The sequence below is a fragment of the Micromonospora sp. NPDC049645 genome (assembly GCF_040675155.1).
Lineage (GTDB): Bacteria > Actinomycetota > Actinomycetes > Mycobacteriales > Micromonosporaceae > Micromonospora.
In genome coordinates this window covers 288,358-403,700 of sequence record NZ_JBFAOI010000002.1, presented here as the reverse complement: position 1 = coordinate 403,700, position 115,343 = coordinate 288,358, and the positions used below count along the sequence as shown (strand labels likewise).

General features: G+C 69.4%; 86 protein-coding genes (2 of these 86 only partly in view). 37 read left to right on the top strand and 49 right to left on the bottom strand.

Going from position 1 to position 115,343, the window contains the following annotated elements:
• The 3 genes from AB0J33_RS07255 to AB0J33_RS07245 all read left to right on the top strand — a co-directional run.
• Positions 1-652, top strand: the 3' end of a protein-coding gene (locus tag AB0J33_RS07255) for a glycosyl hydrolase family 18 protein (protein ID WP_363610854.1). 704 nt of this gene lie to the left of the window's left edge; 652 of the gene's 1,356 nt are visible here — the last part of the coding sequence; its start codon lies off the left edge, out of view; it ends in the stop codon at positions 650-652.
• A gap of 141 nt (positions 653-793) precedes the next feature.
• Positions 794-1,210: a hypothetical protein gene (locus tag AB0J33_RS07250; RefSeq protein WP_363610852.1), complete on the top strand. Its 417-nt coding sequence runs from the start codon at positions 794-796 to the stop codon at positions 1,208-1,210.
• 9 nt (positions 1,211-1,219) lie between these two features.
• Positions 1,220-2,080, top strand: a complete 861-nt coding sequence (locus tag AB0J33_RS07245) for an MBL fold metallo-hydrolase (protein WP_363610849.1) — start codon at positions 1,220-1,222, stop codon at positions 2,078-2,080.
• Positions 2,081-2,309: 229 nt separating this feature from the next.
• On the opposite strand, the gene AB0J33_RS07240 is transcribed toward AB0J33_RS07245, so the two are convergent.
• Positions 2,310-2,444, bottom strand: coding sequence for a hypothetical protein (locus tag AB0J33_RS07240; RefSeq protein WP_363610847.1), 135 nt, complete (start codon positions 2,442-2,444; stop codon positions 2,310-2,312).
• 109 nt (positions 2,445-2,553) lie between these two features.
• On the opposite strand from AB0J33_RS07240, the gene AB0J33_RS07235 reads away from it, so the two are divergent.
• Positions 2,554-3,783: an esterase-like activity of phytase family protein gene (locus AB0J33_RS07235; RefSeq protein WP_363610845.1), complete on the top strand. Its 1,230-nt coding sequence runs from the start codon at positions 2,554-2,556 to the stop codon at positions 3,781-3,783.
• A gap of 64 nt (positions 3,784-3,847) precedes the next feature.
• On the opposite strand, the gene AB0J33_RS07230 is transcribed toward AB0J33_RS07235, so the two are convergent.
• Together AB0J33_RS07230 and AB0J33_RS07225 are read right to left on the bottom strand one after the other, a co-directional pair.
• Positions 3,848-5,644, bottom strand: coding sequence for an NAD-binding protein (locus tag AB0J33_RS07230; protein ID WP_363610843.1), 1,797 nt, complete (start codon positions 5,642-5,644; stop codon positions 3,848-3,850).
• A gap of 45 nt (positions 5,645-5,689) precedes the next feature.
• Complete coding sequence (locus AB0J33_RS07225; RefSeq protein WP_363610841.1) at positions 5,690-6,031, bottom strand: DUF6223 family protein; 342 nt, start codon at positions 6,029-6,031, stop codon at positions 5,690-5,692.
• A 216-nt stretch (positions 6,032-6,247) separates the two neighbouring features.
• Between AB0J33_RS07225 and AB0J33_RS07220 the strand changes: the two genes are divergently transcribed.
• Together AB0J33_RS07220 and AB0J33_RS07215 are read left to right on the top strand one after the other, a co-directional pair.
• On the top strand, positions 6,248-7,360 hold the full coding sequence (locus AB0J33_RS07220; RefSeq protein WP_363610839.1) for a histidine kinase: 1,113 nt from the start codon (positions 6,248-6,250) through the stop codon (positions 7,358-7,360).
• Complete coding sequence (locus AB0J33_RS07215) at positions 7,357-8,019, top strand: response regulator transcription factor (protein WP_363610837.1); 663 nt, start codon at positions 7,357-7,359, stop codon at positions 8,017-8,019. Before AB0J33_RS07220 ends, AB0J33_RS07215 begins: the two co-directional genes overlap by 4 nt.
• 31 nt (positions 8,020-8,050) lie before the next feature.
• Here AB0J33_RS07215 and AB0J33_RS07210 read toward each other — a convergent pair whose 3' ends face one another.
• Positions 8,051-9,001: a BadF/BadG/BcrA/BcrD ATPase family protein gene (locus AB0J33_RS07210; protein ID WP_363610835.1), complete on the bottom strand. Its 951-nt coding sequence runs from the start codon at positions 8,999-9,001 to the stop codon at positions 8,051-8,053.
• A gap of 96 nt (positions 9,002-9,097) precedes the next feature.
• Here AB0J33_RS07210 and AB0J33_RS07205 point away from each other — a divergent pair, with 96 nt between their 5' ends.
• From AB0J33_RS07205 to AB0J33_RS07175, 7 genes are all read left to right on the top strand, one after another.
• Positions 9,098-10,015 carry a MurR/RpiR family transcriptional regulator gene (locus tag AB0J33_RS07205; protein ID WP_363610833.1) on the top strand — a complete coding sequence of 306 codons (918 nt, stop codon included), beginning with the start codon at positions 9,098-9,100 and terminating at the stop codon, positions 10,013-10,015.
• Positions 10,012-10,761, top strand: coding sequence for an SIS domain-containing protein (locus AB0J33_RS07200; protein WP_363610831.1), 750 nt, complete (start codon positions 10,012-10,014; stop codon positions 10,759-10,761). Before AB0J33_RS07205 ends, AB0J33_RS07200 begins: the two co-directional genes overlap by 4 nt.
• Before the next feature lie 16 nt (positions 10,762-10,777).
• Positions 10,778-12,202 carry an N-acetylglucosamine/diacetylchitobiose ABC transporter substrate-binding protein gene (gene ngcE, locus AB0J33_RS07195; RefSeq protein WP_363610829.1) on the top strand — a complete coding sequence of 475 codons (1,425 nt, stop codon included), beginning with the start codon at positions 10,778-10,780 and terminating at the stop codon, positions 12,200-12,202.
• A complete protein-coding gene (locus AB0J33_RS07190; protein ID WP_363610827.1) occupies positions 12,202-13,110 on the top strand; it encodes a sugar ABC transporter permease in 909 nt (302 codons plus the stop codon). The genes ngcE and AB0J33_RS07190 overlap by 1 nt, the downstream gene beginning before the upstream one ends.
• A gap of 115 nt (positions 13,111-13,225) precedes the next feature.
• Positions 13,226-14,068 (top strand): carbohydrate ABC transporter permease, encoded by an 843-nt coding sequence (locus tag AB0J33_RS07185; protein ID WP_363610825.1) that lies wholly within the window; start codon positions 13,226-13,228, stop codon positions 14,066-14,068.
• Positions 14,069-14,105: 37 nt separating this feature from the next.
• A complete protein-coding gene (locus AB0J33_RS07180; RefSeq protein ID WP_363610823.1) occupies positions 14,106-15,296 on the top strand; it encodes a glycosyl hydrolase in 1,191 nt (396 codons plus the stop codon).
• 234 nt (positions 15,297-15,530) lie between these two features.
• Positions 15,531-16,751 (top strand): GAF domain-containing SpoIIE family protein phosphatase, encoded by a 1,221-nt coding sequence (locus AB0J33_RS07175; protein ID WP_363610821.1) that lies wholly within the window; start codon positions 15,531-15,533, stop codon positions 16,749-16,751.
• Between the two features lie 102 nt (positions 16,752-16,853).
• Here AB0J33_RS07175 and AB0J33_RS07170 read toward each other — a convergent pair whose 3' ends face one another.
• From AB0J33_RS07170 to AB0J33_RS07155, 4 genes are all read right to left on the bottom strand, one after another.
• Positions 16,854-23,039 (bottom strand): S8 family serine peptidase, encoded by a 6,186-nt coding sequence (locus tag AB0J33_RS07170; RefSeq protein WP_363610819.1) that lies wholly within the window; start codon positions 23,037-23,039, stop codon positions 16,854-16,856.
• Positions 23,040-23,054: 15 nt separating this feature from the next.
• Positions 23,055-23,252 carry a hypothetical protein gene (locus AB0J33_RS07165; protein ID WP_363610817.1) on the bottom strand — a complete coding sequence of 66 codons (198 nt, stop codon included), beginning with the start codon at positions 23,250-23,252 and terminating at the stop codon, positions 23,055-23,057.
• Positions 23,253-23,332: 80 nt separating this feature from the next.
• Positions 23,333-26,287 carry an AAA family ATPase gene (locus AB0J33_RS07160; protein ID WP_363610815.1) on the bottom strand — a complete coding sequence of 985 codons (2,955 nt, stop codon included), beginning with the start codon at positions 26,285-26,287 and terminating at the stop codon, positions 23,333-23,335.
• A 106-nt stretch (positions 26,288-26,393) separates the two neighbouring features.
• Positions 26,394-27,230, bottom strand: a complete 837-nt coding sequence (locus tag AB0J33_RS07155; protein ID WP_363610813.1) for a TIGR02452 family protein — start codon at positions 27,228-27,230, stop codon at positions 26,394-26,396.
• 279 nt (positions 27,231-27,509) lie between these two features.
• On the opposite strand from AB0J33_RS07155, the gene AB0J33_RS07150 reads away from it, so the two are divergent.
• The 4 genes from AB0J33_RS07150 (at position 27,510) to AB0J33_RS07135 (ending at position 31,314) form a co-directional block, all read left to right on the top strand.
• Positions 27,510-28,073 carry a carboxymuconolactone decarboxylase family protein gene (locus AB0J33_RS07150; RefSeq protein WP_363610811.1) on the top strand — a complete coding sequence of 188 codons (564 nt, stop codon included), beginning with the start codon at positions 27,510-27,512 and terminating at the stop codon, positions 28,071-28,073.
• 115 nt (positions 28,074-28,188) lie between these two features.
• The gene (locus AB0J33_RS07145) at positions 28,189-29,352 is read left to right on the top strand and encodes a M20/M25/M40 family metallo-hydrolase (RefSeq protein ID WP_363610809.1); all 1,164 of its coding nucleotides are present in this window, start codon (positions 28,189-28,191) and stop codon (positions 29,350-29,352) included.
• Between the two features lie 47 nt (positions 29,353-29,399).
• On the top strand, positions 29,400-30,551 hold the full coding sequence (locus tag AB0J33_RS07140; protein ID WP_363610807.1) for a glutamate--cysteine ligase: 1,152 nt from the start codon (positions 29,400-29,402) through the stop codon (positions 30,549-30,551).
• 163 nt (positions 30,552-30,714) lie between these two features.
• A complete protein-coding gene (locus tag AB0J33_RS07135) occupies positions 30,715-31,314 on the top strand; it encodes a nitroreductase family protein (protein ID WP_363611374.1) in 600 nt (199 codons plus the stop codon).
• On the opposite strand, the gene AB0J33_RS07130 is transcribed toward AB0J33_RS07135, so the two are convergent.
• The 3 genes from AB0J33_RS07130 to AB0J33_RS07120 all read right to left on the bottom strand — a co-directional run bounded on the left by AB0J33_RS07130 (position 31,298) and on the right by AB0J33_RS07120 (position 33,976).
• Complete coding sequence (locus AB0J33_RS07130) at positions 31,298-32,842, bottom strand: NAD(P)-binding domain-containing protein (RefSeq protein WP_363610805.1); 1,545 nt, start codon at positions 32,840-32,842, stop codon at positions 31,298-31,300. The genes AB0J33_RS07135 and AB0J33_RS07130 overlap by 17 nt on opposite strands.
• 121 nt (positions 32,843-32,963) lie before the next feature.
• Positions 32,964-33,506: a copper resistance CopC family protein gene (locus AB0J33_RS07125; protein ID WP_363610802.1), complete on the bottom strand. Its 543-nt coding sequence runs from the start codon at positions 33,504-33,506 to the stop codon at positions 32,964-32,966.
• Positions 33,503-33,976 carry a hypothetical protein gene (locus AB0J33_RS07120; protein WP_363611372.1) on the bottom strand — a complete coding sequence of 158 codons (474 nt, stop codon included), beginning with the start codon at positions 33,974-33,976 and terminating at the stop codon, positions 33,503-33,505. Before AB0J33_RS07120 ends, AB0J33_RS07125 begins: the two co-directional genes overlap by 4 nt.
• Positions 33,977-34,276: 300 nt before the next feature.
• On the opposite strand from AB0J33_RS07120, the gene AB0J33_RS07115 reads away from it, so the two are divergent.
• Positions 34,277-35,593, top strand: a complete 1,317-nt coding sequence (locus tag AB0J33_RS07115; RefSeq protein ID WP_363610800.1) for a squalene monooxygenase — start codon at positions 34,277-34,279, stop codon at positions 35,591-35,593.
• A 39-nt stretch (positions 35,594-35,632) separates the two neighbouring features.
• On the opposite strand, the gene AB0J33_RS07110 is transcribed toward AB0J33_RS07115, so the two are convergent.
• From AB0J33_RS07110 to AB0J33_RS07070, 9 genes are all read right to left on the bottom strand, one after another.
• Positions 35,633-36,481 (bottom strand): maleylpyruvate isomerase N-terminal domain-containing protein, encoded by an 849-nt coding sequence (locus AB0J33_RS07110; protein ID WP_363610798.1) that lies wholly within the window; start codon positions 36,479-36,481, stop codon positions 35,633-35,635.
• 14 nt (positions 36,482-36,495) lie between these two features.
• Positions 36,496-37,431, bottom strand: coding sequence for a hypothetical protein (locus AB0J33_RS07105; RefSeq protein ID WP_363610796.1), 936 nt, complete (start codon positions 37,429-37,431; stop codon positions 36,496-36,498).
• A 134-nt stretch (positions 37,432-37,565) separates the two neighbouring features.
• Positions 37,566-38,621 carry an enediyne biosynthesis protein gene (locus AB0J33_RS07100; protein ID WP_363610794.1) on the bottom strand — a complete coding sequence of 352 codons (1,056 nt, stop codon included), beginning with the start codon at positions 38,619-38,621 and terminating at the stop codon, positions 37,566-37,568.
• The gene (locus AB0J33_RS07095) at positions 38,618-40,588 is read right to left on the bottom strand and encodes a CRTAC1 family protein (protein WP_363610792.1); all 1,971 of its coding nucleotides are present in this window, start codon (positions 40,586-40,588) and stop codon (positions 38,618-38,620) included. The genes AB0J33_RS07100 and AB0J33_RS07095 overlap by 4 nt, the downstream gene beginning before the upstream one ends.
• A gap of 75 nt (positions 40,589-40,663) precedes the next feature.
• A complete protein-coding gene (locus tag AB0J33_RS07090) occupies positions 40,664-41,977 on the bottom strand; it encodes a cytochrome P450 (protein ID WP_363611370.1) in 1,314 nt (437 codons plus the stop codon).
• Between the two features lie 56 nt (positions 41,978-42,033).
• Positions 42,034-42,567, bottom strand: a complete 534-nt coding sequence (locus AB0J33_RS07085; RefSeq protein WP_363610790.1) for a flavin reductase family protein — start codon at positions 42,565-42,567, stop codon at positions 42,034-42,036.
• Positions 42,564-43,004, bottom strand: a complete 441-nt coding sequence (locus AB0J33_RS07080) for an acyl-CoA thioesterase (RefSeq protein WP_363610788.1) — start codon at positions 43,002-43,004, stop codon at positions 42,564-42,566. The genes AB0J33_RS07085 and AB0J33_RS07080 overlap by 4 nt, the downstream gene beginning before the upstream one ends.
• Before the next feature lie 2 nt (positions 43,005-43,006).
• A complete protein-coding gene (locus tag AB0J33_RS07075; RefSeq protein ID WP_363610786.1) occupies positions 43,007-48,793 on the bottom strand; it encodes a type I polyketide synthase in 5,787 nt (1,928 codons plus the stop codon).
• Complete coding sequence (locus AB0J33_RS07070) at positions 48,790-49,785, bottom strand: DUF1702 family protein (RefSeq protein ID WP_363610784.1); 996 nt, start codon at positions 49,783-49,785, stop codon at positions 48,790-48,792. Before AB0J33_RS07070 ends, AB0J33_RS07075 begins: the two co-directional genes overlap by 4 nt.
• A gap of 938 nt (positions 49,786-50,723) precedes the next feature.
• Here AB0J33_RS07070 and AB0J33_RS07065 point away from each other — a divergent pair.
• The 4 genes from AB0J33_RS07065 (at position 50,724) to AB0J33_RS07050 (ending at position 55,468) form a co-directional block, all read left to right on the top strand.
• Entirely contained in the window at positions 50,724-51,551 is an 828-nt protein-coding gene (locus AB0J33_RS07065; protein WP_363611367.1) for an AraC family transcriptional regulator, read from the top strand.
• A 734-nt stretch (positions 51,552-52,285) separates the two neighbouring features.
• Positions 52,286-53,743 carry a DHA2 family efflux MFS transporter permease subunit gene (locus AB0J33_RS07060; RefSeq protein WP_363610782.1) on the top strand — a complete coding sequence of 486 codons (1,458 nt, stop codon included), beginning with the start codon at positions 52,286-52,288 and terminating at the stop codon, positions 53,741-53,743.
• A 60-nt stretch (positions 53,744-53,803) separates the two neighbouring features.
• Entirely contained in the window at positions 53,804-54,454 is a 651-nt protein-coding gene (locus AB0J33_RS07055; RefSeq protein ID WP_363610780.1) for a MerR family transcriptional regulator, read from the top strand.
• 135 nt (positions 54,455-54,589) lie between these two features.
• Positions 54,590-55,468, top strand: coding sequence for a S41 family peptidase (locus AB0J33_RS07050; RefSeq protein ID WP_363610778.1), 879 nt, complete (start codon positions 54,590-54,592; stop codon positions 55,466-55,468).
• 193 nt (positions 55,469-55,661) lie between these two features.
• Here AB0J33_RS07050 and AB0J33_RS07045 read toward each other — a convergent pair whose 3' ends face one another.
• From AB0J33_RS07045 to AB0J33_RS07020, 6 genes are all read right to left on the bottom strand, one after another.
• A complete protein-coding gene (locus tag AB0J33_RS07045) occupies positions 55,662-57,254 on the bottom strand; it encodes an alpha/beta hydrolase (RefSeq protein WP_363610776.1) in 1,593 nt (530 codons plus the stop codon).
• A 280-nt stretch (positions 57,255-57,534) separates the two neighbouring features.
• The gene (gene dpgB / locus AB0J33_RS07040) at positions 57,535-58,251 is read right to left on the bottom strand and encodes an enoyl-CoA-hydratase DpgB (RefSeq protein WP_363610774.1); all 717 of its coding nucleotides are present in this window, start codon (positions 58,249-58,251) and stop codon (positions 57,535-57,537) included.
• Positions 58,248-59,438, bottom strand: coding sequence for a 3,5-dihydroxyphenylacetyl-CoA synthase DpgA (gene dpgA, locus AB0J33_RS07035; RefSeq protein ID WP_363610772.1), 1,191 nt, complete (start codon positions 59,436-59,438; stop codon positions 58,248-58,250). Before dpgA ends, dpgB begins: the two co-directional genes overlap by 4 nt.
• A gap of 342 nt (positions 59,439-59,780) precedes the next feature.
• Positions 59,781-60,941: an epoxide hydrolase family protein gene (locus AB0J33_RS07030; protein WP_363610770.1), complete on the bottom strand. Its 1,161-nt coding sequence runs from the start codon at positions 60,939-60,941 to the stop codon at positions 59,781-59,783.
• Between the two features lie 117 nt (positions 60,942-61,058).
• Positions 61,059-62,240, bottom strand: a complete 1,182-nt coding sequence (locus AB0J33_RS07025; protein ID WP_363611365.1) for an acyl-CoA dehydrogenase family protein — start codon at positions 62,238-62,240, stop codon at positions 61,059-61,061.
• A 169-nt stretch (positions 62,241-62,409) separates the two neighbouring features.
• Positions 62,410-63,792 carry an FAD-binding monooxygenase gene (locus tag AB0J33_RS07020; RefSeq protein WP_363611363.1) on the bottom strand — a complete coding sequence of 461 codons (1,383 nt, stop codon included), beginning with the start codon at positions 63,790-63,792 and terminating at the stop codon, positions 62,410-62,412.
• Between the two features lie 622 nt (positions 63,793-64,414).
• Between AB0J33_RS07020 and AB0J33_RS07015 the strand changes: the two genes are divergently transcribed.
• Positions 64,415-66,085: a hypothetical protein gene (locus AB0J33_RS07015; protein WP_363610768.1), complete on the top strand. Its 1,671-nt coding sequence runs from the start codon at positions 64,415-64,417 to the stop codon at positions 66,083-66,085.
• Between the two features lie 423 nt (positions 66,086-66,508).
• Positions 66,509-67,708: a pyridoxal phosphate-dependent aminotransferase gene (locus AB0J33_RS07010; RefSeq protein WP_363610766.1), complete on the top strand. Its 1,200-nt coding sequence runs from the start codon at positions 66,509-66,511 to the stop codon at positions 67,706-67,708.
• Between the two features lie 92 nt (positions 67,709-67,800).
• Here AB0J33_RS07010 and AB0J33_RS07005 read toward each other — a convergent pair whose 3' ends face one another.
• Positions 67,801-72,843 (bottom strand): amino acid adenylation domain-containing protein, encoded by a 5,043-nt coding sequence (locus AB0J33_RS07005; RefSeq protein ID WP_363610764.1) that lies wholly within the window; start codon positions 72,841-72,843, stop codon positions 67,801-67,803.
• A gap of 575 nt (positions 72,844-73,418) precedes the next feature.
• On the opposite strand from AB0J33_RS07005, the gene AB0J33_RS07000 reads away from it, so the two are divergent.
• Positions 73,419-74,621 carry an NAD(P)/FAD-dependent oxidoreductase gene (locus tag AB0J33_RS07000; RefSeq protein ID WP_363610762.1) on the top strand — a complete coding sequence of 401 codons (1,203 nt, stop codon included), beginning with the start codon at positions 73,419-73,421 and terminating at the stop codon, positions 74,619-74,621.
• A 128-nt stretch (positions 74,622-74,749) separates the two neighbouring features.
• Positions 74,750-75,547, top strand: a complete 798-nt coding sequence (locus tag AB0J33_RS06995; protein WP_363610760.1) for a hypothetical protein — start codon at positions 74,750-74,752, stop codon at positions 75,545-75,547.
• Positions 75,548-76,031: 484 nt separating this feature from the next.
• Here the strand turns inward: AB0J33_RS06995 and AB0J33_RS06990 are convergent, their stop codons facing one another.
• Together AB0J33_RS06990 and AB0J33_RS06985 are read right to left on the bottom strand one after the other, a co-directional pair.
• The gene (locus AB0J33_RS06990) at positions 76,032-77,027 is read right to left on the bottom strand and encodes a DUF1702 family protein (RefSeq protein ID WP_363610758.1); all 996 of its coding nucleotides are present in this window, start codon (positions 77,025-77,027) and stop codon (positions 76,032-76,034) included.
• A 57-nt stretch (positions 77,028-77,084) separates the two neighbouring features.
• A complete protein-coding gene (locus AB0J33_RS06985; protein ID WP_363610756.1) occupies positions 77,085-78,164 on the bottom strand; it encodes a carboxymuconolactone decarboxylase family protein in 1,080 nt (359 codons plus the stop codon).
• 312 nt (positions 78,165-78,476) lie between these two features.
• Between AB0J33_RS06985 and AB0J33_RS06980 the strand changes: the two genes are divergently transcribed.
• The gene (locus tag AB0J33_RS06980; protein WP_363610754.1) at positions 78,477-79,289 is read left to right on the top strand and encodes a TIGR03084 family metal-binding protein; all 813 of its coding nucleotides are present in this window, start codon (positions 78,477-78,479) and stop codon (positions 79,287-79,289) included.
• Positions 79,290-79,687: 398 nt separating this feature from the next.
• Positions 79,688-80,620: a helix-turn-helix transcriptional regulator gene (locus AB0J33_RS06975; protein WP_363610752.1), complete on the top strand. Its 933-nt coding sequence runs from the start codon at positions 79,688-79,690 to the stop codon at positions 80,618-80,620.
• Between the two features lie 71 nt (positions 80,621-80,691).
• On the opposite strand, the gene AB0J33_RS06970 is transcribed toward AB0J33_RS06975, so the two are convergent.
• Positions 80,692-81,141 carry an SCP2 sterol-binding domain-containing protein gene (locus AB0J33_RS06970; RefSeq protein ID WP_363611361.1) on the bottom strand — a complete coding sequence of 150 codons (450 nt, stop codon included), beginning with the start codon at positions 81,139-81,141 and terminating at the stop codon, positions 80,692-80,694.
• 297 nt (positions 81,142-81,438) lie between these two features.
• Here AB0J33_RS06970 and AB0J33_RS06965 point away from each other — a divergent pair, with 297 nt between their 5' ends.
• The 4 genes from AB0J33_RS06965 to AB0J33_RS06950 all read left to right on the top strand — a co-directional run bounded on the left by AB0J33_RS06965 (position 81,439) and on the right by AB0J33_RS06950 (position 85,621).
• A complete protein-coding gene (locus tag AB0J33_RS06965; RefSeq protein WP_363611359.1) occupies positions 81,439-81,969 on the top strand; it encodes a DUF5987 family protein in 531 nt (176 codons plus the stop codon).
• The gene (locus tag AB0J33_RS06960) at positions 81,966-83,603 is read left to right on the top strand and encodes a GMC family oxidoreductase (RefSeq protein ID WP_363610750.1); all 1,638 of its coding nucleotides are present in this window, start codon (positions 81,966-81,968) and stop codon (positions 83,601-83,603) included. Before AB0J33_RS06965 ends, AB0J33_RS06960 begins: the two co-directional genes overlap by 4 nt.
• A gap of 71 nt (positions 83,604-83,674) precedes the next feature.
• Positions 83,675-84,763 carry a carboxymuconolactone decarboxylase family protein gene (locus AB0J33_RS06955; protein ID WP_363610748.1) on the top strand — a complete coding sequence of 363 codons (1,089 nt, stop codon included), beginning with the start codon at positions 83,675-83,677 and terminating at the stop codon, positions 84,761-84,763.
• Positions 84,764-85,171: 408 nt separating this feature from the next.
• Positions 85,172-85,621, top strand: a complete 450-nt coding sequence (locus AB0J33_RS06950; protein ID WP_363610746.1) for an SgcJ/EcaC family oxidoreductase — start codon at positions 85,172-85,174, stop codon at positions 85,619-85,621.
• 412 nt (positions 85,622-86,033) lie between these two features.
• Here AB0J33_RS06950 and AB0J33_RS06945 read toward each other — a convergent pair whose 3' ends face one another.
• The 6 genes from AB0J33_RS06945 to AB0J33_RS06920 all read right to left on the bottom strand — a co-directional run bounded on the left by AB0J33_RS06945 (position 86,034) and on the right by AB0J33_RS06920 (position 93,664).
• Complete coding sequence (locus AB0J33_RS06945; protein WP_363610744.1) at positions 86,034-86,327, bottom strand: hypothetical protein; 294 nt, start codon at positions 86,325-86,327, stop codon at positions 86,034-86,036.
• 252 nt (positions 86,328-86,579) lie between these two features.
• On the bottom strand, positions 86,580-88,559 hold the full coding sequence (acs, locus tag AB0J33_RS06940; RefSeq protein WP_363610742.1) for an acetate--CoA ligase: 1,980 nt from the start codon (positions 88,557-88,559) through the stop codon (positions 86,580-86,582).
• A gap of 139 nt (positions 88,560-88,698) precedes the next feature.
• On the bottom strand, positions 88,699-89,517 hold the full coding sequence (locus tag AB0J33_RS06935; protein WP_363610740.1) for a methyltransferase domain-containing protein: 819 nt from the start codon (positions 89,515-89,517) through the stop codon (positions 88,699-88,701).
• Positions 89,518-89,638: 121 nt separating this feature from the next.
• Positions 89,639-90,979 (bottom strand): extracellular solute-binding protein, encoded by a 1,341-nt coding sequence (locus AB0J33_RS06930; protein WP_363610738.1) that lies wholly within the window; start codon positions 90,977-90,979, stop codon positions 89,639-89,641.
• 274 nt (positions 90,980-91,253) lie between these two features.
• Entirely contained in the window at positions 91,254-92,045 is a 792-nt protein-coding gene (gene dpgD / locus AB0J33_RS06925) for an enoyl-CoA-hydratase DpgD (protein ID WP_363610736.1), read from the bottom strand.
• On the bottom strand, positions 92,042-93,664 hold the full coding sequence (locus AB0J33_RS06920) for an FAD-binding protein (RefSeq protein ID WP_363610734.1): 1,623 nt from the start codon (positions 93,662-93,664) through the stop codon (positions 92,042-92,044). Before AB0J33_RS06920 ends, dpgD begins: the two co-directional genes overlap by 4 nt.
• 568 nt (positions 93,665-94,232) lie before the next feature.
• Between AB0J33_RS06920 and AB0J33_RS06915 the strand changes: the two genes are divergently transcribed.
• Entirely contained in the window at positions 94,233-95,843 is a 1,611-nt protein-coding gene (locus AB0J33_RS06915) for a condensation domain-containing protein (protein WP_363610732.1), read from the top strand.
• A 202-nt stretch (positions 95,844-96,045) separates the two neighbouring features.
• Here the strand turns inward: AB0J33_RS06915 and AB0J33_RS06910 are convergent, their stop codons facing one another.
• The 4 genes from AB0J33_RS06910 to AB0J33_RS06895 form a co-directional block, all read right to left on the bottom strand.
• Positions 96,046-96,429 carry a hypothetical protein gene (locus AB0J33_RS06910; protein WP_363610730.1) on the bottom strand — a complete coding sequence of 128 codons (384 nt, stop codon included), beginning with the start codon at positions 96,427-96,429 and terminating at the stop codon, positions 96,046-96,048.
• 273 nt (positions 96,430-96,702) lie between these two features.
• Complete coding sequence (locus tag AB0J33_RS06905; RefSeq protein WP_363610728.1) at positions 96,703-97,692, bottom strand: LLM class F420-dependent oxidoreductase; 990 nt, start codon at positions 97,690-97,692, stop codon at positions 96,703-96,705.
• Positions 97,693-97,767: 75 nt separating this feature from the next.
• Entirely contained in the window at positions 97,768-99,336 is a 1,569-nt protein-coding gene (locus AB0J33_RS06900) for a 4-hydroxyphenylacetate 3-hydroxylase N-terminal domain-containing protein (protein WP_363610726.1), read from the bottom strand.
• A gap of 479 nt (positions 99,337-99,815) precedes the next feature.
• Positions 99,816-101,084 (bottom strand): MFS transporter, encoded by a 1,269-nt coding sequence (locus AB0J33_RS06895; RefSeq protein ID WP_363610724.1) that lies wholly within the window; start codon positions 101,082-101,084, stop codon positions 99,816-99,818.
• A gap of 954 nt (positions 101,085-102,038) precedes the next feature.
• Between AB0J33_RS06895 and AB0J33_RS06890 the strand changes: the two genes are divergently transcribed.
• A complete protein-coding gene (locus AB0J33_RS06890; protein ID WP_363610722.1) occupies positions 102,039-102,602 on the top strand; it encodes a dihydrofolate reductase family protein in 564 nt (187 codons plus the stop codon).
• 557 nt (positions 102,603-103,159) lie between these two features.
• On the opposite strand, the gene AB0J33_RS06885 is transcribed toward AB0J33_RS06890, so the two are convergent.
• Both AB0J33_RS06885 and AB0J33_RS06880 read right to left on the bottom strand, forming a co-directional pair.
• Positions 103,160-104,359: an acyltransferase gene (locus AB0J33_RS06885; RefSeq protein WP_363610720.1), complete on the bottom strand. Its 1,200-nt coding sequence runs from the start codon at positions 104,357-104,359 to the stop codon at positions 103,160-103,162.
• A gap of 149 nt (positions 104,360-104,508) precedes the next feature.
• Positions 104,509-105,744, bottom strand: a complete 1,236-nt coding sequence (locus AB0J33_RS06880) for an acyl-CoA dehydrogenase family protein (RefSeq protein WP_363610718.1) — start codon at positions 105,742-105,744, stop codon at positions 104,509-104,511.
• Between the two features lie 285 nt (positions 105,745-106,029).
• Here AB0J33_RS06880 and AB0J33_RS06875 point away from each other — a divergent pair, with 285 nt between their 5' ends.
• From AB0J33_RS06875 to AB0J33_RS06865, 3 genes are all read left to right on the top strand, one after another.
• Complete coding sequence (locus AB0J33_RS06875; protein ID WP_363610716.1) at positions 106,030-107,814, top strand: non-ribosomal peptide synthetase; 1,785 nt, start codon at positions 106,030-106,032, stop codon at positions 107,812-107,814.
• On the top strand, positions 107,801-109,171 hold the full coding sequence (locus AB0J33_RS06870) for a condensation domain-containing protein (protein ID WP_363610714.1): 1,371 nt from the start codon (positions 107,801-107,803) through the stop codon (positions 109,169-109,171). The genes AB0J33_RS06875 and AB0J33_RS06870 overlap by 14 nt, the downstream gene beginning before the upstream one ends.
• A 183-nt stretch (positions 109,172-109,354) precedes the next feature.
• On the top strand, positions 109,355-109,558 hold the full coding sequence (locus tag AB0J33_RS06865) for an MbtH family protein (protein ID WP_363610712.1): 204 nt from the start codon (positions 109,355-109,357) through the stop codon (positions 109,556-109,558).
• Positions 109,559-109,787: 229 nt separating this feature from the next.
• Here the strand turns inward: AB0J33_RS06865 and AB0J33_RS06860 are convergent, their stop codons facing one another.
• From AB0J33_RS06860 to AB0J33_RS06830, 7 genes are all read right to left on the bottom strand, one after another.
• A complete protein-coding gene (locus tag AB0J33_RS06860; RefSeq protein WP_363610710.1) occupies positions 109,788-110,330 on the bottom strand; it encodes a dihydrofolate reductase family protein in 543 nt (180 codons plus the stop codon).
• A gap of 317 nt (positions 110,331-110,647) precedes the next feature.
• Positions 110,648-111,382 carry an SDR family NAD(P)-dependent oxidoreductase gene (locus AB0J33_RS06855; RefSeq protein WP_363610708.1) on the bottom strand — a complete coding sequence of 245 codons (735 nt, stop codon included), beginning with the start codon at positions 111,380-111,382 and terminating at the stop codon, positions 110,648-110,650.
• Between the two features lie 82 nt (positions 111,383-111,464).
• Positions 111,465-111,905, bottom strand: coding sequence for a nuclear transport factor 2 family protein (locus AB0J33_RS06850; protein WP_363610706.1), 441 nt, complete (start codon positions 111,903-111,905; stop codon positions 111,465-111,467).
• Positions 111,906-111,914: 9 nt separating this feature from the next.
• Positions 111,915-112,793 (bottom strand): SDR family oxidoreductase, encoded by an 879-nt coding sequence (locus tag AB0J33_RS06845; RefSeq protein WP_363610704.1) that lies wholly within the window; start codon positions 112,791-112,793, stop codon positions 111,915-111,917.
• A gap of 2 nt (positions 112,794-112,795) precedes the next feature.
• On the bottom strand, positions 112,796-114,118 hold the full coding sequence (locus AB0J33_RS06840; protein WP_363610702.1) for a hypothetical protein: 1,323 nt from the start codon (positions 114,116-114,118) through the stop codon (positions 112,796-112,798).
• On the bottom strand, positions 114,108-115,274 hold the full coding sequence (locus tag AB0J33_RS06835; RefSeq protein ID WP_363610700.1) for an FAD-dependent monooxygenase: 1,167 nt from the start codon (positions 115,272-115,274) through the stop codon (positions 114,108-114,110). Before AB0J33_RS06835 ends, AB0J33_RS06840 begins: the two co-directional genes overlap by 11 nt.
• Positions 115,271-115,343: the end of an amino acid adenylation domain-containing protein gene (locus AB0J33_RS06830; protein ID WP_363610698.1), read on the bottom strand. Its footprint extends 7,028 nt past the window's final position; the window shows 73 of its 7,101 coding nt (coding positions 7,029-7,101); its start codon lies off the right edge, out of view — the gene reads right to left on this strand; its stop codon occupies positions 115,271-115,273. Before AB0J33_RS06830 ends, AB0J33_RS06835 begins: the two co-directional genes overlap by 4 nt.

Sequence of the window (115,343 nt, the reverse complement as noted above, 5' to 3'; positions counted from 1 at the left end):
CATCGACCTCAGCTCCTCCGCGGTCGCCGACCGGTTCATCGCCACCATCGTGCCGATCCTGACGGCCTACCATTTTGACGGCATCGACATCGACATCGAGACCGGCCTCACCGGCAGCGGCAACATCAACACCCTGTCGACGTCGCAGGCCAACCTGATCCGGATCATTGACGGCGTGCTGGCCCGGATGCCGTCGAACTTCGGCCTGACGATGGCGCCGGAGACGGCCTACGTCACCGGCGGCAGTGTGGTCTACGGCTCGATCTGGGGTTCGTACCTGCCGATCATCAAGAAGTACGTGGACAACGGCCGGCTGTGGTGGCTGAACATGCAGTACTACAACGGCAGCATGTACGGCTGCGCCGGCGACTCGTACCCGGCGGGCACGGTGCAGGGCTTCACGGTGCAGACGCAGTGCCTGAACAACGGCCTGACCATCCAGGGCACCACCATCCGCGTGCCGTACGACAAGCAGGTCCCCGGCCTGCCCGCGCAGACCGGGGCGGGCGGTGGCTACATGTCGACCTCGTTGGTCACGCAGGCATGGAACTCGGTGCCCGGCCTCAAGGGCCTGATGACCTGGTCGGCGAACTGGGACGGGTCGAAGGGATGGACGTTCGGCGACAACGTGAAGCGCCTACAGGGCCGCTGACGGGGCGGCGCCGGGCCACCGTCAGCCGGCCTCCCGGCGACGTGGGCCCGGCGGCGTCACGCCGCGAAGCGTACGACAGCCGGACCGCCCAGTTGACCGAATGCCCCACGAGGAAGCGAAAGGGGGTTTTAGGGTTCAACTATGACCTACCTCGGAAGTGGCGATCCGTCGCGGCGGCGGACCGACTACAACCCTTCCTGGATCAACGAACTGGCCGAGGACGTGACGATGGAGGGCGCGGTGCTCAACGGCACCGTGCGAGGCGCCGACGCCGTGCTGACACTGCTGTCCCACGCCCGGACGCTCTACGAATACCAGGAGTTCGTCTTCACCGGCGAGTACGACACCAACGGCTACATCGAGGACTACTCCTCGCGGATACAGGGTCAGCCCATCGCCAACATCGCCGTGCTCTACCGCAATGACCAGGGCAAGGTCCAGCACCTGGTCATGAACCACCGGCCGCTACCGGCGGTGCTGCTCTTCTCCCGGCTCATGGGTGAGCATTTCAAGGGAACTCCCTACGCCGACTACTTCGCCACCGCTGACGGGAATTGAGGATTCGTCATGCCCGGCGACACCACACTGCGCTTCGACGTACTCGTCTCCGACCTCGCGCCGGTGCAGGGTCCCGCCATGCCGAACGGTGGACGACCGTACTGGTCCCCGCTGGCCCACACGCTGATCCACGGCGCCCGTGAAGCCGCCATCGTGGATCCACCGATCACCGTGGCGCAAACGGATGCCCTGGCCGACTGGATCGAGTCCTTCGACAAGCGGCTCAGCTACATCTACATCACTCACTGGCACGCCGACCACTGGCTCGGCACTGGGCGACTGGTGCGGCGATTCCCCGGTGTCATGGCGTACGCCAGCCCCCGGACGGTCGAGCGGATCATGCGCAGCACGCCTGACGGCGTGCCGGGGGCACCCTGGCCCAGCCTGTTCCCGGGCCAGCTCGGCGACTTCCCGATCGAGACCCCCATCGTTGCGGTGCCGTCCGACGGCTTCACCGTCGATGGCCAGCAACTCGTCAGCGTCGAGGCCGGACACAGCGACACCGACGACTCGACGGTCCTGCACGTGCCGTCGATCGGGCTGGTGGCCGCCGGCGACGTCGTCTACAACAACGTGCACCAGTATCTCGCCGAATCACCCGACGGCACGTTGGATGGCTGGCGGGCAGCCCTCGACACCGTCGCGGCACTCGATCCCGCGCACGTCGTCGCCGGGCACCGGGACCCGACCCGGGACGACGACGTCGCGAACATCGGTCGGACGCGGGAGTATCTCGACGTCGCAGCCGAACTGCTCGCCGGCGGCCCGTCCCGCGAGGAGTGGTTCTTCACATTGATCGAACGCTACCCGGACCGCATCAACCCCTACACCGTCTGGCTGTCGGCCCAGCGGCTGCTGCCGGCCGGCTGACGCGCCGACGCCGGCCCCTCGGCGGCGTCGACGGTCCAGGGACAGGCGTTCGCGTTCGTGGAAGGCCACGTCCAGGTCGCCGGCCCTCGGCCGCGGTGCGCCAGTCGATGACGACCGGGCCGCGTGAGGTCAGCATGTTCTGCGAGTGCAGGCTGCGGTCCCGTCGGCATAGACCGCCGGGACCGGGTAGCCGGCGGCGGCGTCCCTGCGGTGATCCCGGCGGAACGCCTCAGCCGAGCAGCGCGGCCACCGCCTCGGCGTCCAACACCACCGCCGGCACCGCCCCGGCCGCCACCGAAGGACGGAGATCACGTCGGGGTGAAGCCGCAGCCGGGGCGTCGAGGTCGCCGAGACGTGAGCCCACGGTTAGAGCGCCCATTCCCCTGCGGCCAGTTCGAATTCACCACGTCGGCCTAGCGTGCCATCGGATCACGACCGAGCAGGTCCTGCTCGTCCCGACGAAATGAGGATCGATGGCAGTAAGCAAGCGGGTGGGCCTGGGCGCCGCGGTGGTCGCCCTGACCCTGACCCTGCCCGGTGCCGCTTCCGCGGCCGGGCGGAGCACGTCAGACCAGGCCGGGCGGAGCACGTCACACCGGGCCGAGTTGCTGTCGTTCGCCGCGTTGCCGGCGATGAGCTTCGTTCCCGGCAGCGAACCGTCGGGCTCGTCGCTCGGCACCGCGCCCATCAACGGGATCATCCCGCCGTTCGCCGACCAACCGATTCAGGGTTTCAGCGGCGTCCTGCGCAACTCCGACGGCACCTTCGACGTGTTGTCCGACAACGGCTTCGGCAACAAGGCCAACAGCGCCGACTTCGTGCTGCGGGTGCAGCGGATCGCGCCCGACTTCGCCAGTGGCGCCGTGGACGTGGTCGGTGGCATCAACCTGACCGACCCGAACGGCAAGGTGCCATTCCCGCTCACTCGTGCCGACCGCGTGCTCACCGGGGCCGATTTCGACGTCGAGTCGATCACCCGGACGGCGGACGGCACGTACTGGATCGGTGACGAGTTCGGCCCGTACCTGCTGCACTTCGACCGCGCGGGTCGCCTCCTACAGGCGCCGGTGCCGCTGCCGGGCGTGTTCGCCCCGGAGAACCCCGGCCGCGGTGCGACCCCGGCCAACCTCGCCAGCAGCAAGGGCTTCGAGGGCATGGCCCAGTCGCCGGACGGTCGTACGCTCTACCCGCTGCTCGAAGGCACGGTCGCCGGTGATCCGGCGGGCACTCTTCGGCTCAACGAGTTCGACACCAGGACCAACGCCTACACCGGCCGGCGCTGGGCCTACGCGCTCGACTCGCCCGCGCACGCGATCGGTGACGCCATCATGGTCGACCGCGACCGCTTCCTGATCATCGAGCGGGACAACGGCCAGGGTGAGACGGCGAAGGTCAAGAAGATCTATCTCGCCGACAAGCGTGATCGGAACCGCGACGGCCTGCTCGACAAGACGCTGGTCGCGGACCTGATGGACATCGCGAACCCACGGCACGTCGGCGGCTTCGGCGAGACGTTCACGTTCCCGTTCCAGACGATCGAGGACGTGGTGATCCTCGACGACCGCACGCTCGCCGTCCTCAACGACAACAACTTCCCGTCGTCGACCGGCCGCACGCCCGGACAGGCGGACAACAACGAGTTCATCGTGATCAAACTCGACCGCCGCCTGGACGCGGACAAGCGCATCCTCGGTCGCTACTGACCCGGTGTCAGGGGTGGGCGGCCCGACGGGCTGTCCACCCCGTGCCGGGGCTGGAAGGACCCGTTCACGCACCGTGGCGAGGCGTCGGTGCGAGCAGCCGCAGGGGCGCGACGTCGGCCAGCGGTTTGGCATCGGGGCTGGGTACGGTGCGCGGCAGCAGCGCGGCGAGACCGGCGCGGGTGGCCAGCACGATCAGCCGGTCGGTGCGGACCAGTGGCCGACGTTCCGGCAACGACCAGATGGTCTGTCCCGCCCGTCCGGTCCGCACCGCGATCACCCACACCGCGCCCGGCTGGTTGACGTCTCGGCAGTACCGGCCCTCGATCTCGGACCCGGCGCCGACCGGGAACTCGGCCACCAGCAGGACCCGGCGGCCGACCGAGATGGTGTCGATGACCTGCTGACCCATCATGGCGGCCGCGAACGCCGGCGCAGCCAGGGATGAGACGCTGCGTGACTCGTCGATGCCCAGGATGCGCTGCGTGCGTTGCGCGAAGCCGTCGTCGAAGAGCCGTAACACCATCCGCAACGGCGGCCTGGTCGCTGCCGAGCGGGCGCGTTCCGCCTCGTGCGCGGAACGCCCGGACAGGGCTGTCTCCAGGTTGGTGACGTCGTCGTCGGTCAACGCCACCACTGCTCGGCAGGTGTGCACGGACGCGGCTCGCAGTGTCTCGGGGCGGGTCGCGTCGCCGACAATCACCGGCAGACCCAGCTCACGGGCGACACCGATGCCGCGCGCCGACTCGGCGCGGTCGACGGCGACCACGGAGATGCCGAGGGAGTGCAGTTCCTCAAGCACCCGGGTGCCGATGTTGCCCAGCCCCACCAGTACGACGTGGTTGTCGATCGGCTCGGTCATGCCGCCGGCGGCGACCGCCAGCCGGGCGCGCACCAGCGAGTCCACCACCAGGGCGGTGACCGTGGGCAGCAGCGCCACCCCGGTGGTCACCAGCACCACCGCGGTCACCTTTTCGGTGAGCGGTGCGGCGGAGTCGGCCTCGGCGCCTCCCATCGCCGTCAGCAGCGTCAGGTAGAACGCCTCCGCGAGGTTCACACCGCGGGTGTACGCCAGCAGGACGCTGGCCGCGGCGAGTAACGCGGCCGTGCCGGCCAACGCCAGTCGCAGATTGCGGCTGAACACCAACCCGAGGGCCCGAAGCAGCCGTGGCCGTCGGCGCGGCGGGTCCATCCGGCGCCGTCCGTAGGCGCGCACGAGCACCAGGTCCGCCGAATCCTGGTCCGCTGGAAGGACGACCGGCTCCGAGCCGGTCGTGTCGGCCAGACCGCAGACGACATCCACCCCGGCCGGGTCAACGGCGCTGCGCATCGCGGTACGCAGCAGCTCATCGTCGGGCAGTCGCAGGTACGTCGGCGTGGCGTCCCCGAGCGTGGCCGCGACGAACGCCGGTGCGGCGATCTCGGATCCGGAGAGTACGGCGCAGTCACCGAGCATCGACGCCACGCCCTCGCCGAGCACCGGGTTGAACAGTCTGACCACCAGCCGGACGTCCGGCGCAAGTTCCCTGGTGATCATGGCGGCGTCCACGTTGGTCACGTCGTCGACACCGACGAACGCCACGGCCGCGGCGTCGCGGACCCCGGCCTGATCGAGCACCTCCCCGGTCAGGCGCCGCGCGGTGATGATCTCCGGCGGTCTCTCCGCGACCGTGAAGTCCGACGCGAGGTCGGCGGAGTCGGGTACGTGGTGCCCGCTCGTCGACGGTAGGACCACGGTGACCGGAACGCCGTAGCGGTCCGTCAGCTCGGTGACCAGACGACGAGCCACCGCGCCGTCCCCGCAGACCACGAACCGCTGCCGTGCCGGCTCCGCGGTGCGGCTTCCTGTGGTGTCTCCGGACACAGCCGAATGGTAGACCGTCGTGGCACGCGGACCGGTCGCCCAATCTCAGGCGGTACGGCGGCGGCGGGCGAGCGCGACCCCGCCGAGCAGCGCGGCGGTCAGCCCGAGCACGAGGGCCGCGTAGCCACCGACGATGCCGTTGCCGGTTCCCGGCCCTCCGTCGGCGGTGACCACCACCAGCGTGCCGGCGACGATCCCGATGCCTCCCGCCGCGAGGGCCACCGCTGCCTGCCACCTCGGATGGCGGTCGGTGGGGCGGGCCAGTGCCAGAGCGCCGATGAGCGCGCCAACCAGCGCCACGAAGGCGGCGACGCTGGCCACGACACGATCACCGGTCAGGGTGTACGCGTCGACGGTGGACGCGGCGAGCAGCTCACTGATGGGCATGAAGGTCTCCTTCGTCTTCTCTGTCGGATGCCGCTGATCCTGTCCGTTCGCCGACCGCGTGACGTCGTGCGGACGTGGACATTCACGCTGCCGCCGGTGCGGCAGCCGACTGCTGCGGGTGTGGGTGGCGAGGCCCGGCGGTACCGCGTACGCGGTAGGGGCTGGACCGTCGCCAGCACGACTCGCCGGGAGCCGACCGCGGGCTATGGTGCGCGCATGAGCAGCGCACGGATCGGCGTCCGGGACTGGTCGATCGCGCTCGGTGTGGCGGCGGTTCTGCTGCTCACCGGACTGTCGGGTGACCACGCGACCACCGGAGCCGATCCGCTCGGCTTCGCGTTGCTCGGGGTGGGCGGCCTGGCACTGGCCGCGCGGCGACGCGTTCCGGTCGTCGTGCTGCTGGTCACCGGTGTGTGCGCCCTGGGCTACCAGGCCGTGGGTTTCGACGTGTTCGCGGTCGCCTATCTGGTCGCCGTGTACGCGGCGATGCGGGCCGGACACCGTACCGCCACCGCCGTGACGAGCGTGGTGATGTTGGCGGCCCTACCCGTGGCGGCGATAGCCTCGGGCCTGCCCGTGGGCGAGGCGTTCGCCCAGGCCAGGGGTGTTCTCGAACTGGCCTGGCTGATCGCCGCCGGCGCGGCCGGTGAGGCGCTGCGCCAAGCCGAGCGTCGGGCCGACGAGGCCGAGCGCACCCGCGAGGAGAGCGCGCTGCGCCGCGCCGACGAGGAACGGCTGCACATCGCGCGGGAGCTGCACGACTCGCTCACCCACCAGATCTCGGTGATCAAGGTGCAGGCCGAGGCCGCCGTGCACCTGGCCCGCAAGCGTGGCGAGCCGGTGCCGCAGGCGCTTCTGGCGATCCTCGACGCCGGTCGCGAGGCGTCCCGCGAGCTGCGCGTCACCCTGGAGGCGCTCCGGGACGACGGCAGCGCGACGGCGAGCGGTCTCGACCAGGTCGCGGAGCTGGTGCGGCGGGCACGGGTGAACGGCCTCGACGCGACGTTGACGATCGAGGGGCACCGGATGGGGCTGCCGGCCGCGGTGGAGCGGACCGCGTACCGGATCGTGCAGGAGTCGCTGACCAACGTCACCCGACATGCCGGGGCCGCCTCGGCCTCGGTCCGGGTCGAGTACCGTCCCGACGCGATCATCGTCCAGATCGAAGACGATGGCACGGCCCGGCCGGCGTCCGCGGCGGAGCCCGGTGTCGGGCTGCTCGGCATGCGTGAACGGGTGGGCGCCCTCGGCGGACGACTGAGCGCCGAGGCTCGCAGTGAGGGCGGTTTCACCGTGCATGCCGAGCTTCCGGTGCCTGGTGCGTCGTGATCCGTGTCCTGCTGGTCGACGACCAGCCGCTGATCCGCAGCGGGTTCCGCGCGCTGCTCGACGCCGAGGACGACATCGTGGTGGTGGCCGAGGCCGCCGACGGCCGCGACGCGGTGGCGCTCGCCCAGCGGCACCTGCCCGATGTCGCGCTCGTCGACGTCCAGATGCCCGTCGTCAACGGTATCGAGACGACCCGACGCATCGCCGCCGACCCGGCCCTGGCGGGGGTACACGTGGTCATCCTGACCAACTACGGACTGGACGAGTACGTCTTCGACGCCCTGCGGGCCGGCGCGGCCGGGTTCCTGGTCAAGGACATTCTGCCGGAGGACTTCCTGCACTCCGTCCGGGTGGCCGCACGCGGTGACGCGCTGCTCGCACCAGCGATCACGCGCAGGCTCATCGCCCGGTACGTGGCCCAGCCACCGCCGCGCTTCGACACCGGTGCGCTGGCGCAGCTGACCGTCCGTGAACGCGAGGCCGTCGCTCTGGTCGCGCAGGGCCTGTCCAACGGCGAGATCGCCGAACGGATGGTGATCAGCGCGGTGACCGCCAAGACCCACGTCAACCGCGCGATGGCGAAGCTGCACGTCCGTGACCGCGCGCAACTCGTCGTGCTGGCCTATGAGGCCGGTGTGGTGATCGCCGGTGACCGGTGACGGTTGTTGGTCTCCCCCGGCTCACGAAGGCTCAGTGTCCGGCCTCGGTGGCCCCGCCATCGGGTCGCAGCATGCGTTGGTGCAGGCGCGCCGCCTCCTCCTGGTCGGTGAGCTGACGTAGTGCGAGCCAGGCGGCCCCGATCGCCGGGTCCCGGGCGGTCGCCGCCGGGCCGGCAAGGGTGGCCAGGACTGCCGTTCGCACGGGCGTGGTGTTGGTCAGGAGGCTGCCGGCGAGCACGACGGGGCCGTCCGGTGGGCCCAACTCGCCGAGCGTGGCGACCAGTCGGGCGGCGGCCTCGGTGGTCAGCCGTTCGGCGAGGGCATCGCCGGCCGTGGCGTACGCGCACACCAGGGGTGCCAGCGCGGCGAAGGCCGCCGGTTGCTGGCGGCCGGCCCAGTGCACGAGTTCGTCGCAGCTGGTCACGCCCGCCTGCGCCGCGATGGCGGCGGCCAGTTCGCCGTGCGCGGTGGGTCCCGACCAGGCCCGCGCGACCGACCGGACCGCCTGTAGACCGAGCCACAGGCCGGAGCCCTCGTCGCCGAGCAGCCAGCCCAGGCCGTCGGCGGTGCGACGGACGCGCCAGTCGTCGATCCGGGCGGCGACCGCGCCGGTGCCGGCGATGAGCACTGCTCCCGAGGGCGCCGGTGTGCCCGCCGCGAAGGCCGTCACGGCGTCGCCGACCATGGTCACCGGGCAGGTCAGACCCCGTTGGGCCCACTCGTGCCCGAAGGCCGCCGTGATCTCCGGGTCCGCCATGACGCCCGCGCCGGCGATGCCCGCGACGCCGCTGCGCACCGACGCGGGGTCGTGCGCGGCCAGGGCGTCGCGCACCGCCGTCCCGATGGACCGGGCGGCGGCCCGCCCCGCCACCGTCGGGTTTCCCGGGCCGGCTGATCCGCGGCCCACCACGGTGCCGTCCCGGGTCGCCACGACCGCCCGGGACGCCGTGCCACCGGCGTCAACACCCAGTACGAGCACCATGCCGCAGATCGAAGCATAGAAAGTTGTTGTTGACTAGGCGGCGATGTGGTCGTAATTTTCATCTTCATAGCTACTCGATGAAAAGGACGATCACTGGTGACGGGTGAGAGTGGCGGGCTGCTGGTGCGGCTCCGCATGGAAGGGCCGACCATGCCGGAGGCCCTGGCGAAGATCGCCGAGGCGATCCTCGACGATCCGGAGACTGCGGCGCACGCCAGCATCGTCGACCTGGCCGAACGATCGGGGACCTCCACCGCGACGGTCACCCGCTTCAGCCGGGCCCTCGGCTTCAAGGGGTACGCCAACCTGCGCGTGGCGGTGGCGACCGAGACCGGTCGCGCCGAGCAGGCACGCTGGGAGACCGACATCTCCGGGGACATCGCGCCGGAGGACCCGATCGTCAGCGTCCTCGACGTGATCACGGCGGCGGACACCCGGGCCATCCAGGCGACCGCGTCCGGCCTGGACACGGCCGCGATCGAACGGGTGGCGGCCGCGATCGCCGCCGCCGGTCGAGTGGAGATCTTCGGGCTGGGCAGCAGCGGCACCGCGGGCAGTGAGATGGCCTTTCGACTTGAGCGCATCCGCATCCCGGTGCGGTACCGCGCCGACACGCACACCGCCCTCACCAACGCCGCGCTCCTCGGGCCCGGCGACGTCGCGATCAGCCTGTCGCACTCCGGTCGCACCCGGGAGGCGATCGAAATGCTCGCCGAGGCCGCCGATCACGGCGCCCTGACCGTGGCGGTCACTTCGTACGCCCGCTCACCACTGGCCGAGGTCGCCGACGTCGTCTTCACCACCTCGGTGCACGAGACCACGTTCCGGCTCGCGGCCCTCTCCGCGCTGCACTCGCAGCTGCTGATCCTCGACCTGATCTACGTCGCCGTCGCCCAGCGCACCTACGAGCGGACCGCCGAAGCTCTCGAACTCACCGTGCGGGCCGTCGACGCACACCGGATGCCGGACACCAACGCGAACCGTAAGCGAGCACGGAAGGAAAAGCCGCTGTGACGATCACAAGCGCGGACTATGTCGAGGTCATCACCAGGGCCATCGAACGCGTCGGCACCACCCAGGGCGACCGGGTGGCACAGGCCGCCGATCTGCTGACCGCGACGCTGCAGGCCGGCGGGGTGATCCAGGCGTTCGGCTGCGGACACTCCGAGGCACTCGCCATGGAGATCGCCGGGCGGGCGGGCGGTCTCGTGCCCACCAACAGGATCGCCCTACGCGACATCGTCCTGTACGGCGGCGAGCCCACCAGCGTCCTCAGCGACCCGCAACTCGAACGCACGCCCGACGTCGCGCACCGCCTCTACGCACTCGCCCCGATCAAGCCCGACGACGCGTTCGTCATCGCCTCGAACTCCGGCGTCAACGGCGCCGTGGTGGAGATGGCGCACCTGGTGAAGCAGCGCGGACACGCGCTTATCGCGATCACCTCGGTCGAGCACTCCGCCCGGGTCGAGTCGCGGCACGACAGCGGGCTCAAGCTCGCCGACCTCGCCGACATCGTGCTCGACAACGGCGCTCCGTACGGCGACGCGTCCCTCGACTACGGCGGCGGCGCGGTCGGGGCGGTCTCGTCGATCACCGCGGCCCTGCTGGCCCAGCAGATCGTCACCGAGGTGGTGGCACGGCTGCTGGCGCTCAATGTCACCCCGCCGGTCTATCTGTCCGACAACGTGCCGGGCGGGCGGGAGCACAACAAACTCATCGAAGCGCGGTACGCCGGGCGCATCCGGCGTACCGCATAGGGAAAAGGCCCAGCTGATGAACCGTTCACCCCTGTCCGGACCGTACCCCACCAGACGAACCGTGCTGCGCGCGGCGGCGACCACCGCTGTCACCCTGCCCCTGCTGAGCGCCTGCGTGACCGGCGGCAGCGACGACGAGGACCCGGCCGCCGGCAACACCGGCACCAAGAGCGCCGACAACCCACTGGGCGTCAGGGCGGACGCGCCGCTCGAGGTCGTGATCTTCAAGGGCGGGTACGGCGACGAGTACGCCAAGCGCGCCGAGGCGCTCTACACCCAGAGGTACGCGGGCGCGAAGATCGACCATCAGGGCATCCAGAAGATCGGCGAGGCGTTGCAGCCTCGATTCGTCGCGAACACCCCGCCCGACGTCGTGGACAACACCGGCGCCAGCCGCCTCGACATCGCCACGCTGGTCAGCGCCAAGCAGGTCAGCGATCTCAGCCAGTTGCTCGACGCGCCCGCCTACGACGACCCGGGCAGGACGGTGCGCGAGACGCTGCTGCCCGGCGTGGTCGACGACGGGACGTTCGACACGCTGCCGCTGACGCTCAACTTCACCTACACCGTCTGGGGTCTCTGGTATTCCAGGCCGCTCTTCGCCGCGAAGGGCTGGACCTTCCCGACGACCTGGGACGACATGCTCGCGCTCTGCGCGACCATCAAGGCGGCCGGCATCGCGCCCTGGACGTACCAGGGCAAGTACCCGGAGTACATCAACGACCCGCTGCTCAGCATGGCCGCCAAGACCGGCGGAACGGCGATGATCAAGGCGGTGGACAACCTCGAACCGAACGCGTGGAAGGCGCCGGGGCTGATCGGCGCGGCCGAGGCCTTCGCCGAACTGGCCGGCAAGGGCTACCTCATGCCCGGCTCGGAGGCGCTGTCCCACACCGAGGCGCAGGCCGCCTGGTCGCAGGGGAAGGCCGCGTTCATCCCCTGCGGGTCCTGGCTGGAGAGCGAACAGAAGGGCATCACGCCGGCGAACTTCGACATGGTGATGGGTCCGGTGCCGTCACGCACGACGGCGGACGCCCTGAGGCAGACGGCGGTGCAGGCGGCGAGCAGCGAGTCGTTCCTGGTGCCGGCGAAGGCCAAGAACCCCGCCGGCGGTATGGAGTACCTACGGATCCTGTTCTCCAAGCAGTCGGCGAAGGCATTCGCCGAGACCGCGGGAACCCTGCCCGCCGTGGCCGGGGCCACCGACGGCCTCACGCTGAGCAGCGGCCTCGGCTCGGTGCGCGACGCGGTCCGGGCGGCCGGCACCGAGACGTTCACCTACCGCTTCCGCACCTGGTACGCGCCGCTGGCCAAGGCTGTCGACGACGCCACCGGCGAGCTGGTGAACAGGCGGCTCACCGCCAGGCAGTGGTCGGACCGGATCCAGAAGGCGGCCGACGGGCTGGCCAAGGACTCCACGGTGAAGAAGTACACCCGCTGATGAGACACGGTCGGTGGCGGTTCCTGGCCGGCGCGCTGGTGCCCGCGCTGGTGCTGCACGCCGTGTTCGTGCTGTCGCCGTACGCGCAGGCCTTCTACCTGTCGCTGACCGACTGGACCGGCGTCGCCGGCCAGGCGCGTTTCGTCGGGGCGGGCAACTACGCCCGCCTCGGCGGCGACTCGCTGTTCCTGCACGCGGTCCGGAACAACGCGGTGATGCTGGTCGTGGTGCCACTGGTGACCATCGGCATCGGGCTGTTCCTGGCGAGCATGATGCATCTCGGTGGCCGCGGTGGACGACGGGGGATCGCGGGCTCCGGCGCGTACCAGATCGTCTATTTCTTTCCGCAGTTGTTGTCCCTGGTGGTCATCGCGGTGCTGTGGGGGTTCGTCTACAACCCCAACAACGGGCTGCTGAACGGGGCGCTGCGGTCGGTCGGCCTGGACGGGTTGACCCGGAGCTGGCTCGCGTCACCGTCGCTGGCGCTGATCGCGGTGATGGCGGTCCTGGTCTGGTCGTCGGTGGGCTTCTACGTGGTGCTGTTCAGCGCGGCGATCGACGGCATTCCGCGGGAGTTGTTCGAAGCGGCGCTGCTCGACGGTGCCGGCGGCTGGGCGACCTTCCGCACGGTGACGTTTCCGCTGGTGCGGGAGAGCGTGCACGTCGCGTTCGTGTACCTGGGCATAGCGGCGCTGGACGCCTTCGCCGTCGTCCAGGTGATGACCGTCGGGCCCGGCGGGCCGGACGGCGCGACCGAGGTGATCGGGCTGTCGCTCTACCGCAACGCCTTCCAGTACGGGAAGTTCGGCTACGCCTCGGCCATGGGAGTCGCCCTGTTCTTCGCCACGCTGACCCTGGCCGTGCTGGCGCTGCGCTCGGGCCGCAGGGAACGGCTGGAGCTGGCATGACCGACTGCACCGCAGCGCAGCAAGGGCCAGGAGGGCATGCCGAGGGAGAAGCTGGCATGACCGACTGCACCGCAGCGCAGCAAGGGCCAGGAGGGCATGCCGAGGGAGGACCCGCATGACCGAACGTCGTGTCCAACGGCCGGGGGCCGCCTTCCCGGTGCACCTCGCCATGCTGGCCTGGGCCGTCGTCACCGCGCTTCCGCTGCTCTGGGCGGTGGTCAGCTCCTTCAAGACCGACGACGAGATCCTCAACGACCCCTGGTCCCTGCCCGCCGCGCCACAGGTCGACAACTGGTCCCGGGCGTGGACCCAGGCCAGCATCGGTCGCTACTTCCTCAACAGCGTCCTCGTCGTGGGTGGCGCGCTCGTGCTGACCATGCTGTTGGGTTCGCTGGTCGCCTACGCCCTGGCGCGCTACGAGTTTCGCGGCAACCGGTTCATCTACTACACCTTCGTCGCGGCGATGTTCTTCCCGGTGTTCCTGGCGCTGGTGCCACTGTTCTTCGTCGTCCAGCAGCTGGGCCTGCTGGGCACGTACCGCGGTCTGATCCTGGTCTACGCGGCGTACGCCGTACCCTTCACGGTCTTCTTCCTGCACGCGTTCTTCCGCACGCTGCCCGGCGAGGTGGCGGAGGCGGCATTCATCGACGGCTGCTCGCACGGCGGGGTGTTCTTCCGCGTGATGCTGCCGATGGCCCGGCCGGGCCTGGTCGCGGTCGGCATCTTCAATTTCCTCGGGCTCTGGAACCAGTACCTGCTGCCACTGGTTCTCAATCCCGACCCGGACCGGTACGTCCTGGCACAGGGTCTGGCCGCCCTGTCGGTCAGCCAGGGGTATCGCAGCGACTGGAGCGGCCTGTTCGCCGGTTTGACCATCGCCATGCTGCCGGTGCTCGTCGCGTACGTCGCGTTCCAACGGCACATCCGCGCCGGTATGACCGCCGGCGCGGTCAAGTAGGTCCCTTTCCACCCCCACCCATCGGAGGACCCGACTCATGTCCATCGACAAACGTAGATTGATGGGGTTCGCGGGAACAGCGACCCTGCTCGGCACGCTCGCGGTCTTCAGCAGCGCACCGAGCGCCTCCGCCGCCGAATGCGGCTACCTCTTCGACGACTTCTCCTACACGTCGTCGAGCGACAGCTCACTCACCGCGCACGGCTGGACCCCGCGCAGCTACGCCGGCGGACCGGGCGTACCCGGGGCGACCTGGTCGCCGAACAGCATCACCTTCCCCACCGTCAGCGGCCAGAAGGTCATGCAGCTCACCGCCTCGACCGACGGCACCGGCGCCGGCACCAACCAGGCCGAGCTCTACAGCACCCAGAAGCGCTACCTCGAGGGCACGTACGCCAGCCGGGTGCGCTTCACCGACACCCCCACCGGCGGGAACGACGGCGACCACGTCAACCAGACGTTCTTCACGATCAGCCCGCTGAACGGGGATCTCGACCCGACCTACAGCGAGCTGGACATCTCCGAGTACCTGCCCAACGGCGGGTGGGGTGAGACCGGGCCGATCAACTACCAGACGACCTGGTACACCTACCGCAACGACCCCTGGTACGCGGACAACGTGCACTCGGAGCAGCGCAGCAGCCTCAACGGCTGGCACGACCTGGTGGCGACGGTCGCGAACGGTCACGTCATCTACTACATCGACGGCGTGCAGGTGGGCGACCACTCGGGCAAGTTCTACCCGCGGCAGACGATGACGATCAACTGGAACCTCTGGTTCATCGACACGGCGGCCCACACCGGCGGGCTGAGCACCTACATACAGCAGGTCGACTGGGTGTTGTTCGCGAAGAACCAGGCGCTGACCCCGGCACAGGTGACCTCGAAGACGGCGGCGTACCGGACGGCGGGCAGCACGTTCGCGGACACGGTGGCCACCACGGGCGGCTGCTCGAACCCGACGAACCCGCCGACGACACCACCGACCACGCCACCGACGACACCACCCACCACGCCGCCGCCGGCGGCCAACTGTTCGACCGCGCCGGAGTGGGCCTTCGGCACGGCCTACACCGGCGGTCAGACGGTGAAGCACGAGAAGAGCAGGTACGGCGACCCGAGCGGTCCGCCGTCAGGCGACGGCAGGCATCTGTGGCGGGCACGGTACTGGACGCAGGGCTCCGAGCCGGGCTGGACCCAGCAGTGGGAAGACCTCGGCCGCTGCTGAGCGGCAGCTGAACGAGAATACCGACGGCCGCTCGCCGTGCCTGGCGAGCGGCCGTCCGGTCGTCTGTCCGGCCACCGCTACCCCGAGCGTCCCCGCGGGTGCCGTCAAGTCCGCGAGCGTCGACGACGACGAAACCCGGACTAAGGGGCACGTTCATCAAGCGCCGACGGCGCGACATTGTTGATCTCGCTGCTCGCGGACCGTCGGCGACGTGCCAGCGTCTAGGCTTCTCGGGTGGCCGATGCCGAGCTGATGACGAACGAGGAGCGGCTGCGTCGCATCGAGGCGATCACCGACACCGCCCTGTCGGTGTTGAACATCGCCGAGTTGCTCGACGAGCTCCTGGAACGGGTCCGGGACCTGCTCAAGGTCGATACCGCCACCATCCTGTTGCTGGAAGAACACACCGATGAGCTGGTCGCGACAGCGGCCAAGGGCCTGGAGGAGGAGGTACGCCGCGGCTTCCGCGTCCGGGTCGGACGCGGATTCGCCGGGCGGGTCGCGGCCACACGCGCACCGGTCACGATCTACGACGTCAAGCCCGACGACGTGGTCAACCCCATCCTGCTCGCCACGGGCATACGTGCCCTGCTGGGCGTGCCCATGCTGGTCAACGGCAACCTCGTCGGCGTACTCCACGTCGGCTCCCTGGCCCTGCGGCGGTTCGGTCCCGACGACGTGCGGCTGTTGCAGCTCGTCGCCGACCGTGCCAGCCTCGCGGGTCAGGCCCGAGCGCAGGCCCTCGACCGGCAGGCCGCGCTGGCCCTGCAACGCAGCCTGCTGCCAGGCCGGCTACCCGACATCCCCGGCCTGGACCTGGCCGCCCGGTACATTCCCGGCCACGACCTCGGCATCGGCGGCGACTGGTACGACGTGTTCACGTTGCCCTCGGGCTGGCTGGGCGCCGTCATCGGCGACGTCTCCGGGCACGGGCTGCCCTCCGCCGTCGTCATGGGTCGCATCCGCAGCGCGCTACGCGCGTACGCCCTCGACTCCGACGATCCCGCCCAGGCGCTGACCTCACTCGACCGCAAGATCCACCACTTCGAAGCCGGCACCCTCACCACCGCCGTGTACGCCCTGATCGCACCCGACCGCGCGACGGTGCACCTCTCCTGCGCCGGCCATCTGCCACCGCTGCTGGCTGTCCCCGGCCAACCCACCCAGCTCGTCAACCTGACGGTGGACCGGCCACTCGGTGTGGGCCGACCGGTGGCCAATCGCCGCACCACCGTCCTGGACCTACCGCCGGGTGCGGCGCTCGTCTTCTACACCGACGGACTGGTCGAACGCCGCAGCGAACTCATCGACACCGGGATCGAGCGGCTCGCCGACGCCGTACAGTCCGGGCCAGCCGAGGCGTTGTGCGACCACATCATGGTCACCACCGCCGAGGAGCACCCCAACGACGACATCGCCCTGCTGGTCATCCGCCGTCGACCGGCAGCGGAATAGGGCGCTTCTGACGGTCGGTGTTCCGCTCGTGGTCGGAGCCTCCCCGGAGATCCCTTCCGAGGAGACTCCGACCACTGTTGGAGCGGACGAGATTCGGCTATCTCACAGGCGCGGGTCCTGCTGGACCCTCAGGGCGTTGAGGATCGGGTCGCCCTCGCCCTTCTCGCGGCGAAGCTCGACCGTCAGATCGCCGCCGGCGTGCTCGACACTGACCATGTTCGTGTCCGCGGCCAGCGCACCCACCTTCGCCTGCACGTCGTGGTCGTAGAGCACGACCTTGCCGTCGACCAGCACATCGAAGGCACGCTTGCCGGCCTTGACCTTCTCGATCTCCGCGAAGTCGAGGCCGATCCGGTACTTCCCGGCGGGGGCGTTCTTGAACACGTAGCTGAACGTCTCGCCGGTCCGCTGGGTGCGGAACAACGCGTCGTCCTCGGTGCCGGCGATGTCGGCCCTCGTGGTACGCGCCCTGCCGCCGACGTAGCCCCACGACCGCGAGCCGAGCTCCTGGTCGGGTGACCAGCCGAAGCCGTCCGTGCCGACGTACCCGGAGCCGCCGACGTCGACGCCCCTCCAGTAGGCCGAGGTCGCCAGACGGACCGGCTTGAGCTGGGCCTCGCCCTTGCCGGAGTTCGACGCCACGAGCACGTCCCCGACGAGCACGCCGGGCTCGACGTCGGCGTTGTCGGCCGTCGCCGTCACCGTGGTGGACTCGCCGGCCGCGAGCGTGACCGTGCCGGTCGCGGCCGCGCCCGTGAGGGTCAGCCACGGAAGGTCGCCGGTCTCGTGCCCGCCGTCGCTGGTGCGCTTCTGCTCACTGATCCGCACCTCGAGCGGGGCGGAGCCGGAGTTTTTCACGGTCACGTTCGACGTCGCCTTCTGACCCCGGTCGAGAAGCCAGTCGAACTCGCCCCCGGTGACGGTGGCGACGCCCGTGGTCAACGCCGTGTCGACCACCTCGGCCTGATCCTTCTTGGCGATGGTCACCGGGTGGTTGGCGGTGACGTAGTTCGGCGCCCCGACCTGCACGGTGTTCTCGCCGACCAACGCCTGGGCCTTCCACCGGCCCTTCTCGTCGGTGGTGACGACCCGCTCACCGCTCGGCCCCCCGAGCGTGACGATCGCGCCCGCGATCGGCTTGCCGTCGTTCTTGTCGGTGACCGTGCCCTCGATCGTGCCCGCGACCGGGAGGGTGAACTCCAGCCCCAGGCCGGCCTTCAGGACGGGCTGGTCGAAGGAGTACTGGCTCGCCGGGTTGCGCGTCAGGCTCTCCAGGCCGACTGTCGCCGACGACCCCCGGGTGAGGGGGTTGTCGCCGCCGACGCCGTCGCCGTACCCGATCTGGACCCGACCGTCCGCGATCAGGGTGACCGAGAAGCTCACCCGGGCCGTCCGGTCGTTGTAGAAGGCGACGTTGCGCCACTCGACGACCTGCGCCGCCAGCCCATCGACCTCGGTCGTGCCGAAGTAGATGCCCGCCTCGTCGTCGACGACGAGGTCGTCCCAGAGCGGATAGATCGCGTCGATCGGGTACGACGACGGCAGTGCCGTGTTGTTCCCGATCGTGCTGGCGCGGTCGAAGGTCAGCGCGCCGTTCGTCGTCACACACACGCCGTCCCAGGACGTGTCGTAGAACGGTTGCAGGTACGTGGAGTCGAACCACAGCACGCCGCAGAGGTCGTCGCCGTGCCATCCGGACTCCTGCGTGCCCTGGCGGTAGAGCCCGTCGGTCACCTTCATCGAGTACGAGCGACCGGCGGGGGCCACCGGCACCGGGCCCGGCTCCGGCTGCTCGGGCTCCGGCTCCGGCTCCACCACGTCGGCACGCGGGTCGAGCGTCACCCGCAGCGCGGCGATGGTCGGGGCCTGTAGGCCCTTCGACCCCCGCAGCTCCACGGTCAGCGGCCCGCCCTCGTGCGTCACGACGGCGGTGCGCCAGTCGGCGGCGTTCAGCCCGACGGCCGCGGCCGGGTCGTACGCGTACTCCGTCAGCGACCCGTCCACGACGACGTCGAACACCCGCTTGCCCTTGGCCACCTTCTCGATCTCGGCGAACCCGAGATCGATCGCGTAGGTGCCCTTGGGCGCGTCCGGGAAGCGGTAGAACAACTGCTTGTCCGGCGTGGTGCGCTGCGACTGGAACAGGACGTCGTCCGTCGTGCCGGCGATCCCGGCCTTCGTGGAGGCGACCCTCGTCTTCCCCTCGTAGCCCCACGCCGTCCTGCCGGCCGCCTGGTCGCCGGACCAGGTGTAGCCGGAGCCGTCGGTGAACGACGAGCCGCCGGCGTTGACGCCGACCTGGTACTTCGTGGTCGTGAGCGTCACCGGGACGTAGGTCTTGGACTGGCGTCCGGAGTCGGACCTGACCACGATGTTCGCGCCGAGGACCCCCGGCTTGGCGCCCTTCGAGGAGATCGACACCTTGACGGTCGTCGACTGGCCCGGGGCGAGGGTGCCGCCGCCCGAGGAGAGCGACAGCCACGGCAGGTCGGTGAGCAGGTCGTCCTCGACATCCACGAGCACGACGTCGTCGGCGAGCTGGTCGGCCGCCCACAGCGCACCGGTCGAGTCGGTCTCGAGGCCGCCGCCCTGGCCCACCTTCTGGCCGGGGAACCACCACGCGTTCACCAACGAGCAGTCGTCGGGGTCGACCTGGAGCAGTCGGGTGGGCCGGTTCGAGGTGAGGTCGGTGTACCAGATGGTGTCGGACGCCTGGTTGTAGGCCAGGCCCATCACCTCGGGCAGTGGCGGAGCGCAGAAGGACAGCAGCGCACCCGGGTTGTCGTGCGACGTCCCGGCGACGGTTCCGATCATGCCGTTCGCCCGGCCGCCGACGTAGAACACGTCCCGGATCGGGTTGTAGGCGAGGCCGGTCAGCTGCAACGTGGACCAGTCACCCTTGACCTGCCGGGTCTCCTTGCCGGTCTTGCGGTCGAAGCAGTGGATGTAGCTGGCCGGGCTGTCCTCCATCTGGCACATGTCACCGGTCTTGGTGTCGAGCGCCATGTCGAACGCCCGGTACGTGGGGTTCCACGACGCGTCGAAGACCTTCCCGGTCGGCTTGCCCGTCACCGTGTAGGCGGTGTTGGTCCGCGCGTTGTAGTCGTGGACCCACACGTCGCCGTCGTACCCGATGCCGGAGGGCTCCTTCTCCGCGATCGTGCCGGGGATGGCGATCCGGGTGAGGACGTCACCGCCGGAGGTCGGGCCGACCCTGCCGGCCGCCAGTGCCTCCGCGGCGCTCGCCGTCGCGGCCCTGCCGTCGACGTTCGACGGCTTCATGCCGCTCGCACCGGCCTTCCAGCCGGCGAGGTCGATCGTGCTGGCCGCGCCCTTTCCGGTGCGCGCGGTGGCGCCGGCGGCGTCGAGGTCGGGGTGGCGGGCGGCCTCGCCCAGGTTGTACGTGAGTGGGGCGGAACCGTTGTTGGTCAGCGTCAGCGAGCCCACGCCGTTCTGGTTGGTGCCCATCACGGCGTCCAGGCCGTCGGCCTTCAGGCCGGCGACACCCGTGGTCAGCCGCGCGTCGATCTTCGCCTTCGCGTAGAGCCTGTCGAGGGAGAAGGGGTACGCCGCGCTCGGGTAGTTCGGCGCGTCGACCGTCATCGTGTAGTCGCCGACCGGAAGCTGGCGGTGCACGATGCCGGTCCCGTTGGTCGTGACGGTCTCGACGAGCCCGGACTTGTCGCTGAAGGAGACCTTGGCCCCGGCGACCGGCAGCCCGTCGTTCTGGTCGACGACGGTCGCGTCGAGGTAGCCGAAGTCAGGCATGTCGTAGCTGACGATCATGCCGTCGCGCAGCACCGGGGCGCTGTCGGAGAACCGGATGCCGTCGACGCCGGCCCAGCCCTGGATGCCGGTGACGGCGTGCGCGCCGGCGGTCACCGCGTCGGCGGTCCCGACACCGTCGCCGTACCCGAAGATCACGGTGCCGGACCGGGTGAGCGTGGCCGAGAAGCTGACCGGGTCCGTGTACTCCGACCGGGTCGGATAGGCCCAGAGCTTGGCATCGCGGAACTCCACGACGAACGCGTCCTCGCCATCGACCTTGGTGGCTGCCGTGAAGACTCCCCCACCGGGCGCGAACTCGACGGGGGTCTGGACGTAGAACGGGAAGATGCCCGCACCACCGCTGCCGGGCCCGGTGGTGGTGTCCGGGGAGATCACCCCACGCAGGCTGACGCCGAGGCTGTCGTGGCTGCCGTTGTAGAGCGCGACCGGGAACGGCAGCTTCACCGTCGCCCACACACCACTGGTGAACGCGACCGGGTCGGTACCGCGCAGGTATTCACCCTCGGAGACGGCGCAGCGGTAGCCACCCTCGTCGACGACGAGCCCGACGGGGATCTCGCGCGGCTCGTTCTGCGCGCCGACGGTCAGCGGGAGCGTGGTGGGCGAGAAGCAGGCGTTGGGCTTGACGTTCAGCGCGTACCCGCCCTCCGGGACAGCGCTGATCGTGAACGCGCCGTTGGCATCGGTGCGTACCGGCTTCAGCGGCGTGTCCTTGACGACGACGTCGGCGTTCGGGACGGGCCGCTTCCTGTCGTCGACGACCCTGCCGCTGATGTCGTGCCGCGCGGCGGCCGTGAGCGGCAGCTTGACGGAGGTGTCCTGGCCGAGGGAGATCGTGACGTTGGCGGTCGCGGTCAGGTAGCCGAAGACCTTGGTACTGAGCTGGTAGTCACCGACCGGGAGGTTCGTGGTGAATCTGCCGTCCTTGTCGGTTCCGATCGACCGGCTGAACGGACCGCTGATCGTCACGTCGGCGGCGGGGACCGGGGCGCCGTCGGCGGTGACGACTCCGGTGAGGGTGCCGCCCTCGCGGGGCGCGAGCTCGAGCAGCCGGACGAGGTCGAGGCGACCCTCGCCGTACTTGTTGTTGACCTCGGCGGTGCCACCGCACTCGGTGTCGTCGACGTCGACGGCCGACTCGCCGAGCAGGCGACGGGTCTCCTCGACCTGCCCGATCAGGGTCGGGTCGTAGCTCCACAGCGCCGCGACGGCGCCGGCGACGTGCGGTGCCGCCATCGACGTCCCGGACATCTCGACATAGCTGTCGTTGGGATAGGACGAACGCACCGCGTCGCCCGGAGCGGAGATCTCCGGCTTGATCCGGCCACCCTCACCCGCACCCTTGCGGGAGAACGACGCGAGCGTGCCGTCCGATGAGTACGCGCCGACGGAGTAGGCACTCTGGGCCGAGCCGGGCGAGGAGACGGTGTCGCAGGCCGCGTACGGCACGGTGTTGCCCGACGACCACACGCTGAAGATGCCCGCGGCGCTCCATGCCTCGTCGATGGCCTGGAAGAAGTCGTCGAAGTTGTGCTCGACGTTCTGGCCCCACGAGTTGTTGATGACGTGCGGCCGCTTGGACGGGTCGGGGTTGCTTCCGTGGACGTCGGTCGGGGCGAGCAGCCACCAGCCGGACCGCAGCAGCGACTCGACGCCGGTGCTGTCGCAGCAGCCGTTCGTGGCGATCCACTGCGCGTCCGGGGCGACGCCGACGTGGTTGGTGCCGTCGTCGCCGACCATGGTGCCCATGGTGTGCGTGCCGTGTCCGTTGTCGTCGCACGGCGCGTCCGCGCACGTGCCCCGGGTGGCCATCCAGTTGTAGTTGTGGTCGACGGTGCCGTCGGGCTTCGTGCCGCGGTACTGGTGCGCCAGGGCGGGGTGGTCGAACTGGACGCCCGAGTCGAGGTTGGACACGGTGATGCCCGCGCCGGTCGCGCCCATGGCCCACGCCTGGGGGGCGTGGATGGCGTCCAGACCCCAGGAGACGGTGCCCTCCGCGGCGGCCTTCGGGGCGGCGGGCCGGGCAGCCTGGTCGGCGGGGCTCTTCTCGTCGACGGGCTTGACCAGCGCGACCTCCGGCGTCGCGTGGATCTCGGCGACCTGCACCTTCGACGCGACGTCGAGGGCGAGCTTTTCGTTGCCCCCCTTGACGAGCACGGCGTTGGCGATCGGGTAGGAGGTGTATTTGACGCCCGCCCGATCGAGTTCGGTGGAGACCGATGCCAGGGAGTTCTTCGCCGCCCCGGTGAGCGCGTCGTAGACGAACCGACCGCGAGCGGTCCAGCCGGTGATCTTCTTCGCCGGCCCGAGGTCGGCTCCGGTGTCGAACGTGATCCAGAAGTCGGACGCCGGCTGCGTACGGAAGCGGTCCTTCAGGTCCGAGGCGATCTTGTTGGCGGCAGCGCCGGGATCCGGCTCAGCGGCGGACGCCGGTGGTGCCTGGATCAGGCTCAGGCCAACCGCTGCGGCCAGCGAAGCCGCGAGGGCTCTCAGTCTCATGGGGATTCCTTCGGCCTACAGGGGCTGGTAAGGGTCGTGGCGCTCGTGGTCGTCGGCACCGTCGGCGTCCCGGGCGTCCCGGGCGACGAGGGCGACGAGGGCGTCGGGGGCGTCGGGGGCGTCGGGGGCGCTGACGCGCGGCTCGTGGGGCAGCGCGGGCGGTGGCGGGCGCTCGATGGCGGAACCGTCACGCGCGACAGGTCGCTCAGGCACGCATTGCCCAATGGCTATGAATCATGGAGACATGCTCGATGGGCCGAGTGGCCGTCGCTATCCAGCGGATACGTCAATTTTCACGACGGGGCGTCGAGGGAGTCCTCGTCCGCGAACACTCCGGCCTCCACCGCCTTGACCGCGAGCGCGGTCCGGGACGTCACCTTCAGCTTGCGCATCGCCGCGCGCAGCTGCTGATCCACCGTTGCCGGCGACTTGGTCAGGATCCGGCTGATCTCCCGGTTCGTCTTACCCGCGACGACCAGTTGGACCACGTCCAGCTCGCGCGGTGAGAGCTGGTCGCCGTACCCTCGTCGGCCACCGCGCCACAGCCGCGGAACCTCGGCGCCGTGTTCGCGAAGCCGCTGTGCGACACGGTCCGCGTCGCCCCGGGCGCCGAGCCTGAACAGTTGCTCGTACTGTGCGGCCAGCAGGTCTCGACCGTGTTCGAGCTGGCCGTCCGCGATGAGCGCCTCGGCCTGACGCTCGCGGGCGAGCATGGCGTCGTACGGGCGGGGCAGAGCGCTCCAGGCACGCGCCGCCCGATCGAATGCCGCCGCCGCGCGGGCGTGGTCTCCGGCCGCGGCGAGCAGCAGGGCACGGCAGACGGCGAGCGCGGCGCGGGGCGCGGGCGCCGTCCGGCCGCGCAGTCCTCTGGCGAGCTGGTCGCCCAGCCGTGTCGCGGCCCCCAGGTCGCCGGCGGCGAGGTGCGCCTCGATCCGGGCCGGGACGAGGTCGGTAGCCCAGATCCAGATGCCCTTCCTCCGGACGGTGTCCATCGGCTCGTGGGTGATCTGTAGCGCCCGGCCGCTGTTTCCGTCGGCCAGCCACAGTCTGGCCAGCGCGGCGGCGGCCTCCACCGTGTCGTCGGCTGCGCCGAGACGGGCGGACTCCTCGAGGACCAGGCGGAACTGCTCCTCCGCGGCGCGCCGCCGTCCGGCTGCGGCTGCCAGTCGGGCCGCGAGCCGAACACTGCCGAGGTAGTGCGCCGGTCGGTCCCGGTCGGCGTCGGCGAGCGCCGCGCTCTGATCCGCGAGGCCCTCCCACCGGCCGGTGAGCCACGCCAGGTTGGCCTGTTCGAGTCGGACGTTGTGCTGCAACCGGGACGCCTGCTCGGCCTCGGCAAGGCGCATGGCCACGGCGAGGTGTCTGTCGGCGTCGGCGTACCGGCCCCAGATCAGTGCTCCGGTCCCGACGTTCGCGTGGATGCGGGCCACGTCGAGACGCTCCGCCGAGGTCGCGCCGTCGACGGGCAGGCCAGCGACGACGTCCCAGGCCTCCTCCTCACCGAGCATGAGCAGTGCCGCGGCTCGGTTGCCGGCCAGGTTCAGCCGCTCCGCGGGAGAGTCGAATTCGGTGGTGAGCGCGGCGGCGCGGTCCAGCCAACGTCGATGGGTCGACGCCGGCCACGGTCCCGCGTAGGCCCAGCCGAGGTAGGTCATCGCCCGGGCCGCCTCGACCGGGTCGTGGCCGAGGTTGGTCACCGCCTGCTCGAGTTCGCCGAGTGCGGCCTGCGCCTCACCCCCGGTGATCAGGAGCCGACCCAGGGGGTTGCGGATCTCGGCCTGCTGGCGGGCGGTGAGACCGGGGGTCTCCAACACCGCGCGCAGGGTACGGATCACCCGGTGGTGGACCTCGTCGACCGGTTCCCGACGGCCCAGCGCGGCAACTCCGGCGACGCGGGCGACCCGTGCCCGGTCCACCGGCGGCAGCACGGCCCACGACAGCAGGTCGACCAGCAGGTCGACCGCCTTGGTGTGGTCACCCGAGGCCATGGCCAGCTCGGCGCCCTGCTCGGCGTATCGCGCCCAGGACCGCGTCTCGCCCGCCTCCCGGAAGTGGTGGGCAAGGCGTGCCACCGGCGGCGGGTGGATGTGCTCCAGGGCCCGGCCGGCAAGCAGGTGCAGGTGTCTGCGGTCGGTCAACGGGATCGCCTCGTAGACGGCCGTGGCGGCCAACACATGCCGGAACCGCCACCGGCCGCGGTCGTCCGCGTCCAGGACGCCGGCGTCGGCCGCCTCCGCGATGGCGCCTCGACAGGCGGCCGGTGGCAGGCCGGCGGTCACCGCGATCGTGGCCACCGACGACCGCTCCGCCAACGTGGCCGCGGCGCGCAACACCTGCTGCGCCGTCGGCGACAGACGACCCACCCGCTCCCGGGTGGAGTCGCGCACCGTGGGCGGCACCCGTAGCTCGCGCAGCTTCAGCCGGACCCACTGACCGTCGCGGAAGACGAGGTCGGCGCGGTCGCACATGAGGCGAACCGACTCCTCCAACGCCAGCGGAACGCCGCCGGTCCGCTCGTGCATGAACGTCGCGAACTCCTGCGATATCGGGTTGCCGTCGAGCATCGAGGACACCAGCGCCGCCGTGTCGTCCGGTCGCATCGGCGCCAGGGCGATCCGCAGCTGGGTGACGCCCGCCGGCAACCGGGACGTCAGCCGCAGCAACAGCGACCCGTCGTCCACCTCCTCGGGCCGGTAGGAGATCACGAGGCTCGGACCGTCCGTCTGCTGCCGGGAGGTGACGAAGAGCAGGAACTCCAAGGTCACCTCGTCGGCCCAGTGGGCGTCCTCGAGCACGAGAACGTCGACACACAGCGCCCGCAGCAACTCGTCCAGGGCGCGGAACAGGCGATGCCGTGCCGCCTTCGCGTCGTCCAGGGGCTGGAGCGCGGGCGGCAGGTCCGCTGACCACTCCGGGAACAGGGGCCGTAACGCACCCGCGAGCGCGGTGAGGGGCAGTCGTGACACCGGGCGGTCGACCCCCCGGAACGCGTCGACGATCGGCCCCAACGTCAGCGACTCACGAAGCGGTGGGCACACCGACACCAGGGCGGTGCGCTGGTCCGGCGCCGCCAACCACTCTCGCAGCAGCCGGCTCTTCCCGATCCCCGCCTCACCCTCCACCAGCACGATCGCCGGTGGTCGGGCCAGGGCGCCGCGAAGGGCCGCCAGCTCCCGGTCACGCCCCACGAACCGGGGCGTAGAAACGGTCGGTGAGGTCCCGTCGTCCTCGGGCGAGGGGTCGAGCATGCGTGATGATCTCGCTTTTCGACGCTCGGGCACAAGTGCCACAGCAGCGTCCGGCATCCCCTCCGCCCGGCTCTACTCGTCCGGCCCCGCGGCGACGTGGTGACGCTCACCCACGCTCGCTCCCCACCGCCGGAGCCTCGGCCGATCCCGGAAAACGCTGCACGAACGTACGGAACACCGGTGTTCCCGGCAGGCTGTCGTGGATGGCGAACACCACGTGGTCGAAGCGGTCGATCTCCCGCAGCGCGTGGGCGAAGGCGTCGGCGACCGTAGCGGGATCGTTGCGGAACACGCCGCATCCCCAGGCGCCCAACACCAACGTCCGGTGTCCGTGCGCGGCCGCGACCTCCAGCACCCGGCGGGCACGCCGGGCCAGCACCGCCGGTACGCCCGCGACGTGTTCGGGCTGGTTGCGGAGGATCTCACCCAGGTTCGGTGCCGCGGCGGCCAGGAACGAGGCCGGGTACGGCTGGTCGAGCAGGTTTCCGCTGTCATCCCGGAACACCGGCACGTCCGGGGAGAAGATGACGTGGTCGCTGTACCGCAGGTCCCGCTGTTCGCGGTGAAACGTATAGAACCCCGGGGCGGCGAGGAGACACGGGTACAGCGCCGACGAGCGGGCGATGCTCTCCTCCTGCGCCCTCGCTCCGCTCAGGAACCCACCGCCCGGGTTCCTCGCCGAGGCGAACACCAGACAGACCGCCCCGGGTGCCAGCCGACGGGCCGCCTGCAACGTCGACTCGGACGTCACCTCGACCCTGCCCGCGCCGGGCTCCGCGTCTCCCACCGCGGGCACCTCGTGCGGCAGGTGGAGCTGCGTGCCGGCGACCGCGGCGCGTACCCCCTCGCCGATGTCGACCTCGGCACCGGCGCCGGTGCGATAGCGACCCGACTCGGCGATCGCAACCGTCTGGCGGGCGATCTCACGAAGACCACCGCTCACCCGCCACTCCTGTCCGCGCCACGACCGTTGTTCCGCATGATGAACAAGCTAGGCAGTTCCGCCCCGACCAGCAACGGAGTTGGCGACGGGAGCCGGTCGGTCGTCCTCGACAGGGATGTCAGCCGTCCTGAACAGAGCACGAATGGAGGAATGCACCGGGCGGCCTGGATGAAATCATGGCTGCGCGGCGTCGGGCACGCCGCCCAGGCGCGGAGGGCGCCCCTTGCCAGAGGCGTCGTCCGGCAGGTCACGACACACCGGCTGGAAGGTCTCACCACTATGGCGCACATCGATCTCGGGGTCGACGAGAAGCGGTTCCCCGGCATCAGCGGTCCGATGCGGTATCGCCCGGAGACGGCGAAGCCACTCAACGAACTGGCCGAGATCCTGCTGCGCGCGCCGCACTCGCTGCCGGCCGGCGAGCGGGAGTTGATCGCCGCGTACGTCTCCGGGCGCAATGACTGCAATTTCTGCTGCGCGTCCCACTCGGCGTTCTCCGCGGCACAGCTCGACGAGGGCATGACCCTCGTCGACCAGGTACGCGCGGACCTCGACACCGCACCGATCTCGGAGAAGCTACGGGCGTTGCTGCGCATCGCCGGCGCGGTCCAGATCAGCGGCCGTAACGTCACCACCGAACTGGTCGCCGACGCCCGCGCGGCGGGCGCCACCGACCTGGAGATCCACGACACCGTCCTGATCGCCGCCGCGTTCTGCATGTTCAACCGGTACGTCGACGGGCTCGGCACCTTCGCGCCCGAAGGTCAGGAGGCGTACGCCGAGACCGCACGCCGGATCGTCGACTTCGGCTACGGCTCGGCGGCCGGCACTCCCGTCTCCTGAGCGGCCGGCACTCCCGTTTCCTGAGCACAGACAAGGGTGAGCGCACCCCCGGTCCCCTGCGATGGTCGATGGGCAAGCCTGGCCAGGCCCGTCACCCGCGAAGTTGGAGGGATCGATGGACCACCCACGCTGTCTGCTCGACGCCGCGAGGAAGCTCCACGCGGACATGGTCGACCGGTTGGGCACGCTCGTCACGCTCGAGTCGGCACCGGGCTCGTTGCCCCATCTCGGGTCCTGTGCCGACCTGCTCGCCCGTTGGGGTGAGGAGTCGCTCGGCCGGCCGGCCCGGCGAGTCGTGATCGACGGTCTACCTCACCTGCTGTGGTCGGCCGCCGACCAACGCGTGCTGCTCCTCGGCCACTTCGACACCGTCTTCCCGGTCGGCACGGTCCGCGCAAGGCCCTTCACCGTCCGCGGCGACACCGCGACCGGACCCGGCGTGTGCGACATGAAGGCCGGCATCGTGCAGATGTTCACGGCGCTGCGCCTGATCGAGGACACCTCCGCGGTCGGCGTGTTGCTCACCTGCGACGAGGAGAGCGGATCGCTGACGTCACGGCCACTGATCGAGCGCGAGGCCCGGCGCTCGGGCGCGGTCCTCGTCTGCGAGGCGGCCACCGCGGAGGGGCACGTGAAGGTGGCCAGGAAGGGCGGCTCGGTATACCGGCTCACCGTCCGCGGTCGCGCCGCCCACGCCGGCGTCGAACCGCAGCGCGGCGTCAACGCCACGGTCGAGGTCGCCCACCAGATCCTCGCGCTGGCGGCGCTCGGCGCGTCGGACAGCGGGGGCACCTCGGTCACACCGACCCTGCTCTCCGCCGGTACCACGACGAACACGGTGCCCGAGCACGCCAACCTGGCGGTCGACGTCCGGGCCTGGACCCGGGCCGAGCTCGAACGCGTCGACACCGCCATCCGTGGGCTGGTGCCGTACCTGCCCGAGGCGGCCCTGTCCGTGCAGGGAGGGATCAATCGTTACCCGATGTCCCCGGCACTCGCCCAGCCGTTACTGAAGCTGGCCCGGTCGATCGGCCGCCAGCTCGGCATCGAGAACCTCGGCGGCGCGCACGCGGCCGGCGCGTCCGACGGGAACTTCACCGCCGCGCTGGGCGTGCCGACCCTCGACGGCCTGGGCGCGGTGGGAGGTGGGGCGCACGGCGCCGACGAGTACGTCTGCCTGGATCGGATGCCGGAGCGTACGGCGTTGCTGGCCGGCCTGGTCGAGGCCGCGTCCACCATGGAGCCCGCGAGGCTGCGAGCCATCGACGAGATCCCGTAACGTGCTCACTGGCCGGCAGATGACCGGCAGTGAGGGGTCGGCGTCGCATGGCTACGGGACAACGAGCGGGATCGTCCACCCCCCTGCTCGGCGTCGAGGAGGAGTTCCTCGTCGTCGACGCCGTTCGGGGCGAGGTCGTACCGGAGGCGGCCACCGTCGTCGACCGCGCACGCCCGTCCCTCGGCGCCCGGGTGGGCGGTGAGATCACCAAGTTGCAGGTCGAGACCCGTACGGACCCGTGCCGCAACGTCGACGACCTCGACGCGCAGCTCGCCGAGGGTCGGGCCGCGATTCAGAACGCGGCCCGGTCGGCGGGGCTGCGGGTGATCGCCAGCGGCTCGCCGGTGCTCGGCCGGGCCGTGCCGCCGCCGATCACCGAGGGACCTCGCCAGGATCGGGGCACCGCCACCTTCCGTGGGCTGCACGACGAGCTCGCGATCTGCGCGGTCCACGTCCACGTGGAGGAGCCCGACCGGGACCGCGCCGTGCTGATCGGCAACCATCTGCGCCAACACCTTCCGGTGCTGCTCACCCTCACCGCCAACTCGCCCTACTGGGCCGAGCGGGACACGGGATACGCGAGTTGGCGAACCGTCACGTGGGGGCGTTGGCCGGTGGCCGGCCCGCCGCCGTACCTGACCTCCGCCCGGCAGTACGACGACCACGTCGACGCGTTGCTCGCCGCGGGCGCGCTGGTCGACCACGGCACGATCTTCTGGGATCTCCGCCTGTCGACGAAGCATCCCACGCTCGAGGTACGGGTCGCCGACGTGCCGGTCACCGCCACCGAGTCCGCGGCGCTCGCCGCCCTGGTACGCGCTCTGGTGGTCGTCGCCGGGGAGGCTGTCGACCGGGGCGATGAGGGGCCGCGACTGGTCCCCGAGCTGATGCGGCTCGCCTACTGGAGGGCGGCCCGCGACGGGATGGGCGGCGACGGCGTCGACGTCGTCACGGGCCGGCTGCTGCCCGCGGCGGCCCTCGCCGAACGGCTGGTCGAGCGTGCCCGACCCGCACTCGACGAGGCGGGCGACCACGAGCGGGTGGAGTCCTGGCTGAAGTGGCTGGCCACGGGCGGCGACGGGGCGACCCGCCAGCGGGCCGCCGCGGCACGGCGCGGACGCCTGACCGACGTGGTCGACGACATCGCCGACCGCACCGCGCCGGACCTGACGGGGCGGCAACAAAGCACATCGGCGTAACGACGAATCGCCCCGGTCCCGAAATGCTGGAGGGACCGGGCGTCGACGGCAGGCAGACCCTCCCGCGGTGACCGGCACACCTGATCAGGGGAGGCCACAGGTGACCGGAGCAGAGCTGCTACCCAAGGTTCCGATCAAGCACGATCGTCGGTCGCCGACGGACATGGTGCGCGACGCGGAGGCGTTCGCGCAGCGGATGGCGCAGCGCCGCTCGGTGCGGGACTTCGCCACCGACCCGCTGCCGGACGGGGTGATCGAGGCGGCGGTCCGGGCCGCCTCGACCGCGCCCAGCGGCGCCAACGTGCAGCCGTGGCGGTTCGTCGTGCTGACCGACCCGGCCCGCAAGCGCCGGCTACGCGAGGCGGCCGAGGCCGAGGAGCGCGCGTTCTACGACCACCGTGCCTCGCCGGAGTGGTTGGGTGCGATCTCCGGGCTCGGCACCGACTGGCGTAAGCCGTTCCTGGAGACCGCACCGGCCGTCATCGTCGTGTTCGAGGTACACCAGGGGCCGGACAGCCCGAAGCCGTACTACGTCAAGGAGTCCGTCGGCATCGCGGTCGGCCTGCTGATCACCGCCCTGCACCACGCCGGCCTGGTCACGCTGACCCACACACCCAACCCGATGCGGTTCCTGAACGAGGTGTGTGAACGGCCGTCGCACGAGCGCCCGTACGTGGTGATGCCCGTCGGGCATCCCGCGCCGGACGCCCTGGTGCCCGACCTGGCCCGTAAGCCCCTCGACGAGGTCATGGTCCGCTGGTGAGATCCGCGGTGAGGAACTCGACCAGCGGCTCGACGTGCCGGTCCGGGCGTCGCCACTCGGCCAGCAGATCCTCCAGCAGGTGCTGCTCGGCGAGCAGCTCCGCGCCACGGTAGCGCCGGATCACCGGGTGGATGAAGGCGCTCTCCCGGGCCCGGTCCGGAGTCGGGTGCCGGTCGATGGCGAACACGTCGCCGTAGTCGTCGCGGCCCCACCGCAGGGCGAGCGTGTACCAGTGGGTGGCGGTCGCGAAGCGTTCGACGGCGTAGTCCTCCGGCAGGTCCTCGTAGTGGTGGAAGTCGCCGGTGGCGTCGTCGCGGACGAAGACGTCGCAGAGGTATTCGAACTGGGTCCACAGCGCCGACGACCAGTTGACCCGGTCGAGCATCAGCTTGGTGAGCGACGCCGCGTCGGCCGGCGTCGTCGCGTACGACAGCGGCACGTCGTCGTAGCGCTCCCGCAGGATGCGGGTGAACGTGCGGAGGTTGTAGCGGAAGCCGTCGATGAACGGGGACGACGCGTGCTTGACGTCCCGGGCCTGGGCGATGGTGCCGGCGAAGTACAGGTCGTCGATGTTGCTCGACTGCCAGTCGGGGCGCAGCCCGGGCATCCGGCCGTCGCGCACCATGTCGGGACGGACCGACTCGTCGAACAGCGTGGTGTCCATCCGGAACCCGGTGCAGCGGAGCACCGTGTGGTAGTCGAGCACAGCGGTCTCACCCTCGGCGTGGGTGTAGGTGATCGACACCTGGAACCGCCCGTCGACGGGCCGGATCTCGTCGATGGTGCAGTCGAGCACCGAGTGCAGGGTCTTGAACTGGTAGCTGTCGAGGATCGCCCCGTACTGGCCACGGACGTCCCCGGGATGCTTGGTGTTCCACGCGAGCCGCAGCGGTTGCCGGCTGGCGAGATGCACCATCGACGCCCGACCGAGGATGGCCGACGCCGTCTCGAAGGCCGAGTTGCCCTTACCGATGATCAGCACCCGCTGACCGTCGTACGCCGTGGGATCGATGACCATGTCCTCGTACCCGATGGCATGTTCGATGCCCTTGATGGCCGGCACGAACGGCCGGCCCCAGCCGGTCGCGACGATCAGGCAGCGTGCGCGGATCTCGCCCTGGCCGGTGCGTACGGTGAAACCGTCGCCGGTCCGGGTGATCCGCTCGACCGTCGTGCCGTAACGGATGTTGAGCTGGTGGACCCGTTGGAACTCGGCGAGGTAGCGCACCAGGTCGTCGGCCGCCGGCAGATATTCCTCGCTGAACCTCGGAAACAGCAGATCCGGGGAGTCGTTGAGCAGCGAGTTCCAGTCCCAACGCAGGCGAATCTCGGGATCGGTGCTGTCGGTGTGCACCTTGTTCAGGGAGATGAGCCGGCGGTGACGCGGAAACCGCCGGAAGAACCCGCCCGGCTCGTCGTCACGTTCGAGCGTCAGGTAGTCGGCACCGTGCTTCTGTAGGTAGTAGCTCAGCTGCACCCCTGCTGGCCCGGCCCCGACGATGACATACCTGTGCTCGTTCTCGACCATCCTGCGCCCCTTCCATGGACGGGTGAATCCACCGACCATGGAATAGGTAGCGGCACGTGTCAATGCCACCTCTCACCGTCACGCCGGTCGTGGCGCACTGCTGTCGCGACCGGCCCGCGGGTCAGCGCACCCGTGGGCGACGCGCCAGGATCCACACCAGGCCGACGACCAGGGCCAGGTCGATCAGGACCAGCACCAGGGTGCTCGCGTCCCGCTCCAGGTGGTGCCCGCCGTGCGCCGGGCCGGCGGCCTCGACCGGAACCGAGGTGGACGCCGCCCCCGATCCGACCGTGAAGGTGGCGAGCCCGGAGACGGGCGTGCCGTCGTCGAGATCCAGGTGGTAGCCCACCCGGTACGGCCCGGCTTGGCCGGCCGCCACCGCGACGCTGATCACCGCTCCGTTTACGACCGGATCGGCGAGGGTGACGTCCTTCCCGGCGGGGCCGACGACCGTGAGGTGCAGGACACGCGGGTGCGGGGCCGCGCTGAACCGCAGCGTCACCTCGGGGGGCGCGACGGTGACCGACGCGCCGTCGGCGGGCTCGACCGCCTCCAGACGGGCCGGCGCCGACACGCCGAAGACGAGGTAGACCACCAGCAGCGCCAAACCGACGCCGGCGCCGCCGAGGAGCAGGCGACGCCGGGTCGGTGACAGGGAGATCATGCTGGCAGCGGACGGCAGCTGCACGACATGGCGAGCGATTCGGCCCGGGAGGGCCGCAGATGCAGGTACATGGCGATGACCATCGGCAGGAACACCACCGTGTTGTAGAACAGATGCAGCTCGACGCGGGGCAGCACCAGTTGCAGGATGCTGGTCGGCACCGCACGGCCGGCGATGAAGTGCCCGCTCTGCGACTGGATCAGCAGCAACAGGTGCTCGATGTGGTGCCAGAACTGGATGGCGAGGGCGACGGTCCACCAGGTGCGGCTACGACCGACGAACCCGGGGCGCAGCAGGAACAGGAAGACCAACATCACGATGGCGTACCCGTAGTGCAGCCATTCCGAGCTGATGAGCCACGGGAACGGCATGCCGAGCACACCGCGTGCCTCCGGCGGTTTCCAGCCCAGCACCCAGATCTGGTAGGCCTGGGTGAGGTGCTCGGCCCAGTGCGCCAGGACGATGACCATGAACACCGCGAGCGCGGCCCGGTGATGGCGACCGTTGAGCCCCCACGGTCGGCCGGTTCTGGTGTCCGGCGATGAATCGACAAGGTTGGACACTGACACTGCGCCTCCCGGTGCGACGAACACGCGACGCTCCATTGTGCTACCCCGTCGACACGCACCGCTATATCCATGCGTGCTGATTGGGCCGACACCTAGACACGCCGAGACACCCGACGAGTCTGTCGACTGTGGAGCCCGCTGGCGCCCGGGTGCGCACGTCGGAAGACACCCGGTCGGGCCGGCCGGCCTAGCATCACGGCTATGGTCTCCGCAGGTAACGCGGTCGTGCTCGGCGCCAGCATGGCCGGCCTGATAACCGCCCGGGTGCTGAGCGACGCGTACGACACCGTCACGATCGTCGACCGCGACACGTTGCCCGAGGTGTCGGCGGCACGGCGTGGTGTTCCGCAGTCCCGCCAACTGCACGTGCTGTTGGCCCAGGGTCGCCGAGCGCTCGACGAGCTCTTCGAGGGCCTCAGCGACGAGCTGAGCGCCGCCGGCGCCCCGCTGGTCGATCTGCACGATCAGGTGCACTGGTGCAACGACGGCTACCCGATGCGTCGAGCCGCGTCGGACCTGGTCGGCGTCGGGGTCAGCCGCCCGCTGCTGGAAGGCACGGTGCGTGCGCGGGTACGGAAACTGGCCAACGTCCGTTTCTGCCCGCCGGCCGAGGCGACCGCGCTGCTGAGCACCGAGGACCGCAGCCGGATCACCGGTGTCCTCGTGACGCCGCGCACGGGCGCCGAGTACCAGATCCACGCCGACCTCGTGGTCGACGCCTGCGGCCGGGCGTCCCGCAGCCCGGTCTGGCTGGCCGAACTCGGCTACCCGGCGCCGTCGGAGGAGCGGGTCCCGGTGGACGTCACCTACGTCACCCGCATCTACGAGCGCGAGTCCCGTCATCTCGACGGTCTGCTCGGGGCGCTCACCAACGCCGTGCCGGGTCGCCCCCGCACCGGCATCGTCGCCGCCCAGGAGGACGGGCGCTTCGCGGTGGCGCTCAGTGGCATGCTCGGCGAGCAGCCGCCGACGGACCACGACGGCTTCACCCGGTACGCCGAGTCGTTGGGCATGCCGGTGATCAGCCGGCTCGTGCGCGACGCCGTCCCGGTGGGCGGTCCGGCCCAGATGCGCTATCCGGCGAGCGTGCGCCGACGCTACGAGCGGTTGCGCCGCTTCCCGCTCGGCTACCTGGTGGTCGGCGACGCGGTGTGCAGCTTCAACCCCGTGTACGGCCAGGGCATGACGGTCGCCGCCGGTGAGGGCCTGCTGCTCCGCTCGGTCCTGCCCGGCGGCCCGGACCGGCTGGCTCGCCGCTTCTTCCGGGGCGCGGGTCGGCTGATCGACGGCCCGTGGTCCATCGCGGTCGGCACCGACCTGCGCTTTCCGCAGGTCCCCGGGCCGCGCTCGGCGCGGGTGCGGCTGGTCAACTGGTACGTGCACCGCCTCCATGCGGCCGCCCGCTACGACGCCACGCTGGGCGCCGCCTTCCTGCGCGTGCTCAACCTCGTGGACCCGCCGACCCGGCTGCTCCGCCCCGCGGTCGTCCGCCGGGTGCTGCGCGGACCCCGGCGCTGAGCCGGCGCCGCCGGACGCTGATCCGCGGCGCGTGCCCCGTCACTTCGGGCAGCGCACCTTGCGCATGAAGGCGGGCAACAGCCACGGCCGGGGGCCGCCGACGCGGATGCCGCCGGTGAGCGCCGCCCGCACCGGCGAGACCCGGCCGAAGAGCATGAGATTGAAGACGACCGGATCGTAGGTGACCCGGGCGTCCGGACGCGTCCCGGGCTCGGCGACGCGGACGACGTTGTCGGCCAGCAGCAGGGCCACCGGACGCGTGTGCCGCGACTCGAAGGCGACCGTCACCCGCACGTCGGGCAGTGGTTTCGGGGTGTCGAGCAGGTGTCCGTACCCGTCGCGCACCAGCCCCACGAAGAAGACCTCGAAGAACGGCGCCGCCTCGGCGGGCGGGATGGCGTGCGGGAGCCCGGCGGCTCGGGCGATGTCCCGACCGTGGATGTGGAACTCGTTGACGATGTGGGCGAACAGGCCCGCCATCGTCAGCGTCGAGCTGCCCAGCCACGGCAGCGGCGACGACGGGTCGACGGACCGCGTGGCGTCGAGCATCGCCGCGCAGTCCGCCCGGATCCGGGCCGCCAGGGTGCCCGGGTTCCGTTCCGGAAACGACCGCATCACCGCGTCGTTGAGCAGGTCGACCCGGTCGACCGTCGTACGCCGCCACTGCTCGTGCACCTCGGGGAGCGAGAACGCCGGCTCGGGATAGGCCCTGGTGATGACGACGTCGACATCGGTCAGCGTGGCCACGTGCGCCGCGGTGTCGGCGACCGACCAGTGCTTGGTCGCCCGCCGGTCCGCCGCGGCGGCCTCGACCAGGGCGGCGAACCGCTCACCGGCGGTGGCCACGTCGCGACGGATCGCCTCCCATTGCCGGCTCGACACGTCCATGTCGGCCCATCCGATCAGTTGTAGGGCATCGTCGGGAACCAGCCGTAGCCGAACATGGCGGGCACCCGGACTGTCCAGTAGACAACCGTGAATACCCCCAGGGCAAGCAGCAGCGAGCCGGTGACGGCGAGGGTGCGTGCCGGTCGCGCGGACAGCCAGCGGATCAGGCCGCCGCGGGTGACGAGGACGACCAGAGCGAACAGGACGGCCACGATGGCGATGTTGCCCAGCGACTGCAACACGAAGGCACCGGCGCCGTAGAACGGGTTACCGTTCTCGGCGGCCCACTGGAAGAGCTTGTGGAACAGCGGGTACGGACGGCCGATCAGGAACCCGCCGACCAGCATGCCGAGCACGAACACCCGGGCGAACGGGTGACGGGCGAAGGGGTCCCGCACCGTGCCGAGCGCGGCGAGCCCGAGATAGACGAACGCGAGACCGATCACGCCGAAGACAACGACGGACTGGGTCAGTCGTACCGGCATGCCCCCGGCCGTCGTCGCCGTCGAGAGCTGCGGCAGCGAGTCGCCGAGCAGGACGCCCACGAACCCGTAGACGGCGGCGACGACGACCATCCCCAGGGTGAGCAGGCCCAGGGGCCGGAGCATGAAGCGCAGACCCGCGGCCGGGGTGCCCGCGGCGCCGGCGTGGGTCATCGGCCCGATCGAGGCGGCCATGGCGATGTTGCAGGCCGTGAACGTGCCCGCGAGGCCGGAGATGAAGGCGAACAGCAGCCCGGCCGCGGTGCCGCCGATCGCGGTTGCCTTGGCGTCGTGGCCCAGCAGGGTGTTGGCGACGTTGTCGCCGATGGTCTTGTCGACGAACTCGTACGACCAGAGCACGGCCAGCGCGATGCCGGCGAGGACGCTGCCGGCGATCAGCCGACCGGCCCGGCCGGAGCGGGCCGGGGCCTGCGGGTCGCGCACGACGGGTCGGTGCGTAGTGGTCATGACAGTCTCACTTTCGGGCGGGTACGGGTACGGGTAGGTGGGCGTCGCGACGGGAACCGGCCGGACCGCCTTCCCGATCGCGGTTCTCCGCTGGGTGGGAAGACGGGCCGGCCGGTTCGCGGCGGGGATGGGGGTCAGCGGGCGATCGGCAGTTCGACCGCCGCGGGTGGCGGCACCGGCCGCACCGCCGTACGCTCGCCGCGCCGCTCGCCCAGCCACTTGACCCACCAGAACAGGCCCCGGGCCAGGCATACGATGGTGACCGCGAAGAACAGCGTGTAGACCACATTGAACAACATCAGTGCGCCGTACACCATGGCCACCATCGAACCGAACATGAACTGGTTGCGTGGCTTGGCGGGTGTGGTGCCCGGATCGGTGATCATGTAGTTGGTGAACAGCACGAACGCCACACCGGTCATGATGCTCAGCGCCGACCAGAGCTGCACGTCCCAGACGAAGTGCCGGATCAGCGCCTGGATGACGAACCCGCCGACCCAGCCCACGATCAGCGCGACCTTCTTGGTGAGCATCGCGTTGAGGATGGTGCCCGCGGTGAGGACCACCATCGGGATGAACATCCGGAACACGTCGGGCACGTTCTCCGTGAAGTGGTACGGCGGCGCCACGTTGACCCACGAGAACGTGACCAGCGCGACCGTGATGCCGAAGTTCGACGGGTTCATGAAGTGCCGCATGCGCCCGTTGATCGGGGCCTGCAGGACGGCCTTCTGCCCGACGGCCACCACCACGGCGAAGGCGATCGGCCAGAACATGTCGTTGGCGTAGAGCAGCATGTTCGCGGCGAGCGCGGTGATGTGGGTCGGCAGCAGGAACGTGTAGACACCCCACGCGCCGTTACCGCTGTACGCCGGCCGGCGGCCGAGGGAACGGGCCGCGACCGCCTCGATCGCCAACTCGGCCGTGTAACCGATGGCCAGGGCGAACAGCGGCCAGGTCCAGGGCTGCTCGAACCCGAGGATCGTGTAGCCGAGGATGTTGAGGATGGACATGGAGATGGCGAAGTTCCGCAGGGCGAGGTAGCGGGGGTCCCGTTTGTCCACCCGGGGTACGGGCGGTCGTGAGTCGACGCCGACGAGTGCCCGGTCCGGGCCGGCGCCGATGCGGGCCGCGTCGGCGGCCCCGACCGTGGTGGTCGCGCCTTCCGGGGCGCGTTTGACGTCCGTCATGGCTTGGTCAGCTCCTGGGCTCGGTCGGTGAGCATGAGGTCGTGCCACCCGGCGGCGAGAGACAGGGTCTGCTCGTGCGGGGTGCCGGTGAGATCGCGCCAGCTCAGCTGGACGCTGACGGGTGCGGCGCCCTGGGCGCCGAGCCCGAAGAACACGTCGAAGCTGCGCTTACCCGAGTGCCCGCCACCCCCGTCGAGCTGGGCGAGCTGGGTCCGGCCGTCCGCCGTGGTCACGCGCGCCTGTGCGCCGTACGCCGGGGTGCCGGTGCCGTTCGTCTGGTCGGCGCCGAGCGCGGGCCGGTGCAGCCGCAACCCCAGGAATTCGCCGACCTCGGTCTTGGTGTTCTTGTAGAAGGCCGGTTGCCCCCACTGCCGCGCCACCGCGAAGTCCTGACGGCCGTCGCCGTCGGTGTCGCCCACGGCGACTCCGCGCGTCGGGGTCCGGTCGTCGAGCCCGAGTTGTGGGCTCAGGTCGACGTAGCGGCCGTTGCCCTCCGGCGCCCAGAACGCCAGCGCGTTGGAGCCGGCGATGTCGTCGCCCGGCTGCGCGTTGGGCCACATGTCCGGCTCGCGCAGCATCAGGTCGTTGCTGGCGGCCAACTCCTGGAGCCAGTTGAACCGGTTGATCGTGCCCTTGACGAAGCCGCAGGACTGCACGACGACGAGCCGGCCGCTGTTGTCGAAGTCGGCCATCTTCGCGTCCCAGCCCCAGCCGACCCAGGCGAGGTTCTTCGCCGAGGCCTTGTTCTCGAACGGGGCGATTCCCTTGACGAGCCGGTTCCGCGCGTCCTGCGGGGTCTTGGCGGTGTTCTGCCAGACGAAGTTGCTCTCCTCCAGGCCCCACGACTCGGTGATGTTGCTGACGAAGGCGTCGAAGCGGCCGGTGCCGCCCAGGTCGGCGAAGTCGACGGACATGCCCTTGAACGAGTCGTGCCCCATGACCAGCGACTTGGGGTCCAGTGGGCCGCGGCGGCCCTCGGCGAGGGTGAACTTGATACGGCCCGGCTGGGACACGTTGTGGAAGAAACGGTCGTTGCCGAAGTCGTTGGCGAGGTACAGCTCGGGCAGCAGGTCACCGTCGAGGTCGGCGGAGGCCGAGGCGAGCGTCCACCCGGTGGCGAACCGGGGGTCGATCGCGTTCTGCACCTCGTAGGTGACGTTCGGCGTCGCGCCGCCGGTGGCGCCGGTCCAGCGCAGGATGTGCGCCCCGCCCGCGTTCTGCGCGCGGGACATGGAGTGGTTCATCTGCACGTTGGGCAGGCCCTGCGGGTCGAGCACCTGGGAGTCCGGGAAGTAGTTGAAGATGCCGATGTCGGGCCGACCGTCACCGTCGAAGTCGGCGACCGCCGTCGCGTTGGTGTTCCAGAGCGGCCCCCGGTATCGGCCGTCGGTGGTCTGCTGCTGCGGGATCAGCTCGACCGGGTGGTACGACGCCAGGCTCAGACCCTGCGCGTCGCCCTTCTGCAGGAACACGACCGGCGTCCGTCCCCAGTAGATGACCAACACGTCCATCCGGCCGTCGACGTTGAAGTCGCCCGGGGTGCACCCCATCGGCGCGATCGCCGGACCCATCGGCAGCGGTGCCGGGTCCAGCACGAACGGCGCGTAGCTGGCCCCGCCGCCCGGCGCGGGGGTGACGATGACTTCGTCACTGCGCGGGTCGACGAGGCACAGGTCGTTGGCGCCGCCCTGCCCGTCGAGGTCGTTGAGCGCCACGCCGGCGCCGACCGACGAGATCCAGGAGCGGATGTGCTGGTACTTCGGGTTCACGGTGCGGATCGTGTGCTGCGGCAGTCCTGGCGGAAGCGCGATGGGCAGTTCGGTGAACGCGAACCGCGAGGCCATCGCCCGCCGGTCCTCGGCGGATGCCGACGGCAGTCGCGACACCGTGAACAGCCCGGCGACGAGTACCAGGACGAAGACGACGGGAATGAGCCGGCGCAGCGGACCCACTTGTTTCGGTGGCAACGGTCCCCCTCGGGTGGTGCCCGTCCCGACCAGGACGGGCGTTCGGGTGGTGCGGTCACGGGTGACGGCGGTCCGTCAACCCGGCGGTGTCCTTCGATCGGCCGAGCTCACGGTCATCGGCATGCCACCGCGCATGCGCAGCGACAACATCGGTTCCGGCACGACCTCGTGGGTGGCGACCTTCGTGAGCGTCAGGTCCCGGGCCAGCATGGCGAGGACGAACGCGGCCTCCATCAGGCCGAGATGGTTGCCGACGCAGAACCGCGGTCCCGCGCCGAACGGGATGTAGGCGTAGCGCGGGCGGGCGGTGGCCCGGACCGGGTCGAAGCGCTCCGGGTCGAAGTGCTCCGGGCGTTCCCAGAAGTCGGGGTGCCGGTGCAGCGTGTAGGGGCAGATCAGCACGTCCGCGCCCGCCGGCACGTGGTACCCGCCGACGTCGTCGTCGGCGAGCGCCTTGCGCGGCAGGATCCACACCGGCGGGTACAGCCGCACCACCTCGTCGATGACCATCGCGGTGTACCGCAGCCGGCCCAGGTCGTCGAAGGTCGGCAGGCGGTCGCCGAGCACCTCGATCGCCTCCTCGCGCAGCCGGTCGCGCACCTCGGGATGCTTGTCGATCAGGTAGAGGGCCCAGCTCAGCGTGCTGGCGGTGGTCTCGTGCCCGGCGAGCAGCAGCGTCACGAGTTCGTCGCGCAGCCGCTGCCGGCCGACCCGGGGGTCGGATTCGGCCCGGGCGGACACGATGAGCCGCGACAGCACGTCGTCGCGGCCATCGGAGTGCGCCCCACGCTCGTCGACGAGTTGGTCGACGATCGTCTGCAGGCGACGGCGGGCCCGCCGGAACCGCAGCTGACGCGGCAGCGGCACCCAGGGCGGCACGGCGCTCAACGACGCGAGCTCGAACATGGCCTGGTCCTGCACCATGGCGAAGTCACGGCCGATCGACGGGAACCGGCTGAGGTCGGTGTCGAGCAGGGTGCGCCCGAGCACGCCGAGCGTGAGGCCCGTCATCTCGTGGAGCACGTCCACCGGGCCGTCCCGGCCGAGCGTGCGCAGCCGCTCGACGAGGGCGGCCGACTCCTCGGCGACGATCCCGGCCTGCTCGGCGATGCGTCGGCTCTGGAACGCCGGCTGCACCACCTTGCGCTGCTTGCGCCACAGCTCGCCCTCGCTGGTGAGCAGCCCGTCGCCGAGTGCCCGGCGGGCGTGCACCAGACCGATGCCCTTGTGGTAGTTGGCCGCGTTGTCGGCGAGCACGTGCTTGGCGTGGTTGGGGTGGTTGAAGAAGTAGAGACTCTTCGGCCCGACCGGCAGCCGGGAAGCGTCGCCGTAGCGGGCCGCCGCGGAGGTCATCATGCCGAGGCGGTCACGGCCCATCATGATCAGCATGTTGACGGCGGCGGCGCGCGACGGCCCCTGCAACTGCGAGGGGTGGACGGCCGCGGTCACGACGTCACCACGGCGGCCGGCGCCAGGTCGAGCCGGCGGAACTGGCCACCGAGGAACACGAGAGCGTCTTCGTCTCCGTACCGGCGCATGCCGCGCGGGCGGCCCAGGAAGATCGTGTGGTCTCCCCCGTCGTACGCCCGCCACACCTCGCACTCGATGTGCGCGACGGCGCCGGCGAGCAGCGGCGCGTCCGTCCTCGCGCCCGGCCGCCAGTCGGCGAACTCGAACTGCTCCTGTCCCAGCGGGCGACGCCGGTCGGCGTAGTAGCGCGCCACGGCCTCCTGGTCGGAGGCCAGCACCGAGATGCCGAAGGTGCCGGCACGGCTGAGCACCTGGTGCATGAGGGCACCCCGGTCGACGCACACCAGGATCAGCGGTGGGTCGAGCGACACGGTGCTGAACGAGTTCGCGGTCATCGCGTGCGGCTCGTCCCCGCCGACGCTGACCACCGTGACGCCGGTGGCGAAGGCCCCGCAGACACGACGCATGTGCGCCGAGTCGGTCACCTCTTCGGTGTCGAAGGTCGTCATCGCCGGACCCCGGCGACGGCGTACGGTTCGAGGGCACTTTCGAGCGCCTCCGGAACCCTGGTGGGCACGGTCCGGTTGTTCGGCCCCCGCATGCAGGCGACGCGCTGGGTGCCCCGGGCGACGAGGTTCTCGCCGCCCGGGCCGACACGCACGTAGTCGAAGCCGAACTCGAGTTGCGTCTGCGCCAGCTCGATGAGCCGCATCCGGACGGCGATCTCGTCGAACGCGGTGAGTTCGGCGAAGAACTCGCACTCGACCTTGAGCGTGAACAGCTTGAGGTCGGCCTGGAGGTCGGCGAGGACGGCCGGCGCCCGGTCCTTCAGGAACATCTCCCGGCAGCGGCCCTGCCACCGCAGGTAGTTGACGTAGTAGACGTTGCCGACCATGTTCGTCTCCTCGAACCCGACGGTGTGCCGCAGCTCGTAGTAGCTCTCCATGCTCATCCCTTCGCACCGGCCAGAACAGTGATCACGACGTGCCCCTCGCCGCCGCGCAGACTGGTGACGAAGGAGGCGGCCCGGGCATCGCCGGCGCCGAAGAGCACCCAGCCGGGACGCTCGGTGCCGGCCAGGACGAGCGGGCCGTGCATCGGCACGCCGGCCTTCTGCATCGCCTCCACGGCGGTCCAGACCCGGGTCGCGGCGGTGTCGAGGGTTTCGCCCGGCTCGCCGGCCAGCAGCTCCGCCAGGCCGGCGTGCGGGCCGAGCAGTCCCTGCCACTCCTCGGGGCTGCGCGGCGCCACGCTCTCGACGTCGCAGCCGAGGACGCCCTCCGCGGCGACGGCCAGCGTGATCCCCCCGCCGTGGGCGATCGAGACGCCGCGCGCACCGGGAACCTCGGGTTTACCGTCGGGCCCGTAGGTGATCTCGACCGGTTGGCCGAGCGCGTGGCCGGCGGCGACCGCGCTGATCCGGCGCCGCGCGGCGGTACGCTCCGCCGGGTCCGGCGGCGCCGGCGCGGCGGGCTCGATCGCGACCGCGACGTCGGTGAGCCCCAGGTCACCGAGCCCTCGCTCCAGGAAGGGGCCGAGCAGCGGAGCCACCCACGGGCCGGTGCCGTCCTGTTTCCGGACCGCGCGCAGTCGTAGCCCCTCCCAGCGCTCCACGGTCACGCCGGCCTCGGTGCGCAGGGCGATGTCGTAGACGTACGTGTCGCCGTCGCGCTCGCGCTCCGTGGCGCAGTAGCGCAGCTCGCGGGCGGAGGAGAGCTTCTCCCCGCCGGGGTGGATCCGCTGCACGCCGGCCGGGAGCAGCGTGGCGTCCGGCACACACACCTGGTTGCCGTGCATCAGCGCGTCGCGCACGCCCGGGTCGCCCAGCAACAGCGTCGGGGAGACGTACGGGGCGAACCAGGTGGTCGATTCGTCGGCCGCCACGATCGCGTCCACGTGCCGGGCGGCGGCTCGGTGGTACCGCCGGAGCCGCTGGAACCTGGCGCCCTGGAACAGGATCTCCCCGTACAGGTCGTCGAGCGGCGCGATGGGGGCCGGGGGCAGCCCCTCCGGCGCCTGGTCCGGGGGGCCCTCCGGCACGGTGTCGCCGCCCAGTCGCAGCCGCGCGGTGAAGTGGTCGGCGGCGAAGCCGGTCTCCTCGCTGCGTATCGCGACCTCGATGGTGTCGTCGTCGGTCACCAGAGCAGCCACCTGGATCCTCGTCTGCCCGTGTGGCGAGACGATGACCGGCCGCAGGAACTCCGCCTGTTCGATGACCGGCACCACGTCCGCGCCCGAGACGGCCGCGGCCACCTGCGCCATGGCCTCCATCCCGAACACCGCGGGGAACAGCAGGTTGCCGTCGAGATCGTGGTCGGCGAGGTAGCGGTCGGTGCCGACCTTCAGCTCCGTCTCCACCACCATCTCGACCTGGTGGTAGCGGATCAGCACCCGGTCGACGAACCGCAGCAACGGCAACGACGGCTGGTGGTACCGAACCGTGTGGACGCTCTCGGTACGACCGCTGATCACCACGACGACCGGCGCCGCGGTGTCCGCGACCAGCCGTCGCAGGATCGCGATGCCCTGACTGGCGGTGAGGGGCGTGACGCCCTCGCGGCTGAGCGACTCGACGACCGACAGACGTTCGCCCATGCCGACGCCCGCCCAGACCGACCACTCCAGACAGAGGGTGCGGCATTCGGGGTACGCCCGGGCGAACGCGGTGGTCTCGTCGGCCAGCCAGTCGTTGGCGATGGCGTAGTGCGCCTCGCCGCGCAGCCCCGCCCGGCCGATGATGCTGCCGAGCGTCACGAGCAACCGCAGCCGGGACGGGTCGATCGCGTCGAGCACCGCCCGTAGACCGTCGACCTTCGGCGCCAGCGCGTCGCGGAACGCGTCCGGGCCCAGGCTCGCCAGACCGGCCGGTTCGTTGCGGCCCGCGCCGTGCAGAACCGCGGTGACCGGTCCCAGCTCGGCGGACAGCTCCCGCACCGCCCGTTGCACCGCGGCGGGATCGGTGACGTCGGCACGGGCGTACCGCACGGTGATACCGGCTGCCGCGATCCGGGCCAGGTTGGCCGCCAGCTCGCCGTCCTCGGCGGGGTCGGAACGGCCCAGCACCGCCAGCCCGGCGCCGCTGTCGGTGGCCAGGGCGAGCGCGCACTCGGCGGTGATGCCCTTGCCCCCGCCGGTGACCAGCAGCACGTCGTCCGCGCCGAGCGGGGCCACCGAGGTGCCGGCACGCACCGGCATCGCCCGCAGTGTCGGGACCCGTCGGACCCCGTCGTCGTAGTGCACCTCGCTGAAGGACGTGGTCGCGGCGACCTCCTTCACCACCAGCTCGACGAGGCCGTCGACGGCGGCGGGCACGTGCACGACGGTGACCAGCACGGACGGCGCCTCGAGGTGCAACGTCCGGGCGATCGCCGCCGCGCCACGGCCGTGCCCGACCAGTACGAAGCGGGTGCTGCCGGCGGCGAGGGCCCGCTGGGCGCCGCGCAGGGCCGGCTCCAACTGCTCCCGCGTGCAGTCCGGGGGCAGGCAGACCAGCACCCCGCCACCGAGCCCGGCCTGTTCGAGCGCGCTCGCCAGCGGGGCGGCGAACGGGTGGTCCGCGTCGGCGTGCAGGTGCCACCGACCGTTGCCGGCAGGGGTGTCGGCGGTGACCGCCGGCAGCGGCACCTCGTCCAGGTCGACCCGCCAGGGTCGGGCCCAGGCGGCCACACCAGCGACCGTCGGCGTGACCGCGGCGTCGCTGTCGCGGGCCGTACGCGCCAGGGTCTCCATCGTCTCGGCGAGTTCGCGGACGGTGGCGGTGGCGAAGTTGATCGGCATCTGGGCCGGCGGTACGTCCAGGTGTCGTGCGAGCTGGTTCACCACCTGGCCGACGGTGATCGAGCTGAGGTGCAGGTCGTCGAGGAGCCGACTGTCCGACCCGACCAGGTCGAGCGGCAGTTCGGCACGCTCGGCGGTGAGCCGCCGCAGCAGGTCCTCGGTGGACTCCTGCGCCGACCCGCCGGACTCGACGGCGACGGGCGGCGGCGCCAGGGCCGGGCCACGCTCGATCGCCGGGCTCAGCTCGGGTGCCTGCTCACAGGGGCTGGTGAGGAAGGAGAAGGTCGCGCCCACCTCGAGCGGACGCACGAACCGCCCGTCGAACAGCGCCGCCGGGGCGGGCGCGGCGCCGGTGACGTACGCGGCGCCGGCGACCCGGAGCAGACTCGCCAGCGATTCGCTGTCGGTGTCCACGGCGACCACCGGTACGTCCGTCACCGTGCCGGCGAGCCCGGTGAGGACGTGGCCGGGCCCGACCTCGACGAACAGGTCGGTGTTCTTGGCGGCCAGCGCGACGGCCTGGTTGAACAGGACGGGGTCGATGATCTGACGGCGGAGCAGGTCCCGCACGTCGGTGCCGGCCGGCAGCACGTCACCGGTGACGGTGGAGATGACCCGCGCGCCGACACGGTGGAAGGTCTCGTCCGCGAGGGCGTCGGCGAAGGCGTCCGCGGCCGGAGCGACCAGCGGGGAGTGGAAGGCGTGCGATACCCGGAGCCGCGTGGCGCTCAGCCCGGCGGCCCGCGCGTTGTGGCAGACCGCCTCGACCGCGTCGACCGATCCGGAGATGACGGTGTGCTGAGGCCCGTTGTAGGCGGACACCACCACCGGGAGACCCGCGATGATCGCGTCGAGCGCCTCGGGGTGCGCCCCGATGTCGGCCATCGTGCCGGCCTGGCTGTGCCCGGCCATGGTCCGGCCTCGCAGACCGGCGACCCGCAGCAGCGTGTCCTCGTCCATGGCGCCGGCCCATTGCAGGGCCACGATCTCACCGAGGCTGTGCCCGATGGCGGTCGACGCCTCGATGCCGAGCAGTGCCAGGGCGCGCTGACCGGCGACGGACCCGGTGACGATGCGCGGCTGTGCGACCTCGGTCGCGACGACGTCGCTTCCGGTCGGCAGCGCGGCACGCAGGTAGACGTCCTCGACCTCGGTGAACCGCCGCCGCAGCGCGCCGCCGCTGACGCCACGTCCGGAACCCTGTCCGGGGAAGAGGAAGCTGATCCGGGCCGGGCCACTGACGTGTCCCAGGAGGAACCGGCCGTCGGGGCGGATCAGGTTCGCCTCGCCGGACTCGACGGCCTCGCGGGCGGCGACCAGCAGCCGCTCGGCCTCCTCGGGTGACGAGGCGATGATCGCGGCCCGGAAGGGCCGGCCCCTGAGGTCGCGGTGCAACGTCGCGGCCAGGTCGCCGAGCTGCGCGTACGACAGCGCGGGCACGAAGGCGCTCAGCTCGGCGAGCCGGGCGGCGAGGTCCTCGGTCGAGGCGGCGTCCACCAGCAGCAGCTCGGCGTCCTGCGCCGAGGCGGCGATGGCACCCATCCGGCGGTTCGGCACCGACCGGCGCGGTCCGTGGCGTTCGAGCACGATGTGCGTGTTGATGCCGCCGAAGCCCATCGCGGTGACACCGGCCCGCACCTCCGTCGCGGCCGGCCACGGTTCGGCCTTGCGCAGCGTGCGCAGCCGTGCCCCGTCGGCGGTGAGGATCTCGTGCGGGTCGACCGAGCCGACGCTCGGGGGCAGCACCTCGTGGTGTACGGCCAGCGCGGCGCGGATGAACCCGGCGACCCCGGCGGCGGCCTTGGTGTGCCCGATCATTCCCTTGACCGAACCGATCACGGCCGGCGGCGCCTCGGGATTCGCCGTCTCCCGGGCGCCGGAGAGCGCCTTCAGCTCGGTGGCGTCGCCGACCTTGGTGCCGGTGCCGTGGCCCTCGAAGAGCCCGACGGTGTCGATGCCGTAGCCGGCCCGGGTGTACGCCCGGCGCAACGCGAGCCGGTAACCGTCGACCTCGGGCCTGGTGATGCCACCGTGGCCGTCGGAGGAGACTCCCCACCCGGCCACCGATGCATAGATCCGGTGACCGGCCTCGACGGCCCGGTCGGTGCGCATCAGGACCACCATGCCGCAGCCCTCGCCGGGCCAGAACCCGTTGGAGGCACGGTCGTAGACCCGCATCTCGCCAGTGGCCAGGGCACCGGTCTTGGCGAAGCCGATGACCTCGAACGGGTCGATGGACAGGTCGACGCCGCCGGCGATCGCGACGTCCAGGTCGCCGTCGAGCAGCGCCCGGCACGCGGTCACCACCGACAGCAGCGACGACGAGCAGGCGCCGTCGACGGTGTAGCCGCCGCCCTTGAGGTCGAAGTAGTTGCAGATCCGTCCGGCGATCGTGTTGGACAGCGCACCGGCCAGGGTGTCCTCGTCCAACGGCGGGAACGGGCTCTTGTAGGCCGCCTCGTAGGTGGCCAGGAAGTCGGACAGCTTCTCGTCGTCCCAGCCCTCCGCCCGCAGCGCGGCGGCCACCGTCCGTCGCACGTAGGGCCAGCGCAGCCGCATCTGGTTGGCGCGGGAGAACTCACCGGTCAGGGTGTTGCCGACGATCACGCCGGTGCGTTCCTGCGGCAGGCCCTCACCCATCGGGAACCCGGCGTCGGCCAGCGCCGTCGCGGCGGTGTCCAGGGCCAGCCAGTGCGCCAGATCGGTGGACCGGTAGGTGCTGCCGGCGACCTTGTAGGCGACCCGGTCGAACTCGTAGCCCTCGAGGACGGCTGCGTTGCGTGCGTAGAAGCGGTCGGGGGCGGAAGGGTCCGCGTCCCAGTAGTCGTCATGGTTCATCCGGACGTCGGGGAGCCGCCGAAACGCCCGGCGACCCGCGATGGCGTTCTCCCACAGCTCCTGCGGTGAACGCGCGTCGGGGTAGTGGCACGCCATCCCGACCACGGCAATACTGGTCATTGCTCACTCGGCTTTCGTGTCGCTACCAAAGGAACGAAGGCGCTCTTGATGCGCTGGCGCCAGATCTCGTAGGCGGGCAGGACGTCGTCGTCGGGCAGCCCGGCCCGCGCGTCGTCGGTCACCCGCGTCGCCTCGTCCACCGGCATCCCGCAGAGGACGCCGGTGGCCAGCTCGTTGTGCGGCATCACCAGACCGGCACGTTGGCGGGCCGCGGCACCGAACGCCGCGCCCTGCGCGAGTTCCAGCCGGTACTCCCCCACGGTCTGGGCGAGCCAGGTCAGTTCTCGCTCACTCGCGCCACCGGCGTAGCAGACGGCGAGCCCGGCGCCGGCGTACAGGTCGGCGCGACGGTGCGCGGGGAACGCGTCGAGGAGGCGGACGAGTTGCCCGACGTCCGTTCCGGCCACGAACCAGCAGGCCCGTCCGATGCCCTGGTCGATCGCCCGCAGGGAGTAGTCCCTGGAGTAGTCGCGCGGACCGTCGGCCGGCCAGGGGAAGGCTGACGGTGCCTCCCGCCGGCGAACGTACCGGTCGGTCTTGAAGTAGGCCTGGTGGAACCCGTACCCGTCGAGGACGAGCCAACGCAGCAGGGCGTCCGGGGCGTGCAGTCGCGACCACAGCGGACGCGGCAGACGGGCCATCGCCCAGCCCACCCCGACGTACGCCATGTAGACGTGCTCGTCATGGTCGGCGAGGAACCGGGCTACGTGCCGCGACCGCCCGGGCAGGGCGTCGCGGATCGCGAAGGCCATCGCCGCGCCCTCGTAGGCGAAGCCCCGGTACGCGGCCGGCGTCGACTCGACCGCGGGCGCCGCCCGCGGCGGATCGTCCGCCTCGGCGGCGGCCGCGAATCCGTGCAGGAACGAACTGCCGACCGTTTCGAGGCGGTCGCGGGCCTGTTCGTCCTTGAGGTGAAATCCACGTGTACTGAGTTTCGTCTGCCCCACATCGGGGGTCATAATGCGGCGTCGAAGCTTGTTCCATGCAGTCATCGTCTTCTCCGGTCTGCCCACTGAGGCATCATTCTTACGCATCCATGGGCAGAAAGTTCTCCTGCATTGCGGTCGTTCGGAATCGCCTCGATGATCGCGTCACCGATTCGCTGGAAAATCGGCCCCCGGGCATCGGAAAAATGGAAAGTGGAGAGTGGGAGTCACCATTTTTCGCCGAACGATGCGACGCGGGAGATGGACGCGGAGGGCCGCCCGATACCACGATGGCTGGCTACGGCCCCGATCCGGAAGCGACGTCCGGGCCTCTGCAAAGAAGCGTGCCGTGGATTCCGACGAAGCGGAGGGACAGTGGATGCGCGCGGTGGCTCTGGAGATACCAGCCATCCATTGCGACCTATCCCGAAATGAACTTTCCGCAAATCTACGCAGCGGTCGGTGGACCGTCATCTTCAAACTTGCCTACCCGATGACCACCGCAATCACGGGATGACCTGCGCGGGAAGCCGCCGACCGGCCTGCGGCAGGCTCGTCTGCCGTGCCGGACAGATCCGACAATTTCCGAACATCCGCACTACCGCAAGGTGGCACCAAGTGCGGCGCTTCGGGGAAAAGGGACCTGCCGAATTCTGGCGACTGGACATTCGTACTATCAGCAGTGGGTTGTGCCACTATCCGCCCCGCCACCACCCGCCAATACCGCGCTGACGTGCGAAGACGGCACTTTTACGTGAGCCACTCCGCGATTGCTCCCCGTGATGGACCCGTGATTGAGAGTGTTGCCATCCTCCGATGGCTCGGCTAGCCTCGACGCCAGTAATACCCGCCCGTCCCAGGAGGTGGGAAGAGGCCATTCTCATGAATTAAAACGGCCATGACAGCCGCCAATCTACCGACACACCTAGCAGACCGGACTCACAAGGGCCGTCCGCTATGCAGTGTTAACATGACGACCTTTGCCGGTCATTGGGGGAATCGCTGTGGACGATCCAATCGAGAGGGCTGTGCAGCGGGCCATCGCCGCCATGCACGAGAAGCTCGGAGAGCAGCTCACGGTCGACGACATGGCCCGCGCTGCCATGTTCAGCAAGTTTCACTTCACGAGGGTCTTCCAGCAAGCCACCGGCGTGACGCCGGGCCGTTTCCTGTCCGCCCTGCGCCTACAGCGCGCCAAGCGCCTGCTCGTCTCCACCTCGCTAAAGGTCGCGGATATCAGCATGCGGGTGGGATACAACAGCGTCGGGACTTTCAGCTCCCGATTCACCCGGAGCGTGGGGATGCCACCCACGACGTACCGCCGGCTCGCCGGCTTCGCCCCGCAGATCGAGACCGACCCCGACTACCGAATGGGGCACCCGCACAACGCTCGCGTACACGGCCGCGCCTGGGCACCCGAATCGCATGCCGACAGCCCCGTCTTCCTGGGCCTGTTCCAGGACCGCATTCCCGAAGGGCTGCCGGTTCGTTGCACGATCCTGCCGCGCCCGGGTCCGTTCCAGCTCGACTACGTGCCGCCAGGTAACTGGTTCGTCCTCGCCCAGTCGGTCAACGGGAAACTGGACGCCGACGTGGACGCCGGCGACAGCGACCAGACCGTCTGCGTCGCCACCTGCGGGCCCCTGCACATGCGGGCGGATGGCGTCGTGCACACGGACGTCGACCTGCAGCCGGTCCGCGCGATGGATCCCCCGGTGCTGCTGGCGCTGCTCGACCAGCGCAAGCTCGCGCTGGCCCGGGCCGCCGAGGAGCGGGTGGGCGCGGTGTCGGCGATCCGTGCCGGGGCCACGTCGGGCCGCCCGGCCGCGTGAGCGGCCCGACCTGGCTTCGACCTGACACCGACCGGACAAGGTCGATGGTCCCGCGCCGACCCCCGTAGGCGGGCTGACCACGAACGACCAGAGGTGCGACCGGATCGTGGCACGCCACGACTCATGCCGCGGCCGGTCGCACGGTGCGCTCGCCGACTTCGGTGAAGCGCCCGTACGCCCAGAGTCTCGCTCCTCACGCGCAGCGCGCGAACGTCTGCGCACCAGGCACCACAGCACGACGAACACGGGTCCGCTCATGTCCACTGTGGTCGGTAGGAAGCAACCACGAAGGTGCACCTGACCCGGGGCCTCCCAGACGATTGAACAGCGATTGCCTGATCCCCGCCGACAGGAGGCGACGCCGTGACACACCCGACGACCCGAGCATGAGCGGACGATGACGCTTGGGGCGTTAGCGGACAGCATCATCCCCGGCGGGGTGCGGTAGTCGTCCGTCCGGTTGGACGCCGTGGCGGTGGGTCCGGATGTCTCCGGAAGGACCGTGATCTCGCGGCGCCCGGTCCGGCGGACCAGGCCGTCGAGCGCCTCGCGCCGCTCACCGCGCTCGCCTCCCACCAGGCCAGAGCCTCGGCCCGTCGAGGAGTACCAGCGCTGGTACCCGGACGACCGGACGCTGGTCGAAACCGTCGCCCGGGCCGCACTCGCGGCCGCACAACGCATCGATGACTGGCAACGCCTCGGCACCGTGGCCGGGAATCGATCCGAGGAGTGACATGCCCCGCCGACCTGCCCATCGCAGTCCGTGGTCCGTGCTTGCCGTGCTGTGTCTGGCGAACTTCCTCATCCTGCTGGACACGACGATCGTCAACACCGCGGCGCCGCACATCATGGCGGCACTGAACACGCCGGTGGCTGGCGCACTGTGGGTGCTCAACGGCTACCTGCTGGCGTTCGCCTCGCTGCTGATCACGTTCGGGCGGCTGGGCGACCGGGTCGGGCCACGCCGAGTCTTCGTCGCCGGGCTCGCCGTGTTCAGCGTCGCGTCGATCTGGTGCGCGCTGTCCCACAGCACGGGCGAGTTGGTCGCCGCCCGCGTACTGCAGGGAATCGGTGCCGCGGCGTTGCTGCCGCAGGCCCTGGTCCTGATCTCGGCCGTCTTCCCCGCCCACCGCCGCGGCGCCGCCTTCGGCATCTTCACCGCGGTGGCCGGCGTCGCCGCGGTCAGCGGTCCCACCCTCGGCGGCCTGCTCGTCACGGCGGCCGGCTGGCGGTCGATCTTCTACCTCAACGTGCCGGTGGGTCTGGCCGGACTGCTGCTTGCGGCACGTTACCTGCCCCGCGTGCGACCGGCCCGCGCGCACCGGTTCGACGCGTTGGGCGTGGCGCTCGCCACCGGAGGTCTGCTGGCCATCGTGTTCGGCCTCGTCGAAGGGCAGCGCTACGCGTGGGGCCCGGTGCTGGGTCCGGTCGGAGTCCCGCACATCCTCGTCGCCGGGGTGGCACTGCTCGCGCTGTTCGTCTGGTGGGAACGGCGGGCCGCCGAGCCGCTGCTGCCGCTCGACCTCTTCGGTGACCGGAACTTCACCGTCGCAACGGCACTGACGGTCATCAGCTCCTTCGCCCTGTACGGTTTCCTGTTCGTCTTCGTGCTGGAAACCCAGAACATGCTCGGCATGAGCCCGCTCGCCTCCGGTCTCGCCGCGCTGCCGTGGACGATCACGCTCAGCGCCGTCGCACCGGTCGCCGGCCGGCTCGCCGACCGGGTGGGCGGTCGGATCCTCCTCATGGCCGGCCTCGCGGTGCAGGCCGTCGGGGTGCTCGGAGTCGCGGTACTGCCCGGACCCTCGTCGTCGTGGCACACCTTCGCCGGGCCGCTCGTCGCGATCGGCGTCGGCATGGGCCTGTCCATCGCGCCCACCACCACCGAGGCGATGCGCGGCATCACCCCGCAACGCGCGGGTGCGGCCTCCGGCCTGCTCAACACCGCACGCCAGGCCGGCGCCGCGTTGGGTGCCGCGCTGATCGGCGCTGTGCTGCAGAACCGCCTGCCCGACCCCACGCACCGCGCCGCGTTCCGCGACGGCTTCGCCACGGCCAGCCGGCCGGCACTCGCGGTGGTCGCCGGCGTGTTGTTTGCCGGCGCGGGGCTGGCCGCCGCGATGCGACGCCGCCCGCGGGAACCGGTGCCTCCCGCGCGCGAGGGGTTGCACGAACTGCAACATCGAAGGTGACGAACGTGTGCCCCGACCCGTACACTGATTTGGTCGGTGCTGTCGACAGCGGGGAGCCTGATGCGTATCTCGGATCTTAGTAGGCAGACCGGCATCCCAATCGCAACGATAAAGTTCTACCTCCGGGAGCGTCTGCTCCCCCCGGGCACCCCGACCGGCCGTAACCAGGCGGTGTATGGCGAAGCCCATCTGCGGCGGCTGCGACTCATCCGGGCACTCACCAATATCGGTCAGCTCGAACTCACCTCGGTGCGGGAGCTGCTGACCGCGATCGAAAACGACAAGGTCCCGCTCCCCGCGCTGTACGCGCTCGTCGACCGCGCGCTGTTTCCGCAGGAGCCGGCTCTGCACAGCGTGGATGGTGCGAAGCAGGTACGCACCGACGTCGACCGTTTCGTCGACGAACTCGGTTGGTCCCTGGACATGGATGCGCCCAGCCGGGACCGGCTCGCGCTCGTGGTCCTCACCCTGCAACGGCTGGGCTGCGAGTGCGGGATGGACTATTTCACCCCCTACGCGGCGGCGGCCGAGAGGCTCGCGATACAGGACCTGGACCTGCTGCCCGCCGACGGCGTGGGCGCCGACCGGGCCGCCGTGGTGGTGCGGGGGGTCCTGCTCGACGTGGCGCTGTCGGCGTTGCGACGGATGGCCCAGGAGCACCACGCGAGACTGCGTTTCGGCGCGACGCAGGCCGACGCCCGGCACGCCTAACGCGGGGCGTCTGTCGGCGATCGCGGGTGTCAGCCGCACACTGTTGCGAACTGCCCGGCCGACGGCTCGGGTCGGCCGGCCGCGGCGTCGGCACACCGTGCCGGCGGCCACTCACCTCGACGAATGTGAGCGCGCATGAGCGTCACCCACACCGGCACGGTGAGCGTGCACCTGGTCGAGCGGGCGATCGAGCTGCTGCGGGACAGGTACGTCCTCCCGGAGCGCGCCGAGGCCGCCGCCACGACACTCCGGCAGCGGCTGGCCGCCGGCGCGTACGACGGTCTGGACGAGTCGACGCTTGCCGAACGCCTCACCGAGGATCTGCTCGACGTGTGCCCCGACGCGCACCTGTGGGTCCGGGTGCGTGACGAGCGCCGTGCTTCCGCCAAAGCCAGCATCCGCCGGGTGGAGATCCTCGACGGCAACATCGGGTACCTGGACGTGCGCCGCATCAGCGGTTCCACGGACGGCGGCCGGGCGATCGTCAGCGCGATGGATCTGGTGTCGCGCACCGACGCGCTCATCCTCGATCTACGTGGAAACGAAGGCGGCTCACCGGACGGCGTCGCGCTGTGGAGCAGCTACTTCCTTCCGGCCGAACCGACGCACCTCAACAGCATCCACGACCGGGTCACCGGCCAGACCCGGCAGTTCTGGAGCCTGGCGTGGCTGCCCGGCGCGCGATACCTCGACCGCCCGTTGTCCGTGTTGACGAGCGACCGGACTTTTTCCGGCGGCGAGGAACTCTGCCTGAACCTGAAGGTGCGCGGCCGGGCCCGGTTGGTCGGTGAGAAGACGCGGGGCGGAGCGAACCTCGCCACCGTCTTCGCGCTGACGCCGACGATGGAGATCGCGGTGCCGCACGCCTACTCGATCAATCCGATCACGGGCGGCAACTGGGAGGGCACCGGCATCGAACCCGATCTCGCCGTGCCGGCCGCCGCAGCGTTCGATGTGGCGTACGCGGAGCTGCTCGATCGCGCGCCAATGCAGCAGGAGCAACGCGGGCACTGAGCGACGGCGTCGGGGCTCGGCGGACGCCCCGCCCCTCCCGCCAACTGTGTGGGATAAGCCAGACAAGCACCGACGGCCCGGCCGCATCGCGACCGGGCCGTCGTGCTGCGCGTCCGCCGCTGACGCGACTGTCGGTGGGTGCCTACCGCCGGCGTCGTGGCGTGCAGAGCCACGCAGCGTTGACGGGCGGACCTCAGCGGCGCACCGCGTGCAGCGGTGCGAGCACCGCCGCATCGCCGACTCCCGGCGACGACGCCTGCGGCGACGATGGGGTCGGGTCGGGCTGCGGCGGGGCGTCACACGTCGCGTCAGGTTGGTTGCCGGGTTTGCGCCGCGGCAGCTCACCCGTCGCGAGATAGTCGGCGATGGCGCTGGTGATGCACGGGCTGCCGTTGAACGAGTTGACGTGGGTGGTCTGGCCGATCTCCGCCAGCAGCGAGCCGTTCGGGAAGCGACGCCGCGCCTCGAGGCTGCCCTCGAACGGCGTGAGCGCGTCCAAGGTGCCACTGACGAACAGCACGCTCTCGACCTTCGACCCGTCGACCTCGACCGGCTTCGAGACCTTGCCGGGCCAGAAGAGACACGGCGCGTTGTACCAGACGTTGTACCAGGTAGCGAACGGCGCGCTGCCGAACGTCCGCCAGTTGTCGCGCCGCCAGGTGTTCCAGCTGCGCGGCCACCGGGTGTCGGTGCACTGCACCGCGTTGAAAGCCGCGAACGTGTTGTCGTTGGCGGGGCGGAAGGAGCTCTCGTACGCCGCGACCAACAGCTCGGCCTCCGGGTCGGTGACGGAGCTGGCGAACAACTCGGCCAGGGTCGGCCAGATGAACTGGAAGTAGCCGGCGATGATGAAGATGTCGGTGAACTCGGCCGGGCCGACGACGCCGCCGGCCGGCGCCGTACGAAGGTTGTTCTGCTTCGCGTACCAGCGCTGTCTGACCTGGTTGGTGGTCTTGCCGAGGTGGTAGACGTCGTCGTGTTTCGCCACCCACTCGAACCACATGCGCAGGTTGCGTTCGAGGTTCACGTCCTGGTCCAGGGCGGCCTGGTACCAGACCCTGCGCGGGTCGATGTTGCTGTCGAGCACCATGCGGCGCACCGTCTTCGGGTACAGCGTGCCGTACACCTGGCCGAGGTAGGTGCCGTAGGAGATGCCGTACAGGTTGACCCGGCCGACGCCGAGAGCCTTGCGGATCGACTCCACGTCCTTGACCGTGTCAAGCGTGGTCATGTGGTCCAGTAGCGCGCCGCCGGCCACCCGGCAGGCGTCGGCGTAGCTCTTCGAGCGGTCGAGCCAGGTCTGCTCGATGCTCCGGCTCCACGGGACGTACTCCGGGCGCGGCCCGTTGAGGTAGTCCTTGTCGCAGGACAGCGCGGGCACACTGGAGCCGACGCCACGCGGGTCGAAGCCGATCCAGTCGTAGGCGTCCCCGACGCTCGCGGGGACGCAATCCGCCGACGTGCAGAGCCCGGAGTTGCCGGGGCCACCCGGAAGGGCCAAGATGACGCCCTGGTAGTCCTTGGCGGGCGCCGTCGACCTGATCCGCGAGACAGCGATCTGGATCTTCCTGCCGTTCGGTCTGCTGTAGTCCAGCGGCACGTCGAGCAGGCCGCACTCGGCGCGGACCCCCTGCGGGTCGGTCGTCCCGCAGGGCGCCCAGGTGATCCTCGCGGCGGTTGCCGTCTCCGCTCCGGGCGACGCCGAGGCGCCGGTGACGGCAGGTGTGACCGCCACCGTCGCCGCGGCGACGACGACAGCGAGGCCCTTCGCGATTCTTCGATGCACAATTCCCCCTTGTTGCGGGAATGGGCGCGCGTTCAGACATTGGCCCGAGCCAACTAATGGAACGTAGCCCCGTTTCGGTGATGCCAGACGCGCACGGATTTCGCAGGAATCGCCTCTCCACCCGGGCATGACCACTGTAGACCGCAGAACGGGTCGGCAATTCTCGTAGAGTGCGGTGCGCGCTCCCCGGAGAGCAGGTAACTCTGCCCACGACCGGACCGGAAGGGTTGGCCGGTGGGCCCGGCGCACCCGAACCCTCCCCTTCCGCGTGGTGGATCCGCTATTGCGTTCCGGTGGCGGCCGACCGCCGCAGGGCTCTGTCGCAGGCCGCGAGGTGGCGGCCGAGGGCGTCCTCGAAGCTGGTGGCCGGGGCCTCGAACATGAGTTGCCGGCGGACGGCCAACTCTCTGCCGGACAGACCGCTCACCATCTCGGCCGCGGCGGTCAGCGCCAGGTCCGGGTGATCGGTCAACTCGTCCACGAGGCCCAGGTCGACACACTCACGTGCGTCCAGGTGGGCACCGAAGAGGATCGCCCGGCGCAGACGGCTCCCGCCGGACTGCTGCGCGAGTCGGAAGATCGCCATTCCGGGCCAGGTGGCTTCCCCGTCGACGAGCAGGGACAGTCGGATGTCGGGCGTGGCGATGCGGTAGTCCGTTGCCAGCAGGACGTCCAGGGCGAGGCCCCCGCACTCGCCGGAAGCGACCGCGACAGTCGTGACGCTGAGACGCTCGATCCGGCGCAACGACCGCTCCCACTTGCTGACCAGCGCCACGTTCAGGCCGTGCGTCCAGTCCTTTCCGGGTGTGCCGGTCACCTGCACCGTCAGCATGGCTGTGCCGTTGTTCGACTCGGCCGCCGCGCAGGCGGCTTCCACCGCGGCGACGGACTCCATCGTCAGAGGTTTCGAGCCGTCGATGCGAAGCTCGACGTCGCCTTGTGCGCCACCGGGGGCGTAGCGCTCACCCCGGCCTGTCCGGACGGTTGCCGCGCTCACCACTGGATCAGCGCTGTCTCGATCGTGGAACCAGGACCCATGGTCATCAGCACTCCATAATCGCCCGGGGTGGTCACGCTCTCCTGCAGGAGGCGTTCGTACGAGAAGATGAACGAACCGCTTGAAACGTTGCCGTAGTCACGAAGGACGCTGGTGGTATGCCGCACGTCGTGGCGGTTCAATCCGAGATTGACCGTCACCGCGTCGATGACCTTCTTGCCCCCGGCGTGCACGAGCCAGTGCGCGATATCGCTCCGACGCAGGCCGGTGTTCGCCAGCAGACGGTCAGCGACAATTTCCGCGTGAGCGCCGACGACGTACGGGATCTGCGGGTCGAGGAAGAAACTGAACCGGTTCTGGACGCTGTCCCAGTCGTAGCGCATGGCGTCGATCGCCTCGGGAATGATGCAACTGGCGAATTTGAGGATGCGAGGGTGTCCAGCGACGCCCAGGGAGTCGCCGGCGGGGCGCCCGACCACGGCAAGCGCCGCGGCACCGTCGCCGAACAGACTGTTCACGACCGCCGTGCGCATGGTCGAGTCCAGTACGTACGCGGCAGAACAAGCCTCCGTGCACAGCACCACGGCAAGCTCCCCCGCGTTGGCCACGGACCAGCTCGACACCACGTTCAGGGCGTTGAGCCCCGCGTTACACCCCATTCCCACGATGTCGGTCCGGCTACAGTGCCGGTCGATGCCCAGCTCCCGAATGAGGAGCGCGCTGAGCCCCGGCGTGAGGAATCCGGTGGAGGTCACGCAGCACAGGTGACGTATGTCGGCGACCGTCGCACCAGCGTCGTCCAGGCACGCTTGCAGGGCGCGCATGCCCATGTCCACGGCCAACCTCTTGTGCCGGTCGAGCAGGTCTGCCTGCGTCTCCGCAGACGGGGTGCCGTCGTCCGCCGGAAGCGGCAGTTCGAGGAAGCGTCGGCGGATCGCGCTGTTGAGGAAGACGGATCGGATCTTCGGATCCGAGATCGCGAAGGTGTCCAGCAGATCCTGCTGGGAAAAGGACGTGGAGGACGAGGCAGTGCCCACCCCGACAATTGTGGAATCGTAGGGGCTGGGCGGAAAAAAGGGAGACTCTGCTGCCAGTGTCCGCTCGTATGGCCCTTGCGTTTTGGCGATGTCAACGGTCACGCGCAGATCTTCCTTCCGCATCTCGGCCAGCTTGGCGTGTTTGGCCAAGCGCATTAGGCTCGTACGCCTACGATGCAGTCTCAGGCATGGACGTCACATCTTGGAGGTTGCGGGCGTCGGCTCCGCCCACGTTCCATAGTGCGCCGTCGAAGACGGCCGAGATAATTGTGTTGGGTTATCAGCGAATCGTTTGTGCGGCGTACCCGCCGCGCTGGAACAGGACGCCGGCCGGGTCGACCGCGCAGACCGACCCCGACCACCGCGCCGCCAGGCCATCGCTCGCCTTGTGCCGAGGGAGGTCTTCGGGCCGTTCCCGCGACGGAACGACCCGCGTGGGCCTGGTGAGGCGCAAACGGCCTCCGGCCCACGCGGGCTACGACACCCGTACGGTCAGCGCGCCAGCGAACGGGCGAACTTGCGGATGTCGCCGACCAGGAGCTGGGGCTGTTCCAGAGCCGCGAAGTGGCCCCCCCGGTCGAACTCGGTCCACTGGCTGAGAGTCGGCAGGAGCTGTTCGGCGAACCGGCGCACCGGCCGCACCGCGTCCTTGGGGAACGACGCGACGCCCACCGGCATCGTCAGCGGCCACGGCCCGGCCCAGGTCCGGATGAAGTCGGCGTCCATGTTGCTGGACTCGTAGTAGAGCTGGGCGCTGGACCCGGCCGTCGCCGTCAACCAGTAGATGGAGACCGCCGTGAGGATGTGGTCACGGCTCACGGCGTCCTCCGGCACCTTCGCCGAGTCGGTCCACTCCTTGTACTTCTCGGCGATCCAGGCCAGCTGACCCACCGGCGAGTCGGTCAGTGCGTAGGACAGCGTCTGCGGCCGGGTGGACTGGATCCGCTGCCAACCGGTCCCGTCCTGCATGAACTTGGCGGTGAACTCCAAGCGGGCCAGATCGGTCTCGCCCAGGCCGGCCATGGCCGCGGGGTCCGGCGGCGGGAACGCCGCGAACATGTTGAGGTGAATGCCGACGACGTGCTCGGGATCGGCCAGGCCCAACCGCAGTGAGATCGGCATCCCCCAGTCGCCGCCCTGCACCGCGTACCTGTCGTAGCCCAGGCGGCTCATCAGTTCCTTCCACGCGCCGGCCACCCGACCGGTGTCCCAGCCCACCTGGCCTGTCGGGCCCGAGAACGCGTATCCGGGAATCGACGGGATCACCAGGTGGAAGGCATCGGCAGGGTCGCCGCCGTGCGCGACCGGATCACTCAGCGGCCCGATGACGTCCAGAAACTCGGCCACCGTGCCCGGCCAGCCGTGGGTCAGGATCAACGGCAGCGCGCCCTCCTCGGGCGAGCGGACGTGCAGGAAATGCACGTTCACGCCGTCGATCTCGGTGACGAACTGCGGGTACGCGTTCAGGCTCGCCTCGGCCGCCCGCCAGTCGTAACCGTCACGCCAGTAGTCGGCCAGCTCCCTGAGATAGTCCAGCGGCACGCCGCGGTCCCAGCCCACGCCCGGAATCTCGTTTGGCCAGCGCGTGTTGTCGATCCGCTGGTGCAGATCGTCGAGATCGGACTGCGGAACTTCGATGCGGAACGGACGCATCTAGCAACCTCCCTGTGTCAGTCGCGAGCCGCCTGAAGCGGCGCAGGGCTCAGATCGTGGGGGCCCGCCCGAGCGCGATCCACTGGATCTCCTCGGCGGCCGGTGAACGCGCGCCGATCAGATGTAGGGCGTGTTCGGGCCCAGACCGCAGAGGATCCGGCCATAGAGTTCCAGGTTGGTGTTCGGGTGCAGGATGGCGTGCAGGTTGAGCGTCTGCACGTCCCGCTGAATGCGCTGGATCGGCACGTCACGGTAGATCGAGGAACCGCCACTGGCGCCGGCGAGGACGTCGACCGCCTCCTTGGACCGCTGGCATGCGGCGCCCAGGTCGAGCCGGACGCGGGCCCGCTCCTCGAGCGTCCACTGCTCCCCCGCCAGTCCCTTGGCGTCGATCATGCGGGCCGCGCGGTGGGCGTGGAACCCAACCTCGTCGATCCTGGTGATCGCCTCGGCGATCTCCAGATGGGTGATCGGCGCCTCGCTCTGGTTCTCGTAGCTGGTGTAGGTGATCTTCCGGCCGGGCAGCCGCTCAAGAAACGCGTCCTTGGCGCCCATCGCGAGGCCGAGCGCGGGCGCGCTGATCGTCGCGCACGCGGTGGGCATGAAGGGCGCATTGAAGATCGGCGCGCTCGCGTTCAGCTTGGACAGGTGCTGGCCCTGCAGCACGGGCCCCATCTGCAACACCCGCTCCGCCGGGACGAAGAGGTCCTTCGCGATGGTGGTGACGCTGCCCGAGCCGCGCATGCCCGAGGTGTGCCAGTCGTCGATGACGTGCAGGTCGGCGATCGGGATGAGGGTCATGACCGGCGCGAAGCCGCCGTCCTCGGTCGGCGTGACCGCCGCGTTCGTGTTCCACGTGCTCTGCTGCGCGCCGGTGTTGAACGACCACTTGCCGTTGACGATGTAGCCGCCGTCCGTCGGCACGGCCACGGCGCCCGGGCTGAGGATTCCGCTGATCCGCACGTCCGGCGTCGCGAACACCTCGTCCTGCACCTCGTCCGGGAACAGCCCCAGCATCCAGGTGCTGATGGCCCAGACCGCGGCCGTCCACGAGGTCGAACCGTCGCCTCGCCCGAGCTCCGCGAGCACATCCACGACGGTTTCCATGTCGGACTCGAAGCCGCCGTAGCGGACCGGAACCCGCATCTTGAGCAGATCAGCACTGGTCAGCGCGTCGATGACATCGGTGTGCATCTGCCGGTTCTCGTCCATCCAGAGAGCCTTCTCCCGCAGGAGCGGGACGAGCTCGGACGCGCGGTGAACGAGTTCGGTCTTGGCCGGCGCTTGGACAGTCACCATCGTATTTCTTCCTCCTAGACGGACGTCCGCTGGTGCGGACGTCACCTTGCAGTGGGCGACGCGGGAGTAGAGCCGAGCAGGTGACCTGCCCGGAAGGTGTGGGCCGACTATCTCCGACGATGCGCGGGATGCTCATCGCGAAAGTAGGCGGGCAATGGCAGGTCCCGTACTAGTCGCGGCCCGCGCGGAGCGGCACCGGTGCCGAGACCTGGCTCGGCCGGCGACCGGCCTGCCGCAACACCCGGAGAATCCTGCCCGGCGAAAGAAGGGCCGTCGGCTCGTCGATGAGACCCGCCACCCGCATGAAGGCATTGGTGAGGCTCGCGTCGTGCACCGCTGCGCGCTGGAGCCTCGCCACGTAGGCGTTGATGATGCGGGTCTTGACGGTCCGCCGGCCTTCCACACCCGCGTATCCGAGGTCCGCGATCGCGGCGAACTCCCACGGCGAGTCGATCTGGCGGGAGATCTCCTGGAAGAACTCGTGCGCGTCGGGCACGGGCGTCTTACGGAGCTTGTCCGCCAGGACGCGGGACTCGACGGCGGCGATGGCCATGCCCTGGGCGTACACGGGATTGAAACTGCACACCGCGTCGCCGATGACCAGAAACCCTTCCGGAAACCGCGTGAGCCGCTCGAAGCGGCGGCGAACGCTCGCCGGGAAGCGGAACATCACCGGGTCGTTGATCGGCTCAGCATCGCGAATGGACTCGTAGATCTCCGGCACCGGCAGCGACCGGACGTACTCGAGGAATCCCTCCGGGTCGGTCGGGGGGTGGTCGCCGAGAACGCCGGTGAGCGACAGCTCGACCCGTCCGCCCTCGCCGGGAAGCCGGTAGTAGAAGGCGCCACGCGGATGCGTGGGTGTCGCCGCCGCGATGATGGCGATGTCGCTGCCGAACGGGTCGGCAGGGACCCGGTAATGGCGGGTGGTGTAGGCGAGGTCCACCTTCACCCGGTCCTCCTCGGGCCGGGAGTAGCCGAACTCCTCCAGCCAGGCCGGCGTCCGTGACCCCCGGCCGGTAGCGTCGATCACCAGGTCGGCACGGAGGGCTTCGGGGCCCGAACCACCGTCGCGACGCTGCACGAGCGCGCCGATGATGCGACTCTTGTCGGGCGTCGCCTCCAGCCCGACGATGTCGTACCCCTCCAGGAAGCGGATGTTGCTGACCTTCTCCACCCGGTTGCGCACCTGGTGCTCGATGACCGGCCGGGTGCACGGCACCGAGAGCAGACCCGTGACCGCCTGACGAAGCGGCATGCCGTTGAAGTACCAGCGAATCGCACCGCTGAAATCACCGGGCCGGACACCGGCGGCTTCCATGTCCGCCGTCAGACCGGGAAACTGCTTTTCCAGGATCTGTTGCCCACGGGCGACCAGACCGTGGGCGTGCCGACCGTGCGGGACGCCCTTCCGGTACGCCGCCACCCCGGCCAGTTCGTCGCGGTCCACGACAAGAACCTCGGGATACACCTCGGCGAGCACATTGGCGGCGAGCAGGCCAGCCAAGCTACCGCCAAGCACCACCGCGCGACCGACAGGCTGTTCAGGCATCGCGATCTTCCTCCTCTGCGGACCAGAAACGTGTGCCTTCCCCCGAGCGGTCAACCGCGGTGGCGGGCGAGCGACGGCGCTGCCCGCTCCGTGAGCCCGGCGGGGCCGACTGGGTGTCAGAGCCATCTTCGGCGCTACCGGCGTGGATGGGCGTCTTTGTCATTGCGGACTCGACCGGGGCAAGAACGACGACCATGCTCCGGGGCGCGTGCACCACAGCAAGCCGCGAGATGCCACCCCTCCCTCGTCGCCAATAAAATTTGGCCTTGAATGCGTTTGGCCTGACAGAACCGCGTCGCGTGATCCGCGACTCGCGGCCAAGGGAGTAGCGATGCCCTGCGACGGGTTCCACGGCCATGACACGACGCCGCTGGACGGCGAGCAGTACGGAGGTCTCACTCTCACGGACCATCCGCGCCGCCGTCAAAACCCGCTTCCGCGTAGCGCCATCGCATGCCGGAAGACCAAAATTTCCGTCACCGTGGATCCGATACACAAGAGCCGCGTGGCGAAATCACAGAGTTATGGCGGACCCGCGGTCGCTCGCCAGGATCTGTGACGCTTTTCAACAAAATATTCGGTACAGGGCCGCAGGACCTGTGGATAGTCGGAGGTGCTGGCCATGAAGATGAGTCTCAAGCCCAATCAGGAAATCATAGGGGCCGATCCTCGCTACCGCTGGGATTATCCTGGCTCAACGGCGTCGAAGCCATCGAAGAACATCCGATCCGTGTGGTATTTCGGTCTGCCGCTCACCTCCGCGCATCGCGATGCCCACGATGCCGGCAACGCCATGCTCGACGGGAGATCCGAGGAAGAGCGCCACCTCAACGAGGGTTCCGTCTACCCGCACGCCAGCCTGGTCGAGATGATCACCTATCAGGCCAGGTGCTTCCCGGACATCGCCTGGCGCTACGTCGACATGAGCCACCTGGACTGGCAGCAGGTCAGGACCGCCATCAACGAGGACCCGCCGGACGTTGCCGCCTTCACGGTCTACACGGCCACCACCCTGTGGGCCATGATCGTGGCGGCGGAGATCAAGCGCGTCAACCCCAAGGCCGTCGTGGTCTTCGGCAACGACCACGCCGGGATCCTCTACCAGGAGACGCTGACCGGCAAATACGGCAGCCGTCTGGTGGACTTCATCAGCACCGGCAACAATGGCCCGTTCACCATGATGGGCCTGCTGACCCACCTGCAGGGCGGGCTGGACCTGAGCCGGATCCCGTCCCTGGCCTACCGGGGAACGGATGGTGAGGTCGTCAATCAGGATGCCGGCACGTTCCCGCTGGACCGCCGGATCCTGCCCGACTACCGACTGATCCTCGACCAGCTCGAGAAGCACTATGACCGCGCGTTCAACGTCTGGTACTCCCAGCACTACGACCTCAAGCGAATGGTCACGGTGCCGCTGGACGGTGGGTGCACCTGGGGAAAGCGGCCGGGCCGCCGGTGCAAGCACTGCTCGATTCAGGGCCTGACCCCCAAGACGACGGACGTCGAGTCGGCGATTCCGGTGCTGGAGAACATCGTCGGAGAACTCGGCGCGAACGTTTACGCCACCGGCGACTCGACTCTCGGCTTCTCGCGCGAGCAGTGGGAGGGGAACATCTCCTACCTCGACGATATGGCCGACGCCTGCGCCAAGTCCCCCATCCTGCAGAAGCACCGGTTCATGCTGGCCTACGGCCTGGTCTACGAGTTCCTCGAGTCGGCGGAGCTGTGCAAGGGTTTCGTGCGCACGTGGAACGTGGGTCTCGAGGCATTCGACCCCAAGCTGCTCAAGGCGGACTCCAAGGGAATCAACAAGGGGCCGGAGCGGATCGAGGAGGCGCTGGAGCTCGCGCGGAACCTCGACTACAAGCTCTACGCGTCGGGGATCATGGGCCTACCGGGTACGACGCTGAAGAACCTCAAGACCGAGGTGAACAGCTGGCTGTCGATGGCCGAAACCTACCGCGACCTGATCACCAGCATCTCCGTCGCGGCGCCCGGGATCATCCCCGGCTCGCGCATGTACTGGGACAGCTACAACTCCTCTGCCCAGGTCCGTGCCTGGCACGGGGAGATCCTTCCCGCGAGGCGCATGACGGCCCTCTACATCCGTGAGAACACCGAGGTCGAGCTCGAGGACGTGGAAGCCGCGATCACCGACCTCAGGAACGGGATCCTCCAGATCAACGGCCCGATGGAGCATATGAAGTTCGGCTACTACATGCTGGGCGGTCGAGACGAGGACGAGGCGGCCGAATACCGCCTCCTCGATGAGATCTGCGCCCAGCTCGACTAGTCCCCGGTGCCGCACCCTCCTGTCGAGATGGCCCGCGAGCTGCGTCGTCGCCCTGGGCTAGCCCCATGGACGGCCCAGCTCGCGGCCAGACCCGCCGCGCGGCCAGGCCCGCGACCCGCATCCACGGCATGACCATCCGCTCGCACGGCACCCCGGCCCCGGCGTCCCGCCCGCGATCGGCCCACCCCGTCACTCCTGCGCCTCCCGCGGGGGCACATTCGCCCTGCGGGAAGGCGGACGCGCGCTCGCCCTGCGGGAGGGCGGGCGCGCGTTCGCCCTGTGGAAAGGCGGACGCGCGCTCGCCTCCTCGTCGGGCCTCGGGCACGCGCCGAACCACACCACGCCCGGGCTCGCCCCGCGAACAGCAGCCGGCGAGATGAGCCCGACCCAAACACCACGGCACACCCTGGAAGGAATCAGCTCATGTCGGTAACACCAGACCTGGAAAACATATTCAGATCGCCGGCGAACATTCCGGTTGGCGAGTCGGTGATCCGCGGTATGACCCGCGCCTGCCAAGCGGCGAACGCCGTCAACTTGGCCCAGGGCATACCGAACTATCCGCTTCCGCTTGCCCTTCAGGAGGCCGCCGTGGCGGCCATCCGGTCGAACGACAACCAGTACACGTCACCCCGCGGCAGCACGCAGTTCCTCGAGGCCATCAGCGAATTCGAGCAGCGGCGCTGGGACATGCCCGCGCCCTACGACCCGGAAACGCAGATCTGCGTCACGTGTGGAGCGACCGAGGGCATGCTGGCCGCGCTGCTCGCCGTGGCGGAGAAGGGCTCCAACGTCATCATCGTCGAGCCGGCCTACGAGTCGTACACGGTCAATCTGCGACTCATCGACGTGGAAGCCAGGTATGTGCAACTGAAGGGTCCCGATTGGGTGCTCGATCCGGCGGAGGTCGCCGCCACTGCCGACCAGAACACACGTGCGGTCATCATCAACTCACCGCACAACCCGACCGGGCGCGTCCTCACTCGCGAGGAGATCCAGGGTCTTGCCGACGTGTGCCTGCGGCTGGGCATCATCGTCATCCACGACGCGATCTACGACGAGCTGTACTTCACGAATGATCGACCGGCCAGGATTTCCGACATCCCCGGTATGGATCAGCAGTCGATCACGATAAACGCGCTGTCGAAGATGTTCTCCGTGACCGGTTGGCGGGTCGGCTGGGTGACCGGGCCGCAGAACCTCATGGAACGCGTGGCCCGCGTGCATGATTTCCTCACGATCGCGGCGCCGACGCCGTTCCAGGCGGCCGGTGCCGCGGCGCTCTCCCTGCCGACGAGTTACTTCGAGGAGCTGAGAGAGGTCTACGGGAAACGCCGGGACATCCTCGTCACCGGGCTGGAGAAATGCAATATCGAGTTCCAGCGGCCGGCCGGCGCCTACTACGTCATGTGTGACGCCACCTCGTTCGCCCGCCCCGGGGAAGGGGAAGCGCAGCTGGTCCAACGCCTGCTGCTGGAAGCCGGCGTCGGCGTGGTGCCCGGCCAGTGCTTCTACGGATCGGCTCGGACGGGCCCGCCGCAGATCCGGATCGCGTTCGCAAAGGGCGAGGACACCGTCGCCGAGGGCGTCGACCGTCTCTACAGCTACCTCAGTGCGGGCTGACGTAAGTCCCCATTGTCCGCACCACGATGGTGGACGGTTGAAGCGCACTGGGTCTGGTGGAAACTCCACCAGACCCAGTGCGCTTCGAGCTTTTACGCGTTGGCGCTCGCGCTGCGCTGCTCTGTGCTGGACAGTGACACGTAGCTGGTGACGCCGTTGACCGAGGGGTTGGCGAGGAAGGTCTTCAGCCCGATCTTGATGCCGAGCTGGTCCTCCAGCCGGGCCAGGAGGAGGGCGGCGAGCAGGGAATGGCCGCCCAGGTCGAAGAAGTTGTCGTCGACACCCACCCGGTCGACGCCCAGTGCCTGGGCGAACAGGTCACACAGCACCGACTCGCGCGCCGTTGCCGGTTCCTGGCCGGTGGCCACGGCGCTGTAGTCCGGCACCGGCAACGCCCGCCGGTCCAACTTCCCGTTCACCGTCAGCGGCAGCGCATCCATCACCACCACCGCCGACGGCACCATGAACTCCGGCAGCGTCCGCGCGATCTCCTGCCGTGCCGCGGCCGGATCCACCCGGCCGCCGGGCACCGGCACCACGTACGCCACGAGCCGCCGGTCGCCGGGACGGTCCTCCCGGGCGATCACCGCGGCCTGGCCCACCTCCGGCTGCGCGACCAGCGCCGCCTCGATCTCGCCAGGCTCGACCCGGAAGCCCCGGATCTTCACCTGCAGGTCGACGCGCCCCACGAACACCAGCAGGCCATCGGCATTCCACCGGACCAGGTCGCCGGTGCGGTACATCCGCTCGCCCGTACCGAAGGGGCACGCCACAAACCGCTCGGCGGTCAGCCCGGGCCGGTTCATGTACCCCCGCGCCATGCCCGCGCCGGCGATGTACAGCTCGCCCGTCACGCCCACCGGCACCAGCCGCAGGGCGCTGTCGAGCACGTACAGCCGCATGTTGGCCATCGGGCCGCCGATCGGCACCGGCTGCGCCGCCTGCTCCTCCGAGAAGTCGGTCATCGCGTGCAACGTCGTGAAGGTCGTCGACTCGCTCGGCCCGTACCCGTTCACCATCAGCACGCCCGGGCACCGCTCGACCACCCGCCGCACCGCGGCGCCGGACACGGCGTCCCCGCCGACCACCACCATCCGCAACCCGGCGAGCGCCGACGGCTGCTCCGCCGCCACCGCGTCGAACAGCGCCGACGTGAGCCACATGGCCGTCGGGGCCGCCCAGGCGATCACCTCCGCCAGGCGGGCGATGCTCATCTCCTCCGGCGGCGCGGCCACGTGCGTGCCCCCGCGCAGCAGCGCTATCCACAGCTCGTACGTCGAGATGTCATACGAGTGCGGCGAGTGCACGAGCATCCGTTCGTGCACGCCCTCCGGCCACGCCGGATCCAGCACCATGTCCACGACGTCCTGATGCGTCACCGCGACACCCTTCGGCACCCCGGTCGATCCGGACGTGAAGATCACGTACGCCAGCCGGTTCGGGTGGATGTCCGCGTCCGTGAAGCCCTCCGGCGCCCCGGTGGCGGCGTCCGCCGCCGTCGCCAACAGGATCGGCGCGCCGTCGGGGCGCACCTGCTCGGCGAGGTCCACCATCTCCTCGTCACACAGCACCGCCACGGCGCCCACATCGCCGGCCACGAACGCGATCCGCGACACCGGCCAGCTGACGTTGACGGGCACGTACACGCCACCGGACTTCAGGACGGCCAGCAGCGCCACCCACAGCTGCGTCGACCGCCGCATCACGACGAGGACCCGCGACTCCGCGGTGACGCCCGCGTCCACCAGCATCGCCGCCAGGCGGCTGGACCGCTCGTCCAGCTCCCGGAAGGTCAGGCTCGTCTGGCTGTCGACGACGGCGACCGCGTCCGGGGTCCGGGCCACCTGCGCCGCGAACACCCCGGGCACCGTCGCCGGGGCCACCTCGAGGGCGGTGTCGTTCCACCGGTGTACCACCAGCTCCCGCTCAGCCGGCGTCAGCATCTCCAGCTCGCTGATGCGGCGACCCGGGTCGGCGGCGGCCTGGCTCAGCAGTCGCTCCAACCGGCCGCCGAGGGCGTTCGCGGTCGACTCGTCGAACAGGTCCCGGGCATATTCGAACGAGCACCGGATCCCGGCCGGCGAGCCGTCGGCGGCGTACTCCGGGCGGAAGAACATGCTGAGGTCGAACTTGGCCGTCTCGCCCACCAGCGACTCGGTCTGCGCCTGCAGGCCCGGCACCTGCCACTGCCTGCTGGTGTCGTCGTCCGAGGTGAGCATCACCTGGAACAGCGGGTGCCGCGAGGCGGACCGGACCGGGTTGAGCTCCTCCACGAGGCGCTCGAACGGCACGTCCTGATTGGCGAAGGCCGTCAGGTCCAGCTCCCGCACCCGGCCGAGCAGCTCGCCGAAGCCCGGGTCGCCGGACAGGTCGACCCGCAGCACCACGGTGTTACCGAAGAACCCGACAAGGTCGTGGAGCGCCTCGTCGGTGCGGCCGGCCACCATCGTGCCGATGGGGATGTCGGTGCCGGCCCCGGAACGCGACAGCAACATGGCAAGCCCTGCCTGCAACACCATGAACACCGTCGCCCGGTGGGTGCGGGCCAGCTCCTCGAGACTGCGGTGCAACCCGGCGTCCAGCTCCAGCTCGACCAGGCCGCCACGATGCGACGGCTGCGGCGGCCGCAGCCGGTCGGCCGGCAGGTCCAACTGATCGGGCAGCCCCGCCAGCGCGGAACGCCAGAACTCCAGCTGCCGAGCCAGCACGCCGTCTCCGTCGCGGTCCTCGCCCAGCAGCCGACGCTGCCACAGCGTGTAGTCGGCGTACTGCACCGGAAGCGGCGCCCACTCCGGCGCCCGCCCGTCCAGCCGCGCCCGGTACGCCTCGCTCAGGTCCCGTACCAGCACCCCGGCCGACCAGCCGTCGCTGGCGGTGTGATGCATCACCAGCACCAGCACGTGCTCGGCGGGCCCCATCCGGAACAGCCACGCGCGCACCGGCAGCTCGCCGGCCAGGTCGAAGACGTACCGCACGGCCTGCTCCAGCAGGCCCGGCAGGCTCGCCTGATCAGCCGCCGCCATCGTCACCTGCGGCACCGCGACCGCGGCGTCCAACACCCGCTGGTACGGCTGGCCGTCCGCGACCGCGAACACGGTACGCAGTGCCTCGTGCCGGCCCACCACATCCCGCAGCGCTGCCGCCAGCACCTCCGCGTCCAGCCCGCCACGCAGCCGCCACGCGAACGGCACGTTGAACAGCGGGCTCGGGCCGTCGTACTCGTTCATGAACCACAACCGCTGCTGAGAGAACGACAACGGCAGCCGCTCCGGCCGATCCGCCACCCGCGTCAACGGCGTACGCGCGCTGCCCGCCTCCATCAGCGACCGTGCCAGCGACTGGACCGTCGGGTTCTCGAACACCACCCGGATGTCCAGCTCCACACCAAGCGCCGACCGCACCCGACTGATCAGTCGCGTCGCCATCAGCGAATGGCCGCCCAGGTCGAAGAAGTTGTCCTCGACCCCGACCCGATCGATGCCCAGGACCTGCGCGAACAGCTCACACAGCACGGCCTCCTGCGGAGTTGCGGGTTCCTGGGAGCCAGCCGCGGCGCCGAAGTCCGGCGCTGGCAGCGCCAGCCGGTCCAGCTTCCCGCTCACCGTCAGCGGCAGCGCGTCCATCACCAGCACCGCGGCCGGCACCATGTATCCCGGCAGCGTCCGGGCGGCCTCCTTGCGGAGCGCCGCCGGATCCACCTGGTCGCCGGGCCTGGGCACCACATAGCCGACCAGGCGCGGGTCGCTGGGACGGTCCTCCCGCACCACCACCACCGCGCGCCCCACACCCGGCTGCGCGGCCAGCACCGCCTCGATCTCACCCGGCTCGATCCGCAGTCCCCGGATCTTCACCTGGTCGTCGGCGCGTCCCAGGAACTCCAGCTGGCCATCGCCGGCCCACCGCACCAGATCCCCGGTGCGGTACATCCGCTCCCCCGCGCCGAACGGGCACGCCACGAACCGGTCCGCGGTCAACGCCGGCCGATTCAGATATCCCCGCGCCAGCCCCGCGCCCGCGAGGTACAGCTCGCCGGTCACCCCCACCGGGACCGGTCGCAACCCGTCGTCGAGTACGTACACCTGGGCGCCCGGCAGCGGCCGACCGATCGGGACCGGGCCGTCGTCCAGATCGGGCCCGGCCCCCACGTCACCGGCGGTGGCGTACACCGTGGCCTCGGTCGGCCCGTACGCGTTGATCACCTGGGCGCCGGGCACCGCCTCCCGCACGGCCCGCAGCACCGGCCCGGTCAGCGCCTCGCCCGCCAGCACGACCGTCTGCGCGGTGGCGGACGTCTCCGCGGCGGCCAGCACCCCCGCCATCGCCGAGGGCGCGGTGCTGATCAGACTTCCCGACCATCCGCCCCCCGCGAGCACCAGCACATCCTGCACAACCTCCACGCACCCACCGCAGGCCAGCGGTCCGAACAGCTCGAACACCGACACGTCGAAACTCAACGACGTCGACGCCAGCACCCGACCGAAGCGGTCCGCGAAGGTCGAGGCCGCCCACGACACGAACCACGCCGCCGAGTGGTGCTCCACCGTGACACCCTTGGGCCGGCCCGTGGACCCCGACGTGTAGATCACGTACGCCGGGTGCCCGGGTAGCAGCGGTGCGAGCCGGTCCGCGTCCGACAGTCGGGTGTCGGGCAGAGCGGCCACGGCGGCTCGGACCGCCGGGTCGTCCAGCATGATCATCGGCTCGCCGCGCACGCCCGGGCGCGCACCGTCCGACGCCGCGCCCACAGCGGTCCCGGCCAGGGCGCGTGAGGTGAGGATGGCGGCGGGATTGGCGTCGGCGAGCATGAACGCGATCCGGTCGGCGGGGTTGGCCGGGTCGATCGGCAGGTACGCCGCGCCGGCCTTGAGCACCCCCAGGACGGCGACGATCATTTCCGCGGACCGTTCCGTCGCCACGGCGACCAGCCGCCCCGGCCCGGCACCGCGCGTGACGAGGTACCGGGCCAACCGGTTCGACCTCGCGTCCAGCTCCGCGTACGACAGCGACGCGTCCCCGGACACCACCGCGATCGCGGTAGGGGTCCGGGCTGCCTGCGCCGCGAACAACTCACCCAAGAGCTCCTCGGCGGGAGCAGAAGAATCCGGCGTTACCTGGTCACTGACGCGCGTTGTCACGGCTGCTCCACTCACCCACGCTCGGTTTTGATTAGGCTGTCGAGTCACATGTCGGTCCAATGCTCTTCTGCGTACTCGAGGCAAGCTGCGTCGGATCTCGTTTTGCCGAGAACCAGGCAGCGGAAATCGCTCGCTCACACTGGTCGATGCCCCAGCGTCGCATTCTGTTTCCGGCGGCGCATCTCCGGGCGTGCTCGGCGCCCGTTTTGGCCGGTGGCAGCGAGCATTCTGGGAGGTGCGACGAGATAGCGGAACGGCAACTTGCGTCCCCGCGACGTTGATTTGCCAAAGGCGCAGCGAGCCACGTTCCACTTCTGCCGTACCTTTCGACAAGTTGCCGGGATCAGCCCCGGAAGCTCCCTCTCCGCCACCCGCAACTGTCCGGCAGGGCGGCTGCCGCCGAATACGAGAACGAACGCAACCGACACGCGGTGCCAGCGGGTCTCCTCCGCCATGTCGACGTGCCGGCGTCGGACGCGGCGCGGCCCCTCCGACCGGGGACCGAGGCGACCAGCCCGCCACGGGTCGGCACGGGCAAAGTTGGTCGGGCTGATGAACGGCCTGACGATGGAGTGGTGACCTACGACGCGATTGTGGTGGGGGCGCGGTGCGCGGGTGCCACAACGGCGCTCCTGCTCGCCCGAGCGGGGCACCGGGTGCTCCTGCTGGACCGCACCAAGTTCCCCTGCGACACCCTGTCCACCCTGTACATCCACCAATCCGGGGTCGAACGACTCGCCCGTTGGGGCCTGCTCGACCACGTCCAGCGGTCCGGCTGTCCCCCGCTACAGACCGTCAGCTACCGCGTCGCCGACATCTACCTGCGCGGGCCGGCGCCGACGCTGCCGGGAGTGGTCGGGTCCTACGCTCCCCGTCGATACATCCTCGACACCATCCTCGCCGAGGCCGCCGGGGCGGCCGGCGTCGAGGTCCGCGACAACGCATTGGTCACCGGTCTCACCACCGAGAACGGCCGAGTGACCGGCGTCCGCCTGCGCACCACGAACGGCACCGAGACGACCGAACGCACCAACCTCGTCATCGGCGCCGACGGCATGCGGTCCACCGTCGCCAAACTCGTCGACGCACCCCTCTACGCGGAACACCCGAACCTCACCTGCGTCTACTACACCTACTGGTCAGGCATACCAGCCGACTTCGAGATCTACGAACGTCCCGGCGGCTGGGTCGCCGCGGTAGGCACGCACGACAACCTCACCCTGATCGCCGCCTACCTACCCCAGGCCCAGTTCGCCCAGGTACGACGCGATCCGAAGGCCGCCTACCTGGCCAACATCGAAGCCACCGCACCTCCGCTGTGGCAGCGACTCACCGAAGCGACCATGGAAGACCGCCTCTACGGGACCGGCGACCAACGTAACTTCTTCCGGCAGGCTCACGGCCCCGGTTGGGCACTCGTCGGCGACGCCGGCCACCACAAAGACTCCATCAACGCGCACGGCATCACCGACGCGTTCCACCAGTCAGAACTTCTCGCCGCCGAACTCAACAACGGTGACGACCCGACAGCCACGATCAACGACCCAGTCCGCCAACGCGCTGCCCTGGGCCGTTACGCCACCACCCGAGACCAACACATGAAACCCACCTACCACACCAACCTGGTCACCGCCCGCCTCGACCCCGACCCCCACCTACTCACCCTCCTCCGCGCCATCCAGGACTCGCCGGAGCTCACCGAACGCTATTTCAGCGTGGTGGCGGGCATCCTCTCGCCGGAGGACCTCTTCACCAGAGACCTACTCGCCCGACTGTGACATGCGGGGCGGCCGACGCCTGTACGAGGCCGCACTGTTCGACAAGAACCTGCGCGCCGGCGCGGGGACGATGGCCATGAGCGGCAACCGGGCGTATCCGCGCGGTGACACGATCGGATAGGGACGACATGACACGTGCAAACCTCGACGAACTGTTTCTCCAGCGGCTCAGCGGCGGCGAAGCCAATCCCATCCTGGTCGCCGACTTCCAGGCGTTGTCCATGGCACCGCGCCTGAGCGAGATGCTCAGCGAGAACGTTCAGGGCAGGCCGGTCTTCCAGATCGACCCCATCGGCGCTCTCAGTGGGACGCGCCTCTACATCCCGTTGCCGGAGCTGGCCGCGGCCTGTGTGGACGAATTCCTGAGGTCCGGCGCGGACAACGGCCATGTGTTCGTGATCGGCCACTGCAGTTCCTCGGCGCTCTCCCTGCGCGTCGCGGACATGTTGGCGTCCAGCCGTCCGGTCACCGCCCTGCTGGTGCAGCCGGGATGGCCCGACGACGAGCTCGTCCAGGAGAAGTTCGACGAGTACCTCTCGAAGTTCGGCCCGGCCACCCGCTCGTGCCCGGACCTGGACGGGGACCCTTCGACGGTCGTCGCCGCGATGGAGCAGGTCTTCCGTGATGAGGTGACCGCGCTGGCGGCCAACCGGGACCTCGGTGGCACGATGGGAGCCTTCTCGGATCTGATCGTGTGGTACCGCGGCTGGCTCGCCTTCCTGCTGGCGTGCCGCAACGACACGTCCATCGAGGGCGCCCTCGGTCGGGCGGCGGTGACGGTGCTGTCCGACTCCCCCTCGACAGTCGAGGTCAAGGGCCTCAACCGAGACGCCTACCAGGTGGTGGAGCTGCCGATGCCTCAGCCGGCCGGCCCTATCGTGCCCGAGCTGGCCGAATTCATCGCGACGCAGGTCAGCCTTCCCTGAGCAGCCGCCTGAGGCGACGACCGCTCCACACGACCGGTGCCGGCGACTGGCCGGCACCGGTCGATCGCTTCGCCTCTTGTTGACCGCCGTCGTGCCTTGAGCATCGCATCCGTCACCCTCGGGCAGACGCACCGCTACGACTGCCGGTGCGTTTATCCAAGGCTCCCGGAAGATGTGCCATCGGGGTTCGAGACGCCATACCGATGATGGCGATTCGGCTCGTGCGGTAACGCCCCGTACCGTTCAGGGGCCTTCGCTCATGTCTCGGGGAGACTTCGGCAGAGCCGGTCTGGAATGGTGGGGCCGAACGCGGTCGTCGTCAATTCGATCGACCGCGCCCAGCCCCTGCTTCTCAATTTTGCGGCGTCGGTGACACGCACACACCTTCGGCGATGCGGTGCCAAATCCCGGTGCCCCGTTCAGCGGATCCGTACCATGACCTTCCGTCGCGGGGCACATCCGCCGCCGGCGGCGACAAGCAGCCTCAGCGCGCGCCGTGCGGGCTCGATGCCGCGACGGCGGTGCGGATCCGCTGACGCCACTGCTCGTACGCGGGTCCGGCGTCCGCGTCGTGTTCGACCACGGCGACGTCGTCGGCGAGCACAGCGGCCTTCTCGACGGTGAGACCGGCCAGCGCCGCGATCGCGGTCTCGCTGTGCGGCGGCACCGTACCCGAGTAGTGGCGCGCCTTGGCGGCGAAGACCGAGCCCTGTGCCACCTCTGTCCACAGCGGGCCCGCGAGACGCCGCAGCGTGGCCAGGTCGCTCGGAGCGCAACCGCCGGCGAACGTCGCCGCCAGCCCGACTCCGCTCCACAGATCGGCCTGCCGCTGGGTGGCGAAGCGCTCCACCGCGGTGGCCACGTCGGTCACGCGTCCGTTGTGGATGAACCACAACGCCCGGCCGATGCCCTGGTCGACGGCGCGGGTGAAGTAGTCCGGACTTCCCTGGAACGGATATGGCGCGGGCACCCGCTGCTCGTCGACCCACCGGCCGGTCTTGAAGAAGGCCAGGTCGAAGCCGTAGCCGTCGACCGCGAGCCAGCTCATCGTCGGGTGGTACGGCGTCCCACTGAGGTCCGGGACGATCCCCTTCCACAGCATCCGCGGGAGCTTCGCCATCGCGAAGCCGATACCGATGTAGGCCAGGAAGATGTGCGGCTGGCCCGGTCCGAGGAGCAGGTCACGGGTGCGGTGCCCACGTCCCCCTCGCATCGCGTCGAGGACCGTGAACGCCATGGTGGCGCCCTCGTAGGCGAACCCACGGTGCTCCGGCTCGACAAGGCTGAGCCGCCGCTCCACCTCCCACTGGTCGTGGGCGTCGATCCCCCACTCGAAGCCGCAGATCACCGCCTGCGGGATCGCTTCGAGAGGGCTCGGCGCCGACGACGACGCGCCCGGGAAACCGCGACGTTCGAAAGTCACCTCGCGGAGCGAGGGTGTCAACACCAACCGTTTTAGTGATCCGAGCGTGGTCGGCACGATTCTCCCCCATACATCGACATGTCGGCATTGCCTGTTGTTCTCGGTCTGGAAGCTCTACCTGAGAAATGCGCTGTCCCCGGTGGTCACCTGCCCCGCGCCCACCTGCCTGGCAGCCGCGTAACTAGCCCACGCGACGACCTCCACCAGCGCGGCGTCGCTCGGCTCCCGAGCCCGGAACTCGGCGACCACGTTCTCGTCGACCTGGTAGGACGCGAAGACGGTCAGCAGCGCGAGCCGGCCGGCGGCACGGTCGGCCTCGGGCAGATCGGCGATCAGCCGCTCGCACCACTCCCGGCTGTGCCCGGGTTCCTCACCCCGCCAGGTCGACAGGCGCTCGCCCACCAGATGCCGCACCGCTGGAGACAGCGCCCGCGCACCAACGCCGTCCAACGCCGCGAAGGAACGCGCCACGGCCGCGGCCACCACCGGGTGTCCCTGGGCCCAGGCCGCGTCCACCGGCAGCGGGGCGTCGTGCAGGAGCGTCAGCGCCCGACCCGACAGGCGGGACTCCCGCAACAGGGGATTCATGACCTGGCTCAACCCACGCTTGAACCGGCGCTGGGCAGCCGGACCGAATCTGCGAGGAACCAGGAACCCTGGCAGGAACACGTTCACCACCCGGGTCAGGTAGTGAAACGTGACCGCCACACCGACGAGCTCCGGTCGCTCCGCGGTGGAGAACGGCGGCTGACGCACGACCGGGTCGTCCGGTTGGTGCGCGACCCGCGCCCAGCTGGCCACGGCGCGCAGCCCCGGGTCCGCGACCTCAGCCGCGCGGTCGGCGACGATCGCCTCCGCGATCTGTTCCGAGGACAGGTCGTACAGGCCGATGCTGTGCATGTCGACGCAGTACGGGCAGAGGTTGGCCACCGACACCGCCGCCGCGACCGCCTCCTTGCGGGCGCGGTCGACCCGACCGGCCGCGCTGAGCGTCTCGCGGGTGAGCATCCAGTAGGCGGCCATCGACGGCGGCGACGGGGACTGCGCGAGGATCGGCGGGATCACCACCCGCATCTCGTCGGCGGCCTGCGCGTAGACCTCGGCGACAAGGCCGGTAGCGGCCGTGGGCGGCACCGGGTCGATGTACCTGACCTGCCGCTGGAGTACGGAGGAGATGACCCGCCTGGCAACCATGACCTGGTCTCACGACCGTGGTGCGGTGAGGCACCAGGGCGGGGTCGGGAGTGGCGGTTCCAATCGAGGAAGCGGAGGGTTGGCCATGTCCTCAGCATGGGCCGGGCCGGCCGACGAGAGCGCCTCCGGGAATGCGCAATGGCGGCGAATTGCGGAAGCGGAAAACTTCACGCCCAACCGTGGCGGATGACGTGCGCACGGACGGAGATGAACGCCGACGATGCCCGGTCATGCTGATAGAGGCCGCGCTCAGTCATGGTTCGCACTTATTTGCGAAGCCGGACGCGCTAACTATCCAGGGAGGACAGTTTCTTGCCCGAGCATGAGCAAATCATCTCCGCATTGGTTGCCGACGGCGACGATGTCGACCGTCTGGTGGCAGATCTGACGCCGGACCAGTGGGCGCTGCCCACCCCCGCCGAGGGCTGGACCATCACGCACCAGATCGCCCACCTCACGGCTACGTTCCATCTGGCTGGTACCGCCGCGGCCGACCCGACGAGCTTCGCCAAGATCGCCGCGAAGCTCACGCCGGACTTCGACGCCAACGTGCGGGGTGCGATGCAGCGTTTCCTCGACGACCCGCCCGAGGTTCTGCTGGGGCAGTGGCGCACCGTGCGGGCCGCCGCCGAGAAGGCGCTCGCCGCCGCACCGCCGGATCAGCCGGTGCCGTGGTTGGTCCGGCCACTGCCGCCGGGCGTACTCGCCGCCGCCGGCATGATGGAACTGTTCGGGCACGGCCAGGACATCGCCGACGCGCTGGGTGTGCGGCGGACGTACACCGACCGGCTGCGTGTCCTGGTGGCGTTCGCGGTGCGGGTCTGGGACTTCGGTTACCTCGCCCGTGACCTCACCCCACCGGCTGTGGAGTTCGGCTTCGACCTGACGGCGCCGTCGGGCGCGCACTGGCGGTTCGGCCCGGCCGACGCGACGCAACTGATCACCGGTCCCGCGGTCGACTTCTGCCTGCTGGTCACCCGCCGCCGGCACCGCGCCGACCTCGCCGTGACCGCGACCGGACCGGACGCCGAGTCCTGGTTGGATATCGCGCAGGCGTACCGCGGACCGGCCGGGTCGGGGCGCCGGCCGGGTCAGTTCGACCACCTCGATGCCGCGACCAGCTGACATCAACGACGTTCAGGCACGGGGGTCAGCCGATCACCGTGACTCGGCCAGCTCCATTGGATGCCGCGCGGTCCCCGCGCGGCATTCTTGCACCCTCTGCCGGGTACGCACGGCTGCCGACACATGCGCCCGTTCCGCCCCTGTGCCGGAGATTCAGCCGTCCACCCGCACGTGCCTATCATCGCCATCCGGAAGGGGGCGGACAGGCGACCGCACCGCGCGTGAGGGCAATCGTAGAGATGCGCCCGGGTCAGTCGGATTACAGACTTCACTGGGTGGGTGGCAGGCGGCCGTGGGAGTTCGCCACCAGGTGGCGACGGCCCCTTCCCAGGCCCTGCGAGCCCGATTCGTGTTTGCGCTCATGTGCGGATGCTGCGGTGTAGCACGCTACCCCGAGAGTGATCCTTGGGAACCGGGGAGGCGATATGGACAAGGCAGTCGAGCAAGCGGTCTACCGAGTGATCAGGTCCATGAGGGAGAGCCTCGGCGAACCGCTCACGATCGATGACCTCGCCCGTACCGCGATGTTCAGCAAGTTTCATTTCTCCCGGATCTTTCAGCGGGTCACCGGGTTGTCGCCGGGAAAATTTCTGTCGGCGATGCGGCTACAGGAGGCGAAGAAACTCCTCGTCTCAACCTCCTTGAATGTCATTGACATCAGTCACCGGGTCGGCTACAACAGCGTCGGCACGTTCAGCACCCGATTCACCAGCAGTGTCGGCGTACCGCCAACGACCTTTCGTCGGCACGGCGGTTTCGTGCCGCAGATCGCCGTCGACAATCAGTGTGACGCGGCGAGCAGCCCATCGGCGACGGTCAGCGGCTTCATCTCGGCTCCGGACACGCCGCTCGGCCACACGTTCATCGGTCTGTTCCCGCAGCAGATCCCCGAGGGGCGGCCGGTGAGCTGCACCGTGCTCGAGCGCCCGGGCCCCTACCTGCTCGACAAGGTGCCGGGAGGGTCATGGTTTCTGCTGGTGCACGCCCTGCCGCCCGGGGTGGTGGACGAGCCCTCCGCCCGCGGTGTCCGGCCGTACGTGTTGCGACACGGCCCTGTCGAGGTCCGGGACGATGGCGAGACCGCCCTGCCCGAGCTGGTGTTGCGGCCGCTCCGCCTGCTCGACCCGCCAGTCCTCCTGGCGTTGCAGGACATCCGGTCGACGGCCCGGCGCATCGTCGAGGCGCGCGCCCGGGCGCAGGGGCACGGGTTCGGTCCAACGGCGCCGGCCGATCCCGGCGTCGGCAAACCCGAGCGCGGCGGCAGGGGCGGGCACCGCGGCGCGGCCAGCCGTGCGCCGGGCAACGCCGCCCGCGCGGCCCGCGCCGCCTAGTGTCGCCACCGCAACGACAGTCGGCGCCCCCGGAGGCCGGGGGCGCCGACGGTGTAGAGGGTGATCGGGTGTCAGGGCTTCGGGACATCGAACAGGGTGGGGAACTTGGCGGTCAGCGCGCGGTCGCCCCTGGTCTTCAGCTTTCCTCGCATGACCAGCGCCACCGGGTGCGCGTTTCCGGTAATCAGATTCAGGAAGTCCACCGCACCGAGCGCGAGGGTCAGTTTGGGCTCCGCCTGTGGTGCCGGGGACAGCACACACGTGCCGTTCGCGATCACCAGTTCGTAGGTGTCCACACCGCCGTCCGGCCGGTCGCCGATGACCCAGTGAATCACCGCGTTGAGGTTGCGCGCCCGGTCGGCCCGGAACACCCCGGGCATGCGGGTGACAAGCTCGTCGAGGACGGGGCCACGACGCTCACTGTGCATCATTCGGCGCAACTCAGCGGTCGGAGTTTTCTTGACCAGCCGGGCGAACTCGAGTGGATCCATCGTGGCCGGGTTGGTGTCATTGATGGTCATCGACACTCCTCAGTGGACTGTGGGTGCGCACTGGCGCTCGCGTCGATTGTCGTGCAACAGTCGCGAGCGATCCGACTTCAGGCTTGCCTGACCGCGGCTATCACCGGTGACGCAATGCGGGAGATGCGTCAGCTTGTTTAACCCGGCCACGATGGTCATATCGCGAACGGACCGCCAACTCTGGTCCGCGGTCACCGGCCGCCAAAGATTTCGTGCAATCCCGTCCAATCGGCAGCACGATCAACTGGGAGAGACGCCGTGCAACCCGACACCCTCGACGCCGATCCGGCGCGGACAATGACAATCGAAGCGTTCGCCGACACGATCATTCCGGGCGAGAAGCGTTCGCCCGACGACCGCGCCATCGCCGGCGCCGCGCCCGGCGGCGGCGCTGTCGTATCGGGCGCGATCGAACTGTTGGAAACACCCGGCGGTGGCATGGCGCCCGCGCTGGACGCGCTCGCCGTTTCCCTCAACGACCACGCCAGCGAGTACGCGCAGGAGCGCGGACTGGTTCTGGACACCGACGTGCCGCCATTCGTGGCGTTGTCGTTCGCGGACCGCACGGCGCTCGTCGAGCTACTCACCGCTCCGGAGAACCCGGAGAAGCAGATGTGGGTGGCCCTCGCGTTGTTCAGCAACATGGCCTTCGACAGCGCCGCGCACCTGAACACGGTGGATGCGCTCGCCGCCAAGCATCCGGGATTGATGACCATCGGCTACTTCCAGCCCGACGCCGACAGTGTCTGGCGCTTTCCCCAGTTCTCGTACGGCCGGCAACTGGCCGATCTTCATCCGAACACCACCACGACGGGTAGCCCAGCGTGACCGGAACCGAGTCAACCGACGTCCTCGTGATCGGCAGCGGCTTCGGCGGCGCGATCGCGGCCTACCATCTCGCGGCCGGCGGCGCGCGCGTCACCGTTCTGGAGCGCGGCCCCTGGCTCGCCGCCGAGGAGTTCGACCACGACTTCCTGCTCGGCTCGTCCTACACGCGCATCTTCGACTTCGTCGTGGGTGACGGCATGAGTGTGCTCGGCGGCAACTGCGTCGGCGGCGGCAGCGTGGTCTTCTTCGCCACGATGCCGCGGGCGCCACGGTTCGTCTTCGAACGTCGTGGCAGCATCGGCCGGCGGATGTGGCCGGCCGGAATCAGCCGGGAGACCCTCGAGCCGTGGTACGACCGGGTCGCCGAGGCTCTGCCGGTACGGCTCACGCCCTGGGAGCAGGTGCCGTTCGCCGGTGGTCTCTTCGCGGCGGCCTGCGCCCACGCCGGCCGCACCGCGAATCCGGCGCCGTCCGCGATCGACCTCGACCTGTGCACCAACTGCAACTGGATGATGGCCGGGTGCAAGTTCGACGCGAAGCGTTCGCTGCTGCTGAACTACCTCCCGGCCGCGATCGCGCACGGCGCCGAGATCCGGCCCAAGCACGAGGTGCAGTACCTCTCCCGCAACGACGACGGCGGCTACCGGGTGCACTACCGGATCGTCGACGACGTCGACTACCGGGTCCTACAGGACGAACAGACCATCGACGCGAAGATCGTCGTGCTCGCCGCCGGCGCGGGAGCCACGCCGGTGATCCTGCAACGCTCCGAGCCGCAGCTGGGCCCGATGCCGCACGCCGTGGGCCGCTACTTCTCCGGCAACGGCGAGCGCCTCAACACCGCTGTCTTCGACGAGGATCGGGTGCGCGAGGTCCTCGGCCTCACCCGCGACGGCGGGCAGGCCTACGGCGCCTACCAGATCGGCCGGGGGCCGACCGTGGCGAGCTGGGACCAGCTCGACGGCAGCCTCCCGGAGTACGAGCGCTTCTCGCTCGAGCAGCTGTATTTCCCGCCGGGCCTGGGCACGATCCTGGCCCAGGCGCCCGATGCCACCGGCCCGACCTGGTTCGGCGTGGAGAAGAAGGAGATGATGCGGCGATGGCAGTCGTGGCTCACCATCTTCACCATGTCCGAGGACGACAACGAGGGCGTCTTCGGGCCACCGCCGGAGACCGGTAACTCGCACCGGCTGTCGCAGCAGATGCTCGGCAACGGCCCGCTCCGCTACCACCCGACCGCCAATACGTGGCGGGGTTGGTCACTGTCCGACGCCGCGGTCAAGGACGTCCTCGAACGCGACGGGCTGGCTCGCGTCATGCCCTGGACCAACGACCTGGTCGGTGCGTACACCGTGCACCCACTGGCCTCCTGCCGGATCGGCGACGACCCGGCGACCTCCGCCCTGGATGACGGCCACCAGTTGCGTAACCATCCGGGCATCTTCGTCACCGACGGCTCCGCCGTACCCGGTGCGTTGACGGTGAACCCAGCGATGACGATCGCCGCCCTGGCCGAGCGGGCCATGCCGGGCATCGTCCGCGCCGCTCAGGAGCGCGGTGTGTCGGTGCGCTACGGCGCGCCGTCGCCCGACGGTGAGACCGCTGGCCGACGCGGGGTAGCCCGCTCGGCGTAGCTGACGGGTGCCGGCGGGCCGTCCGCCGGCACCAGGCCACGTCCCCATGCCGCGTGGAAAGAAGTCCGTCTGTGGTAACCCTGTTCGCCCGGGCCACCCGTCGGGTGTCGGTGACGCACATCCGCCACGTCGCCCCGGTTTCGCTCCGCGCCGCGACCGGCTTGACCGCCCGCGTCTACCGGCAGATGGAAGCCGACTTCGGCATGGTCGCGCCACCGGTGATGCTGCACGCGCCCGCGCCGGACACGCTCGCCGCCTGCTGGTCGATCCTGCGCGAGACGATGCTCGCCCCGGGCCTGGTCGACCGGTCCGCCAAGGAGGCGGTGGCCGCCGCGGTATCACTCGCCAACCAGTGTCCGTACTGCGTCGAGGTGCACGGTGCCGCACTGGCCGGGCTGAGTCGTGGTCCCGACGCGTGGGCCGTCGCCGTGGACCGGGTCGGTGACCTCACCGACCCCGACGTACGGGAGTTGGCGCGCTGGGCCCGGGCCAGCGGGAACCCGTCGGCCCAGGCGCGCCAACCGGCGCCGTTTCCGCCCGCGCAGGCACCGGAACTGATCGGTGTCGCGGTCACGTTCCACTACATCAATCGGATGGTGAACGTCTTCCTGCGGGACTCTCCGCTGCCGCCGGCTCCCGCCCCGGTGCTGCGGGCGGTCCGGCGGGGCGCGGCCCGACTCATGCGTGGCATGGCGAGCAGGCACTCCGCCCCCGGTAGGTCCGCCGACCTGCTGCCCGACGCTCCGCTCGCGGCCGACCTCCCCTGGGCCGCCGGACCACCGCACATCGCCGGCGCGTTGGCGCGGGCCGCCGCCGCCATCGACGCCAGTGGCGCGCGGAGCGTGCCGGACCGGACCCGCCGCCTGGTGCTGGCCCAGCTTGCGAACCGGACACCCGACCCGGCCGTACCCGGCGGTGGCGCGCGGTGGGAGGCGGCGGTCGCCGAGCTCCCGGCAGGCGAACGCCCCGCCGCCCGGCTGGCCTTGCTGACCGCGCTCGCGTCCTATCGGGTCACCGACGCGGTCATCGAGGACTTCCGCGGCCAGGGCCACGACGACCGGGCGATCATCGAACTCACCTCCTGGGCGAGCTTCGCGGCGGCCCGGCAGATCGGCACCGAGCTGTACCGCGACCTCGACTCGGCGCCGAGGCTGCGATGAGCCCGCCGCAGGGCCAGTCCCCCTGCTGGGCACCACATCGCTTCGTGAACGTGCGGGAGCTGCTGAAGCCGACGCTACTGACAATGTCCGACGCGATCGTCCCCGGAGCGAATACACGGGTGAATCGAAAATCAACTGACTCCTTTGACGATGAACGCTCGGCCGGCCGGACGGCTCTTCAGCCGAATTATCATCCCTATTTTTTCGCAACCCGGTGTCGCACCTCCCGGGATGCGTTGTGCGATACCTGGCACCACTGAGAGCGGCAATAGCGAAGATGCTACCCGTGCGGTCACGGTGCGACTGTCGTAACGTCAGCGACCGCTGTCTTCGCCCGAATACACCGAGGTTCGGCGCACTCGGCCACGGCCGGACGAGCCTCACCAACCCGACGGAAGCGAGAACGGCATGACCACGAAGAGTTCCGCACCCACCGGCGCCAAGAGCGCGGACCAGACCGCAGCTCAGGCGGCGGACCAGGCCGCAATCGCCGCCCTACCCGCACGCATGATCGAGACCTGGGCAGCGCACGACACCGACGGTTTCGCCGATCTGTTCGCCGAGGATGGAACGCTCATCCTTCCCGGCGTGTACAAGAAGGGCCGCGCGGAGATCCAGCAGTTCATGACGGCCGCATTCGCTGGCCCCTACAAGGGCACCCGGGTGACCGGGCAACCCATCGACATCAAACCGCTCGGCGCCGGTGTGGTCGCACTGATCACCCAGGGCGGCGTCATTCCGGCTGGGGAGACGGACCTGCCCGAGAAGGCCGCGATCCGTGCCTCCTGGATTCTCGTGAAGCGCGACGGGCAGTGGCGTCTCGCCGTTTACCAGAACTGCCCACGCAACCCTTCCTAATAGCGGGCGACCACACCTGGAGACCGCGAGGCGCCTCCCGCCTCAAGCAGCCGGTTGGCTGCCGCAGCGGAGCGGGAGGAGAGGATCTGGCGCTCCGGGCGTCGACACCGGGTCGAGTGACGGCCGGGGCGGTGCCCGCAACGGCCTCGGGGCCGTGGATTCGGGATCTCCGTTCCACATGCGTCGTGGCGCCAACGGTGGTCGCGATCGCCCCCGCGACGGCGGGCACCTGTGCGGTGTCCGCCGTCGGCGTGCCAGCTCGCACCGTCTCGTCGGTCGGGCCGGGCTCACGACAGCACCGGACGCGGTGGCGTGCGGGAGGTCGAGCCGGGTTGCCTGCCGGTGGGCCGCGAGCCCACGCAAGCCTTGCCGTCGACCGCGCTCGTCTCTCGTCGTGACCGATCGCCCGGGCTCAGCCGGGTGGCGACCGGGCTGAGCCGATGGCCGCGGTGAGCAGGTCCGGGTCCAGGGCTTGCCGCAGCCGGCGGATCATCGCCCCGGACGGCCGGTGCCCGGGTCGACACCCCAGGGCGACCACGGTCGCGGCCGGAACACCGTCGACCCACTCGGCGATCGCCGTGCGGGAGCGGGTGCCGGCCATGACGACGCAGACGGCTGCGCTCGCCGCGTCCGGCTGGCGCGGGCGGGCGACCTGGCACCGCGAGGACGTCCGGCGGCCGAGCGCCTCGACGCTTACACGCTGCAACAGGTCGCCGCCTCCGGCAGGCGACGCCGGACACGACGAGCGCGTGGTCCGGCAGCTCAGCGTACGTCGCAGGTAACCCGCCGGCGTCGGCACGACGACACCGGACGGCGGACCCGACAGGGCCGAGGTCAGCGGCGACGGTGACGTGGGCCTGGCTCACCTCGGCCGGATCGGTAAGGCCGCGAGACCCCTCTGCCCGTGTTCAGGGAGCAGCCGACCCGGTGGGCCGCGATGGTGGGAGAGGCTCTCCGCTCAGTCTTCCGCCGTTCCGGACCCCGCCTTGATCAGATCCATGACCGTCGAGTCCAGAAGCGTGCTGACGTCGCCCAGCGAGCGATTCTCGGCAACGTCCTTCAGCAGGCGTCGCATGATTTTGCCGGAACGCGTCTTGGGCAGCTCGGCCACGAAGATGATCCTGCGGGGCTTCGCGATGGGGCCGAGGGTCTTGGCGACATGGTTGCGCAGGTCGACCTGGAGCTGGTCCCCCGCCTCGCCAGCCGTGTCCACGTTGCCGCGGGCGATGACGAAGGCGGCGATGGCTTGGCCGGTGGTGGCGTCGGATGCGCCCACCACGGCCGCCTCTGCGACCGAAGGGTGCGAGACCAGCGCGGATTCGACCTCGGTGGTGGAGATGTTGTGGCCGGAGATGACCATGATGTCGTCGACCCGGCCGAGCAGCCACAACGCGCCGTCCTCGTCCCGTTTCGCGCCGTCGCCGGTGAAGTAGATCCATTCGTCACCGGATTTGGCACCGGCGCCGAATTGGGACCAGTAAGTGTCGATAAAGCGTTGGTCGTCGCCCCAGATCGTACGCAGCATCGCGGGCCACGGGTCGCGCAGCACGAGGAAGCCGCCGCCGCCGTTCGGCACCGACTCGGCCTTCTCGTTGACCACATCGGCGGTGATGCCCGGCAGCGGGGTCATCGCCGAGCCGGGCTTCGTGGCGGTCACGCCGGGCAGCGGCGAGATCATCATCCCGCCGGTCTCGGTCTGCCACCAGGTGTCCACGACGGGGGCCTTGTCGTGGCCGACGTGCTCGCGGTACCACATCCAGGCCTCGGGGTTGATCGGCTCGCCGACGCTGCCGAGGACGCGCAGCGACGAGAGGTCGTACTTGGCCGGGACATCGCTGCCCCACTTCATCATGGTGCGGATGAGGGTGGGCGCGGTGTACAGGATGCTGACCTTGTACTTGTCGACGATCTCCCAGAACCGGCCGTGGTGAGGGGTGTCCGGGGTGCCCTCGTACATGACCTGGGTTGCGCCGTTCGACAGCGGACCGTAGACGATGTGCGAGTGCCCGGTGATCCAGCCGATGTCGGCCGCGCACCAGTGCACGTCGGTTTCGACCTTGAGGTCGAAGACGGACCAGTGGGTGTACGACACCTGGGTCAGGTAGCCGCCGCTGGTGTGCAGGATGCCCTTCGGCTTACCGGTCGTGCCCGAGGTGTAGAGGATGAAGAGCGGCTGCTCGGAGTCGAACGCCTGCGGCTCGTGCCGGTCGCTCGCCTTCTCGACGGTCTCGTGCCACCACAGGTCCTTCTCGCCCCAGGCGACGTCCTCCCCGGTGCGGCGGACGACCAGCACGTGTTCGATGCTCGAGCATCGTGCGACGGCGTCGTCGACGGTGGGTTTGAGCGCCGATGGGGCGCCGCGCCGGTAACCACCATCCGCGGTGATGACGACCTTCGCGCCCGCGTCCTGGATCCGGGTGGCGAGGGCCTCCACCGAGTATCCACCGAAGACGACGCTGTGCGTGGCGCCGATGCGGGCACAGGCCAGCATCGCGACCACGGTCTCCGGGATCATCGGCAGGTAGATGGCAACCCGGTCGCCGGCCGTCACGCCAAGCTCGGTCAGCGTGTTCGCCGCCTGGCTGACGGTCTTGAGCAGGTCCGCGTAGGTGATCGTGCGGGAGTCGCCGGGCTCGCCCTCCCAGTGGATGGCGACCTTCTCCCCTTTACCGGCCTCGACGTGCCGGTCCAGGCAGTTGTAGGCGACGTTCAGCTCGCCCCCGACGAACCACTTGGCGAACGGCGGATTGCTCCAGTCGAGGACCTGATCCCACTTCCTCGCCCAGGTGAGCCGCTCCGCCTGCCGGGCCCAGAACGCCGGCGCGTCGGGGGCAGCGTCGTCGTAGGTGTCCGCCGTGGCGTTGGCGGCGGCGGCCAACTCCGGTGGTGGTGCGAACGATCGCGTCTCGATGGAGAGATTCTCGAGCGTGGTGGTCATGGGGCGGCTCCTCTCGCGGTTTCAGCGCGCGACCTCAGTCCACCCGCAACGTCGCCGGCGGGCATCTTCGACCGTGCTGGGCACCCGGAATGGTCCAGCGGGGCCGCCGTGGGCGGGCTTCCGCTGGACCAGGACGCGATCACTCGGGCTTGCGGCCCCAGGCCTGGACGTACAGGTGTGAGATCACGGTGGTGCCCGGATCGGCGAGGTGCCGGCTCAACGCCCCGTGCAGGTCGTCGAACTCCTCCCTGGTGATCAGCTCGCTCTCGATGAGCCGGTCACGAAGGTTCTCGGCGAAGTCGGCGAGGACCATACGCCGCGGGTGCCCGGGCTCGTGGTCGATGTAGACAACGGGGCGTACCCGGACGTCGACCAGGCCCGCACGGCGGAGCAGGCCCGGCAGCCGCCTGCCGACGAACAGGTCGATCGTGTTGCGCTCCGCGTACCGCTTGAGGACATCCATGAGCCGGACCCACGACTCGGCGGGCGGGTCACACACCTGCCCCACCCGATCGCCCTCGTGGAACGCGACCCATCCTCCCGGGCGGGCCAGCCGAACCGCCTCGGCGACGATCTCCTCAGGCCGCGGCACGTTGTGCAGGATCAGCCGCTCGGTGACGAGGTCGAAGCTGTTGCTGGGCAGGCCGGTCGCACGCGCGTCGCCGTGCCGGACGTCGACGTTGTCCAGCGTGCGGTCCACCACGAACTTGCGCGCGAGTTCGACCGACTCCGCGTCGCGCTCGACGCCGATGACGGATCCGTCCGGCTTCACCCGTCCGGCCAACTCGTCGAGGCAGCCACGGGGTCCCACGCCGAGTTCCACGACGTTTTTACCGCCGAGCGGTCCGACCTGGTCGAACAACCAGGCCGCCTCGGACCGGAAGTCCTCCGCCTGTTCCCGTAGCCGATCGTGCTCCGCGCTCCGGTAGCCAAGAAAGTACTGGTCCTCGAGAATCATTGATGCTGACTTCCCTCGTTGGTCGGGGCCGCGGCGCGGCCCGGGCGAGTTTGGATCCGTGGCTCAGATGTCGAAGTGCCGTGCCGAGAGCGCCGGGCCGGCCACCGGTTGGAAGGTGAACTCAGATGCTGACGGTGTAATCGCGTGGGGTCCGACGGGGTGGACCGTCCGTGTAGGAGTTGTAGGCTTCGAGGACCTGTTGAGCCTCTTCGCTCGCAGTGGTGAACCGGGCGACCGGCTCGGCATCGTTGACCAGCACGTCGTGCATGGCGGCGGTCAACTTGCCGACGATCGCGGCGTGGTCGCCCATGAGAGGCCCGAGCGACGCTGGCGAGCCGTCCGTTTCCTCGGCTTGTTCGCTGGCCGGTCGAAGAACGGGATTGCGAACGAACCAGTCCTCGGCGTTGAGGACGTCGATCGACGGCTTGGTGATCGGAATGCGCCAGTGGAGCTTGGCCCACTCCGCGACGTTGCGCGGGTTGTTCAGGTACTGCATGAAGGCCAGCGCACCGTCCTGCTTTTCCTTGCTGAGGCCCGAGGCAAGCCACAGCGAGAATCCGCCGAGGCTGTTGCCCGCGAGAGGGACCTCGTCGTTGTACGGCATGCGGCCGGCCTCGACGGTGAATCCGTGCCGCTCGCCTCGCTCTATCAAATGGGTGGCGTCGACGGATGACGTGATGAGTAGCGCAACCTCCTGGTTCTCGAATGCCTCGAAGCAGCCCCGGAAGTCCCCTACGACTCCGGTGTACAGAAAGTGGCCATTCTGGTGGAGGCGTTTCCACCACTCGACATAGGCCATCATCTCGTTCGAGGCGAGGTCCACCTTCTCCGGCCGCCCGGACCGGCCGTTGTCGTGATCGGCGACCAGCCCGCCCTGCTGGGCGACCGACTGGAGGAAGAACCAGTAACAGTTCGGCCATGCGATACCGTGCGCCGGCCCATCGGGGAGTTTCGCCACCGCCTCACACGCGGCCTCCACCTCGCGCCAGGTGCGCGGCGGCTTGGTCACGCCAGCGCGGTTGAGGATGTTCATGTTGGCGTACAGCACCAGAGTGGACGCCGTTCGCGGCATGGACACCAGATCACCGGCGTAGCGGAAGAAGTCGCGCGCCGCGGGCAGCATCCCGTCGAGCACGACCGGCTCACCGAGAATCTCGGTCCGACCCGCGATGGCCTGCTCGACGGACGTGAACAGGGGTGCCCCGTCGCTGCCGAGCGCGTCCATCATGGTCCGCGTGAGCGTGAAGTGAAACTCCGCGACATCGGGCGGAGTGCCCTGCTCGGCGGCTTGGGCCACGATCTCGGCCATCGCGTAGAAGTCGTGCGGCTTGATTTCGACCAGATACTCCGGGTGCTTTTCGTTGAACTCGCGGGCGGCGGTGACCGCGATGTCCGGCTGATCTGCCATCTTGTAACTGGCAGGATCACTCAACCAGACGCTGATGCCGGTCTTCGTGGTCATATACTAACCCTCCAACATTATCATTGCGGGCCAATTCTATGGTGACAGGAAGCTAGCTCGGGTAAGCGTCTCAGCAGCCCGACAGCGGCCACAACTTCGAGTTTGCGGGACCGATCGCTCGACAGTGTCGCGGGTTTACGCATTGCCGGAGACGCGATTCGGCCACCTCGACACATTGACGATCGGCACGTCTCGGCTAATGAGCACGAACGGCGAATCGCGGGCGAGAGACGGTCGACTGTCGTGACACGGTGTGAGAGTCGTACCCGAACGCTCAGCGCCCCCGCCAGACCGGGTCACGCCGCTGCGTGAAGGCGAGCGGTCCCTCGATCGCGTCGGCGCTGTGCATGCGCTGCTCTTCCCAGACATAGCGGGCGGCAAAGGCGTCGGCGAGCGTCAGGGTCTCCGAGGAGGCCGCGGCCTCCTTGATGGCGCGCACCGACAGCGGGGCGCAGCGGAGGATGTCTTCGACCCAACTCGCCACGCTCGCGTCGAGTTCGGCGGCGGGCACCACCTCGTTGACCAGCCCCAGCTCGTAGGCGCGCGCGGCATCGAAATGACGACCGGTGATCAGGTGCCCGACTGCGATCCGGTAGGGCGCCTGCCGGGTCAGCCTGAACACCCCGCCCGCCCCAGGAATCAGGCCGTGCCTGGCCTCGGTGAGCCCGAAGACCGACCGATCGGATGCGACGATGACGTCACAGGCCAGGGCCAGCTCGCAACCACCGCCGAGGGCGTACCCGTCGACCCGCGCGATCAGCGGCTTGGCAAGACCGAACCGCTCGGTCAGCCGGGGCCAGCCTGGCTTGCCCCGGCTGCCGAACGTGGACGGAGCGGCCTGGCCCAGTTCGGTCAGTGCTGCCAGCTCCTTCAGATCCTGCCCTACCGAGAAGGCACGCTCCCCCGCTCCGGTCAGCACGCCGAGCCAGAGGTCGTCATCGGCTTCGAAGTCGTCCCAGATCTCGGCGAGCTCCTCATGCGTACGCAGATCCATCGCGTTCAACACATGTGGCCGGTCCAGGGTCACGTAGGCGACCCGGTCCTGCTTCCGGTACCGAACGCTCACATCGGCGCGATTGACAAGGCGTGGCGGAACACGTTTCCGGGGTCGTACCGCCTCTTGATTTGCTGCAGCCGCGGATAATTGGATTTGAAGTAGAGCTCCGACCACGGCGTCCCCGACGTGTTCCAGGCGGGGTCGGCGAGGTCGGCGTCGGCGTAGTTGATGTAACTTCCGGCATTTATCGCGTTCGGCACCGGAACCCCGCCAGTGTCCGAATAGACGTCGCGGTAGAATTCACGAATCCATTTGATGTTCTTCGCGTCGTCGGCGGCCGAGGTCCATCGGCCCCCCGTGAAGTAGACCCGCAGGATCGAGTCCCGGTCGGCCGTCGCGGTCGCCCCCGGGGCCACCGCGTTGATTTTGCCGCCGTAGCCGGACATGGTGAGCGCGGCACCCGCATTCGTGGGCTCGGGGTCGGTCAGACGGCGGTAGATGGTCGCGATCTGACTGTCCGAGAAACCCTTGCGCAGGTTCGCGGCCTTGTCCTTGGAGCGTGCGTAGGGCTCGTAATTCCAGTTTCGGTCGTCCAGGAACGGCACGAACTCGGTGCTGTCCGACACCGGTTGCACGCCCACGCCGGACATGATCGCGTCGCAGTGCGCGTCGACGAGACCCTGGGCGCCCGGCACCCCACTGTCGACCCCCACGATGAAGCCGACCGGCCCCGTCGACTTGTGGAAGACGAAGAACCCGCCCCAGAGATTGGCGTTCGGGGAATCGGGGACGCTGTTGCGCTCGTACCAGTCGCAATAGTTTCGGACGTATTTGTGGAACGACGTGCTGGTCAACTGATCCCAGGTCATCGTGAGCGACCTTCTGATCATGGTCGCGGGCGCCCGGGGCAGCAGCTCGGCCGGGTCGTTGGAGTTCGTACCCGGTGAGCGCAGCCAGTACCGCGTCACGATGCCGAAGTTTCCACCTCCGCCACCGGTGTGCGCCCACCACAGATCACGATGGGGATCGCCCTCGTCCCGCGTCGCGACGATGATCCGACTCTTTCCCGACCTGTCGACGGTCACGACCTCGACGGCGTACAGGTGGTCGGCCGCGAGACCGTACCGGCGCGACAGGAAGCCGTAGCCGCCGCCGGCGATGTGGCCGCCGACACCCACGCCGGGGCAGATGCCTCCCGGAAGGGTGACGGCCCATCCTTTGACGAGGGCCTTGTACACCTGGCCGAGTGTTGCGCCACTCTCGACGGCGAAAGCCCGTCGCTGGGGGTCGAAGTACACATCCGTCATCAGCGAAACATCTATCAGTTCCTGGATGTCGGGGGAGGCGGTGAAGTTTTCGAAGCAGTGTCCGCCGCTGCGTACGGCGATTCGCTTGTTCGCTTTGACGGCGGCACTGACGACCTCGGCGACCTGCTTTGCGTTGTGCACGAGGTGAACATTCTGAGGATTTCCCTGGAATCGCCTGTTCCACGGAGTGATGAGACTCGGATATCGCGGATCATTGCGACCGACCGCCACTGCGGCAGCAGGCGGCGCACAATTTGCAGACGACATCGATCCTGCGTGGATATCCGGCTGTGCCGCACTCGCGCTGGTGCCGTTGAGCCCGAGGGTGATTCCCCCGGCAACCGCACCTGTAAGAAGCCCACGGCGACTGATGTCCGCCATCTTTGGTTCCCCCCCAATCGTCACAGCGACCAGTACATGAGATCAGCGGCGTCAACCGGGGGTCTACTTCGAACTTGCTCGATTTGTCCGTCCGCTCGGCTTTTTCGGAGGTGTATCACGAAGGTCGGCCTGCGACAGTGACAAGCGCGAGTGGCTTCTCGACACCTGCCCCAACGCCCCATCGAAGCCGAGTACGAAGGAGCCGGGCGATCGTGACACGGAGCATCAATGGCCAGGCGACGTCCACTCCCCCACCCGACGGCGGGGAGGTCGGGTGGGCTGTTGGCGACGCGGGCGGCACGGACTCCCCGTGCGGCCGCAGCGGTGTCTGAGACCACGATCCTGCCGGATGCGGAACTGGACGTGCGGGCGAATCGTCCGGCCCGGTACCTGGTGATGCCAGAGCGGCTGGTCGCGGTCGCGATGAACGGTCCGCCGAGTACCTGCCGGCACCCGACGTCGACGCGGTGCACGGCCAGGGCTCGGCCACCGTCCAGCACCCACCGACCGAACGCCCGAGTGACCTGACCTGTTTGCCGAACGCTATTCCATTCTCTAAGGAGCGGGCATGACGCAGCGAGAAGACCTGCGACGCGACCCCAGCGAGGCGCTCTCTACGGACGAGAGCCCGCGGGGCGAGACGGAGAGCACCGTCGCGCGCATATTCGGCGAGATGCTCGGCATCTCCAGCCTGCCGCGCATGGCGTCTCTCTTCGACCTGGGCCTTGACTCGTTGGCCGTGACCGTCGCGTGTGCCCGATTGGAACAGGCGACCGGGGTACGGGTCAGGTTCACCCAACTCTTCAAGACCCCGACCGTCGCCCAGCTGGCAACATGGATCGATACCCGCAGTGGTGCGAACGGCGGACCGCAGACCCCTGACCTGCCGCCGGCAGACAAGAGCGCCGAGCTCGTGGCAATCACCCCCATGCAGGCTCAGACCGTCCCGATGGACATCGTGCCGCGGTTTGCCTGGTGGTTCGACGGCCGGGTTGACGAGGTGGCGCTCGCCACTGCTGCCACCGATGTCCACCGCCGCCATCAGGCTCTGTACGCCAGGTACCTCTACGAGCCGGATCTCGGCTTGGCCGAGGTGCCGTCCGACCCCGGGCAGGCACGGTTTCAGCAGCTGCCCGAACAGGAGGACGACGGTACGGCAAGCGACGCGCTCTGGCAGGCACTGGAGCAGCCGTTGCACATCGACCAGGGGGAGGTCTGGCGGTGTGCGATCGTGCGCAGCAGGCAGAGCGGGCGCACCCTGTTCGGGTTGGCCGCGCACCACGCGGCGTTCGACGGCCGTGCACTGGAGATCCTGACCGCAGAGCTGTCCACGGCCTACTCGGCCCGTACGACCGGGAGCGCGCCGCGCTGGCCCGGCAGAACGGCGTCGCTCGCCGAGATGGCAGCTGACTTTCGGCACCAGCTCGCCGCTCAGGACGCTGAGGCGCAACGCCGGTACTGGCTCGACGAACTCCGCGACCTCCCGCCCTGCCAGCTTCCCGGGCGCAACGACATCTCGCCGCAGCCGAGCGGGCCGGCGGCGGACTTCTCCTTCACCCTCTCGCAGAAGCAGCTGCGGCCCTGGGACGAGTACGCCAGCGCCCACGGAATCCCCTCATCCGTGGGGATGGTGGCGGTCTACGTCCAGTCGCTCATCCGGGCTGGCGCTCCGCGCGATCTCGGGCTGATGGTCACGATCGGGAACAAGGCCGGTGCGGTGATCGACGGCACGATCACGACACGGGTGGGCAACATCCTCCTGCGGCCGAACGGGCCGTCCCGGTCAGGTCCGCACCTCCTGGCGAGGATCCGCGATTCGTACCTTGAGGGAATGGCCGCACGCGACGTCCTGCTGGACATGAAGCAGATGGCAGACATCCTGGGCGAGTCCGGCGGCCTGGAGGACATGTTCATCGGTAAGCCGGCCGTGGTCTACAACTCGATGCCGGCACTCAGCCTGGGTAGCAACACCGGGGTGATGGATTCCAAGATGGATGAGTGGTCGGCCTGCGTACACGCCTTCCTGCTCGAGGTCCTGCCCATCTCGGATGGGTTGGAGATGCACATGGTCGTACGAACGGACCTTTACGACGCAAGCCTCTCCGATCAGCTCGGCCAACACTTCGCCGAGATCATCGAGAACGGGCCGGGACAGCTCGAGCTGGAGACCGCCCGCTAGCCTCGCGCGGGACGGTGAGGGCGTTGTGGGGCGACGCGGGCGGCCGCGTCGCCCTGGCCAACCTGATCTCGCAGGCCGGCAAGACTCGATCGAGGTCGCGGATCGGCGCGGGCGGGGCTCCCGGTGAACCGCGGGTCAACAAGGCTCCGCCGGCATCGGTCGGCGGCGTCTACGACCTGACCCCGGCCCGCACGCACGCCAACTACGGCGGTAATTCACGGTCGTCATGCCAGACCACCGTGGTCGGCCACCGGTCGTGATCGACCAGCTTCCGGACCACCTCCAGAGCCACGCCGAATGGTACGGTCTCGCGGTTGTCGTACCGGTCCACCTGGCCGTTGCTCAGCCGGTAGCCGCCCTCCTCGCCCTCCGCGTCCGGGTCGACGGCGTGCTGGCCGGGATCGCCGGGCTCCTCCATGGCCATGACCATCGCCCGGTTGCCGTTGGTGACGACGCCCAGCACCCGTCCGTCGTGGTGCCGCAGCCACGCCTCCAGCTCGCCGGCAGCCACCCGTTCCCGCAGGAGAGTGACAGCACCGTCACCTGTCAGCTGGCCGCGCTCCTGCGCGAGGTGCCAAGAGGCCACGGTTCCCGAGGCTATCAATGAGCCGCGTCATCCTCCGTGGTGGCCGGATCCGACGCGCAGCACAGCGAGCACGGCTCGCACGATCCTGCTCGCCCCTCGCGGGCCGCAGCGCAGCCCGGCGAGGATCTCCAGATCCTGACAGTGGCGACCGTGACGCCACCGCCCCTGGCCGCCGCGCTGCCGGGGCTGAGGCGTCGGCAGCGGATGGCACCGGCGGCCGGTGGCTGCGGACGCGGTCGGCGAGGGGTTCAGAACACGGCGATCGGCAGTTGCCTAACGAAGCAACTCCGGCACCACCTTGCTGCCGAACAGATCCATGCTCGTCCGGTCGTAGGCGGCGTCCGCGAAGTAGACGATCGCATAGCCGGCCCCGGCCTGGGCGGCCTTGGTCAACTGCTCGACGATCTGCTCGGGTGTGCCGACGAGGCCACGGACAAATTCGCCCAGCCATCCCTCGAGCGCGTCGGCCGGCATCAGCGGCTGGTAGTGCGCTCGCAACCTCGCCATCTTGTCCGCGATGTCCTTCTCCGTCTCGCCGATGGTCACGAGGTAGAACGTCGACCTCGTGATCGCGTCGAAATCGGTGCCCACATCCTTGCAGTGCTGGGCCAGGATCCGGGACTTGTGCGCGAATACGTCGAGGGTCGTCGTCCCGAAGTTCGTGTACTGCGCGTACTTCGCCGCTGTCCGCAACGTTCTCTTCTCACCGCCGCCCCCGACCCACAACGGAATCCCGCCGTCCTGCATCGGAAGCGGCCGGCTGATCGCATGATCAACCTGATAGTGGCGTCCCGCCAGCGTGGCCGTGCCAGTCGTCCACAACTGACGCATGATCTGCACGCCTTCATCGAGCATGCCGAGACGCTCGGCGTTGCTCGGGAATCCGTAGCCGTAGGCACGCCATTCGTCCTCGAACCAGCCCGCACCGACGCCCACCTCCAACCGGCCGCCGCTCATCACGTCGATGCAGGCCGCCATCTTGGCCAGGTACGCCGGATTCCGGAAGCCCATGGACGTGCACAACTGCCCGAGTCGCACCCTGGACGTGCAGGCCGCGAACGCGGCCATCATCGACCAGGCTTCGAACGTCGACTCATTGCTCGGTGCCGTAACCGTGTGGAGATGGTCGCTGACCCAGATCGACTCGTACGGCCCGGCATCAGCGGCCTGAGCGATGTCACGGATCGTGGACCACTGCTCGGCTACCGGTATATCGACAAGGTCGAGATTGCAGCCCTGAGGTAGGAGCACACCAAATCGCATATCCAGATTCTATCGATCGACATAACTGGACGCTTCTCTTAGCGTGTCAGGAGCGTGCGGGAGAACAAGCCGCCGTCACCCGTTCAGCGTCCGGTCCCGGACCTCGCGAAAATCCTCGAACGAGGACAGGTCAGGAACCGTCCAGCCGTCCAGGTCGTATTCGGAGAGACACTCGTCCGCGAACGCCTTGTAGTCATCGATCTCGCCGTTCGCGAGCTGCGCCGAGAGTAGCTCGATCCGGGTGTTCTCGTGGTTGCCCGCGTAGTTGCGTTCGTACAGCTCGTGGCGCCCGCCGAACTCGGTCCCGACGGCGTCCCACAACAGTTTCATGAGCTTGATGCGCTCGACCGAGTCGCTGCCGTCGGAGCCGCGGAGATACCGATCCAGGTACGGTCGGATCTCCGGATTCTTGAAGTCTTCGACGCTGGAGTTGATGTAGATGAGGCCACTCGCGATGTCCTGGTGGACTATCTCTTTGATCCGGGGGTAGCCGATCTGCATGAACCACCGGTACGCCATGCCGTACCGAGGATTGGGCAGGACCGCGCCGTTGTGCCACGGCACCGGGTTGCGGGCCGCCGCGTCCGAGAAAGCCCAGAACAGATTGCGCCAGGCCAGCACCTCACCGACCCGCGTCTGCACGCCCCGGAAATCCTTGACCCCGGTGAGTTCCACCGCCTTCGCCAGCAGGCCGGCGATGAACTCGAGTTTCACCGCCAACCGGGTGCAGCCCTGGAACGTGAAACGCTCGGAGAAACCCGATCGGCTGGTGAACAACTGGACCTTGCCGATATTGCCGTAGATGAAGACGTTTTCCCACGGGATGAGCACCTTGTCCAGCACGAGGATGGTGTCGTTCTCGTCCAGTCGTGAGGAGAGCGGGTAGTCGAAGGGGCTGCCCATCAATGCCGCACTTGCGGTGTAGGACGGCCGACAGATCAGTTTCAGCCCCGGCGCCCCCATCGGGACCGTCGCCACGAGGGCAAACTTCTTGTCCTTGACCGGCAGGCCGTAGTGCGCGATGAAATTGTAGTGCGTGAGCGCCGAGCCGGTGGCGACCACCTTTGCTCCACTCACGACGAGCCCGGCGTCGGTCTCCTTCTCCACGTGCACGAAGACGTCACTGACCTCGTCGGGAGAGCGATTTCGGTCGACGGGAGGATGCGCGATCGCGTGATTCCAGTAGAGGACCTTCTCCTGGGATTCGGCGTACCACCGCCGCGCATTGTCCTCGAACGGTTTGTAGAAATCCGCGTTCGCGCCCAGCGTGCCGAGGAAGGCTGCCTTGTAGTCGGGGCTGCGCCCCATCCAGCCGTAGCTCATCCGGGCCCACGCGGCGATGGCCTTCTGGTGTTCGACCAGATCCTCCGCCGTGTGCGGCGTGGTGAAGAACTTGTGGGTGAAACCGGCGCTGCCGGTGTCGGTGGGCGAGGTGAGCACGTCATGGGTCTTCGGGTCGTGCAATGCGTCGTAGAGCCGTGCGGTCATCCGTATCGGATTGTAGAACGCAGGATGACTGGTCATGTCCTTCACGCGGTCGCCGTAGAGATACAGACACCGGTCGTCGCGCAGAGATTCGATGTACTCGGCGCCGGTCATCGGCCGTGTCTTCCGCGGTTCGTGCGTCTTCTTTGGATCCGTCATCTCGTTCCTCCGAGGGGCGACGACTGAGCATCAGGGCGTGAGGACACTGCTCATCCTGGGCGGCTGCTACGCGCTCGACGTGCGCCTCCTCGGGGTCGACTCGCGGGATGCCCGGAAGTGACGGCCACACCAGCAATTATCCGTGGCCCATTCATGTCGACGCATCTCCTGTCTTGCAGGGTGCGACCCCGGAGGTGGATCGACGTGGAGCCCATCGCGGCATCGGAGAAGCGTCGGACCCGTGACGAGCGCGTGCTGCCCGGATTCGGCCCAGGACGGTCGCATAGCGACCCCGGTCGTCTGTCACCCCACGAGTTGATCCCCAGGTCGGTCTCGACCTGGGGATCAACTCGTTCGTCTCGCGGACGATCCGGACCGCACCCTCCATACCCGCACGGGGTGGGAGAACCTCAGCGCGCTGGAGACGGCCTCACGTCAGTGATCGCGTCACCGGCGCGTGCCACTCCTGCCGGATCACTTCACTCAGCTGTAGCTGGCTCGACCTCGCGGGTCGTCGACTCCTCCGGTGCGGGCCTGGTCCGCTCGCCCCACCGTGCCACCGCGGGTGCCAGCAGGCCCACCAGGGCGAAGAACACGCCGATGCCGATCAGACCTGGCCTACCGAGGGTCAGGATGAAGCTGAGGAACAGCAACGGGGCAAACGCCTCGCCGATGCCGGCGCCCGTCCCGAGGAAGCCCATGTACTGGCCCTGCGCATGCGCCGGCGGCAGACCGAAGTTGAGGGCGAACGAACCCGCCATGTACCACAGTTCGCCGTAGGTGTGCACGCAGACGGCCACCAGCAGGAGTATGACCGCGGCCCAGCCGGGCAGCCCGTTCGCGAAGCCGATCGCGGAGCAGCTGAAGAGGAGGATCACCCCGGCGCGCCGGATCGCGTTGCCACCTTGCTGGATCGTCTTCACCTTGTTGCCCACGCGGACCATGAACAGGACGATCAGGGTGTTGTTGAGGATGTAGAACAGCGCGACGGTCCAGGATGGAGCCTTCGTCGCCTCGACCACCCACAACGGCAGCAACATATTGATCATGAACAGCTGGAGGTTCATCGCGCCGGCCACCGCCGTGTACACGACGAAGGGCCGGTCGGCGAACACTCCCCACCGTGACGCCGTCTCCGGCTTCGGCAGCGGCTCGTAGTCCGCCATCCGGGCGAAGACCACCAGGGCGCCCAGGAAGCTGAGCGCGTCGAGGGCGATCATCACCTGGTACGCGCCAGGAGTCCCGATGGCGATCACGATGCCGGCCCCGGCGGTTCCCAGGCCCATGGCGACGAACTGGATCGCGTGCATCTTGCCACGGAAGCTGACCGCGTCGTCCCCGGCCACGCGGCGCAGCAGCGATTCGCTCGCCGCCACGGACGCCTTCATCGCCAGCATGTCGAGGGTGGCCGCGATGACAAGTTGGGTGAAATTGTCGACAAAGATGAAGTAGGTAGCCGTGGCGGCCTGGATCACCAGCATGACCTTGACCGTCTTCAGCGGACTCCACCGGTCGGCCAGGTTGCCGACCGGGACGCCACTGATCAGGCTGATCAGGACCCCGATGGTGAGGGCGGCACCCACCTGCGAGGCAGGTAGTCCCACGATTCGGGTGAAATACAGGCTCATACTTACGACGAGCAGCCCGAAGCCGAACATGTTGATAAAGGTTGCCAGCGCATACAATCGCTTTGGTCCGGCCTCAGGGACCAGGGACCTAATTTCTGCGATTGGGTTGAACTTCGGCATGCAGTGCCACCATTCCTCGCCGTCCGCCAGCGGATAGTACCTTCTCGGAGCGGAGAGATACTACCTTTTCGGAGCATCGCTCCCCGCACAACTCTCAGATTGCTCTCCTTCGGCAAACGAGAGGTACTCGTGTTTCCTGCTGCTCCATGGTCCCGGACTTCTCGCGGCAAGCTCCTGACCTGGGGAACAAGACAAAGCTGAAGTGGTCGGTTCTTGTTGACCGCCTACCGCGGAGCCGTTGACTCAGGGCGCGGTTGTGGCTACGGCGTGTCGCGCCATGCGACGACGGCGCTCCAGCCGGCCCGGACGGAGCACCGAGCGCTCGATGGGATTTGCGCGACGCGATACCGGTCGAGGCTGCCGCGGCAGCCGGTGTCGAGCTGCCCGACACAACCACGGCGACCGGCCTGAGCAGCGGGGTGAGCGGTAACACGGCGTCCGTTACCTCGCACCGACGGGCAAGGTGACCGAGCGGGCCGACCTCGCGGTCGACGCCGGCGAATACGGTGCGCCGGGCGCGGCTGATGGACATTCGCCCCACGTATGTCGAGTCCCAACTCGCCTGCACCTATTCACCTACCGGACAGGCGTGCCGATCGACTTCGAGAGCCATGTACGCCCGGGGGCTCCGGTACGCCGCGCTTCGCACGCACGACAATCTCCCGCCGGTGGCCGCGCTCATACCGCAGGCGCGACACGCCGTTCGAGGTCCGACGCCCGATAAACAAATAACCGCACCGATACACTCAACCCACCCAAGTGGGGAATATCGGAGAGCAACTCTGGGTACGTCTTCCGGGCTTCGTCAACGAGGCTGCCGGACGGACACGACTGGAGATCTGCCCCGAACATCTGGCGTACCCCAGCAACGAGGGTTGACGCCAAGTGCGCACCAACCTGGACGCCGCTCATGAATGTTCAGGCTGTTGCGGCTAATCATCGAAAGGTAGAGGCATGGCAAAGCTGACCTACGTGACGAACCTGTCGCTTGACGGCTACATCGAGGACGAACGCGGCGCCTTCGACATGATCCCACCCGACGACGAGGTATTCGCGTTCACCACCGACCTCGTGCGGCCGGTGGATACCTTTCTCTACGGGAGGCGGCTGTACGAAGCGATGGCCGTCTGGGAGACCGACCCCGCTCTGGCCGCGCAGTCCGACCTGGCGGCCACTTTTGCCAACGTCTGGCAGGGTACGAGCAAGGTCGTCTACTCCTCGACCCTCCCCGCGACGTCGACCGCCGACACTCGACTCGAACGCCGTTTCGACCTCGCCGCGGTGAAGGGAATGAAGGACACGGCCGACGGCGATCTCAGCGTGGGAGGTGCCAACCTCGCCGCACAGGCTTTCGAGGCCGGCCTGGTGGACGAATGCCACCTGCTCGTCCTGCCCGTCACCGTCGGCGGGGGAAAACCAGGGCTACCGACCGGCATGCGCACCGACCTGGAGCTGCTCGACGAGCGCCGGTTCGGAAACGGCGTCCTCTACCTTCACTACCGCACTCGCGGGCAGTGAACGACACGGCGGCCGGGTCAGGCTCGACGGACCGTTCCTCATGACCGCGACGTCGGGCTCGCACCCGGCACTCCTGAGGTTGATGAGGAGGGGTGCCGCCGCCATGGCCCCCGTCTGATGCCAGGTAGCGCATGGTGTCGTTGAGTGGGGTCAGGCCGCCGAAGCCGCGGTCACACGCGCTGTGCGAGCGAGGGGCACCCGGTCCCCGCATCCGATCAGCGAGGCTTCGGCGGCACCCCCGCTCGGCGACGTACCCCGGTCTCTCGACGTGAGGGCGACGACCTCGCCCGCGACCTCGACGGGCGTCGTCGCTGCGGCGACGTGGCCACGGTCAGGGAGCCTGACCGTCGGCACGGCGTCATCCGGACCGGGGCCGTGGTTTCTGGTCGCCCGACTCGTCCGGGCCGCGGGCACCAAGCCGGGGTACGCGAGCTGTGTGTCGCGTACCCCGACCTGCGCCTTCGACTCGCCGGCGCGAGCCGCACCGCCGTCACGCTCGCCGTCGGCACCCGCCGCTGACAAGCCCCGGCGCTACTCCCCTGGTGACCGGTGGGCGATCACGGGGCCGCCAACGGAGTTTCCGCTGGCCGGGCCTGTTTCGGACGTGCCCACCGCCGCATCACCGGGCGCTCCACGAGCACGTACAGGAGCCATGCGACGAACACGCAGGCCAGGTAGGCGCCGATGAGGAACGCGATCGCGGGCAGGGTGCCGAACGGGCGTGACGTGAACATCCCGCCCAGGCCCCATTGGTGGTTGAACGCGGCCTGCAGCGAGAAGAGCACGGTGATGTGGACGAGATAGAAGGCGTAGGAGATCTCGCCCAGCCAGACCATGCCGCGGCTGCTGAGCACTGTCCGGCGCCCGGCGACGTCCGCCGCCGCCGCGCCGGTGATCACCAGGGCGAGCGGGAGGAGGAACACCACCTGGTACCCCTCCTCGAACAGCTTGAGTGGCAGGGTGGCCACGTACGCCACCACCAGCACGACCACGATGACCAGCGGTCGCACGCCTCGCCAACGGCCCGTCAGCAGGATCCTGGCCATGACCATTCCGGCCAGGAACTCGAACATCCGCGTGACCGGCAGGTAGTAGATGAACCACAGCTGGGGCCAGGAGAGCGAGGCGGAGACGGGGGTCGCCGGGCTGTCGGGCAGGAACAGCCGCGAGACCACCGGCATGAGCGCGGCGGCCACGGCCACCAGCCCCGCGTACAGCCACAGTCTGCTGGGCCGGATGCGGTTGACCAGGATCAGGAGGAACGGAAAGCACAGGTAGAACAGCAACTCGACCGACAGCGTCCACGTCGGAGGGTTTATCGCGAACAGCTGGTAGTTGAAGTCCGGCACCCAGGCCTGTAGGAGAGGGAGGCTGACCAGGGCTTGAGGCCACGGGATGGCGCGCCCGGCCACGAACATCAAGACCAGCAGGATGGCATATACCGCGATGTGGTTCGGAAAGATCTTGAAGAATCGCCGCCGGTAGTAGTGCTTCAGAGAGTCGTGTGGCTTGGCCGCCCAGGTCAGGATGAAGCCGCTCAACACGAAGAAGAACATGACGCTCAAGGGGCCGAGGTTGTTCGCGAACTTGTTGTAGGCGTTCTGCACGCCCTGGTTGGAGAACAACGGCTGGAACATCGCGTGGTGGACGAACACCATCGTCGCGGCCACAATCCGCAGCGACGTCAGGGAAGGAAGTCTGGTGCCGGAGGACGCGGGGATCACCGAAACCCCGTCTACCTTTTCTCGCACTGTCATCGGCGGCTGTCCTTTCGCTCTCGGCACCGAGGGTCCCACGGGCCCCGTGGGAATCGCGTCTTCGGAAATGCGTTCATCCCGGTGCAGCAGGAGGAGAGGCCGGGCCGGCCGCTCGGCGACCCGTCGGGCGGTACCTCGCGGCGGCGGCGCTAGCGCATGCGCGTCCGGGTCAGCTCCCGCACGGCCACCGTCGGCAGCAGGATCGAGATACCGCCGTGGCTGTGCAACATGGACATGTCGCGCCACACCCGCTCAAGGCGCTCGCCGTGCCGGATCGAACTTGCCCCGGCCGTCGGCATCAGGTAGTTCGCCACCGCGTCCCAACAGAGCTGGATCACGTGTCGGGAGATCGCCGAGAGACGCAGGTCCGATTCCCGGGTGACCCCTGCGGGGCCTTTGGCACTGTTGTCGTGCCATTGCTGGACCCCGTTCCGCAGTGCCGCCTCGGCGGTGCAGATCATCCCGAGCGCGTCGCCGTACCAGAACTGGTAGTCGGGATCGTTGTGCCGGCGCACGATCGGCGGCACCAGGGTCGACCTCTGCCGTAGGAGGTCCTCGTAGATGTCGAGCGCGCCCTGCGCGATTCCCACGGCCAGCGCGGCGTTACACAAGTTGGTGAAGGAGAGCGGCCCACCGCCGTACTCCGGATTGCCGTGCAGGGCCCGGCCTGGCGTGCCTGTGGAGACGTCGGTCTCCATGATCTGCACGCCGGGAAGGGCAAGGTGCTCCGGAACGTAGGCGTTCTCCATGGTGATGCTGTGTGACCCACTGCCTCGGAGACCCAACTGCTGGCCCCAGTCGTCCAACCGCGTCCACTGGCTGCGCGGCGCGACGAAGAACAGGGGCATCGGCAGCGCCCCGTCGTCCCCGGCGATGAGGGCGTGGCCCAGGAAGTGGGTCCCGTAGGGAGACCCGGAGCAGTAGGACCACTTGCCACTGATCGTCCAGCCGCCGTCTGCGTTTCGCACCGCGGACCCGCTGGGGACGGCGGTGCCGGGGCAGATGAAGTCGCCGACACCGAACAGCTCGGATTGGGCCTGCTCGCCCAACACAGTGGCCACGATCTGCGTGTGCATGGCCCCGAGGGTGTACATCCAGCCGGTCGACGGGCATCCACGCAGCAGAGTCGCGGAGACCCGCACGAAGGTGTCGAGGCCGAACTCGTACCCGCCGTAACGACGGGGCTGCAGGATTCGGTAGAAGCCGTTGCGCGCGAATTTCTCGTGAATGTCCTCGGCATAAAAGCTGCGTTGCTCGACCTCGGCCTGACGGTCGATGAGTTCGGGGACCATTGCCTCGGCCCTCGCCACAATCTGCTCAGCGGTGAGATCAGGCTCGGCCGGCGCAGGAGAGTCGTGTTCGGCGGTGTTGCTGATTCGTGTCACAGTGCACGATCCTTTCGGCTGCTGACGGTTCTCCCGGTCAGATTTAAGGCGCGTTGGAGTCCGCAGTCCGCAGACGATCTGTATCGCCGAGATGCAGCTGATACCGCTTCGATGGCCTCGTAGAGTATTCCAAACCCTCAGCTCTGCCACTTCTTTACGATTGCTGATTCACCCCGACGGTTGCGGCGGCCCGTAGCGCAGTCTTGAAGGCGCAATCGAACAACGCCGGCGGTACGTTCCAGCTATGAGGTCTGTCTGCGAACCAGTGGATGGAGATGAGGCGGCATGGGGTTGAAGTCGAAGTCCATCCAGGAGCAGTTCGCCAGGCAAGTCGCCCGGACGCCCGACGCGCCGGCGGTGTCCGGAAACGAGGTACGGCTGACCTATCGTCAGCTCGATGAGCGCGCCAACCAGTTGGCGCACCAGCTGATCGGCCTCGGCGTCCGGCCCGGAGAGCCGGTCGCGGTTCTGATCACGCGATCACCCGAACTGGTCGTGGCGACGCTGGGCGTGCTCAAGGCCGGCGCGGTCTACCTGCCGTTGCACAACGCCCATCCGTTGGAGGCCAAGCAGCGGGTCATGGACAACGCCGGTCGGCCGGTGCTGCTGACGGATGCGGAATCCCGCAGCGCGGGCCTACCGGTCAGCAGGCGGACGGTGCTCGTCGACTCCGCCTCGACTGAGCAGGAGCGGTCGATCGTCGGCCCCAACGTCGACGCGGAATCCGACGACCTGGCGCTGATCATCCACACCTCGGGGTCGGAGGGCCTGCCGCGCGGTGTCTGTCTGACCCATCGGGGCGTGCTGAGCGTCGCCCTGGACCCGTGCTGGGACACCAGCCCCCAGGACCGCGTACTCATGGTGGCGCCCTATGCGGCCGCGGTGTCCACCTACGAACTCTGGGTTCCGCTGCTGCGTGGTGGTCACCTGGTTCTGGCACCGCCCGGTCGCTTGGATCTCGGTACCCTCCGGCGACTGATCCGGGACAACGAGATCACCGCCGTCCAGCTCACCAGCGGCCTGTTCCGGGTGCTCGCCGACAAGGCGCCGGATTGCCTCGCGACCGTTGGTGAGGTCTCGACCGGTGGCGATGTCATCTCGCCGAGCGCGGTCGAGCGAGTGCTGAAGGCGTGCCCCGGCATCACGGTGCGTCCCACCTACGGGGCGAGCGAGGTTACGTTGTTCGCCACGAGCACGACGGTGACCGCGCCGTTCGTCCCCTCGCCCAGGGTGCCGGTCGGCCGCCCGCTGAACGACGTCGAGCTGTACGTGCTCGACGAGCGGCTGCAACCGGTCGGCGTCGGCCAGGTCGGGGAGCTGTACATCGCCGGTGAGCGCCTGGCGCGCGGCTACCTCGGCCGACCTGGCCTGACCGCCGAGCGTTTCGTGGCGAACCGGTTCGGCCGTCCCGGCACGCGGATGTACCGGTCCGGCGACCTGGTGCGCTGGACCACCGACGACATGATCGAGTTTGTCAGTCGAGCGAACGACCAGGTGAAGATCCGCGGATTCAAGGTCGGGATCGCCGAGGTCGAAGCAGCCCTCACCAGCTACCCGGAGATCTCCGAGGCTGTTGTCGTGGCCCGGCAGCTCGACGATGGCGACCATTCCCTTGTCGGATATGTCGTCGGCGGGGCTGACGCGGTGGACATCGTCGCACTCCGCACGCATACGGAAAAGGTGCTGCCCGACTACATGGTCCCCGCCGCCTTCGTCGTGCTCGACTCACTCCCGCTCACGCCCAATGGCAAATTGGACCGACGGGCACTTCCCGAACCGGTATTCGCCGGCTCGTCGACCTATCAGCCCCCCAGTACCGCACAGCAGGAAGCCCTGTGCTCCGCCTTCGCCAATGCCCTGGGCGTGGCGGAGGTGGGGGTCGACGACAGTTTCTTCGAACTCGGTGGGCAGTCGCTGAGCGGGATTCGGCTGATTCAGACGGTCAACGAGGCGCTCAATGTGGAGCTCACGCTTGATCACTTGTTTGAGTATCCCACGGTCACCGAGCTGGACGAGTACCTCCTGCAACGCGCGGAACCAGTTGATAGGAGCCAGGATGAGCCCAACTAAGATCACCGGTACCGACGCGACCGGGACGATCCCGCTGTCGCTTAACCAGGAGTTCGTCGACGTATTCGATCACGGCAGTGACGACGGCCCATTCGGTTACCGGTACCACGTGGTGGATGCGTGGCGCGTGACGGGCGGGCCGGTCGACCTCGCCGCGCTGCGCGACGCGCTGCACGACGTGGTCGAGCGGCACGAGGCGCTCCGGACGCGCATCGTCGGCGAGGCTGGCAAGCGGTGCCAGGAGATCTCGCCGCCGGGTCCGGTGCGCGTGGAGGTCCGCGACTTTCCGGAGACACCTGAGGAATCGCGTGCGGCGCGGGCCGAGGCGCTGCGGCGGGAAGTCGAGGACGAGACGTTCGGCGCGGACGAGTCGCCCGCCCTGCGTGCCGTGCTGGCCAGGTTCGACGACCAGGACGCGGTCCTGGCACTGATGATCCATCACATCGTCTCGGACGGAATGTCCATGGACGTGGTCATTCGAGACCTGGCCAACTTGTACGCCGCGAGGACGGGTCACACCGTCCCGACCCTGCCGAAGGCACCGCAATATCGCGAGTTCTCCGACTGGCAGCGCGACGGGGCCGGTGCGGGCACGGAAGCGGCACGCGACTACTGGCGCCGCAAGCTGGACGGCGCCCTGTTCACCGCGCTCCCCACGGACATCCCGCGTTCCGCGAACCTCCCCGAGTCGACGGCGGCGCATCGCTTCCTCATACCGCAGGACGTGATGTCTAACATCGACCAGCTGTCCAGAACCCACCGCACCACGCGGTTCATGGCACTGGTCGCGATGTACCAGCTGCTCGTGCATCGGCTGACCGGCGCCACGGATGTCGTCATCGCGACGTTCACTCCGGGGCGTGGCGGGCAGTTGTTCGAGGACACCGTCGGCCCGCTGTTCAACTTCCTGCCGCTTCGCACCGACCTTGCCGGGTGCGCTTCGTTCGGAGAATTGCTCAAGAGGACCCGACGCACCTGCCTCGAAGCATTCGAGCACGAGATTCCGATCCTTCAGATATTCGGGCAGGCCCCCGAGCTGATGCGAACGGCCGCTTCCGACAACGCCGCCGCGGCCGTGTTTCAGGCCCTTCCCGATCAGAGGCAGTACGTCGAGGCGCCAGGAGACCTGAGGTACGGCCGGATACCGCGGATGATGGGCCCGCAGGCGCGGAAGTCGTCGGTGCCGGACGGCGCACTGTGGACCCTGACCAGGGAGCCGTCGGGCGATGCCTCCGTCTGCCTCGACTTCAAGCGGAACCTGTTCCGCGAGGAGACCATCGTTTCGATGGCGGAGAACTTCCAAGAGATAGCACGAAAGTTCAGCTCCTCGCCCGATGCGTCGCTGGGGCTGACCTGACGCCGACGCACAGGGCCACCGCGCGCAGGTCTGCCGCTGTCGGGCAGTCCTGCGCGCGGGCCCTTCGGGAGACTCCGGCGCGGGCGGCGACCCCACGTGTCGCCATCGCGACTTTGTTGATCCACCTGGACACGGCACGGACGACCCGTCCGCAACCCCGCTCAGCGATCCGGAAGGAATGCCATGACGAACCCATTCGAAGACGAGAACGCCAGCTACCTGGTGCTGGTCAACGACGAGAACCAGCACTCGCTGTGGCCGGCGAACATCGAGGTGCCCGAGGGCTGGCGAACCGTGGTCGATGCCAGGTCGCGTCAGGAGTGCCTGGCGTACGTGGAGGAGAACTGGACGGACATGCGCCCCGCCAGCCTCGTGAACGGCCACTGAGGCGCCTGGCCGACACCGGCGAGCGCCCCGTCTGTGTGACCCCGGACGATCTGTCCGTGAACGAGACCGCCGCCATTGGCGCCTGGGCCGGGGAGAACGGTTCTTCACCCCGACCCAGGCGTCCTGGGCGAACCCGATCGAGGCCCAGTTCGAGCCGCACGACCCGGAGCTGCGTGATCACACCCGGCGCACGCTCAGGGACGGCCCGGTAGCCGTCGACGGGCTGTGCCTACTTGCGTACCCGGAAGCGGAGCATGGTGACGGGGCCGGACTGGGTATTGCTGAGAGGTTCCAGGTCGATCCTGCCGAGACCCGGAGGCGAGAAACGGACGCCGTCGCCGAGCAGCAACGGCACGACGTACACCAGGATCTCGTCGACGAGCCCGTGCTGTAGACACTGGGCGGCCACATCGGCACCGAGGATCTCCAGGTTCTTGCCGTCCGCGGCGCTGCGTGCCGTGACGACGGCTTCCTCGATTCCAGACGTGAGGAATGTGACGGAAGGGTCCGGCTCGGCGGGAGGTTTGTGGGTGAGGACGAACTGTGTTCCCCCGTCGTAGCTGGCGTTCTGGCCGGCCATCCGCTTGCCGACCTCGTAGGTGGTCCGGCCGATGAGCATGGCGCCCGTGGCCGCCATGACGTCCGGGACGGTGTCCGCGGACATGTGCTCGAAGACCCAGTCCATCGTGTGGCCGGGACCGGCGATGAAGCCGTCCAGCGACACCACCCTGTTCACGACCACCTTGCCGGTGACGGTGCCTGCGTCACTCATATGTCTCTCCAAGGACCTTGGAAACCGAGGTCGGAGCCTAGTTCGGCCCGGCGGGGAAGGCAAGGACGAGAGCTACCCGCGCAGGGTGGCGAAGCCTTCGTCGAGAATTGACGTTCGCCTTTTCGATAGGTTTCGGATCTGCGGAGACCACGCCCAATCGGACCACTCGGCGCGTACCCATTGGTCTCAATCACCGCCGGGATTCCCGCCCGACGGTCGCCGCCGCGGTGCCGCACCACCGCGGTGATGGCGCTCGCGGTGGGCGACATCCTCTGCTACCGGTTGGGCGGGCGACGAGCCGGAGGGCCGATCGGCGGTCAGGCTATCCACCGCAGGCCGCCGCTGACTTCGAGGATGTGGCCGTTGATGTAGGAGCTGGCGGGGGTCGCGAGGAAGATCGCGGCGGCGGCGACCTCCTCCGGGGTGCCGAGACGGTCGAGGACGAGCCGGGACTGGTAGCGCGCCCAGAGTTCGGGTACGGCGGCGAGCCGGCGACCCATCCCACCGTTGATGTAGCCGGGGGCCAGACAGTTGACGGTGACGCCCTTGGGCCCGAGCTCGATGGCCGCGGTGCGGGTGAAGGCCTCCACCGCGGCCTTGGTGGCGCTGTAGGCGGCGGTGCCGGGCACGGGTTTGGTCGCGACGCACGAGGAGACCGTGATGATCCTGCCCTCGCCACGGGCGGTCATGTGGGCGGCGGCCTCCCTGGTGCAGAGGAAGACGCCGGTGAGGTTGGTACGGACGGTGGCGTCCCAGTCGTCGAGGGAGAGCCTGGCAATCTTGCCGTCACGACTCACGCCGGCGTTGGCGACGAGCACGTCGATGCGTCCGAAGCGATCCATCGTGGACCGCATGAGTTCGCGGACGGACTCCTCCTCCGTCACGTCGACCCGGTGGTAGACAAGGCGATCGGTGGTCACCTCCCCGATGTCGTAGGGGTTGCGGGCCGCGCAGATCACGGTCGCGCCCTCGGCGTGGAACTGCTCGGCGATGGCCCGGCCGAGGCCCCGGGTGCCGCCGGTGACGATAGTGATCTTGTCGGCCAACCGCATTGGTACCTCTCCCCTTGGGCGCGACTTCCCACCCGGCACCGAGAAAGCATCGCCGGGCCGCGTGGGACCTCCGATCGGGTGGCTATGCGGCGTCGATCTGCTCGATCGTGTCCATCCCCAGCGCCTCGATGACCGGCAACGGGTTCCAGAAGTCCTTGAAGTGCACGAACTTCCCGTCGCTGGTCCGCACGACCGAGATGTAGGTCTGGTGGAAGTCGCGGCCGGTGGGGACCGCCTTGCCGTCCGCCCGAAACTCGGCGATCACCAGCTCGGGATCGACCGTGTCGTGGAAGACCAGGTCGGCGAAACGCACCTGGAGCAGCTCCGGGAAGTGCTTCATGTGCTCGTACAACGCGTCGTGGCCGGTGAAGCGGGACGGCACATCCTTCGGGCTGTAGGCGAACTCCAGCACGCCGTCCGGCGTGAACAGATCGACCCACTCCCGGATCTTCTCGGCCTCGATGTACTCCAGGTTTCGCGCGAACGCCGCCTGCGCCCGCGCGCGGATCTCCTGGTCACTCATGGGTCCTCCTCAGTCGGTCGAGACAAGTGGAGACAGCCGCTTGTCGAGCGCGGAGTCTGAGAGCAGCCGGGTCAGCACCCGCGTCCTGCGCATGTCCGCCCCGACCGGATAGCGGGTCCTGGGCCGCTGCGCGGTGAGGGCCTCGGCCACCACCACGGCGAAGTCGTCCGGGGTGGTCCGGCAGACCTCGAGCTGATGCGCGTTGATCGCGAGGAAACGGTCGAACGACCCCCGGTACAGGTCACGTCGTTGGGCCGTGGCCATGATGTCCCGGCCGGCGCTGGCCATCTTCTCCCAGATCGGGGTCCGGATCGCACCCGGCTGGACCACCGACACCGACACCCCGAACGGCGCGAGTTCGCGGCGCAGCGCATCGCTCATGCCTTCCTTGGCGAACTGGGAGGCGGCGTACGCGCCGAGGTAGGGCAGGGCGATGCGGCCAAGGCCGGACGTCACGTTCACGATCCGACCCCGGCGGGCGCGAAGCTGCGGTAGGAATGCCTGGATCACCGCGAGCTGACCGACCAGGTTGATCTCCAGCTGCAGCCGTAACTGCTCGGCCGGCAGGCACTCCAGTGGGGCGGGGACGCTGATGCCGGCGTTGTTGACGAGACCCCACAGCCCCGACGAACCCACCGCGGCGGACACCTCGTCGGCCGCCGAGCGGATCTCGTCCGGCTTGGTGACGTCCAGGAAGATCGGGGAGATGCGGTCGTACCGTGCGTCGGCGAGAAGCTTCTTGCCGTCCTCGGGGCGCCGTACGGCCGCGAAAACCCGGAAGCCGATCCGCTCCAGGTGCACGGCTGCGGCCCGGCCGAGCCCCGAGGACGCACCGGTGATGACGACCGACTTGCCGTTTGGTGACAATGGCTTCGGCTTTCTCAACACGCCTACCCCTCTCCCAGTGCACGGAGAACCGCGTCGAAGCTCGCCGCGACGAGGCGTTCGGCCCGATCCCGCGTCAGCCCGCCGTCGACGTAGCTGAAGTTCCAGTGGAGCCGGTCATGGCTCGTGTTGACCGTGGCGACGAAGTACCCGCACACCGACAGGCCGGCGAGGAACTGGGCGTCGGAGAGCTGCCACGGCCCGATGCTGGCCGGGAAGTCGTACCGTCCGATGTTGGAGATGCAGAGGTTGACCGGGCCCTGCGTCTCGATGAACTCGATCAGCGGCGCGCTCTCCTCGACGGTCATCGGGCACGAGCCGCCGACCAGATTGACCATGCCGAAGTGCTCACCGCGGCTCTTGCGCCGGACCAGGTCCCGGCTGATCGTCCGGGCCATCGACCAGAGCGACGTCCGCACCGGAACGAGCGAGCCGACCGTGGCGACATAGGTGCCGACGGCGGTGTCCGGCACCGGCGGCACGAGCCCGTCGCGGAAGTTGATCGGCGAGCCGATAGCCACGCCGGCGGGGAGTTCCGGGCCGTCGCCGGCCACGGCGGCGACCATCGCGGCGGCGAGCACGCCATGCACGGTGGTGCGCTCGCGGCGGCAGGCCCGCAGCAGCGCGTCGACCTGGTCCGCCGAGAGCGACCGGTGCACGACGCGAGTGCGGCGGGCGGTGAACGGGACGAACTCGTTCGGCTCCACCCTGGCGGGTCGCAGGCGGCGCAGCCGGCGGTCGTCGCGACCACGTTGCCACCGCAGTCGACGCGCACCGGCCCGGCCCCGGTGCCGCCGGGGGAACATCTCCTCGCACGCCGGCAGGCCGGGCTCGCGCACCTGCGACCCGTGGCCGGCCGCGAGCGTGAGCCAGTCCTTGACGAGTGACATCACCGTCGTGCCGTCGGCGATGCAGTGTGGAAGCGTCAGGATCAGGTCGTGCACGTCGCCGTTGGTCACGACGACCGTGCGGCACAGCGGACCGGTGCGCCAGTCGACGGCCTCGACCATCTCGTGCTCGTTGATCTGACGGAGCCAGTCGTCGTCGGTGGTGCCCGCGACCGGGCGGAGCGGAATGGGCGCGTCGGTCGGCACGAAGGAGGGGCCGGCAGCTCCGGATTCGATCGCGACGCGGAGCAACGGGTGACGCACCCGCAACGCGTCGAGCGCTCGGCGCAGCATCGACGGGGTCAGCCGGCCGGTGACCCGGACGCGGGCGATGACGTTGAGCGGAGACACCTGGTCGGCGATCCAGTACCAGCGTTCGAGTGGGCTCAACGGTCGGCGGACCACCGGAAGCACGGCCTGGGGCGCGGCGTCAGTGGCCATGATCAGGCACCGCCGACGATCGTGCGTCGAAGGTCATCGTCGCCACGTTGCGGCCGTCGATCACCGACCGCGGCACGAATCGCATGTAGAGGTTACGCAGCAGGCTGGCGACCGGGCGGTCGAGTTGCTCCACGCGGCTCAACGCGAAGGAGCCGTCCACCATGAGCCTGACCCGATCCCGGCGGTCCGCCTCGTACCCCCGCAGGGCCGCGTCGACATCCGCGGCGTCGCCGAGGTGGCGCGCGAGGACGACGGCGTCCTCGACGGCCTGGGCGGCCCCCTGCGCCAGGCTCGGCAGCATCGGGTGTGCCGCGTCACCGAGCAGCGCCACCGGCCCGGTCCCCCACCGATCGAGGAACGGACGGTCCTGGGCCGGCACACTGATGATGGCCGCCGCCGGTGTCGCGGCGATCGCGGCCCGCACCTCCGACGCCCACCCGGCGTAGGCGCGGAGGATCTCGTCCTTACCCCCGTCCCACCCGCGCGCGTCCGGGACGTTCTTGGTGCCCCACCAGTAGACCCGTCCGCCGCCGATGTCGACGAGCCCGAACCGCTGGCCTCGGCCCCAGTAGTGGGCGCAGTAGCCATCGGTCACGGTGGGGTGTCGGAAGGGCACGGTGGCGAGCCAGCACACGTAGCCCGGCTCCCGAGCCTCCTCCGGCCCCACCAGCTGCCGCCGGATGACCGAGTTGAAGCCGTCCGCCCCGATGAGCACGTCGCCGCGCGCCACACCGCCGGCGGCGAAGTCGACCCGGACACCGTCGGCGTCCACCTGAAACCCGGTCGCGGTGGCGCCGAGCCGGAGCGCCGTGGTGTCGACATGTTCGAGCAGCGCCTGCTGCAGGTCCGCGCGGTGGATGGCCACGTTCTGCGCGCCGAGCCGCTCGCCGATGTGACCGAACGGGATCCGCCGGATGCGACGACCCCGGGCGGTGCGGAAGTCCAACCGGTAGTAGACGCTGCCGCGCCGCTCGACGTCGAGTTCGATCCCCAGGGTACGCAGGGCGGTCCGCGCGTTGATCGAGAGCGAGAGCGCCGACCCCGCCGGGCGCAGCTCGCCGGCCCGTTCGTAGACCTCGACGTCGACACCGACCCGGCGTAGGCACGCCGCCGTCGCGAGGCCGCCGATTCCGGCGCCGATGATGATCGCCTTCACACCGCCTCCTTCCGGTTGTCCAGCGCCTCGGCGATCCGCCGCGCGACCTCGGCCACGTAGGGTTCCTCC

Coding starts and splice junctions, on each gene's coding strand:
- AB0J33_RS07250 (WP_363610852.1), top strand. CDS start 794: ATGACCTACCTCGGAAGTGGCGATCCGTCGCGGCGGCGGACCGACTAC.
- AB0J33_RS07245 (WP_363610849.1), top strand. CDS start 1,220: ATGCCCGGCGACACCACACTGCGCTTCGACGTACTCGTCTCCGACCTC.
- AB0J33_RS07235 (WP_363610845.1), top strand. CDS start 2,554: ATGGCAGTAAGCAAGCGGGTGGGCCTGGGCGCCGCGGTGGTCGCCCTG.
- AB0J33_RS07225 (WP_363610841.1), bottom strand. CDS start 6,031: ATGCCCATCAGTGAGCTGCTCGCCGCGTCCACCGTCGACGCGTACACC.
- AB0J33_RS07220 (WP_363610839.1), top strand. CDS start 6,248: ATGAGCAGCGCACGGATCGGCGTCCGGGACTGGTCGATCGCGCTCGGT.
- AB0J33_RS07210 (WP_363610835.1), bottom strand. CDS start 9,001: ATGGTGCTCGTACTGGGTGTTGACGCCGGTGGCACGGCGTCCCGGGCG.
- ngcE (WP_363610829.1), top strand. CDS start 10,778: ATGAACCGTTCACCCCTGTCCGGACCGTACCCCACCAGACGAACCGTG.
- AB0J33_RS07190 (WP_363610827.1), top strand. CDS start 12,202: ATGAGACACGGTCGGTGGCGGTTCCTGGCCGGCGCGCTGGTGCCCGCG.
- AB0J33_RS07185 (WP_363610825.1), top strand. CDS start 13,226: ATGACCGAACGTCGTGTCCAACGGCCGGGGGCCGCCTTCCCGGTGCAC.
- AB0J33_RS07180 (WP_363610823.1), top strand. CDS start 14,106: ATGTCCATCGACAAACGTAGATTGATGGGGTTCGCGGGAACAGCGACC.
- AB0J33_RS07170 (WP_363610819.1), bottom strand. CDS start 23,039: ATGAGACTGAGAGCCCTCGCGGCTTCGCTGGCCGCAGCGGTTGGCCTG.
- AB0J33_RS07160 (WP_363610815.1), bottom strand. CDS start 26,287: ATGCTCGACCCCTCGCCCGAGGACGACGGGACCTCACCGACCGTTTCT.
- AB0J33_RS07150 (WP_363610811.1), top strand. CDS start 27,510: ATGGCGCACATCGATCTCGGGGTCGACGAGAAGCGGTTCCCCGGCATC.
- AB0J33_RS07145 (WP_363610809.1), top strand. CDS start 28,189: ATGGACCACCCACGCTGTCTGCTCGACGCCGCGAGGAAGCTCCACGCG.
- AB0J33_RS07140 (WP_363610807.1), top strand. CDS start 29,400: ATGGCTACGGGACAACGAGCGGGATCGTCCACCCCCCTGCTCGGCGTC.
- AB0J33_RS07135 (WP_363611374.1), top strand. CDS start 30,715: ATGGTGCGCGACGCGGAGGCGTTCGCGCAGCGGATGGCGCAGCGCCGC.
- AB0J33_RS07130 (WP_363610805.1), bottom strand. CDS start 32,842: ATGGTCGAGAACGAGCACAGGTATGTCATCGTCGGGGCCGGGCCAGCA.
- AB0J33_RS07125 (WP_363610802.1), bottom strand. CDS start 33,506: ATGATCTCCCTGTCACCGACCCGGCGTCGCCTGCTCCTCGGCGGCGCC.
- AB0J33_RS07120 (WP_363611372.1), bottom strand. CDS start 33,976: ATGGTCATCGTCCTGGCGCACTGGGCCGAGCACCTCACCCAGGCCTAC.
- AB0J33_RS07115 (WP_363610800.1), top strand. CDS start 34,277: ATGGTCTCCGCAGGTAACGCGGTCGTGCTCGGCGCCAGCATGGCCGGC.
- AB0J33_RS07110 (WP_363610798.1), bottom strand. CDS start 36,481: ATGGACGTGTCGAGCCGGCAATGGGAGGCGATCCGTCGCGACGTGGCC.
- AB0J33_RS07105 (WP_363610796.1), bottom strand. CDS start 37,431: ATGACCACTACGCACCGACCCGTCGTGCGCGACCCGCAGGCCCCGGCC.
- AB0J33_RS07100 (WP_363610794.1), bottom strand. CDS start 38,621: ATGACGGACGTCAAACGCGCCCCGGAAGGCGCGACCACCACGGTCGGG.
- AB0J33_RS07090 (WP_363611370.1), bottom strand. CDS start 41,977: ATGCTGATCATGATGGGCCGTGACCGCCTCGGCATGATGACCTCCGCG.
- AB0J33_RS07085 (WP_363610790.1), bottom strand. CDS start 42,567: ATGACGACCTTCGACACCGAAGAGGTGACCGACTCGGCGCACATGCGT.
- AB0J33_RS07080 (WP_363610788.1), bottom strand. CDS start 43,004: ATGGAGAGCTACTACGAGCTGCGGCACACCGTCGGGTTCGAGGAGACG.
- AB0J33_RS07075 (WP_363610786.1), bottom strand. CDS start 48,793: ATGACCAGTATTGCCGTGGTCGGGATGGCGTGCCACTACCCCGACGCG.
- AB0J33_RS07070 (WP_363610784.1), bottom strand. CDS start 49,785: ATGACTGCATGGAACAAGCTTCGACGCCGCATTATGACCCCCGATGTG.
- AB0J33_RS07060 (WP_363610782.1), top strand. CDS start 52,286: ATGCCCCGCCGACCTGCCCATCGCAGTCCGTGGTCCGTGCTTGCCGTG.
- AB0J33_RS07055 (WP_363610780.1), top strand. CDS start 53,804: ATGCGTATCTCGGATCTTAGTAGGCAGACCGGCATCCCAATCGCAACG.
- AB0J33_RS07050 (WP_363610778.1), top strand. CDS start 54,590: ATGAGCGTCACCCACACCGGCACGGTGAGCGTGCACCTGGTCGAGCGG.
- AB0J33_RS07030 (WP_363610770.1), bottom strand. CDS start 60,941: ATGCGTCCGTTCCGCATCGAAGTTCCGCAGTCCGATCTCGACGATCTG.
- AB0J33_RS07025 (WP_363611365.1), bottom strand. CDS start 62,240: ATGGTGACTGTCCAAGCGCCGGCCAAGACCGAACTCGTTCACCGCGCG.
- AB0J33_RS07020 (WP_363611363.1), bottom strand. CDS start 63,792: ATGCCTGAACAGCCTGTCGGTCGCGCGGTGGTGCTTGGCGGTAGCTTG.
- AB0J33_RS07015 (WP_363610768.1), top strand. CDS start 64,415: ATGAAGATGAGTCTCAAGCCCAATCAGGAAATCATAGGGGCCGATCCT.
- AB0J33_RS07010 (WP_363610766.1), top strand. CDS start 66,509: ATGTCGGTAACACCAGACCTGGAAAACATATTCAGATCGCCGGCGAAC.
- AB0J33_RS06995 (WP_363610760.1), top strand. CDS start 74,750: ATGACACGTGCAAACCTCGACGAACTGTTTCTCCAGCGGCTCAGCGGC.
- AB0J33_RS06985 (WP_363610756.1), bottom strand. CDS start 78,164: ATGGTTGCCAGGCGGGTCATCTCCTCCGTACTCCAGCGGCAGGTCAGG.
- AB0J33_RS06970 (WP_363611361.1), bottom strand. CDS start 81,141: ATGACCATCAATGACACCAACCCGGCCACGATGGATCCACTCGAGTTC.
- AB0J33_RS06965 (WP_363611359.1), top strand. CDS start 81,439: ATGACAATCGAAGCGTTCGCCGACACGATCATTCCGGGCGAGAAGCGT.
- AB0J33_RS06950 (WP_363610746.1), top strand. CDS start 85,172: ATGACCACGAAGAGTTCCGCACCCACCGGCGCCAAGAGCGCGGACCAG.
- acs (WP_363610742.1), bottom strand. CDS start 88,559: ATGACCACCACGCTCGAGAATCTCTCCATCGAGACGCGATCGTTCGCA.
- AB0J33_RS06935 (WP_363610740.1), bottom strand. CDS start 89,517: ATGATTCTCGAGGACCAGTACTTTCTTGGCTACCGGAGCGCGGAGCAC.
- AB0J33_RS06930 (WP_363610738.1), bottom strand. CDS start 90,979: ATGACCACGAAGACCGGCATCAGCGTCTGGTTGAGTGATCCTGCCAGT.
- AB0J33_RS06920 (WP_363610734.1), bottom strand. CDS start 93,664: ATGGCGGACATCAGTCGCCGTGGGCTTCTTACAGGTGCGGTTGCCGGG.
- AB0J33_RS06915 (WP_363610732.1), top strand. CDS start 94,233: ATGACGCAGCGAGAAGACCTGCGACGCGACCCCAGCGAGGCGCTCTCT.
- AB0J33_RS06905 (WP_363610728.1), bottom strand. CDS start 97,692: ATGCGATTTGGTGTGCTCCTACCTCAGGGCTGCAATCTCGACCTTGTC.
- AB0J33_RS06900 (WP_363610726.1), bottom strand. CDS start 99,336: ATGACGGATCCAAAGAAGACGCACGAACCGCGGAAGACACGGCCGATG.
- AB0J33_RS06895 (WP_363610724.1), bottom strand. CDS start 101,084: ATGCCGAAGTTCAACCCAATCGCAGAAATTAGGTCCCTGGTCCCTGAG.
- AB0J33_RS06890 (WP_363610722.1), top strand. CDS start 102,039: ATGGCAAAGCTGACCTACGTGACGAACCTGTCGCTTGACGGCTACATC.
- AB0J33_RS06885 (WP_363610720.1), bottom strand. CDS start 104,359: ATGACAGTGCGAGAAAAGGTAGACGGGGTTTCGGTGATCCCCGCGTCC.
- AB0J33_RS06875 (WP_363610716.1), top strand. CDS start 106,030: ATGGGGTTGAAGTCGAAGTCCATCCAGGAGCAGTTCGCCAGGCAAGTC.
- AB0J33_RS06870 (WP_363610714.1), top strand. CDS start 107,801: ATGAGCCCAACTAAGATCACCGGTACCGACGCGACCGGGACGATCCCG.
- AB0J33_RS06865 (WP_363610712.1), top strand. CDS start 109,355: ATGACGAACCCATTCGAAGACGAGAACGCCAGCTACCTGGTGCTGGTC.
- AB0J33_RS06860 (WP_363610710.1), bottom strand. CDS start 110,330: ATGAGTGACGCAGGCACCGTCACCGGCAAGGTGGTCGTGAACAGGGTG.
- AB0J33_RS06855 (WP_363610708.1), bottom strand. CDS start 111,382: ATGCGGTTGGCCGACAAGATCACTATCGTCACCGGCGGCACCCGGGGC.
- AB0J33_RS06850 (WP_363610706.1), bottom strand. CDS start 111,905: ATGAGTGACCAGGAGATCCGCGCGCGGGCGCAGGCGGCGTTCGCGCGA.
- AB0J33_RS06840 (WP_363610702.1), bottom strand. CDS start 114,118: ATGGCCACTGACGCCGCGCCCCAGGCCGTGCTTCCGGTGGTCCGCCGA.